Origin of the sequence: Flavobacterium sp. PMTSA4, assembly GCF_032098525.1 — a bacterium.
Classification (GTDB): Bacteria; Bacteroidota; Bacteroidia; order Flavobacteriales; family Flavobacteriaceae; genus Flavobacterium; species Flavobacterium capsici.
This window is the reverse complement of the sequence record NZ_CP134890.1, coordinates 1,211,102-1,326,444: the sequence shown is the minus strand read 5'-3', so window position 1 is coordinate 1,326,444 and position 115,343 is coordinate 1,211,102. Positions and strand designations below refer to the sequence as shown.

Here is a 115,343-nt window from a genome sequence, read left to right as displayed (position 1 = left end):
GCTTTGGACATACTGGTTTTACAGGAACCATCGCTTGGGCCGACCCAGAAACCGATATCATTTATATCTTCCTTTCCAACAGAACCTACCCTGATTCTAACGCGCCAAACCGTTTGTCTAGAGAAAACATCCGCGAGGATATTCAAAAGATTATTCAGGAAGCGATATTGGAGTAGTGGAAATAAAAAATCCTGTTCAGTAGGTTGGAACAGGATTCTTAAAGAGGCAATGATTAACGGTTATTTTTCTATTTGACATAATGCATTTTTCATGAACTCAATATGAACTAAATAGGGAGTTCCTATGGAGTAGCTATGGACTAGAATTTGGTGTTCGTTTTTCATACACTCTTCATACATTAGATAGGGAGTTCCTATACACTAACTATACAGTATCTATTTGGGCTAATTTGGTTATTTTTCCTGTGGAATAATTTTGATGGTGCTGTAATTAAAATCGAAATGATTTTCTTCGATTTCTATGTTGTTTTGACTTAGAATTTGACGTGCTTCATCGAGGAACTCGGCTTCGGGATTTGGGAGTAACTGCACTGCTAGTTCCAGTATGTTGGCCAGGTCAATAGTGGGATTGGATACTAGTGGTGATATGCTTGTTTCTTCTGTTAAGAGTAGCAAAGAGCAACATTTCATCAGGTCGGATACTGTGCCGATAAGGTTGGTATAACCTGAGAAGTTGACTGTTACTTGCCAGGTTGCTTCTTTTTGAGGATGCTCTTTTAATGTTTTCATCAGTATTTCGGCCTGATGTTGCAATTGTTCTATTTGATTTTTCATTTTTTTGATTTTTAGTTTGGTTCTTCATTATCGATTAAGGATGAAGGTGGTGTTAGGAAATAGTTTTCTATTACAAGGCTTTCACTTGTTTGTGCTTTTTCTTCTTCCTCTGATGGGATTAAAACGGCTTGACGGAGCGCATCGAGTATATCGGCTTCTTCGTAGGGAATTAAATCGAGGATGATGCCTAAGACACCGCAGATGTTGATTACTGGTTCGGGAATGCGCTCGTAGCTATGATCTCCGTCTAATGCCAGAATGGATACTTTGACAATATCGGCAATTAGGTACATGACATCGGAGTAGCCCGAAAGATTCAGCTCGATGGTATCTCTTTTCTTTGCTGCATTTACCGAATTGAGTAGTATGAAGCGGTTTTGTAATTGTTCACGAAGGTTTGGTGGAAGGATGATGTTGTTCATGATATTAAGGATTTAGTATTGTTATTATTTATTTGTTGGAAATGGTTTTGCACTAGTAGTTCGGCTTGTTTTAAAAACTCCTGACAGCTGTTGAGTACATGGAGATAATCTTGTTCACTGGCGTTTAATTTTGTCCAATGGTTGAGCATGGAAGCGGGAGCGCAGAGCATTTTGTATCGTTTTATGTTGGTTGGGTTTTGGTGAAAAAAGAGTGCTTCTGGTAAGTTTGTGAATAGACCGCATAGTTGTAGCAGGTGGTTGAGACTGCAGTCGTTTGGGGTGTATTCTAACATTACACGGAGTAAGCCCAATGCTATTTGAACGGTAGCTGTGTGGAGTAATGCAACTTTACAAAGTTCTACATCGAGTTCAGGACTGGAAGCGGCAGCATTGCTATTGAACTGAGCCACGGCTACGCATTTGTGCCAATAGGAAATGGTGGCTTCGTGGTTTCTTTCAGGTAGGTTGTTGTTCGGACTGAATGGAATGATTGCTTTGTCAAAATGCAGGCGTTGGGATGAGCGCAGGACGGAACCGAAAAATCGCTGTTGGTGGTTTTGCTTGGTTGCAATATCGGTTAGTTTGTGTAGCAGGATTGTTGCGGTAATTGATTTGTTTGATTTCTCGGCTATGGCATTGGCGATGTTGGTGCCTTGCCCTAAACTCGTTTTGTTTGCAAACACCAACAGGTAAAAGTGATGGGTTGCTGCTGTTGAAATGAAGTCCTCACTTAAAACACTTTTGATTTCTATTTGTTTTTTTTGATAGCCTAATAGAAAAATGGTGCATGGTGCCACTGCTTTTAGAATGTGGTCAATTACTAGTTGGGTTTCGGGTTGTGGTGCGTTGATGGTGTTCATAGCGTTTGATTTTGAAGCAAGTTACTATGCGTCATGACGGTACTGTACTAAATTGAATGGTATCGTACCAAAACGGGATTGTGTTTTACTTTCCCGATTTGACAACTTATTTTCCTAAATTGCATAGTTATTATACTAAAAGATTTTATATATTTGAAATATGAATACTACAACCAAACCTAAACACATTGGCCGCAACATTAGCCGCATACGAGAGTTAAGAGGCATGAAGCAAGAAGCACTTGCCATGGCAATAGGTGTTAGCCAACAAACGATTTCTAATATCGAAGGAAGTGAAACTGTAGACGAAGAAAAATTACAGCTAATTGCTAAAGAATTAGGAGTAACATCAGAGGCAATTAAAAGTTTTTCGGAAGAAGCCGCTATAAACTTTTTTAATACATTTAATGACAGTAGCCAAGGAAGCAATTTTCTAAATCATAATTGCACTTTTAATCCTCTAGACAAAGTTGTTGAATTGTATGAGCGATTAGTTGAAGCCGAAAAAGAGAAAGTTGCCTATTTAGAAAAGCTACTCAATAAATGACCCTAAATTTAATGAAAGGGTTAACCCGAGATGACCTCCTGTAAAGGGAGGTTTTTTTGTTTCGGAATTAATTAATTAATGATAAAGCGAAGGCAGGAGGCTTCGCAAGGCTGGTTTATAAATATATTATAATGTTTTTAATAGACAGAAAATCCCTATCAACTTAAAATATCTTTCTTGATTTATCCAGCCTTTAAAAACTGATTATTGTCAATTAATTTCTTTTGGATTATTGAAATGAATTCTGTCACTTGGTCTTTAATTTTTTCGTCAATAATGATAGTAGTTAGATTGAGATCAAATGTGATTACATGAATTTTATATAGGTATGTTTTTCTCATGAATGCATAAATAAAACATATTAATGAGAAAATAAAACCAGATATTTTAGCGGCAAATAAGTGATTATCTAATTTATAGCAAAAAGCAATAATGGTTAGTGAAACAGCAAAAATTAGATAATTAAGAATCAAACATCTATTTTTTTTGAAAGAAATATTTTTTATCCTGTCAATTTTAAATCGGTATAGTTCGTCGTTAATAGTTAGAAAAATATATTCCTTGAAAACATAACCAATACTATTAGAAAATTCATAGGGTGTTAATTGTCTATTCATTTTATTTGAAATGTTAATTGTTGAAGAATATTTACTTTGTAGTTTTCTCTATGCACATCAAGGTTAATTTTACTAAAGAATTATTTGAAGTGATAAGAGAAGAAGTATAACCATAACTCATTTGAAATCGATTATCAAATCTATCTGCGCTAAAATCAAAAGTATAATTTAAAGTTTTTTAAATAGGTGTATTTGTTTGTTAGCGAATCAAACAAATAAACTGCAAAATTTTGATTTGAAAAAAACAATCAAAATGACCTATTGCAAATGTATATGTGCCACTGTTTGTTGCAGAAAAACTTAATGGTACAAACATCCTCAATTGAAAATGAGAGTCCTTTAAATTGTATAACATAACGAACATCTCCAAGTAGTGATGCTAGTGCAATAGCACCATCATAAAAAAATGCCTCGTCAACTCCTTCATCAAACCCATCGATAGCACCTGTACGATATCCGTATAGTGTCTGTGAAAATGCACCTTGTGCACCAGTAACATTAAGCCAAATACGATTGGTTTCAATAGGGAGTACTGTTTTAGCTTGAGATAGAAATGAAAACAAAATTGCAGATAAAAGAATCCATTTGGTTTGTGATACTAAAGTAATTTTTTTCATGATTGTTACATTTTTGTTACTAAATTTATTTTAAACTCTGTAACAAAAATCTACTTTTAAATCATACTCTTTTTTAAGTAAAGACGAAAAGAGTTATACTGTAGACCAACGGTTTTAATGCGTAGATGAATTGATTTTTTTTTAGCTAAATATTAATATATCAACTCAATTTTCTTAATAGTAATGCATATATTAGTAAAAGAATAATCGCATAAATGTTCTGTAAATTTATGCTTTTATTATTTTATAAGATTTAGTCTTTTCATTAATTCTGGTTTGTTTGCTCTACTGATTGGAATAACATCTTTTCCAATCAAAATACTACCGTCCTCAATGTCTATTATTTTTTTAATGTTAATAATATAAGAACGGTGTACTTTTAGAAATAGGTTTAAAGGTAGTCTGTCTTCAATCTTTTTTAGGGTGGTATGCACTGTATAGATGTTTGTTTCTGTTTTAATTGTTATATAATCTCCTTTTGCTTTAATAAGCAAAATCTTTGGTATATCAATTTTTATTAAACGATTTGAAATATTAACATAAAATTCATTAGAGGAATCTTCAGGTACATATCTAGGGAATTCTGCATCTGAACGCCAATATAATTTTTGCATAGCTTTATCGAAGCGCTCTACAACTAGTGGTTTTACTAAATAATCTATTATACAATCATATTCAAAAGCATTGATTGCATATTTTTGGTCGTTTGTGAAAAGAATTATTTTTGGTTTGATTTTTAATGTATCAATAAAATCGAAACCTGTAAAACCAGGCATATGAATGTCTAGAAAAATTACGTCGACTTCATTTTTATTGAGAAACTTTATTGCTTCAATAGGATTGTCGAATTCATTTAAAATAGTTATTTGAGTTCTTGTTGTGATCATTTGACTGATGATAGAACGCGCCATCATCTCATCATCAATAATTATGCAATTCATAATTTGATTTTATATTTTTGAAATAAACTGATTAATTGTCTTCAGTGTAGCTTCAAAGGATTCTTTATATTTTGTTTTGCCTTTTTTCAGATATTCTTCATACTTATCGGCCATGTAGTAGTCATCTTCGAGCCCTACAATTGCTATTTTATGTTTAAGTTTATGAACACTATTAGCTGTTGTCTCCAAGTTATTGGAAAGGAGGTTTTGAAAATATTCTTCAGTTTCGATTGGAAATTCATATTTTAATACTTTAATAAATTTTTCTTTTATTTTTTCATCACCTTGAGATAATTTTTCGAAGTATTCTATGTTAGGCTGTTGCATGATTTTTTAGGTAGTTTAATAAAAAATGTTGTTCCTTCGCCCATTTTACTAGTTATCCATACTTTTCCATTAAAGGAGTTTACTATTCTTTTTACAATTGAAAGTCCTATACCAGAGGCTTTTTCATCATTTGAATATGATTGAAAAAGATCAAATATTTTGGCGTGGTATTTTTCTTCAATCCCAGGTCCATTATCATCAATTGAAAAAACATAACTGTTTTCGGTTTCTGAAAAAGATATTTTTACTAAACCTTTTTCTTTGTCGTTGTAGCTAACTGCATTACTAATTATATTTTGAAATAGTTGTTGTATTTTAAAACTATCGGTTCTTAAAATTGGTAGTTTGTTTTCAATAATTATTCTAATATTTGAAGGAAGATGAATAATATCAATTATGTTTTCTATTACTTCATTTAGATTTATATCTTCATTAATTTGATTGGTTGAATCTAGTTTTGAATAGGTCAAAATTCCTTGAATTAAATTATCCATTTTTTCAACTTTATCCTCGATAAGTTTAAAATACTCTAATGTGTCTTCATTAAATTTTGTGTCATTATCTTCTTTTATCCAAGTAATTAGAGCATGTATACTTCTAAGAGGTGCTTTTAAATCATGAGACACCATATGAGCATACTCATTAAGTTGCTTATTTTGTATCTCTAATTTATTTAACAATTTTTCTTTGTGTAATTCAAGCTTTTTTTGTTCGGATATGTCTAAATGGATTCCGATTGAACCTATAATTTCTCCATTTACATTATAACTAGGAGTACTGCTTACTAACCAATACTTTTTTTCGCCTGCTTTATTGGATACTACAATTTCGTAAGAGCTTGTTGCGTTTATTGCTCTGTCAATCACTTTTTCATTAAATAATAAATCGCCGTTTTCATTTAGATATAGTTCGGTTGATTTTTTACCTATAAGTTCTTCATAAGCAAAACCGCTCATGTTTATGAAGGATTGATTAACCAGTTGAATAGTATCATTATTATCAACTTCTAAAAGTCCCATATTCATGTTTGCGACTATATTACTGTACTTTTCTTTTTCGGCAATTAGACCTTCTCTGTACTTCATCTTGAACGTTATGTCTTCATAACTCCATAGATATCCGTCTATTTTTTCGCCATTTAAAATAACCGTATAATTAAGTTCTACTATTCTTCCATCATTCAATTCTATAACTTCTCCATATACATTTTCTTTATTTTTAATGATTTCTTGAGAGCGTAACAGAAATTCTTGAGGCTTTTTGAAGAAATCTTTAATGGCAATGTTTACTGATTCGGCATCAAGTTCTTTCAACAAATTAGGATCAGCTTCAATTCCAAATAGTGAACAAAATTCAGGGTTTACTAAAAGGATTTTACGGTTGATGCCTTCAAAGAGAATACCTGAATGAAGGTTAGTTATTAGTGAGTTGAGTCTGTTTTCAGATTCAATTAATTGTTGATTATATTCAATTTCGAATGAAATATCTTCTTGAATGATAAAGTACTTTATTACATTGCCATACTGATCATGTATTGCTTGACCTTGTATTCTTGCCCAATATTTTTTCTTAGACTTAGTGTAATTTACAATTTCACAATGAAGAGGTAAACCGTGTTTAATTTGTTCTTCAATGTAATTGACAGTTTTTGGGTCTGTTTCTAAACCACTTAAAAGAGTGAATGATTTTTTTCCTATTGCTTCATCTAAAGAGAACTCATTTAGTTCTAAAAAACTAATGTTTACCCATTCTATTATTCCGTCTTTATCTAATATTGAAACGGGATTGATATTTATTTCGGCAATTGAAGACAATGTTTGCAATTGTTCTTCTTTGTCTTTCATACAAGTGATGTCCTCAATTATTGCGAAATATTGAACAATTTCTCCATAATCATCAAAAATAGGTTGCCCGGTTATCTTGACAAAAAAGTCACCGTCCATTTTGTTGTGGTAAACAAACTGCAAATCAAAAGAATTTTCATTGTAAAAAGCATCAACCATTTTACAAATTTCACTTTTATTTAAAAGTTTATTACGACCGAACTCGACCAATGAAACGCCTAAAATTTCATCACTAGAAAGTCCTGTTAAATTGGCAAATGATTCATTATGCCAAAATATATCTCCCTGAGGACTAGTAAATACAACTCCATTTTTATTTGCACTAGCCACGAGTGAGAGTTTTTGAAGTTCTTCTTGGTCAATTTTTAGTTTTAAATTCTGTTTGTCAACAGTTTCGATTAATTTTTTTAATTCTTCATTATTTGTTTTCTGAGTATTGAAAAATTGAAGAACATCCTGAATGGGATCATGAAATGCAAAATCTTCAATTTCAAGATTGTTTGTTTTTAATTCTTCATATGAGGTAAGCCAAGGTGAGCCTAAAAAAATAAAAAAATTTTCTTTTTTTTCTATTTGACCTCTCAATATTAAATTATTTTTTCCCACTGGTGAAAACACTAACGATCGATTGCATAAAGAATCAAAATCATTAACATCTATTTTATCTTTATAGGGTTTTATAACAGAAAAATATTCGGTAAAAGATTTATTTAATCGAAGGTCGGGTAACATTTTTAAAATACTTTTTCCTGCTTCTATGATCATTAAATTTTCATCTAATAAAATATAGAATGGAAAAATGTTGTTTATGTTAGAATTGTCTAACTTAAAATTTAAATTAAGGTCACTGATGGAGTTTTTTATGCTAGTTGAATGGGGCATGTATATGATTGAAATTTGTTTTAAATGCTTTTATTTGCTAATGCTACTGGCAATTCACTCGTACACCAATAATCTAAAACTTTTCTAACTTTTAAGACGTAATCCTCATATTTCAGAGGTTTTACAAAATATCCTGCTATTCCTATTTTGTATAATTCCTGAATGTCTTTATCGTTAGACGAAGTTGTTAGTATGACTACGGGTATGTATTTTAAAATTTTATCATTTTTTAGAATGCTTAAAAATTCGATACCATTCATTTTAGGCATGTTTAAATCTAAAATAATAATGTTAGGTTTACAAGTTTGTTCTGCTAAGATTGTTAGAGCCGTTTCGCCATTTTTTGCTTCTAAGAGTTGGTGATTTCCCTCCAATAACTGAATAACTCTTTTGAATTTCATAACTTCAATTGTGTCGTCTTCAATAAGTAATATTTTAAGCGTCTTGTTTGTCATGTCAAGCATTTAATGATTGTAAACAAAAATATTTTTAACTAGTTAACACATAACTATATTTCGATTATTGGTAAATAATCGAGGTTGAATGGCGTATAAGTGTCGTTGAATTACATTCCTAAAAACGCTTTTTTTTCTAATTAATGATAAATAAATCATCAATAATTCTAAAAAAAAAGCTAATAGTAATTCTTTTAAAAACAAAGGAAAACAGATGATTTGGGGTCAACTGTAGATTTGGCAAAACTATAAATTTTAAATAAAAAACCAAGTTATTTTTATTTTTTTTTAGTTCACCCTTATTACGGTTTTTTTATATTTTTTTTGATTCGTCTATATAAAAACGATATTCATCTATAGATGATTGTTTTTTGTCTAAAATCTGAAAAATTACTTGTCTTTGCGATTACGTTTGTAACTAACAATTTATGTTGAAGTGAAGCGTAATGTCTAATTAAAATTTATAGAGCATGCAAAGAATTTTATTTAAAAGTTTAAAATGTGGATTATTTATTTTCTTAATTACAGGAATAAATTTTAACTCGAATGCTAAATCAATTTTATATAGTACTCCTATATCCAAATCTGAAGGGATTAAAGCATTTGATTTTTTGTTATTCAATAGTAGTGGAGATGGTGGTATAGTTAATTCTAATCAACAGATATGTGCTGGAACGGCTCCAAACGATTTAACTTTAGCGAGTTATAATGGTACTATATTGTACTGGGAGCGCTCTGATGATGCAGGGTTTTCTTCACCAACAAGTATTGCAAATACTTCATCGGTTTTGTTGGGAACAGAGATTGGCAATTTAGAATCTACTACTTATTTTAGAGCAGTAGTTGAAGCACCCGATTTTAGTATTGTCTATTCGGAATATGCAATTATAAGTATTACCAGTACTACGTGGAATGGTTCGACCTGGAGTAATGGATATCCAACGTCTACGACAGCAGCTGTTATTTCGGCAGATTTTACCACATCTGGAAATAGTTTTTCGGCTTGCACATTAACTGTAAACAATAATGCTATTGTTATTATATCATCGGGAGATGATGTTACTCTTGAAGGCGGACTGACAATTGAAACTGGTAGTTCGTTTACTCTTGAAAATAATGCTACTTTATTTCAAATTCAAAATCAAAGTATGAATGTAGGTACAATAAGCATTAATAGAGATAGTTCTTCTCTTAAGCGACTAGATTATACATTATGGTCTTCTCCAGTTGAATCTCAAAATTTATTTAATTTTTCACCTTATACAATGGCAAACAGGTTTTATAGTTATAACTCTGATACCAATTTGTATAATGTGATTAGTAGCCCAGAGACGACTGTATTTGACATTGCAAAAGGTTATTTGATACGAATGCCAAACAATCATCCAAGTGAACCAACAGTATGGACTGGTACATTTAGTGGAGTTCCAAATAATGGGGACTACTATTATACTTTTTTTGATGGGGGAGTTGGCCAGCGTTTTAATCTCATAGGTAACCCTTATCCCTCGCCAATAGATGCTTTAAGTTTTATTGATAATGCAGATAATAGTAATAGCATTACAGGTACTCTTTACTTTTGGAGGAAATCAAACGGTAGTTCAAGTCCGAGTTATTGCACCTGGTCTAGTTTAGGCTTTGTTGGTAATGGAGAACCAGAAGTATATGATCCGAATGGGGTTATACAAGTTGGTCAAGGATTTCTTGTAGAGGGAACTGGTGTTTCTAATGTTGTTCATTTTACTAATGAAATGAGGACTAATAATCATGCCAATCAATTTTTTAAGGTAACTAATACTATTGAGAAAAAACGATTTTGGTTAAACGCCATAGGCAATAATGGTGCTTTTTCTCAAACGATGATTGGCTATATGACTGGTGCTTCGAATGGTGTTGATGCTAGAATTGATGCAAAGTATATCAATGATGGTTCTATTGCATTGGCTTCGATGATTGAAGATACCCCATATGCCATACAAGGTAGAGGCTTACCTTTTGATTCTAGTGATATCGTACGTTTAAGTTTTAGTGCTACGAACTCGGGTAATTATTCTATAGTTATTGATCATTCTGATGATTTTTTTGCGAATGGACAACCTGTTTATCTTCGTGATTTAACAACTGGTACTATACATGACCTTAGTTTGGGTGCTTATAATTTTTCGTTCACTGCTGGAACTTCGTCAGATCGTTTTGAAATTATGTATCAGTTGCCACAAAATTTAGATATTCCTGTTTTTAATGCCAGTCAAGTTATTATTTATAAAAATTTAGATTCGGGTTTTGTTGTTGATGCCGGAAATACACTACTTAAGGATATAAAAGTATTTGATATTAGCGGTAGATTGTTGTATGAACAAAAAGATATTAATAAAAATGAAACTGTTGTTAACCAAAATTTATTAAATGATGTTCTTCTTGTTCAGATTACTTCCATAGATGGTGTAATGGTTACCAAGAAAATGATTTACTAGTTTTTTTGATGGCAACATTTTAAAGTCAAAACAAAACAAAAAAAGCACTCTATTTTAGAGTGCTTTTTAGCTTATTACATGAATATACATTCTCATTTTAGCAAAGATTTATTTAAATGCCACATAGCTTTTGCGGCTTGGAGAAGTAGCAGCAAGTTAAAGAATAAATGTAATAAGAAATTATTGATGTTCAGCCTATTTTTCATGAAAGACAAACGAGCTATTGCTGCAAATGGTTGTTAGCAACAGTTATTCTTAGTTTGTCCACGGTTCTATCAAGTTCGCATTCACGAATTTTTTACCATCAAAAATGCATATACCTTGCCAAGTAGTAAACCAAAGTTGTCCTTTGTTATCTTCAAAGATACATTGAACTCCATTTGTAGTTAACCCGTTTTCAGTAGTGTATAAAGTGAATTTTGCTCCATCGTATTTATAAACTCCAACATTTTCTGCGGTAAACCATATATTCCCTTTGCTGTCTTCATAAAAACTTGCCGTTTCAATGCCTTCAACAATTCCGTCTTTTGTATAATTTATAAAATTGGTACCATCAAATTTACTTACACCGCCAAAATAGGAGCTAATCCAAAGATTTCCTTTTTTGTCTTCTAAAGCAAAAGCAGCATTGTTATCGGTAAGTCCATTTTCTGTTGTAAAATGCATAAATTCTCCATTTCTGTATTTGAAAACCCCATTTCCATCGTTGTTAATCCATATGTTTCCAACTTTATCCTCTAAAAAACTTGGAATTCTTTTTATAGAAAGAATGGGTTCTGGATTTTTGACTGTTTTATTTGGCAATACAAAGGGTGTAAATTTTTCTCCATCAAAATGACAAACTCCTTCCATTGTTCCAACCCAAAATAACCCATTTTTATCAATTATTAATCCCCAAATTTCTTCATCATTGCCTAGTAGTCCTTCTTTTTTTGAATAGGTGCTAAACTTCTCCCCATCGTATTTTATGAGTCCATCAGATGTTCCAAACCATACATTTCCTGTTTTATCTTCTACAATTTCTAAAACCCTCATCCCTGGATGTACTCCTTTGATTGTGATTGTTTGGAGTTTTTGTCCATCATAGCGGATAATTCCATTTCCGTTTGTTCCAAACCAATAGTTGCCTTTCTTATCTTGATGCATGGTTCTAACAAATTCACGAACCATTCCATTTAAGTTCGTATGAATTTGAGGGAATGTTGTGTTTTGCCTTATAATTAATGGTTGGGTATTTATTATATTTTCTGTACTATCATTTGCCGGTTTCTCTTTCACTTGTCCTGTGCAAGATGAGATATGAAGTGTCAGAAGTATCAAAATTATATTTCTTAGGATAATTGTTTTCTTAATTTCGATTTTTGTCATATTCTGATTTTTATAATTGTTGCTACTGTTCCGCGGCTAGGTGCAGCAACTGCAAGTTAAAGAAAAATGCTGTAAGAAATGCTGATGTTCAGCGTATTTTACAAGAAAGATAAACGAGCTATTGCGCCAAACGGCTGTTAGTGGCTTGCGACTTAAAATGCAATATCATTTTGACTATAGCCATTGATATAACTAATGATAGATAATTGTTTAAGATAACAAGTAATACTATAATTTGTTCCGCCGATTTTATCTCAGTATTCGAATCAAATAAAATTAAAAGAAAAGTCGTGTCTATCATTAGATATGTTAAGCATTCCATAATAGCAACAAAAAATGCGAAAAAAAATAAAGTTGACCAATTATCAATTTTAATTATTTTATTGATTATGTGAACAAACATCAATACAAATAGAATCGTTCCAAATGGCAAAAAAAAGAACCCAAGTAAATCATCTAATTTAAAAGGTTTTGTAAAATAGATTAATCCAAAGTTTATAATTGTGTGAATCGCTATATATAAAACGCAGGAATAACCAATTTGTTGCTTAGTAATTGATAAAATCATCTTTGTTAATATGGTTTCTTTTTAAACATAAGTGAAGCTTGCTACTAAGATGTGACTGCAAGTTAAAGAAAATTTAATAGGAAGGTTGTATTTGTATCTAATAAGTTGGTTTATTCTTTTCTTTCTTCGTTGTTGATTCTTTTCCAGCCGGCTTCGATTAATTCGAAAGTTTTTCCGTTGAAGATGTATTGGCATTTGCAATTTATGGAATAGTCTTTTTCTACTGATTCTTCGTAGTAGATTTTATCTTCGTTGAGTATTTCTTCGCATATGCAATTGCGTGTTAGGTCGTCGAGGTGATAATCAACGGTTATTGTTTTGGTTTCGTTGTCGTAAATTACGCCTTCACTCCAGCCTCTGTTTTCAACTACATAGATGAAATCTTCTTTGGGTTTATTATCGCTAAATGAGATTAACCGAACAGATGTTTGTACACAAGTATTACAACCTATTACGCTACCCGTTAGTACATATTTTGTTCCTTCGGTGGTGTTGAGTGTGTAGATTGCATTATATCCGTCGGGAGCGAAAAAGGATTGGAAATCGCTGTCAGTGATTGAATCGGTTGGGGTAAAATCGGAATAGTACATTAACGAGATACGGGAACGATAGGAACCGCCTGTTTTTTCGTCGAATGTGAAGTTGTATAGTTTGTTGTCGTCTGATTTTATAATTGATAGATCGGTTGGTTCTAATAGTTTAATGATATCGTTTTTTTTAAAATCGGGATGTTTTACTAGCTGGTATATTTGGTTAATTATTTTGTCCTGTAAGTAATTCATCAGTATATTTCCATCTACTGAATCTTTGTATTTTAACGGGGTGTTATCAAACTCTTCGGAATTTTTTAAATAATCCATGATTTGTTTGTTGGTTACCTTAAAACTTGAAAGTGCGTAATAGCTGTCGAAAGGTGAAACTCTTGTATACTGGTCTAAGTAATAGTTTGTTTCTTTAATTACCTTATTGAAAGGTGGTGCTTTTTTTTGTGCTAATGCTAAAAATGGAATGAGCAACAGCGTTACAAGTGTTTTCATTTGCAGGGTTTATTATATAAATGTAGCAAACTTTTTGATTTTGTGTTTATTGATGGGGTTTTTTGGAAACGCGAAGTCAGGAGACTTTTGGAGCTTGGACAAAACCAGCTATTACGCCAAACGGCTGTTATAAGCTGGCTTTTGAACTTCCGTCATCATTTATAAATTTAAACTCATAATTTCCCGTTAACATTTTTCCGCCCATTTCTTTAAAAGTACCAAACATTCCTCTCCAATCTTCGATATCATTTTCTTTTTCAGTATCCCAACGAATTATGCCGTATTGATTAAATTCTTCAAGATTTGATGTTATTACAATTCCATATTCTCCGCTTAAGGAAACTTTCATTCCCAAATGAAAATCTGTAGCCATTTCAAGTTTGTTTTAATTATTCTTTTTTGCCCAAATTCTCTCCATAACCATTTTTGTTTTGAAGTCATTATAAAACAGGTCGATGCGTTTTAAATCTTTAGTGCTTATTTCTCCACTAATAAATTCTCCATTTTCTATTTTAAATTTTGCATTAACACGGTTGTCATTTGTTTTTACATGAAAATGTGGAGGATTATGGTCGTTAGAGTAGATTATAACTTGCATTCCATTTACTGTTCCAACTCGCTCTCTTGTTTCGTAGCCAGGAATGTAGCTTTCTATAGAATCTCTGCTAAAATAATAATTCATTATTTCAGATAAAATTCTTTCAAATGATGAGAAATTGTTATTTGTTTCCAATTTAGTTTATATGTGTTTAAAATTTGCTGGTAACGTTTCACGGCTTCACGCATAAGCGGAACCATTATAGTTAGTTGTAAATATATACAATCTTACTTTTAAGTAATTTCCAAATAAGATAGACAAAACCTGTAACAGCTCGAAACCGCTGTTAGCCGTTCGGTTTTTTTACCTCAATCTTTGTAGGTTCTTTTTGTTTTTCTTCAGCTTGATTTCCACTTTTGTATTTCTGGTAAATCATTGCCGCAAAAAAACCGATTAAACCGATAGTAACATATTTTAAAACCTCCATTTTCAAATCTTTTGATTGAATCAAGTATTTTTTAAGCTGCCATTGAAGTTTGAAATATTCAAACCAACTTATGTCTAAATATGTTATATGTACTTCTTTGTTGATTGACTTTTTGATGAAATATTTACAAAACTTGTTTGATGAATCTTGCTTGTAAGTTCTTAATATTTCAATATTGTCGGCCAATTCAGAATTATTTTCAAATGGAGTTATTCCTTTAAAGAATTCCATTTCTACTTCTTGAATTTTACCATGTTTAAATAGTAAATTACAAGTTACTAATTCTGAAGATTTATGTTTGATATATGCTTTTACCCACATGGTTTCTATTTAAGGATTCAAAACTGATGGCTAACGTTCCGCGGCTTTCCGTCAGAGGCTGGAATTTAGCGGATTAATTGTAAAGATAGCAAAATGTTCGACTTTGGATTTTCTGGCTAAGGAAAATCGGATTGAGCTATTACGGCAAGCCGCTGTTAGCAGAGGTTTTTGACTCTAAAGTATTTACTTTTTTTATCAAAATTGAGTTTTCAATTTTAAGGGTATCAATAGATTTAATGTTATCCTTAATTTTCTCTTCTAATTCTGCTTGTTTGTTATTGTCTTTATTACTGAAGTAAATTGAAATTAGAATGGCGATTAGAGATAAAATATGCGGAACCCATTTTGTTCTCAAAAGCCACTTATTTAATTGAGTGTTTACTTTTAAATTTTCTAATTCGATATTCTCTTTAAGTTCTTTTTGATATTCTTTCTTCTCTAATTCTTCAAAAGTAGTAAAAGCCCATCCTTCTTTACTTAATCTATATCGTTGAGTTAAAGCCGTTCCTCCTTTAACTCTTTCTACTAATTTTAGATTGTCAATCATAAGCCCACCAACTGATAGACTTTGATTTCTGCTTTCGAATAAGCTGGTAAATTGATCAATTGACAAGATTCCATCTTTTTTTAATTTCATCTTTTCAATAATCTGTTCTATTAGCATTTTATGTTCTTTTGTCATAAGATGGAAGGTTGGTTAAAATCTCTGTCAACGTTTCGCGGCTTTACGCTGTTGAGGCAAGTTAAGAATAAATATAAGTAAGAAATTTTGAAGTTCAGCCTATTTTCCAAGAAAGATAAGCCAGCTATGGAGCAAAACCGCTGTTAGCTGCTGCCTTACTTGTCTTCAAGTTCTGGGCCTTCACCGTTTTGAAATTCTCTTATTAAATAGTCATAATCTTCTGTTCCTGTAACAAACTTCACAAAATATCCTATTTGATAGTTAAGATTTCTGTAGTTTTTTGTTGTATATGCTTTTAGTTTTATTTGATCGTAATGAAATGGAACTTGACTTGTTGATTTTTTTACTTCAATTATGCAAAGATTATGAGCATTACTTCCTCTTCTATGAATTATAATATCAGGGTAAACTAATCTTTCAATTAATTCTTTTTCAGCTTCATTTTCATTCTCTTTTGTTAAAAGATTATAATGTTGTAAATTTTGTCTCAAGGTTGAGATTCTTTTTCTACCTAATTCTCTTTCTTGATGATTTTCTCTATCAATGTCACCGTTATATTCACAATCTACATTATAATCTTTAAAAAGAGGTTGTAGATATTCAGCAAGCTTATGTGAAATACTTCTTTCACTTAAATCCTTTTTAAGTAACCAATTGTCGTCTCTCAACAAAATATTAATCGCTGATTCAACATTTTTAAGAATTATTTCATTTTCCATTTTGTTAAGTTTATTTGATCAAGTGTTAGAGTTTCGTCTGGTAAGGTTGCAGCTAACGTTTCGCGGCTTGGCGCAGTAGCGACTGCGTGGAACGATTATTTCTTGCTAAGATAAGATTTTCCAGCGGAAAATCGAACGTGATGTTTATTGTAAATTTAGCTATTGAGCCAAACCGCTGTTATAAGCTGTTTTTAACTTTTTTTCGGAAATGTTTTGGATAATTTAGATAATAATATTTCTTTAAATTTCTATTAAAATAATTTTCTAATTTTTTGACATTTTCAGAGTATTTATAAAATACGTTATAATAAGTTTTCATTTTTGATAAATCAAAATCAGCAGAATTAAAAGCGTAATCCTTTTCCAAAAACAGTGATTCTTTTAAACTAAATAAAATGACTTTCAATTCGTTATCAACATATTTTCCGGATTTTAATATTTTGTTGATGTTTTTTAAAATTGAATTTCGATTATATCTTAGATATTCAACGAAAGTATATTTTTCAAAATTGAAAATTTTCAAATCATCCAAATTCGACTTATCGAGGAGTTTTTCAAATTCGTCTTTGGATGGATAATGTTTTTTCAATTTCCCATCCTTTTTTAAAATTTGAATTAAATGATCATTACGGCCTAAAATTAAAATTACTTTAAATGCAATGTAAGGAAGAATTGATTTTTTTTCTTCTCTTTCGACTAAGTAAACATTTATAAAATAAAAAAAATAACCAGCTATGTAAGACAAGCAGAAGTTGTCAATAACTTCTTCCAACTTATCTTCTTTACCTATAAAGAGTGATAATGTAGAAAATTTATAATCGACAAAGTTTATCCAAACAGTAATTGTCAGAGCAAGGAAAAATATTATTGTTAAACCTTTTATTTTCATCGTGAGGTAAATAGCTTATAACGGGATGGTCGCTTGACGAAGTTCCGAAAAAAAAGTGAGAGATTTAAAATTTATTTTAAATATCGGTAATCTTTTTTAGAGGAGCCAAATTTTGTCAAACGTCCAGTTAGACGTAGTCCGCAGACGTTAAAATTTGGTTAAGCGACCATCCCGTTGAGACGCAATACGGAAAAGGAGCGAGAGTTTGCCTTTGGCAAGCGTAGCTACTTTTCAAAAACGGATTGCGTCTCAACTTGTATATAAGCGAAATAAACTTTCGCCAATCTACCCATTTTTAGGTGTATATACGAAGGTTTGTTTCGTTTTATTTTACCAAAAGTAAACAATTGGTTTTTCATAAGAAAGGGGGATTTCCCCCTTTTTTTACGGGATTTCCCCCTAATTTTATCAAATGTAGCAAAAAGGTTTGGGGTAGAAATGTGGTTTTCCTCAATTTGGGGCGTTATTTTTTTGTTGTGTTTCTCCATAGTCTAATTCCTCCTTCGAACCAAGCGGCTGAGGAGGTGATTATATCAAGGTTTCCATCGTTATCAACGTCGTCTAGCGCTATAGTGTTTGTGTTTGAAATGGGGAAGTATGGTTTGACAGTAAAGCCTCCGTTTTGATTGTTTTCTAAACCGATGATAGCGTATTTATAGCTAAAGCCCAAATCTGGATTGTATCCTTCGGCTAGACCGTATTTGCTGCCAAGGCATATGAGGTCGTCGAAAGAATCGGCATTGATGTCTGCTATGCTTAGCATGTCTATTCCATAATCGACGGTTATGCTATTGGTTTGCCATTCGTTCTGGGGATTGTATTTTAGGTATTTTAGGCTGACACTGGATAGCATGACGCATTCGGGTGTGTTGTTATTATCTAAATTGGCTTTGTATATGCCTTTGATGAATCGTTCTGTGAACGGGCTTTGTTGTTTTGTAAAGTTATCGTTTCCTTCGTATTTGTACCAACTGCTTGAACCGTTATCTACTATATCTGGTGTGCCGTCTTGATTGACATCCCAGAGTGCGAGGCGTGGGAATGAATTGTTTACTTCGGTGATTGTTATTCTTTTTTTGTCGAAGTTTCCGTTGCCTGTGTTTTTGTAGATGTAGAATCCTCTTATATCGGGTTTCCAGTAGTTGACTATCAAATCGTTGTTGCCATCGTTATCGTAATCTAGGAATTCAAAATTTAAGAGGCGGTCTTTTTCATCGTGCAACATGGTGAACTGTTTGAACTGTAGATTGCCATCGTTTTTGAAATAGCCGAGTTTGCCATCGTTGCTATCGTTGGTAGATAGGATTAAATCTTCTTTTCCGTCGTTGTTTACATCTTTGGATTGAAGGTTTCTTATTTGGAATGGGCTTATTGCGAGTTCTTTTGCTTCGGAGTATTTTCCATTGCCTTCGTTGAGCAGGTAGAATAGCTCGTTGTTGTAATAGCCAACAATATCTTTTGTTCCGTTGTTGTTTAAATCTGTAAGGATGAATCCATTGCAGTTGGCGGTAGTCATCCAGGTGTTTTGTTCTTTTATCTGTCCGTTTTTATCTTGTAGCACCATGTTGTAACGATGTCTGATTTTTTTATTGTCGTCGTAATAAAAGAGGATGTCTTTAATTTTATCGCCATTAAAATCTTCGAAAATAAATTTTTGAGCGTCTTTACTGTTAGGAAGCAGGCTTTGCTGGCTTTTGATGAATTTATTGTTTCCGGTGTTTTTTGCCCAATGAATGGTTCTGTTTTGATTGGTTTGGGATATGTATGCTATGTCTAAATTGCCATCTGAATCAAAATCGGCTAACTCGAATTCTTCTAAATCGAGTTGTGTTGCCAGTACGTTAGTTTTGCCAAGTCCGCCTTTGCTGTTGCGTTCTATCCAATAAATAGCCTGATTGGGATATCTGTAATAGTATACTAAATCCTTATCGCCATCTTTGTCGATGTCGACCAATGTTAATTTATCAATGCCTTCTGTAATTAATTCTATAGTAGCCGTAACTACATATTTATTGTCTTTGAAAGTATAGGCTTTTAGCGATTTTTTTTCATCCTTTTTGTCTGAATAATTATAGACTAATAGTTCTTGTATACCATCTTTATTAATGTCGAGGCCTAAGACTACATGGAGTTTTGGGAATTGATTGCTGAATTCTCTGGAATAGGCGAACTGCAGGTTTTTATCTGCTATGTATGCCGCTGGTCCTCCTAAAAGTCCTGAAATGATGATGTCGCAAATGCCATCGGAATTTGCATCGAAGAGGTATACTTTTGCATATTCGGAAGGCATATAATTCACTTTTCCTTTTTGTTGCTTCTTGACAAAGCCCTTTTTTTCATTTATTAAAATGTCTATATCGCCGTTTTTATATAATACTACTAAATCCTTGTCTTTATCGTTGTCTATGTCTTCGATGGCAAAGCTTTCGTATTGTTTATTTGGGTCGCTTAGTTCAATTATTTTTTGTTTTTTTCCGGTGCCATCATTCAAATAGAGATAGGGAAAGGAGAGCACATCCAGGTCGCCATCATTGTCGGCATCAAAGGCTTTGAGGTCGCCAGTAAAATTGTGTCCGTTGATTGTTTTTCCTGTGTCGAAGGTTTGAGCTGAACTGTAGAAAATAGTTAGTGCAAAGACTAAAAATGAGGCTAATGGTTTGAAAGTATTTTGACTGGATGGTTTCATGTTTTTTTTAATTGATTAAAGGCAATTTAGGGAAAATAATGTTATGAAAATTAATAATGATAATTTCCTTTGAAAGTTAGTTTGCGTGGGAATAGCGAACGTACATGAGTTGGAACGATGTCTGTGTGTGTTGGAAACTTATCGATTGAAGTTGGAACGATGTCTGCGCGTTTTGGAAACGTATCGTTGTTGATTGGAAACGTATCGTTGTTGGTTGGAAACGTATCGTTGTTAGTTGGAAGCGTATCGTTTTGTTTTGGAAGCGTATCGTTGTTGGTTGGAAGCGTAATGGTGTGTTTTGGAAGCGTACTTACGTTGGTTGGAATGCGAACTGCATGAATGGAAATGCCTCTCTATTGTATTGAAAGCGGAGTTACATGAGTAGAATGGAAAACGACATGAGTAGAATGGAGAATGACAGGCGTTGGAAGGAAACGTACATGAGTTGGAATGAAACGTACATGGGTTGGAAGGGAACGTACATGCGTTGGAAAGGAACGTTCATGGGTTGGAAAGGAACTTACATGGGTTGGAAAAGGTGGGATGGATGGTTTTAGTATTGGTAGAGGAGCAAACCACAATCCTTAATTATTAGTGCTCCTAAGTTTTACCAATTAAATAAAATATACTACTTTTACATCCCAAACAACACTACTATGGGACAAAAAATATTGCTCACTTCCAAAGAAGTCAATATCATACTCCACCGTTTGGCGTGTCAATTAATAGAAAATCACAACGACTTTTCGAACTCCGTACTTATTGGTATTCAGCCAAGAGGCGTTTTTTTGGCAGAGCGAATAAAATCCATATTAGAGAACAGCTATAACATCAACAACGTATCACTGGGTTTCCTCGACATCACTTTCTTTAGAGACGATTTCAGAAGAGGCGAAAGAGTGCTGGAGGCCAACAAAACCAAAATAGACTTTCTGGTAGAGGACAAAAAAGTAGTGTTTGTAGACGATGTGTTGTTTACCGGTAGAAGCATCCGCTCGGCGCTAACCGCCATTCAATCCTTTGGCAGGCCATCCAATATTGAGCTACTGGTGCTGATAGACCGAAGATTCAGCCGACAATTACCCATTCAACCCGATTATCGCGGACGACAAGTAGACGTAATAGGCGAGGAGAAAGTAAAAGTGTGCTGGCAGGAAAACGAAGGCGAAGATGCGGTATATTTAAAAGAAAAAGATAACTAAAAATAAAGAACGTTGGAATTATCAGTCAATCATTTGCTAGGCATAAAATATCTAAAACCAGATGATATTCAATTAATTTTTGAAACGGCCGACCATTTTAAAGAAGTTATCAACCGCCCAATTAAAAAAGTACCTTCGCTACGCGACATTACCATTGCCAACATCTTTTTTGAAAACAGTACGAGAACCAAACTTTCCTTTGAGCTTGCCCAAAAAAGACTCTCAGCCGACGTAATCAGCTTCTCGGCGGCGCAATCATCGGTTAAAAAAGGGGAAACACTAATCGATACCGTAAATAACATCCTATCGATGAAAGTAGATATGGTAGTAATGCGCCATGCGAATCCTGGTGCTGCCTATTTTCTTTCGCAAAACGTAAAAGCAAGCATCATCAACGCTGGCGACGGAGCACACGAGCATCCCACACAAGGATTGCTTGACAGTTACTCTATCAGAGAGAAACTGGGCGATGTAGCGGGGAAAAAAGTGGTGATTGTTGGGGATATTCTACACTCAAGAGTAGCACTATCAAACATCTATGCACTGCAAATGCAAGGCGCGGAGGTGAAAGTATGCGGACCAAAGACTTTGATTCCAAAATATATTGAAAGCCTTGGGGTAACGGTAGAACCAAACCTGAGAAAAGCACTGGAATGGTGTGATGTTGCCAATATGCTTCGCGTGCAAAACGAACGAATGGATGTGAACTATTTTCCATCTACCCGCGAGTATGCACAACAGTATGGTGTAGACAAAGCGCTACTGGATTCGCTAAACAAAGAAATCGTAATCATGCACCCAGGACCAATAAACCGCGGTGTTGAAATAACCTCAGACGTAGCCGACTCAAAACAATCGGTGATTCTTAATCAGGTGGAGAATGGAGTAGCGGTTAGAATGGCCGTTATCTACCTATTGGCTTCTAAGATTCAATAAAAAAAGCGGCATTTTAAAATACCGCTTCTACTTTATATCCTTTTTGTTGGAGTAGTTTGATGACTCCTTTTTGTCCGCCAAGATGTGCTGCGCCAACACCAAAGAAGGTTGGTTTATCTTTTGCAATTTTTTCTATTCGTTCAATCCAATTACTATTTCGATTGTTCAACAGTTCGTCCATAAAACCCGATGTTAATTCGTTATCTGATTTTTCGGTGTATTTTATCAAAGCTTCAACGTCTTCGGTCTTATAAAGGTCGAGCATTTCCTGTAGTTCTTTTTTATCGCGGTCTAAATCGCTTTTTGCGGTTTTAATCAGCTCGTTCACCTGTGTTTGATAGGGAATAGCATCAAAAACGGCTAATTGCTCGGAGAAGGTTTCCAGTCCGATGGTTTCCTCATTTTGAGCTTTCGCTACCTTCATTAACTCGGTTTCGTAGGATTGCATCGGGCAATCTAACATTTTAGGATACAGCATTGCACTCAAAGCAAATGGTTTAACGGTATTCATCATTTTCAACGAAAACCCCGATTGTTTTTTGAAGAAATCATCAACCAGTTTAAAGTCTTCTGCACTCATCAGGCTTTGAATGGTTACTCCGTCTCTCATCATCATTTTGCTCATCATTTCAAGCTGCATGTTTGGGTCGTCCATGTCTAACTCCAGACACAATTGCTCGGTTTTGTCTAAAGCGGTTAACACTTTTTTAGGCAAAGATGCATCACACGATATGTGAATGGTTCCAAACAAATAAGATTCTTTGGTTAAACCATTACCCGATATTTTCCACAAAAGGGATTTCTTTTCTGTTTGACCATTACTAAATGAAGCAAGTAGTAAACTAAGTAATAGGGCTAGTTTTTTCATGTTAGATTTCGGAGTTTTCTAGTACTTTGTAGTTGGATTTTAATCTTCTGAGAAGAATTCCGTATAATAATTTGTAGAACAACCAGAATAGAAAAACGAAAATTATTGTTGCGAGTGTTAAGATGCAAATGATTTTTACAAGTATTCCGTTGCTGGCATCGTTGGCTATTTTATCTTTAACAGCTGTTAATTTTGGATTATAAAGTAACCCCATAATAAAGCCTAAAACCATGCTCACCACAATCATTCCCAGATTATACCACACATAGTAGTTTACCGTTTTACGGGTTCTAAGAATGTCTTTCATCAACTGTTTGGTAGATGATGTGGTCGATATTTTCACGTAGTTTTGGTAAAACTTATAGATGAAAAATAATACTACTACATAGTTTATATAGGTTAATGACTCAACATAAACCATCATTTCCTCGGCGTGAATACTTTTAATATATTCATCGGTGTTGAAAAAGAAACCTATACCAGTCCAAACCATAAATTCAATGATACCAATAATCAGAATCCATTTTACAGTTGATGAAGAGTTTTTGTGCAACATCTTGTAAATATCTGTTTCCGAAACTTGGGTATAGTTTTGGTTTTCTTTTTTCCAATCTTTTTTTAATAAATCCAACTCATCCATAATTTCCTTAGGGATTTAATATTTTAATTAGTTTTCCTTTAATTCTGTTCATTTTTACTCGGGCATTTACTTCGGAAATACCAAGCGTTTCTGCTATTTCAGTATAATCTTTGTCTTCTAAATACATATAAACCAATGCTTTTTCAATATCATTCAGTTGATGAACGGCTTGATACATGAGTTTCAGCTTTTCTTCTTCTTCAAAATTGTATTCTTCATGTGTGAAAAAATGTTTTTGAACTTCATAAGAAACTGTTGAGACCGAACGCGTGCTTTTTCTGTATAACGTAATGGCAGTATTCAGCGCAACACGGTAGGCCCAAGTTGAAAACTTAGAATCTCCTCTAAATTTTGGGAACGCTTTCCATAACTGAATTGTGATTTCCTGAAATAAATCGTTATGAGCTTCAGAATCATTAGTATATAGCCGACAAATCTTGTGAACTATATTCTGATTTTCCTTTAATTGTTTTACAAAAGATTGCTCTAAAGTTTCGCTCATGACAAATTAGTAGTTGCTTGTTTGTTTTTGTTACAAATGGTCAAAGTAAGTTTATTAGATAGCTGTCTAATAAGTATTCGTTACTTATTGTTTATCTTTGCCATTCAATATTCAAAAATAGTAGAATAATCATGAATTTAGGGCAATTTAATACACTAATTATTGACAGACTTACCAAAGTTGGATTATTTCTAACGGATACTAAAAGTGATGTGTTATTGCCATTAAAATATGTTCCTAAAGAATATAAAATAGGTGATGAAATTGAAGTTTTTATTTACCTAGATCATGAAGAACGACCTGTTGCTACTACTTTGAAACCGTATGTTACCGTTGATGATTTTGCATTTCTTAGAGTAAACTATACTAATAATTTTGGAGCATTTCTTGATTGGGGATTGGAGAAAGATTTGTTTGTTCCGTTTAGAGAACAAGCTAGACCAATGGAACAAGGAAAGCGTTATTTGGTTTATGTTTATTTGGATGATAAATCGAATAGAATTGTGGCATCGAGTAGAATCAATAAGTTTTTAGATAATACTGAGCTTGATTTTCAGCAAGGTAATGAAGTAGATTTGATTATTTCACACATGACCGATTTGGGTATCAATGTTATTATCAATAATAAGCATAAAGGTTTGATGTATGCTAATGAAGTTTATCAGGATTTGAGAATTGGCGATAAACATAAAGGTTATATCAAAACTATCAGACCTGATAATAAGATAGATGTTTCTTTTCAAAAAATAGGTTTGGAAAATATTGAACCTAATGCCGAAATCATTCTAAAGGAATTAAAAGCCAACAGAGGTTTTCTTCGATTAAATGACAATAGCCATCCGGAAGACATTAAAACGGTTTTGAAAATGAGTAAAAAATCGTTTAAAAAAGCAGTTGGTTCTTTGTATAAAGAAAATAAAATTGAAATTAAAGACGACGGAATTTATTTAGTCTGAGGATACAAACTTTCTACAAGTTTCAAAGTTTCATAGGTGTTGTTTGAATATTTGTTGGACAAACAAATGATTGAAATAGTATCTTTTTTTACTGGAACAAATGAAGAAGTATTACCATGCCACCAACCGTTGTGATATACTTGGGTTTCGCCATTAGCTAATTTTTTCATTCGCATTCCAAGTCCATAATCTTTACCCAATTTCATGTTTGAAGTATAACCTACATAGGCTTCTTTCATTAAATTTTGATTTATGAATTCTGAAGAATAAGTAGCCAAATCAAACTTTACTAAATCTCTTGGGGTTGAATAGATGTTTTTATCACCATTTAGGTTATCAAATTGGTCCCAAGGATTAGGACGATTGTTTCTATAAGACATTGAAACGGTATCTTTATCTCTGAAATAATCAAAGACAAAAGTATTTTTCATGTCCAAAGGCTTGAAAATAAGTTCTTTCATTGCTTCGCCGTATGACAAACCTGTTGCTTTTTCGATGATTAAAGCAAGCATAACATAATTTGTATTACAGTAATCAAATCGGGTATTGTCGGGACTTAATAATCTAAATTTATTTTTAACTATTAACTCATAAATATCTTTGTTGGAAAGTATTTTTTTTCTGTTCCAATTTTTTTTCATCAACTCAGGAAATCTTGAATAGTGCTGTAAACCACTACGATGATTGAGCAATGTTCTAATAGTTGTACTTTTGTATGGGAAATTAGGAAGCCAATCGGTTACCTTTTGGTCGAGCATGATGTTATCATTTTCAACTAATTTTAAAATAGCGGTTGCAGTCAAAACTTTGCTTACAGAAGCAAGGTGTAAAGCACTGTTTTCGTTTAGTGTTTTTTGAAGCTTTAGGTTTGCCATTCCTTGGTATTTTTCATAAATAATATGACCATTTTTGGCAACAATAAAACTTCCGTAGAAACCTGGCGTTCCAATTTTTTTTGAGTAAAAGGAATCTATTTGTTTGTTTTTTTCAAAGATGAAAGAGTCGCTTACCTTTCCAAATTTCAGAGAATATGGAATGCTGATTATGGCAGAGTCTTTTTTTACATCATCTTTACTTTTTGAATCTTCAAAAGAAAGTTTTGGAGAGGAAAAGTAAAACAATATAAATGTAAAAAACGATGTTGTAAAAAATTTCAAGTTCATAAATCATTCAGGTAAATTCGGAGCATTATCTACTCTACAATAATAGCATATTTTTTTTAAAAATGAAAAGCATTTTTTATTTATTAAGGAAATAGTAAGATAAAAAAAATCCGCTTTTGAGCGGATTTTTTAGAATTAATCGAATCTAACTTTTATGGGAAGGGTGAATTCGGTTCTTACTTTTTCTCCGTTTTTAATACCAGGATTCCATTTGGTTTTCAGAGCACTTAAAACTCTGATGGCTTCTTTGTCGGTTCCATATCCTGAATTTCGTATCACTCTGATGTTCGATATTGTTCCGTCTTTTTCAACCACAAATGCTACTAAAACAGAAACTGTTGAACCGGTTTCTAAATCTGGATTTTTGAAATTATTAGCAACATATTGATAAAAGTTATTAATTCCACCTGGATAAGAAGGAAGTTTATCTACTTCATTAGTTTTGGAAATGCCTTCTCCGCCTTTATTTCCAGCTCCGGTATCAACTAATGAACCATTGAGGTTTCCGTTATTTGTTCTAGGTTCTGTTCCAATACCAGGAGTTGTAATTGTTCCTTGTATTGCTGGAGTTTCAATATTTTTTATTTCTTCATTAGTTGGAACATCTTGTGCATTTTGCGTAGCAGTTACTGTTAATGTTGAGAAAATATTGATTACTGGTTCAACAGGATTGGTAACTGTGTTTGGTGGAGTTATTTTTTCAGGTTTATCCACTATTGGTTCTTCAATTGGTTGAGTAAATTTTGTTACATGAAGAGATGGTATTCCTGTTGGCTCATCCAATACTGGGTCATCATGGTTTTTGAAGTTTGAGAATAATGCAATACTCAAAAATCCACCCATTAACAAAACTCCCCAAAAAAGTGCTAATAGGGTTACTCTCGGATTTTGTTGACGCAATTGGTATGCACCATACATTTGGTTTCTGTCTTCAAAAACCAAATCAATCCATTTTTTTCCATAGATACTAACGTTTGACATAATAAATAGTTTTTAATTGTTAAGTATCGTTGTTGCATAATTAATGGTCTTTTAAGATATAACGTAAAAGACTATCAAATTATTGTGTAAAAAGATAATTATTTTTTAAACTATTTATTTTCGATAATTTCTGCCAATAGTTTTTTGGCACGAAGAAGTTTGATTTTAACGTTGCTCAAAGGTTCGTTAAGTTGTTCTGAAATTTCCTGATAACTCATTTCCTGAAAATAACGAAGTTGAATAACTTCTTGATAATGAGGTTTTAATTCTTTGATATAAAGTAATAATCGAGATAGATTTTGTTCAGTAATTAATTCGTCTTCGGCAGTTGGAGAACTGTCTGCAACATTATAAGCTTGTCTATCATCATTGTCTGAAATCTCTATAAAAAGTGAAGATTTCTTTTTTCTAAGCATATCGATATGAACATTTTTTGCAATAGCAATCAACCAAGTGTTGAATTGGTATTCTGAATTATAGGTGGCAATTTTATCAAATGCTTTCGAGAAAGTTTCTATAGTAATGTCTTCGGCATCAGTTTCGTTTTCAGTGCGTTTTAGCATAAAACCATATACTTCATTCCAAAACCTATCCAGTAAAAAAGTAAAAGCTACTTGATCACCTTTTTTTGCATTTTCTATATAATTGTTTATTTCCAATGTACTGGTTTTTTAAATGTGTTTGAAATGTAAACATTTAATTGGATAAAAATCAAAATAATTTCAATAAAAGGAAACCAATACATTACGTCTTTCTCTTTTAATTTTCCTGCCGAAAATCCTAATGAAATCCATGCGAAAATATAACGAAAGCCAATCATACTTACCACTGCAATCCATTGGAATTGGAATAATAGTAGTATTATGGGTAAGATAATGAATAAGAATTGTGAACTATAAAAAATGCCTAACTGAATTTTGTCAAAACTTTTGTAATGTCCAGCAGTTGAAACGTGTCTGCGTTTTTGGGTAAACCAATCACTAAAAGTTGTTTTTGGCGCAGAATAAGTAAAACTATCTGGTAAATAACAAATGGTTGTATTCGTCTTTTCGGCAGCTTGATTGATGAATAAATCATCATCGCCTGAACGAACTTTCATATGATCCATGAAACCACGCACTTTGAAAAACTCTTCTCTTTTGTACGCCATGTTTCGTCCAACACCAGTATATGGTTTTCCGAATTTAGCCCAAGAAAACATTTGAGTTGCTGCTAAAAGCGTTTCAAAACGGATCAATTTATTTAAAAATGAACTTGCAATTTTTTCGTAAGCACCATAACCTAAAACAATTGTTTTTTGTTGCGTAAACTGAGAGCTCATTTTGGTTATCCAATCTTTTGATGTTGGGTAACAATCGGCATCTGTAAACAATAAATATTCGTATTTAGCAGCTTTAATTCCTAATGTTAACGCAAATTTTTTGTTTCCCCAAAAGGCTTCATTGTTTTCAACTTTCACCAACTTAATGTTTGGGTATTGTTTTTCAAATTCTTCAAAAATATCTAATGTAGAATCGCTAGAAGCATCGTCAATTAATACAATTTCAAACTGTGGATAATTTTGTTCAGCTAAAATTGGAATAAAGTTTCTAACGTTTTCTTCTTCATTTTTAGCACAAACAATAACCGAAATCGGGATTCTTTTTGGTGTTTCGTTTTGTGGTTTTCCAAAGGAAAATTTTCCAAAAACGATGATATAATAGAAAAACTGAATTAGTACAACGACTGCAAACAAACAAAAAATGGATAGTAACATAGTGCTTTTCTACTTTTTTAAAAGGTGTGCAAATGTAGTTATTCTTGCATCAAATATCAAAAGGAAATTTAACATTTTAAGGTCTGTTTTTTTTCATTTCTTTTGCAACTTCAATAGCTTGATTATCATTTGTTTTTTCTAGCTCTGAAATAATGTTTTTATAGTTCTTATCATCACGATTTTGGGATAGTTTTTTAACAGATTCAATTGCTGTAATTTCAATTTCAAAAGAAACAATTCCTCGTGCTTCACGCATGGTTTTTTCGGAAAGGTTTTCAACTCGAACAGGATTTTCAGATTTAGCTTCATATTTATCAACTAATCTTTTTAGCGCTTCGATTGATTCTTCGTACGAGTGTAATTTTAATTTTCCGTAAACATGAACTGCAAGATAATTCCAAGTTGGTACGTTTTCATGGTCGTACCAAGATGATGAAATATAGGAATGAGAACCAGAAAATATAGCTAAAACATCATCATTAGTTTTAAAACTTTCCGCTTGTGGGTTGAGTTTTGATACATGTCCAACCAGAAATTGCTTGTCGTTTTTATGTTCTAAAAGCAAAGGAATGTGCGTTGCCCAAAGTTTTCCATTGGTTTGATTCACTAAAACTGCAAATCCATTTTCATGAATAAGTTTTTCAATTTCCGTTTGATTTTCGTTTTTATATAAATCAGGTATGTACATTTCGAATTAAATCACATTAACTTCTGCTTCAATGGCAATTCCATATTTGTCAAAAACTGTTTTTTGAACAAATTTTGAAAGCTCTAATAATTCTTTTCCGGTTGCATTTCCGTAATTAACAATAACCAGTGCTTGGTTTTTATGAACACCGGCATCATCTTTTCTGTAACCTTTCAATCCAGCATGTTCTATCAACCAACCTGCAGGAACTTTTACTTCTGTATCAGAAACTTCAAAATATTTTACATCTGGAAATTGTGATTGGACTTTCAAAAATTGTTCTTTAGAAATCACAGGATTTTTAAAAAAACTTCCACTATTTCCAAGTTCTTTAGGGTTTGGTAATTTACTGTTTCTTATTGTAATTACTGCGTTAGAAACATCTTTTATGGTTGGATTTTCAATATTATTTTTGGCTAATTCGGCTTTAATATCTCCATAATCAACACTAATTTTATGGTTGTTTTTTGTTAATTTAAAAACAACAGAAGTAATGATAAATTGGTTTTTCACTTCATTTTTAAAAATGCTTTCTCTATACCCAAATTTACATTCTTCTTTATTGAAGGTTTTAATTTTTTGAGTTGCAACTTCCATTGCATCACAAGAAATAAACGTGTCTTTAATTTCGGCACCATATGCACCAATATTTTGAACTGGAGTTGTGCCAACATTTCCTGGAATCAAAGACATGTTTTCTAAACCGCCAAAATTTTGGTCAATAGTCCAAAGCACAAATTCGTGCCAATTTTCTCCAGCTTGGCTTTCAATCCAAACGTGGTTTTCATTTTCTTTAATGATTTTTTTGCCTTTTAAATCAATATGAATCACTAAAGCATCAATATCTTTTGTCAACAACATATTGCTTCCACCACCAAGAATGAATTTTTTATCATTTTGATGATTTTCTAAAATTGTTTTTAATTCATCAACAGAATGAACGGCTATAAATTGCTTGGCTTTTACTTCAATACCAAATGTATTGTGCTTTTTTAAAGAGAAATTATGTTGGATTTGCATGTTTTAAAATCAAATTGATTACAAAAATAAGTCAAAGATTTTAAACAAATTTTTTATAATAATTTTTTTGCCATTTGTGTAGCATAAATAAAGGCATAAAATAGGGCAAAATTTGAGTATTACCATTTCGTACTTCCTTAACTAATTTTTTACCATCAATATTTGTTAAATAAGGAAAGTTAAAAATATCACTTTTTGAAAAGTTATCTAACTCATCAATAAATCTAGGAAAACTTAACAGATAGCTTCCCCAAGGTGCACTTAAACCAATTTTTCTAAATTCAACAATTTCTTTTGGAAGTTTGTTTTCCATTGAATTTTTTAAAATAAACTTCCCTTTTTTTCCTGTAAATAACCATTTACTATCTAATGTTCCAAGTCCTGCAATTAATCTTTTATCAAGAAATGGTTCTCTGCATTCTATAGATGTTCCCATAGTGCATCGATCATTTCTGTCTAACAAAGAGCATAAATAAGTATGCTGATCAAAATATAGCGCTTGTCTTTGAAGATTTTTAGGATATAATTCCTTAGCTTCTTTTAAAATTTGATATCGATATTCATTTGTTGGCTTCTTTTTATCACCATAGAACAAATTAATATCTTCAGGATATATATTTGAACCATTAAAAATCACCAAATCCGACTCATCTTTGATTTTTGAGTAACGAAATAATTTATCGTATCGTGGTTTTTTATTAAATACTTCTATTTTACTGAGACTAGATATAACTTTGAGTAGAGATTGATTTTTGAGTGCTTTATATCTAACATATCCACCCATCAATTCATCAGCACCTTCACCAGAAAGCAATACTTTTACTTTGGGTTTAGCCAATTTTGAAATAGCTAAAAGATGTGGTTCATTTAAGTGTGTTATTGGCTCATCTTGAAAATAAGAAGCTTCAATTAAATTTTGATACAAATTTTCATTTTCAAGTTTTGTATGATTGAAATTATAGTTAAACTGTTCAGTTATTTTTTTAGCTAGATGATATTCATTATGTTCTTCTTCTGAAAAACTAATGTTAAAAGTTTCTATGTTTTTATAATCTTGATGGTGTAAAGCTGATAAAATAGAACATGAATCTAAACCTCCGCTCAATAGAACTCCTACTGGTACATCACTGACCATTCTAAGTTTTACAGAATCAAAGAATGTTTCTTCAAACCATTCTTTTGGGTTTATGATTTTAGGATGATTTTGAATTTGTTCTTTTAAATTCCACCATCTTACAGTTTCTTTTTTTCCATTTTCATCAATGGTTATATGATGTCCAGGCAAAAGTTTTTTAATGTTTTCATAAAGTGTGTTTTCGCCTGCTACAAATCGATTATAAAAATATTCTTCCAAACCATTTTCAGAAACTTGAAGAGGAACACCAGCTGTAAAAAGAGCTTTTTGTTCAGAAGCAAAAAATAAAGTATTTTGGTGAAAGCTATAATAAAGAGGTTTTACACCCATTCTATCACGACAAAGGATGAGTTTTTTTTCTAAATTATCCCAAATTGCAAAGGCAAACATTCCATGAAGACGTTCTAATGTCTTTAATCCATATAACTCAAAAAGGCATAGTAAAACTTCAGTATCTGAACCTGATTTTAAAGCAATTCCCTTACTTTTTAATTCAGGATAGAAATCTTTATAGTTGTAAATTTCACCGTTAAAAACAATAATATATCTGCCATCATTAGAAATAAAAGGTTGATGTCCGTTTGATGAAGTGTCAATGATTGATAATCTTCTATGTCCAAGACCAATATTATTATTTAAATAAATTCCCGAATCATCTGGTCCGCGATGTTCTAAAACATCACGCATTTTAATCAGTTGATTTTGATCAACTTTCTTAAAGTCTAAATGAAATATACCATTGATGCCACACATAAATTAATTTGAAACCTTTTTTGTTGAAATTAAATATTGATAATTGTCAGCAATTTTTTTCATATTAATTTTATAGTTAGCTTTTTCTTCAATAAATTTTCTATTCAAAATAATCACTTTTCTTAAGTAATCTTTTCGATTAAAAGACCACTCCAATTCTTCGGCTAATTTAGAAGCATTTATTGAATCTACAAGTATTCCGTTAACTTTTTGTTCAATCCATTTTTCATTGCTATCTATGTGACTTACAATTGGAAAACAACCACAAGCCATCGCTTCAAAAAGTGAAGATGAAACACCTTCAGTTATTGGCATGCTTATGTAAAAATTTGATTTTTTTAAAAAAAACGGGATTTCATCATTTTTAATTCTTCCGGTAAATTTTACTTCTTTATCTATATTTAATTGTTTCGTGAGATTTTGAAGCTTTATTAAATTACTTCCATCACCAACTATTGTCAACTTGAAAGGAATTCCTTTTTGTTTCAAAATAGAAAATGCTTTCAAAATTGTTTCATGGTTGTATTCCGTTTCTAATGATCGAGTAACTACTGCATCAATATAATTTAATTCGGAATTATCATTAAATTCAAAATATTCTAGATTTATACCTTTCGGTAAAATCATTACTTTAGACATGTTAACACCGCTTTTCATCATGTGTTCAGCCATAATTTCTCCCCATGCATGAATTAAATCAGCTTTTTTAAAAGCATAATCTTGAAGCTTTTTCTTTAAAAAGTAGAAAGGAGAATTTAATGGCCATAAATCACTACTTCCTTGTTGGGCTATCGCTATTGGTTTTATTCCTGAAATTGCTGCTAAGAATCCATAACTTGTTGTTCTTTCTGCAATTATCATATCTGGATGATAATTTTTAGCAATTTTTTTTATAAACAAAATTGATTTTATTAATTCTAAGAGGCGATAAATTCTGTTTAATCCTTTGTTGTTTGTTTTTAGTTCCCAAGTTACTATTTCAAAATCACCAAATTCTTTTAATCCATTAATCCATGTAATTGCATCAGCTCGATAGGTTTCACCTAAAAAGAGAATTCTTTTTTTTACCATTTTATTCTTCGGTTTCTAATGCTCGAGTTAGAAAATCATTTAGTGGTTTTAGAGTAATTAATTTTTGAGCAACAAGTTTGCTGAAATCTTTATCAGTAAATAATTTATCATCAATTTTAGCCGAAGCTGTAAAACTTTTTAGTTTCAAAAATTCAATAGCAGGATGATTTGGGTCAAAATCTTTTGGAGCTTTTTTGAGCATGTTGTTTTCATCACGAGTTATTTCTCCAAATTCTTTTTTGAAATTTTTATCAGCTATAATTTTCTCTAAATCATCGTGGAAAAATTCAATTTCTTTTCGAATTTGTTTTAGCTCTGTGGCTTCAGGACACCAAACGCCACCAGCAATAAATGAATTTCTTTTTTCGTAATGAATATAATAACCTGGACTGTTTTTTCGGTTTTTATTTTGGGTGAACCAAACTCCCATATTGGTTTTATAAGGCGATTTATCTTTGCTAAACCGAATGTCGCGATTAATTCTGAATGTACAATTTTTAACCTCTAATGGTTCCAAAGTTCTGTCTAAAGGTTTCATTTCCGCTAAAATTGATGCAATAAAACTATGATAATCTTTTTTGTAGTTTTCATACCTTTTTTTGTTGGTATGCATCCATTCGGTATTATTATTTGCAATTAAATCAGCAAGAAATTGCAATGCTTCTTTTGTAATCATTTATAAATGTTTTTTTAAATCTTCTTCAGATATGAAACCAATATTTCTCCATGTTTCTTTACCATTTTGATAAACTATGATAACAGGTAAACCATCAATTTTCATATTTTCTAATAAACTTTTATTCTCATCGGCATCCAATCGAACAATTTTGATTTTATCTTTTAAATCTTCTTGCATTTTAGTAATGTAAGGTTTCATTTTTTTACAAGGTGCACACCAAACAGCACTAAAATTCACCATTACTTTTTTATCTGAATTTATAAGTTTCTCATAATCTGAACTAGTTATTCCAATATATTCTTTTGAAGTAGGTTTTTGCATTCCAGCAGCATTCCATTTCATGATTCCACCTTCTAAATTGTATATTTCTTTGAATCCCAATTCAGCTAATTTATTGGCAGCTTGAGAACTTCTTCCACCAACTTTACAATACACAAAAACAGGTTTAGATTTGTCTAATTTTTCAACTTCAGAAATAAAGTTATCTCCATTCCAGTTGATGTTTTTTGCTTCATTTATTTTGTCAACAGCATATTCAGCAGGTGTTCTTACGTCAATAAGTTGTGGGTTTTCTATTTTATTTAATTTTTCGGAGTATGTTTTTACATCAACTGTTTGAACTTCTTTTTTTGGTTGTCCTTGACAATTGATGAAAAGAAAACTGATGAGTAATAAGGAAAATATTTTTGATTTCATGTTTTAAAATTTGATTGCTAAAATACAAATTTTAAATGACTAAAGATTAAATATTTTATAACTCTGATGGGTTTGTTTGACAATGTTTTCGGTTCGTTCAGGATGTGTGTCGGAAATGAAAAGTTGTCCAAATTCTTCTTGATTTACCATGGAAACAATTTTAGAAACTCTTGTTTCATCAAGTTTATCAAAAATATCATCAAATAATAAAATTGGTTTTTCTCCACTTTGTTTTTTTACAAAATCAAATTGTGCCAATTTTAATGCGATAAGAAACGACTTTTGTTGACCTTGGGATCCGAATTTTTTAATTTGGAAACCATCAATTTCAAACGATAAATCATCTTTATGAATTCCGACTGAAGTGTAGTGCAATGCTCGGTCTTTTTGTAGATTTTCTTCCAATAATGTAATCAAATTATTTTCAAACAAGTCGCTTTGGTAAACCAATTGAACCGATTCAGCATTGTTACTGATTTCTTGATAATATTGATTGAAAATTGGAATAAATTGCTCCAGAAACTGTTTTCGTTTCTCGAAAATTTTTTGTCCAAATTCATTTAATTGTTCATTATATATTGAAAGCGTTTCTTTATCAAAAGTGTGATTTAACGCAAAATATTTAAGTAAAGCATTGCGTTGAACTATGATTTTTTGGTACTTAATGATTTCTTGTAGATAATTTTTATCCAATTGCGAAATTACGTTATCAATAAATTTTCGACGAGTTTCGCTTCCTTCAATAATTAAATCTCTGTCGGCTGGAGAAATTATAACAAGTGGAATTAATCCAATGTGTTCCGAAAACTTTTCATAAAGCTTCCCATTTCGTTTTAAAATTTTCTTTTGTCCTTTTTTTAAACTGCAAACAATTTGTTCGGTTCTTTCCTTTTTTTCAAATTCACCATCAACTACAAAGAATTCTTCATCATGCTTAATGTTTTGAACCGCTAAAGGATTAAAATAACTTTTACCTTGCGATAAATGATAGATTGCATCGAGTACATTAGTTTTTCCAACACCATTTTTTCCAACAAAACAGTTTATTTTTGTATCAAACTCAAAAGTAGCTTCCGAAAAATTTTTATAATTGAATAAAGTGATTTTTTTTAAAAACATGGTAACCGCTTGCTATTGCTGAAAAGACTGTAGAATTTAGTATTTATTTTGAAAGAGCGTGCAAATTATTGAAAAATATCGATAAAAATCGTTTTTAAATAGGAATAAAATTTTATTTTTGCGCACACTAAAATAATTTTAAATGGCAACTTTTAACAAAAGAGGTTACAGAACACCAAAAGAAAAAGAAGAAAAGTTAGATAACAATTATATTGAGAACGTAAATGTTGACGAAAAAGACAGCGCAACAGCAAAAGCGTTTGAAACTCTTGATGAAACAGCTTCAAGAACAGAAGATTTTGTTCAAAAAAATCAAAAATATATTTTAAGTTTCCTTGGTGCTATTGCTTTAGTAACAATTGGATATTTATTATACCAAAGATTTGTAGCTGAGCCAAATCAACAAACTGCTGCAGATGAATTATTTGTTGCACAACAAAACTTTCAAAAAGCTGTTGATGGTGATACAAAAGCAGATTCATTATTCAATTTAGTGTTAAAAGGTTCTGAAGGTAAATTTGGCGTTGTAAAAATTGCTGAAGAATATTCAGGAACTGATGCTGGAAATTTAGCTAATTACTATGCAGGTATTGCTTACTTGAATACAGGTAAATATGACGACGCTATTAAAAGTTTAGAAAAATTTAAATCGGATGATGAAGTTTTAAGTACATTGGCAATTGGTGCAATTGGTGATGCTTATGCTCAAAAAAATCAGCCAAAAGATGCATTGACTTATTATGTTAAAGCTTCTGAAGCAAAGAAAAACGATTTAACAACTCCTAGATTTTTATTAAAAGCAGGAAAAACAGCTTTGGCTTTAGGAAATAAAGCAGATGCTTTAAAATATTTTACTGATTTAAAGGACAACTACGAAAACACTCCAGAAGGACAAGGTGTTGATGGTTTAATTGGAATGGCACAGTAATTATTTAGATAATATATTTTAAAAGGATTAAGGATTCATTATCTTTAATCCTTTTTTATTTAAAAGCAGTATAAAAAATGGCAACAGCAAATAAAAATTTATCCAATTACGATAAAAATACATTACCAAATGCATCAGAGTTTCGTTTTGGGATTGTGGTTTCAGAATGGAATGATAAAATCACCAATGGATTGTATAATGGCGCAGAAGCAGCATTGTTAGATTGTGGTGTTAAGGCTGAAAATATAATCCGTTGGAATGTTCCTGGAAGTTTCGAACTTATTTATGGCGCAAAAAAAATGATAGAAACACAAAGCGTTGATTGTGTTATTACTATTGGTTGTGTTATCAAAGGCGAAACCATGCATTTTGAGTTTGTTTGCGAAGGTGTAACACAAGGTGTAAAAGATTTAAATATCAAAAGCGATATTCCAGTGATTTTTTGTTTGCTAACTGATAATACAGAACAACAATCTATCGATAGAAGTGGAGGAAAACATGGCAATAAAGGAACTGAAGCTGCAATAGCTGCCATAAAAATGGCTGATTTAAGGAAAAAGTCAAGTCAAAAAGGAAAATCTATAGGGTTTTAAAAGTAGATTATAATATACTATCAAAAACCTATTTCTTTTGGAAGTAGGTTTTTTTTTTAGTAAAGGATTAACTAAAATAAACCATTGTTTTTCCTTAATTTTGCTATCGTTGATTTTTTCTAAAAATCTCTAATATTACACCACTAAACAAGTTACTTTTAATTAAATGTCAAGCATAATTCAATTACTTCCTGATCATGTTGCTAACCAGATTGCTGCTGGTGAAGTGGTTCAAAGACCAGCTTCGGTAGTAAAAGAATTACTTGAAAATGCGGTTGATGCAAAAGCAACCGACATAAAATTAATTATAAAAGACGCAGGTAAATCATTAGTTCAAGTTATTGATAACGGAATTGGAATGAGTGTAACCGATGCCCGTTTGTGTTTTGAGCGACATGCCACTTCTAAAATTCGTCATGCCGAAGATTTGTTTTCTCTTCATACCAAAGGTTTTCGTGGTGAAGCATTGGCTTCAATTGCAGCAATTGCTCATGTTGAACAAAAAACCAAGCAAGAACAGGAAGAACTTGGAACTCATATTGTTATTGAAGGCAGCAAATTTATTTCTCAAGAACCAGCAGTTTTACCTAAAGGAACTTCTTTTTCGGTAAAGAATTTGTTTTTTAATATTCCAGCACGACGTAATTTTTTAAAATCGGAAACAGTTGAATTACGTCATATAATTGATGAATTTCAGCGTGTTGCTTTAGCACATCCGAATATTTATTTTACTATGTATCACAATGGGAGTGAGGTTTTCAATTTGCCTAATTCTAACTTCAGACAACGAATTGTGAATGTTTTTGCAGGTAAAATGAATGAAAAATTGGTGCCTGTAAAAGAAGAAACGGAAATAGTTCATATACAGGGTTTTATTGGTAAGCCTGAGTTTGCCAAAAAGAATCGTGGAGAACAGTTCTTTTTTGTTAACGATAGATTTATAAAAAGTGGTTATTTGCATCACGCTATTATGGCTGCTTATGAAGGACTTTTAAAGGATGGAGCACAACCAAGTTATTTTTTATACTTAAATGTTCCGCCAAATACTATTGATATTAATATTCATCCAACAAAAACTGAAATTAAGTTTGATGATGAACATGCTTTATATGCTATTTTGCGCTCGGCTGTTAAGCACAGTTTAGGACAATTTAACGTAGCGCCAGTACTTGATTTTGATCGTGATCCAAATTTGGATACACCGTATCAGTATCAACAAAAAGAGGCAGAATATCCAACGATTCAAGTTGATAGAAATTACAATCCTTTTTCTGATGGCTCGAACAATAGCGAATCGGCTAAGCAAAAGCAGAAAAGCACAACTTCAAACTTTAGTTTTAAAAAACCAGATTTTCAACCAAGTTGGGAAAGTTTGTATGTTGGATTAGACGAAATTAATACTAATCATTCTGAAATTACTTTTGAGAATGAAGCAGTTTCTTCTTCTTTGTTTGAGGAAACAGATACAGAACAAGAAACAAAACGTACGTATCAAATTCATAAAAAATATATCGTTTCTCCAATAAAATCAGGGATTGTTATTATCAATCAAAAGCGTGCACACGAGCGAGTTTTGTACGAAGAATTTCTTTCAAACATGACAGTTCATCAAGCATCAAGTCAACGATTATTATTTCCTTTGGAGTTGTTTTTTTCTGTTAATGAAGTTGAATTGATTAAAGAAATTCAATCATCACTTGAAAATTTAGGTTTTATTTTTGATGCTATTCAAAATGATAGTATCATTGTTTCTGGATTGCCTGTTACTATTACAGAAAGTCAAATTTCCATCATTTTTGATGATTTATTAAATGATTTTCAAAATGGAGTAGGCAATGATAGTTTTTCACAGAATGACAGTATTGCACAATCGATGGCAAAATGTTTAGCAGTTAAAACTGGAACTTATTTAACAGAAAAAGAGCAAGAAAGTTTGGTTAACAATCTTTTTGCTTGCAAAGAACCTAATGTTTCTCCATTTCAAAAACCAACTTTCATCACAATGAGTGTGGAAGATTTAGATAAAAAATTTACCCTATGATGCGCATGACAGAAACTGTTAAGCAGTTATTAATCATCAATATTATATTTTACATCGGTTCGCAATTTGTAGATTTAGCGTATCCTTTGTTTTCGTTGTATTATCCAGAAAATGATTTGTTCCGATTTTGGCAACCAATAACAAGTATGTTTATGCATGCACCAATGCCAAATTTAATGCATATTGTTTTCAATATGTTTGGATTAATTATGTTTGGTTCGCCATTAGAGCATTTTTGGGGAACCAAAAAGTTCTTATTCTTTTACATTTCGTGTGGACTTGGCGCAGCGTTGTTGCATTTAGGATTTTCATATTATGAATATAATTCTGTTGTAAATTCATTAAAAGAAGCAGGAATTTCAGATCAAGTTATAGGTATAATTTCTAGGGAAGGAAAATATAATCAAGAAATTTTAAATGTAGTGCCGTTGTCTAAATTGGAACAACTTTATGCTTCATACAATATTCCATCACTTGGAGCTTCTGGAGCAATTTATGGATTGTTAACGGCTTTTGCATTCATGTTTCCTAATGCTGAGTTGATGATGCTTTTTATTCCAGTGCCAATTAAAGCCAAATATTTTGTTCCAGGATTAATTGCCTTGGATTTATTTTTAGGACTAAAAGGAAATTCACTTTTTGGAAGTGGTGGAACTGGAGTTGCACATTTTGCTCATATTGGCGGTGCAATAACTGGTTTTATTATGATGTGGTTTTGGAAAAAAAATCAATTTAATAAAAACCGTTGGGATTAGATTATGAGTATAATTGATGATTTAAAATTGCAGTACAAAATAGGTGGCATTACCAATAAAATGATTTATTGGAATGTTGGTTTATTTCTGTTGTCAATTATTTTTTTCTACCAATTCAAATTAGGTTTTTTTGATTATCCAAACTGGTTAGCTATTTCTTCACAACCAAAAGTTGTTTTTATAAAGCCGTGGACAATATTGACATATGCTTTTTTTCATAATGGATTCTTGCATTTGTTTTTCAATATGATGGTTTTGAACTTTAGTAGTCGATTGTTTTTAACTTTTTTTACTCAAAAACAATACCTTGGACTATATTTTCTCAGTGCTATTTTTGCTGGATTGGCCTTTTTGTTGAGTTTTTATTTTCTAGGGAAATCTTCCACAATGGTTGGTGCATCTGCTGCTATAATGGCATTATTAGTGGCAACAACAACTTATCAACCTTTAATGGAAATCAGATTGATGCTTATAGGTAATGTCAAATTATGGCACATCACAGCTGTACTTCTTCTTATCGATTTAATGCAAATTCAACTGAATAATACTGGCGGTCATATTGCACATTTAAGTGGTGCTTTTTTTGGATTTATTTATATAAAATTATTGCTAAACGGAACCGATTTAAGTAAAATTGTTAATAACGTGATTAACTTTTTTTATTCTATATTTGACAGAAAGCAAAAAACTCCTTTCAAGAAAGTTCACGTTTCATCTAAAAGGAATGCCCCAAAAAGAGAAAGTAAAATAGTTATGAAAGACAAAACCCAACAACAGATTGACGAAATATTAGATAAAATCAGTCAATCGGGTTATGATAGTCTAACTAAAGAAGAGAAAGAATTTCTGTTTAAATCGGGTAAATAAAGCTAAGTGAAAAAACTTTCATGGTTCAATAAAATAATCTATGGATTCAATATTATTTTGATAGTATTGACTATTGTTGCTTATTTTTTACCTTTTTTAGCACCCAAAGCTTTTCCTTTACTTTCTGTATTAACTTTGATTTTGCCTTTATTTTTAATCCTTAACGGATTATTTTTTCTTTATTGGTTGTTACAACTTAAAAGGCAACTAATTTTTTCTGGAATAATATTGTTGTTAGGAATAACATTTATCAATAAGTTTTATAAATTCTCTTCAACCGATTTGCCCAAAGTTGAAAAAGATTTCACGGTAATGAGTTATAATGTTCGGTTGTTTAATCTTTTTGAATGGATTGATGATAAAAATGTGGGGAATGATATACTTTCATTCATAAACGAAAAAAATCCAGACATTATTTGCATTCAAGAATATTCAGAAAACGCAAAAATTGACTTGAGAGTTTATAAATACAAAGCCGTTTTTATTGAAGGTGATAAAATCAAAACAGGTCAAGCAATTTTCTCGAAATTTCCAATATTTAATCAAGGTAATTTACATTTGCTGCAAGACGGCAACAATATCATTTATGCCGATATAAAGAAAGGAAAAGACACTTTGCGTGTATATAATATGCATTTGCAATCGATAAAAATTTCGCCAGATGTCAATGAGATTTCTAACAATGTTGAAACCATTGACAAAAAGAAATCGCAAATGGTTTTCGGACGCATTAGAGATGCTTTTAAACGACAAGAATTTCAGATGGAGATTTTTGTGAACCATAAAAAAGAGTGCAATTATCCGTTGATTATTTGTGGCGATATGAATAATAGCGCGTTTTCATACATCTATCGAAATATTAAAGGAGATTTGAATGATTGCTTTGAAGAAGCAGGAAAAGGTTTTGGTCAAACCTATAATTTCAAATACTATCCTGCCCGAATTGATTATATTTTTACCGATAAAAGGATTAAAGTAAAGAACTTTAAAAGTTTTAATAAGTTTGAAAAGTCAGACCACTTTCCAATCATGACACGATTGGCTTTTGAATAAATTATATTTTTTGATTTTTCAAATAATCCAAAGAATATCTTCCTTCGTTGAACAACAAATCGAGTATGCTTAAATTATTGATGAAACCGTGTTTTTCTTCAAAAACCTGTGTGTAAGGTCCAAGAACAGTTTGATCTTTTTTACCGTTAATTAAACCACGAAAATCTATTTTATCGGTTAATTCGTGAAAATATTCGGTGGTTTCATCATAATCGAATTCAAATTTCAAACAACTAGAAACAATTTCCATCGTTTGAAGATTTAAATCCATCAAGAAAGATTGTTTTTTTTCAAAAATAGGTAGAATAGCATCTTCAAAATATTCGAAAAAGGGCGAACTTCTGTAAGCAGCTTCCAATGATTTGAAATGTTGCTTTTGCCAATCAAAATCATTTTCTATACGAACATCTTTTGTTTTTTGATGACCTATTTTGTTATGCTTAACAGGAATGTTCAATAACTGAATGCCATTCGGACTATAAATGTACATTCGGTTTCTATTGGTTTGTTTTTGAAAATTATCATCCATTTCAAAAGTTACCACATCCGCTTTTGCCATTGCAATAAAATGACTAATTGATGGGAAATAACTAGGATGAATGATGATATTGTTCATTAAACTAGAAATTACTCTTTAGATGCTTTTCTTTTTTTCCAGAAGTATTCTCCAACAAAATATAAAGCTAATAAACCTAAGAAATATTTAAAATAAGATTGGGGTTGACCTTCACCACTTACAGTGGTAAATAATCTTTCCCAACGGATTTTATTTAAACCTTTTCCGTTTGAATCCCAACTCATCCATAAAAATACTGGTTTTCCAACAATGTGGTCTTCTGGAGTATAACCAAAATATCTTGCGTCTAATGAGTTATGACGATTGTCTCCCATCATCCAATAGTAGTTTTGCTTAAAAGTATAAGTTGTTGCTTTTTCTCCATTTACATAAATATCATCGCCAACTACTTTTAAATCATTTTTTTCATATTCGCTAATAATGATTTTATAAAATGGCAACGTTTTTCTGTTTAATGCTACAGCTACACCTTCTTTAGGAATATAAATTGGTCCAAAATTATCTCCGCTCCAATTATTAGTTACTGATGGTTTTCCGTCTTTAAAATCTGGAAAAATACCATCTTCAGGACCTTTTTTAATGTATCTTTTCACAGAAGTAACTCTAGAATCAGCTTTCATTTTTTCAGCTTTTTCAAAAGTCAGATTGCCAAAGAAATAATGGTCAGATTGTTTTAAACTCAGTCTAGTGTAAATATCCTGAGTAATATTTCCTGTAAAAATTGTAGAAACTGAATCTCTTGCAAATTCTTCTATATTGACATCATTTTTAACAAAATAATCTTTTACATCTTGTCTATCCCAAATTGAGTTTTGTATTTCAAACAATGGCATTCCTTCAGTAATTTCATAATCTTGTTTGAAACTTTCACTAATTGATTCTTTAGTATTAATGATGTGAAAGTATTGAGGTTTTGCTCTTTCTGGTAAAACGAGTTCTTTCCCGTTGATAAAAACAATCCCATCTTTAATTTGCAACGAATCACCGGGAATACCAACGCAACGTTTTACATAGTTTGTTTTTTTATCAATTGGCTTGTCATATCTTCTATCAGCATTTTTATACATGTGGAATAATGTATCTCTAGGCCAATTAAAAACAACTATATCATTGTTTTTGATGTCTTGAAAACCAGGGAAACGGAAATAAGGAAATTGCAATTTATTTTTCCAAGAATTCGGATTTTTATCATCGTATAAATACGATTTAACGTGAATTATAGGCAATGTATCGTGAACCATTGGTGCTGCAACTGCTGTCATTGGTGGTCGCGCTCCATAATGGAATTTGCTCACAAAAAGAAAATCACCAATTAAAAGTGTTTTTTCTAAAGATGATGATGGAATTGTAAATGGTTGCATTACATAAGTATGTACCAAAGTAGCAACAACTATTGCAAACACTAATGAACTTATGGTGTCGCCAACTTTTGTTGGAGAAGTAAGGCTTCTATCGGCAATATGCTTTACATCTTGAGTATAATTTACATAATAGATATAAAATCCAAAAGTGAAAAGAGCCAACCAAGTATCTAATGTTGAATTTTTCCCGAAGCTTCTTAGTGTTTCAACCCAAACTACAGGAATCATTATCAAATTAATAATCGGAACGAATAATAATAATGTCCACCAAGTTGGGCGATTTATTATTTTCATTAAAATAATTGAATTGTATATTGGAATGAATGCTTCAATTGGTTTTTTTCCTGCTTTTTGATACAATTTCCAAGTTCCTAATCCGTGAATTAATTGCACAAAAAGGAAAAATACAAACCATTGATATATTGACATGATAATGAGTTTAAAAGTTTATTTGAGTATAAGTTTAAATCTTAGTTATTTTGTTACAATATTTTAAATCTAAAACGTCTTTCATCGAAAAAACACCTTTTTTACCAATAATCCATTCTGCTGCAATTACAGAACCAAGAGCAAATCCTTCACGATTATGGGCAACGTGTTCAATCTTGATATAATCTACTTCTGAAGTGTAAAGTACTGAATGCGTTCCTGGAACATTTTCTATTCTTTTTACATCAATAAAAACGTCAGTAGGTGTTGGGTTTTCTATTGCCCAATTATTTTTATCTGTATGATTGATTATTGAATTTGCTAATGTAATAGCTGTTCCACTTGGTTTATCAAGTTTTTGGGTATGATGAATTTCTTCCATTGAAACATTATATTCTTTAAATTTTGACATCATTTTGGCTAAATAGTCATTTAATTCAAAAAATAAATTTACACCTAAACTAAAGTTAGAACCATAAAGAAAAGCAGCATTTTTTTGGTTGCATAATTCAACCATTTCATGATAGTTTTCTAGCCAACCTGTCGTTCCAGAAACAATTGGAATTCCATTGTTTATGGATGTTGATATATTTTCAACTGCAACACTTGGAACACTGAAGTCAATAGCAACATCTGCATTTTGGATACCTTCAAAAGTGGTAGAACTTGTTTTTTTTAATACAATTTCATGACCACGTTCTAGAGCAATTCGTTCAATTACGTGTCCCATTTTTCCATATCCAAGAAGTGCTATTTTCATCTAAAATTTAAAGTTTAAAGACAACCCAAGGTTTGGTCGTGCTGTAATATCATTTTGTTGTAAATCAGGAAGTATTGTGAGTTTATCACTAACATTAAATTGAATTAAATGTGCGTCAACATTAGCGTCAACGATGTTTAAAACATAAAATGCAGCAGTAATTAATAAAGATAAATCTCTGTTTCTTTGGTAAAATCGTTGTGCTCTGATTAATCGGTCATCATCTAAATAATCGAATTGATCAGGTAAACCTTGTAGTCTTAATTTATAAGCATCGCGATATCGATGATATTTTTTATTATTGTCAAGATAAAAATAAAGGCTTGTTCCAATTGCTCCATAAACAATTGGTATTTTCCAATATCTTTTGTTGTATGCTTGACCTAAACCAGGTACAATTGCTGAATAAAAAGCTGCTTTTGATGGTCGCAAGGGATCGTAAACAACAGTTTTGGATGTTTTAACAGAGTCTTTTGCAATAATAGTTTCACCAATAGTTTGCTGAGCAAAAAAGGATTGACTTCCAACCAAGAAAGAAAAGATAAGTATGTAGAAAAACTTATTCACTACTTTTTTAGCAATTTGATGATACGGTTCAAATCTTCTTCAGAATGAAACGGAATAGTTATTTTTCCTTTACCATTTCCAGCTACTTTTACATCTATTTTGGTGCCAAAGAAATTTGAAATTGCTTTCTTTTTGCTTTCGTCAATAGAAAAATTTGATGTCTTTTTAGCTTTTGATATCGCTGGTTTTATACTTTCTTGATGGTTTTTTACTAAAGCTTCTGTTTCACGAACCGATAGATTTTCAAGAACAATTTTATGATAAATATCCGATTGAACATCTAAGTCTTCAATGTTAATCAAAGCACGTCCATGTCCCATTGAAATAAAACCATCACGAATTCCTGTTTGGATAATTGGGTCAAGTTTCAAAAGACGTAAATAATTAGCTATTGTTGAACGTTTTTTTCCAACGCGTTCACTCATTTGTTCTTGTGTTAACTGAATTTCATCAATTAATCTTTGGTATGAAAGCGCAATTTCAATTGGGTCTAAATCATGACGTTGAATATTTTCAACTAACGCCATAACCAACGATTCATTGTCGTTCGCAATTCTGATGTAAGCAGGAATTGTAGTTAATCCAACCACTTTTGAAGCACGCAAACGACGTTCTCCAGAGATTAATTGGTATTTATTGAAATCCAACTTTCTAACCGTAATAGGTTGAATAACTCCAAGTTCTTTAATTGAACTTGCTAATTCTTGTATGGATTCTTCGTTAAAGTTTGTTCTAGGTTGAAAAGGATTGATTTCAATTGCATCAATATCCAATTCAATTATATTACCAACAACTTTGTCAGCATTTTTATCGCTAACCGATTTAATATCGTTTTCAGGATCTTTTAATAAAGCAGATAAACCTCTTCCTAATGCTTGTTTCTGAACCGCTTTTGCCATTTTTAAATACTATTTTTTTTGATGATTTCGTGCGCCAAACTTAAATAATTACTCGCGCCTTTACTTGTTGCATCAAAGTTGATAATGCTTTCTCCAAAAGATGGAGCTTCACTTAATTTTACATTTCGTTGAATGATGGTTTTAAAAACCATATCATTAAAATGCTTCTGAACTTCTTCTACTACTTGGTTGGATAATCGTAAACGAGAATCAAACATCGTTAATAACAAACCTTCAATATCTAATTCAGAATTATGAATTTTCTGAACACTTTTTATGGTATTCAATAATTTACCCAAACCTTCTAATGCAAAATATTCACATTGAATAGGAATGATAACACTATCGGCAGCTGTTAAAGCATTTAAAGTTAATAATCCAAGCGATGGTGCACAATCAATTAGAATATAGTCATACTCATTTTTGATTTCTTCCAATGCTTGTTTAAGCATGTACTCACGATTTTCTTTGTCAACTAATTCAATTTCGATAGCAACCAAGTCAATATGAGCAGGAATGACAAATACATTAGGTGAAGAACTTTCAACTATTGCTTCTTTTGGAGTGTTGCTGTGTTCTAATATTTGATAGGTTCCAATTTCAACGCTTTCCACATCTATACCTAATCCTGAACTCGCATTAGCCTGCGGATCAGCATCAATTAACAACACTTTTTTTTCTAATACTCCAAGTGATGCTGCAAGATTGACCGAAGTCGTTGTCTTTCCAACACCACCTTTCTGATTGGCGATAGCAATGATTTTACCCATTTGTTTTTAGTAGATTTTGAGCCGTAAAAATACAATTATTTATGGCTTCACCAACGTAATTTTGTTAACATTCTAGTAAAGTTTTAAAGAAGAATGAATTAGATAATTCAAATGATTTATAACTATTTGCTTCCTTTATTTTTTATCATTTGTTCTAACATATCCCACATTTCTTGTGGAATTTTTTCCAGAATGTTGAATTGTCCCGCACCTTGAAGCCATTCGCCTCCGTCAATAGTAATTACTTCTCCGTTAACATAAGCTGAAAAATCAGAAACTAAATATGCCGCTAAATTAGCTAATTCTTGATGATCACCAACTCTTCTTAAAGGTACTTTTTTAGACATGTCAAATTTGTCGGCTAAATCGCCAGGCAATAATCTATCCCATGCACCTTTCGTAGGAAATGGTCCTGGAGCAATGGCATTCATTCTTATACCATATTTTGCCCATTCTACAGCTAAACTTCGAGTCATTGCTAAAACCCCAGCTTTTGCTGTAGCGCTTGGAACTACATATCCTGAACCTGTCCAAGCATAAGTGGTTACTATGTTTAAAACATTGCAATTCGTTTGTTTTTTTTCAATCCAATGTTTCCCAAACGCTAGTGTACAGTTTTTGGAACCTTTTAAAACAATATCAATAATGGTGTCAAATGCATTAGCTGACAATCTTTCGGTTGGAGAAATAAAGTTTCCAGCAGCATTATTTAACAATACATCAACCTTTCCATAGGTTTTCAAAACTTCTTCAAGCATATTTTCCACTTGTTCATAATGACGAACATCACATTGAACTGGCAAGCATTTTCCGTTTGTTTCGGCTTCTAATTCGGATGCTGTTTTTTTTAATTTTTCTAAATCACGAGATGTAATGGCTACTTTAGCACCCAATTCCATAAAGTATTTGGTCATTGCTTTTCCAAGTCCGCTTCCGCCACCAGTTACAACAATTACTTTATCTGACAAGGCATTATCACGAAGCATTTTTGCTGAAAAATCCATAGTTTTTGTTTTAGTTTATCAAAAATACTAAAAATAATTCCTATGCATGCATAGTATTTGAAACATTTATAATTTCTTTAGCTTTTCTGCTGCTTGTATTAGAGTTTCGTCATCTTTGGCAAAACAAAAGCGAATACAGTGATTATCTTTTCCATCTGCATTAAATGTTGAAATTGGAATGGTTGCAACACCAATTTCTTTTACTAATCTTTTAGTAAAATCAATATCATTTTCATTGCTAATGGTTGCATAAGAAACAGTTTGAAAATAAGTGCCTTCACAAGGTAAAAGGTTGAATTTTGTATCAGCTAAAAGTGTTCTGAAAAAATCTCTTTTTTGTTGGTAAAAGCTTGCCAATGATGGAATATCAACAATATCTAAATAAGCTGAAAGCGCAACTTGAGCAACACTGTTAACACTAAAAACTAGAAATTGATGTACTTTTTTAATTTCATTCATTAAATGGATAGGAGCAATCAGATAACCTATTTTCCAACCAGTGATATGGAACGTTTTTCCAAACGATGAAACACTAATGCTTCGGTTCCATAATTTTGGACGATGATGAATAGAAATGTGTTTTTGTTCAAACGTAATGTATTCGTAAACTTCGTCTGAAAGCACTAATAATTTTGGATAAAGTTCAAGCAATTTTTCCAATTGAATAAAATCATTTTCATTCCAAATTCTACCTGATGGATTGTGTGGATTATTAATGATGATAAGTTTAGTATTTTGATTTATTGTATTTCCAATTAATTCCCAATTAGGTGTAAAATCATTTTTTAAATTGATTCTAATAGGTTTTGCGTTGCATAAAAGTATCGGAGTTTCATAACAATCATAACTCGGATCAAGAATAATTACTTCTTCATTTGGATGAACTAAAGCTTGAATAGTGGCAAAAATTCCTTCGGTTGCGCCAGCAGAAACTAAAATTTCATCTTTAGGGTTTACTTTCCTTCTGTACGAAGTTGCAGTAAGGGTTGCAATTTTCTCTAACAATGAAATGTTTCCAGCCATTGGGGCATATTGATGTATATTTTCGTTCGACAATTTGACTAGGATAGAAGTAAGACGTTCATCTAATGGAAAATTAGGAAATCCTTGTGCTAAATTGATTGCTTTATATTCAATTGCCATTTGTGTCATGACACTGAAAATACTTGTGTTAATATGTGGAAGTTTTGACATAGTTTTATTTATGTTTTTAAAATTACTAAAACTTAATAGTATTCATTTAAAACAATCTTATTAATTTTATAGAGTAATGGAAATTTTAGAAAAAAGAATATACGAACCCTTTTCTGAAACTGATGGATTTAGAATCTTAGCGGATAGACTTTGGCCAAGAGGTGTGAAAAAAGAAGAAGCTAAAATTAATCTTTGGGCAAAAGAAATTACGCCAACAAATGAGCTTCGAATTTGGTATCATTCTAATGAAAATCAGTACTCAGAATTTGAACAAAAATATTATACTGAACTAATTTCAAACCCTGAATTAGATAATTTTATAAATGAAATTAAAAATTTAGAAATGATAACTCTATTAACTGCAGCAAAGAATATTAAGATAAGTCATTTACCAATAATTAAAAGAGTTATTGAAGAAAAAGTTTCAAAAAAAAAATCTAATTTTTATTCTTTAGGAGTAAAGTTTTTAGCTCTTTCTCCGTTAATAAACATTTTTAAAGAATTTAAATGAATGGTAAAGTCAACTTTGTTCCATTTTTCTTCGGTTTCAGCATCTAAACTTGAATTGTATTTGTAGAACAAAAAGTATTTTACATTGTCAAAACCTTTTACAAACTTTAACTCGCCATTTTTATTGCATTCCATTCCCCAAATCATTGTTCTTTGAGGTTGGTCGTGCAATTGATAAATTCCAGTTCCATCACTGTTTAAAACAACAATTGGTTCAGCTCCTTTAAAAGAATACGTTCCAGTTACTTGATAATCTATATCAGTAGTTATGTATCGAATTCCTTTATCGGTTTCAATTTCAGTTATTGAATTTTGCGCGAAACTAATTGCTGAAAAGCAAATTATAAAGGAACTAAGTATTTTTTTAAAGTTCATGATATTTGATTTTATGAGTTTTGTTTGTCAATCCAAATTCTTGCGTTTACAAAAGCCTCAATCCACGGCGACACTTCATCTTTTCGATTTATTGGATAATGTGCCCAATTCCATGGAAATGTAGAACGTTCGATGTGTGGCATCATAACCAAATGTCTTCCAGTTTTATCACAGAGCATAGCTGTGTTGTAATGAGAACCATTTGGATTTGCAGGATAACCTTCAAAAGTATATTTAGAAACTATGTTATAGTTTTCTTCTGCTAAAGGTAAATTAAATTTTCCTTCCCCATGTGAAATCCAAACTCCCAAAGTTGTTCCAGCTAAAGTAGATAACATCACAGAATTATTTTCTTGAACAGTTACCGAAGTAAAGCCACTTTCGTGTTTTTGCGAATCGTTATGTTTCATTTTTCCATGAACTTCGTGCTCCGGATTAATAACTTCTAATTCCATGAATAACTGACAGCCGTTGCAAATTCCAACTGACAAAGTATCTTTTCGAGCAAAGAATTTCTTTAAAGCATCATTTGCTTTTTGATTGTATTTAAAAGCTCCAGCCCAACCTTTTGCAGAACCCAAAACATCTGAATTAGAAAATCCACCAACAGCACCAATAAATTGAATGTCTTCCAGAGTTTCGCGACCAGAAATCAAATCGGTCATGTGTACATCCTTTACATCAAAACCAGCCAAATACATAGCATTTGCCATTTCACGCTCTGAATTACTTCCTTTTTCACGAATAATTGCCGCTTTAGGACGTGGTTTTGAACTATTTAATTCTGGATTTTTTCCAGAAAAATGACTTGGGAAAACATACTGTAAAGCTTGTTTACCGAGATTATCAAAACGTTCTTGTGCTTTGTTGTTTTTAGTTTGTTTTTGGTCAAGTAGGAAAGAGGTTTCGAACCATAGCTTTCTGTAAATTTCAATGTCGAAATTCCAATTTTCAATGGTCAAAGTTGAAGTGTTTTGAACAGAACCAATTTTAAAAATCTCTAAACTTTCAAAAGCTTTTTCAAAAGTGGCATCGTCTTTTGCTTGAAGCACTACACCAATATTTTCAGAGAATAATATCTTAACCAAATCTTTTTCAGTAAATGAATCAAAAGAAATGTTTGCACCTAGATTAGTATCAGCAAAACACATTTCTAACAAAGTAGTAATTAATCCGCCAGAACCAATATCGTGTCCGGCAACTATTTGTCGCTCTTTAATTAAATTTTGAATGGTGTTAAATGCTTTTTTAAAGAAGTCAGCATTTTTAATAGTTGGAACATCATTGCCAATTTTGTTTTGTGTTTGGGCAAACGAACTTCCACCTAATTTAAAATCATCTTGTGATAAATTGATGTAATAGATAGAACCGCCATTTTTTTGTAAAACAGGTTCAACAACTTTAGTGATATTGGAACAATTTCCTGCAGCTGAAATAATGACCGTTCCAGGCGCAATAACTTCATCATTTGGATATTTTTGCTTCATCGACAGCGAATCTTTTCCCGTCGGAATATTGATTCCTAATTCGATTGCAAAATCCGAACAAGCTTTTACCGCTTCGTATAATCGAGCATCTTCGCCTTCATTTTTACAAGCCCACATCCAGTTTGCTGATAAAGAAACCGATTTTAAATTGTCTTTTAATGGAGCAAAAACAATATTTGACAACGCTTCACCAATGGCATTTCTACTTCCAGCAGATGGATTAACCAAAGCCGAAACAGGTGAATGACCTATTGATGTTGCAATTCCTTCTTTTCCATTATAGTCTAAAGCCATTACGCCAACATTGTTCAAAGGCAATTGTAATGGTCCGACACATTGTTGTTTAGCTACTTTTCCACCAACACAACGGTCAACTTTATTGGTTAACCAATCTTTACAAGCAACTGCTTCCAATTTCAATAATTCTTCAACATATGCTGGAATATTTTCTTGGTTATACTTTATATCAGTATAATTTCTATCTACTTTTTTATCGGTCATGATGGTTTTTGGAGAACTACCAAACATGTCTTCTAAATTAAAATCCATAGGTTTTGCACCAGTAGTTTTCGATTCAAAAGTAAAACGATGATTATCAGTTACATCACCAGCTTGATACATTGGCGAACGTTCTCTTTCGGCAATTCGCTTTAGTGTATTGATATCTTTTTGACCAATCACTAATCCCATTCGTTCTTGTGACTCGTTTCCAATAATTTCTTTGGCAGAAAGCGTTGGATCGCCAACAGGAAGTTTATCTAAATCGATTAAACCTCCAGTTTCTTCTACCAATTCGGAAAGGCAATTTAAATGTCCGCCTGCACCATGATCATGAATAGAAACGATTGGATTTGTTTCACTTTCCACTAAACCGCGAATGGCATTGGCTGCGCGTTTTTGCATTTCAGGATTTGAACGTTGAATAGCATTTAATTCAATTCCTGAACCAAAAGCACCAGTATCTGCAGATGAAACAGCAGCTCCGCCCATTCCAATGCGATAATTTTCACCACCAAGAATCACAATTTTATCGCCAGCAGTTGGTTTGTTTTTTTTTGCTTGTGAAGCTTTTCCGTAACCAATTCCGCCAGCTTGCATGATTACTTTGTCGTAACCTAATTTTCTATTTTCTTCCTCATGTTCAAAAGTTAAAACAGAACCAGTAATTAGTGGTTGTCCAAATTTATTTCCAAAATCAGAGGCACCATTGGATGCTTTGATTAAAATATCCATTGGGGTTTGGTACAACCATTTGCGCTCAGCCATTCCATTTTCATAAAAACGATTATTGTTCAAACGAGAATAGGCAGTCATGTAAACCGCAGTTCCTGCTAATGGCAATGAACCTTGTCCACCAGCTAAACGGTCACGAATTTCACCTCCAGAACCAGTTGCTGCACCATTGAATGGCTCAACAGTAGTTGGAAAATTATGGGTTTCGGCTTTTAGAGAAAGTACTGATTCAAAATTAGTTTTAGTATAAAAATCAGGTTTGTCAGCACTTTTAGGAGCAAATTGTTCTACAATTGGACCTTTAATAAAAGCGACGTTATCTTTATAAGCAGAAACTATATCATTTGGATTTTCTGCCGAAGTTTTTTTAATCATTTTGAACAAAGAAGTTTCTTGTTCAACACCATCAATCACAAAAGTTCCATTGAAAATTTTATGACGGCAATGCTCTGAATTTACTTGTGAAAACCCAAAAACTTCTGAGTCGGTTAGTTTTCGGTTTAATTTTTTGGAAAGATTGTTTAAATATTCAACTTCCTCCTCACTTAAAGCTAAACCTTCTTGTTGATTATAAGCAGCAATATCATCAATTTCTAGGATTGGTTCCGGTTGAATATTAATGGTAAAAATCTCTTGATTTAATTCAGAATACTTTTGTGAAAGCATTGGGTCAAAATCTGCGAAATCTTCAGAAACATTATAAAATTCTTCAATTCTAATGATGCCTTCGATTCCCATATTTTGGGTAATTTCAACAGCATTTGTACTCCAAGGTGTAATCATTGTTGCTCTTGGTCCAACAAAAAAATCCGTAAGTACGGATTTTTCTATTTTATTTGCGTTGCCAAAAAGCCAGTTTAATTTTGAGATAGTTTCTGCTGAAAGTTCGTTTTGCGTTTGTACGGCAAAAACTGTAGCACTTTCGTTTCCGAAGAAATGAATCATTGTGTTTTAATTAGTGTGTTGTTGTAGGTGCAAATTTATTTTAATTTGGTGGATTTTGCAACTCAATTCAAAATAAAAAAGACCGAAATATTCGGTCTTTTAAATCTTATTTTTTTCTTTTCATTATTATTTCCATGTTCTTGAATTCTTTTCCATCAAAACCTATATCATACATTTCCATTTTTTGAGTATTATCATCTATGATAGTTACTATTTCTTTAGATGTTTTGAGTTTTTTGGTTACTGGATCAAAGACTTCTCCTGACATAGTATAGGTTTTTGTTGTTGGGTCATAAGTTCCTTTCAAAACAGATATTCCAGTTGACATATTATCTATCCATGTAGAGATAAATTTTCCTTCAGCATTATTGTATCCTAGTGTGCTTTTTCCTTCAAAAGGCATTTCATAAAAATCTCCTTTGTGTGTAGTTTCTTGATACTTTCCATCAAAAATCATTTTACTTTCAGCAGTCATTGTCATTTTTGATGGTTCTGCTCCAGCATGTTCCCAAAAAGTCATTTCTTCTTCCCAAACTCCACTGTCTTTTGCAAGCATTTTGTGTTGTTCTCCGGGAGTTGCATAGTCTTGCCAAGCTTTTGCAATTGTTGCAGAATCTGGAATTGTAACTGCTACTTCTTCTTTTGGTGTTTCGGTGTTTGGTGTTTCGGTTTTAGTTTCTTCTTTTTTACAAGAAATAAAACATGTTATAGCCAATGCTAGTGTTATACTTTTAAATTTCATTTTTATAAATTTTATTGGTTGATTCAATAAAGTTACAAAAATTAATTTTCTTCAGGAAATGTTATCCAATTGTAAGCTCCTAAATCATAAGGAGAAGTTCGTGGCATTCCTAAGATATCATTAGGTACATTAGCATCTATTCCAATTCCACGAGCGGCAGAATCATCCCCAATATTTAATTTGTTTTTAATAATGTTTAGAAATTTTGGACTTTCATTTCTGATAATTTCAGGATTGCTTAATATGGATGCATAAATGGTATTTGTGCTGTTTCCAAATTTCATTAAACATTTTGTAAACGTGTAATTGAATAGATTTGTTGATGCTGGATCAAACGTTAGTTCATAGGTGTTGGAACCATAAATAATACAATTGATAAAATCTGCTTGAACTAAGTCGTATGGAACTGCAGCATTATTTTCGTCTTTATAGTAATTATTCAATAGAACAGCTACTTGTTTTGAACTTGACCAATTATTATTAAAAGTACAATGTTTAAACTCATAATTTCCGCCAAGTGTACAAGCCAATGTTGCTACACCAGCAGTATTGATGACAATATTTTCTCCTTTTATTTTTGCAGTTTTTGCATAAATACCAAGGTTAGAAGAATCATAAATTTGGGTGTTTTTAATAGTCATAAAATTCCCATCATTACTATCAATAAGCAAACCAACTGTTGCGTTTTTTATAGTTGCATAATTGATCTCATTTCCTGTACTTCCTTGTGTGAGCCAAATTGTGCCCCATTGCCCAGGAACATCAGAATAAAGCGGTTCTAGTCTGTCACCTTCAAAAATGACTTCGTTTTCTAAAGCTTCAGTGTTGGATAATTCGCCATTAATTTTCAAACTAGCACCAGTTCCAACAATAAGTCCTGAATCGGCATGAAAATGTATTCTTGCGCCAGGTTGAACTTGAAGTGATTTTCCATCGGGAACTACAGCATAGCCATAGACGACATAGGGTTTAGAATTATTCCAAATGAGTTCATTTCCATTTACAGGATCATTTTCGTCAAGAATACTTGCTCGGATGTTTATCGGATTTCCATCGCCATCTAAACCTAAACTAATTTCTTCATAAGTATACGATTCATCAGGGTTTTGAGTTCTATTTGGGTAAATAAAATAGGCATCTTGAATTAAAGTTACCAATTCAACTTTTTGAAAATTACTTCCTGTGTCAAATTGAATTTGGTCGGTATACAAAAAATCTGTTGGATTAGAATCTGCAACATCAGCTGTAACTTCAACAAAAATATACATACTGTCTTTGGCAAGCATTTCAACATCTCTGAAAACTCTATTATTTTCGCCAGTCATTCCGTCAACTGTCATTCGGTATTTAGAATCGTCTTTACCAAGCTTGATTAAAGGAATTTTAATGTCTTTATTACTCCTGTTATATACTTTTAGAGTGTAAGTGCTTGAACCAATATTAGTGAATACAGTATCTAAATAAATCGTATCTTTAGAGAAGGTTAAGTCGCCTGTGCTTGGTTCAAAAACAAAATCTTGTCGACATGAACTCAATGAAATGGCAAAGCCAATAAAAAGGAGAATAATAAGGTTACGCATTTGTTTTTTTGTATTTGTGTAAAAATAGACAATAATTTGAAAAATTTTGAAATTTCAAATTTAATATCTTTAAGTATAACGTTAAAACAGATAATTTAGTATTAGAATAAAGAAAATTTGATTTTTCAATTATTTTGGAGTTGCAAATAAATGTTATTTTTACAAAAAAAAGCTATGTCATTTGATAAAGAAAAGATGTTGCAACTCTGTAACGATTGGTCAAAAAATACTTTGATGCGAACCTTAGAGATAGAATATATTGATGCTGGTGAAGGTTTTTTGACGGCAAAAATGCCTGTTAACTCAAGAGTTCATCAGCCAATGGGTTTGCTTCATGGTGGTGCAAGTGTTGCTTTAGCAGAAAGTGTTGGAAGTGCAGCTTCAATGATGTTTGTAAATTCTGAAAAGCAAGAAGTTCGCGGTATAGAAATTTCTGCTAACCATTTGAGAAGTAAGCGAGAAGGAATTATATACGGAACTGCTAGAATCATTCATAAAGGAAGAAGTATTCATCTTTGGGAAATCAAAATCACTGATGAAAATGATAAATTAATTTCGCTCTGTAAGTTGACAAATATGATTTTACCTAGAAGATAAAATGACTGATTTATTTATAAAAGTTAGAACACATCAAGAACAAAATTTACCTTTTGTTATTTTCAGCAAGCCTGATTCTAGTAAAACTGTTGGCCTTTTTCAAAAAAATGACCATTTGTATTTTTTGGAAAAATTTGACAAGAAAGGATTTGTTTTTGCTCCTTTTGATAGTGAAATTATACCATTTTTACCTTTGCAGTTTTGTGACGTTTATGTAGAGAAAAACAATTTTTCAACTTATTTTTTTGAAGATAATAATAGCTTTAATTTAGGTAATGACCATTTTGAAGAAACTGTTGTTAAAGCAGTTGACTCTATAAAAAATAAAAAGTTTGAAAAGGTTGTCATTTCAAGAAGAGAACTTTTTGAGTTAAAAAACTTCGATATTGAACTTTTTTTTAAAAAATCATTACAAAATTATCCATCAGCTTTTAATTATTGTTTTTATCATCCAAAAGTTGGCTTGTGGCTTGGCGCAACTCCTGAGCAATTATTGAAAACAAAAGAATCAAATTTTGAGACAGTTGCTTTGGCTGGAACACAAAAAGTTGATTCAATTGAAAAAGTAGTTTGGACTGAAAAAGAAATAAATGAACAGCAACTTGTAACCGATTTTATAGTAGAAAGTATTAAAGATTTTACCAAGGAATTGAATGTTTCCAATCCAAAAACAGTGAAAGCTGGTTCGATTTTTCATATTAAAACCAAAATTTCAGGAAAGTTAAAAAGTAAAAAAGCCGTTGAGAAAGTTATAAAATCATTACATCCAACATCAGCTGTATGCGGAATGCCAAGAGAAAGTGCAAAAGAATTTATTATTCAAAATGAAGGTTATAACAGAGAATATTATTCTGGGTTTTTAGGCGAATTAAATATTGATTTTACCAGTTTTAGAACTCAACATTCAGATTTGTATGTAAATCTTAGATGTTTGAAAATAGTTGAAAACACAGCTCAAATATTTGTTGGTTGTGGAATTACTGCTGAAAGTAATCCTAAGGATGAATATTTAGAAACAGTAAATAAGGCGATGACTATGAAAAAAATTATTGCCTAGTGTTTCATAATAAATTAGCTTAATTTTGTTCAAAATTTATTAGCATGAAATTAGATATACTTGCCTTTGGTGCTCATCCAGATGATGTTGAATTAGGTTGTAGCGGTACAATTGCAAAAGAAGTTTCTTTAGGAAAAAAAGTTGGTGTTGTTGACTTAACTCGAGGCGAACTTGGCACACGAGGTTCAGTAGAAATTAGAAATTCAGAATCACAAAAAGCTTCAGAGATACTAGGTTTATCAGTTAGAGAAAATTTAGACATGCGTGATGGTTTTTTTGTAAATGATGAAAAACATCAGATTGAAATAATAAAAATACTTAGAAAATATAAGCCAGAAATTGTTATTTGTAATGCAATTGAAGATAGACATATTGATCACGGAAAAGGAAGCAAATTAGTTTCCGATTCATGTTTTCTTTCAGGTTTGAGAAAGATTGAGACAAGTTTAAATGGAGAAATACAAGAAGCTTGGAGACCAAAGGTTGTTTATCATTACATCCAATGGAAGAATATTGAACCTGACTTTGTTGTTGATATAACTGATTTTGTTGATATTAAAACAAAGTCTATTTTGGCTTATAGTTCACAGTTTTATTCTGAAAATTCTAATGAACCTGTAACACCAATAGCTACTAAAAACTTTTTGGAAAGTATTCACTATCGTTCTCAAGATTTAGGTCGTTTAGTTGGTGTAGAATATGCCGAAGGATTTACTGTTGAAAGGTATTTGGCTGTCAATAGCTTATCAGATTTGAAATAAAAAATCTAAAATAATTTTTGCGAGAAATAACTTTTGCACTATATTTGCACTCGCTTTACAAATGGTGATTGTAGCTCAGTTGGTTAGAGCGTCGGATTGTGGTTCCGAAGGTCGCGGGTTCGAGACCCGTCTTTCACCCAAAAAGTAAAATCCTTTCAAGAAATTGAAAGGATTTTTTTGTTTACTGATATTTTTAAATTTTACATTCCATCATTTTTGTCTACTACCAATTTTTTATCTCTGGTTGCAATTTCCCAAGCAACAGCAAAAGCGTATTTAGTTCTTTTAGTTAAGGCGTCAAATTCAATTTTGTCAACTTCATCGCTAGCTTTATGATAATCAGCATGAACTCCGTTAAAAAAGAAAACCGATGGAATTCCATTTTTTGCAAAATTGTAATGGTCTGAACGATAATAAAAGCGGTTTTTGTCTTTTTTATCGTTGTATTTATAATCTAAGTTAAGACCTATATATTTTTGATTTACCTCTTCACAAATAGTATATAATTCACTCGAAAGATAATCTGAACCAATTACATATACATAGTTGTTGCTGTCTTTATGTAATTCATCTCTTCTTCCAATCATATCAATATTTACATCGGCAACAGTATTCTTTAAAGGAAATAATGGGTTTTCAGAATAATATCTTGAACCATGAAGTCCATGTTCTTCTCCTGTAACATGAAGAATTAATATTGAACGTCTTGGACCATTTCCTTCATTTTTGGCTTTTTGGAATGCTTTTGCAATTTCAATTAGCGCAACAGTTCCTGAACCATCATCGTCTGCACCATTATAAACCTGACCATTTTTAATTCCAACATGATCATAATGAGCTGAAACTACAACAATTTCATCTTTTTTATCGGTTCCTTCAATGTAAGCCCAAATATTTTCTGAATCAGGAAGGTTTTCATTTCTTTTAGCATTTAAAAACGCTGCAGGAACGGTTTGATAATAACTTGTTGCTCCTTTTGGATATGAAATTCCAGCTTTTTGATATTGTTCAATAATATATCTACCTGCTTTTTTTTGACCTTCACTTCCGGTTTCTCTTCCTTCCATTTCGTCAGATGCGATGATGGTTAGATTAGTTTTTAGAGAACTTTCAGAAATTGAGGATGCAAATTTTTCTGTGCTTTTTTGATAGTCTATTTTTTTAGTTGTGCTACAACTAATAAAAAGGAAAACTATAATTGCAATATTGATTGTTTTATTTAACATAATTATTTAGTGAATATTGATGAATGTATAAATTGCCATAAAAAATAGAATTAGAGTAATACAAATTAAATTTATAAAAAACATTGTAACTCCTTTAATTATAGTAATGCTTCTTTTTTCTTCATAAAATCGATGATGTGCTGGAAAAAAATAATAGAGCATGTAAAGTATTGAAACAATCATGAAAATATATTCAAGAACATTGAAAAAAGTATAATCGTTTACAAATTCAAAAAAGTAACTGCAGATTCTTATTATTAATATTCCAAGTAATAGAAAGGAGAAATAATGCAATGTAAAGATACCATGGTCAAAATAAAACCATCTCTTCTTATTTTGGAAAATCCAAAGTATAAAAGCAAATAATGGCATGTAAATGAATAGTGATTTTGGTAAATTGTGAAGAAAAGATTCGGCAAATTTTTCTTTTAAATCCTCAGAATCATGTTTGTCTTTAACCAGTTGCATTTTTCTAGTATACCAATATGCAAAAGAATTTAATTTTTCAGAAGGCTTTCCATTTTTCTGTATAGAGTCCAATTCTTTAACAGATTTATAATGTCTTCCAAGCAAGGTAAATTGACTTTTATCTTTTTCTAAATCTTCTTTTTTTGCCTTAATTATTAAGTTTTGTAATGAGTCAGATGTTGTTTTTGATATAGAACCACTTTTTTCTAAATCAATAATTTTTTGCTGTTCGGTATAAATTGTATCCTTATTTTTATTTGATGATTTTAATTCATTTTTTTTATTAATATTCACATCAGGTGTATCTTCATTGTCAGGAATAACACTCAACAAAAAGAAAGTAACAAAACTTATAAAAATGTAAAGCCTAATAGGAGCAAGGTAACTCATTCGTTTTCCAGAAAGATATTCTTTGGTTAACGAAGCGGGTTTAAAAATTAAATTTTTGATGGTTTTCCAAAATGAATTTTCATAATGGGTTAAATCTTCAAAAAAATGAACAAAGAGTTGATAGAATGTTTTTCGAGTATCAATATTTTCCTGACCGCAATTGGGACAAAATCTTTTTTCAGCAACATGATGGCAGTTTAAGCATGTTTTGTCTTCGCGAATTGGATTATGTGACATATTTTTATTCAAATAAATATTCAATAGGTAAATCTATTAAATTTATTTTATTTTTGAGATATAAAAAATTCAACTATGCAATCTTCTGCAAAAACAATCGAGCAATATTTATTAGAATTACCTGAGGAACGAAAATCAGTTATGAATAAATTGAGAAATACAATTTTAGAAAATCTTCCAAATGGCTTCAAAGAAGGAATTGCTTATGGAATGATTGGATATGTTGTGCCACATTCTATTTATCCATCAGGTTATCATTGTGATCCAAAAATACCTTTGCCTTTTATGAGTATCGCTTCGCAAAAGAATTTTGTGGCTTTGTATCATATGGGAATTTATAGCAAAAAAGAATTGTTAGATTGGTTTGTTTCTGAATATCCAAAGCATTGTAAAACAAAATTAGACATGGGGAAAAGTTGTATTCGCTTCAAAAAAATGGATGACATTCCTTTTGAGTTGATAGCACAATTAACCCAAAAAGTTATAGTTGAAGATTGGATTTCGATGTATGAAAGTGCTTTAAAAAGATAAATGATAACAATTAATCAAAATTCTGATTCTGATTTTAAAACAATTAGAACAATAGCAAAAGTTGTTTGGCCAGTTACATACGGTAAAATTTTGAGCCAAGAACAGCTGGATTATATGTTTGAAATGATGTATAGCATAGAATCGCTTCAAAAACAATCACAGATAAAAAAGCATAATTTTATTATAGCTTATGAAGATTTAATTCCTTTAGGATTTGCTTCGTATGAGTTTAACTGTGAGAATTCCAATAAAACAAAAGTTCATAAAATATACATTTTACCCAATTTGCAAGGAAAAGGAATAGGTAAAACGATAATTAATTATATTTCTGATGAAGCCTTGAAGCAAAATGATAAAGCAGTTTTTTTGAATGTAAATCGGTATAATTCGGCTAAATATTTTTACGAAAAAATTGGATTTAGTATTGTAAAAGAAGAAGACATTGATATAGGAAATGGTTATTTAATGGAAGATTACGTAATGGAGAAAGCAATTTAAATTATGAGTTTTTTAAAAAAAAATAAATACTAAAGCAAAAACAGATAAATCTACAGGATTTGGTGCCAACGCAACAAGTTATGGCGGAAGATTTTTGAAGAAAACAGGTAATGCTAATGTTAAAAAAATAGGTGTTGGTTTTTTTGATAGCATTAGTTGGGATCACACTATGTTGAATATTCCTCGATGGAAGTTTATGGTTATAGTGGTTAATTTTTATGTCTTAGTAAATCTTCTTTTCGCTTGTGTTTATTACGTTGTTGGTGTTGAACATTTAGTTGGCGTTTCTGCAACTACTAAATTAGACCAATTTGGAATGGCTTTTTTCTTCAGTATCCAAACATTTACAACAGTTGGTTATGGTCATATTAGTCCAAGCGGTTTTATGACTAGTATGATTGCTTCGATAGAAGCTTTATCAGGATTGTTAAGTTTTGCCATTGCTACAGGATTATTCTATGGAAGATTTAGTATGCCAAAAGCTCATGTTCGATTTTCAGAAAATGCTTTGATTGCTCCATATGGAAATGGAACCGCTTTGATGTTTAGAATGACGCCTTATAAAAATACAAATTTGACCGATGCTGAAGCAAAAGTAACATTAGGAATGGTTTTGGAGGAAAACGGAAAGTTTGTCAACAAATTTTATACTCTTGACTTAGAATTAGATAAAATAAATGCTTTGACATTAAGTTGGACATTAGTTCATCCAATTACAGAAAATAGTCCGCTTTATAAACTGACTGCTGAAAATTTCAAAAATGACGAAGGCGAAATTTTAGTTTTTTTCAAAACATTTGACGATATGTTCAGTTCAAATGTTGTAAAAAGAACTTCTTATACTTTTAAGGAAGTTGTATATGGTGCTAAATTTAAACCTATGTTTTCAAAAAGCACAGACGACAATAAAACCATTTTGCATATTGACAAATTAAATGATTTTGAAAAAGTAGACCTTGCCTAATTTATTTTAAAACAACATCTAAATTAACAGCTACTTTTTTTGAAACTTTTGAGCTAACTATACTCGGAATTTCAATATCAAAATCATCTGAATTCAAGTTAAAATTTGATTGTAGTTGAACACCATTATCTTTTTTAGAAATTTTAGCTTTTATATTTATTTCTTTTGATTTTCCATGCATTTCAATGGCGCCTTTGATGTTATATTCTTTTGCAGTTGACGTTATTTTTGAATAATCAAATCCTTCGATTTTTCCTTTAAAAGTAGCTTTCGGAAATTTATCACTTTCAACATAGTTTTCGTTGAAATGTTCTTCCATCAAAGCAACTTTAAATCTAAATCCTTTCATTAGTGCTAAGCTAGCAATTTCTCCGTTGCTTGTATTCAAAACAAACGTTACAGCATCGTTTTTAGCTTTAACTTCTTCAAATGCAGGAACAGATGCTTCAAAAGTAACAGAACCATTTTTGGCAATTAATTTTGTTTGTCCAAAAGAAATTATGCAGCTATTTAAAAATAATAATAAGAGATATTTTTTCATAATTTATAATTTATTCTGGGAAACCATTTTGTGCCCAAGTAAAAATATTATCAATTGTTTCTTGTGGTAGTCTTGTGCCTCCATTTGGCATCATTCCTGATGAACCTTGAGGTCTTGATATTCTGTCTAACAAACCTCTTGTTTGAATTGCATTTTTAACATCTGCATAAGTTGTTAAAGACATCGGAGCACCATTTATAGGTGTTGTTGCGTGACAAACAATACAATTATTGTCTATAACTGATTTAACAAATAAAGTATATGTTATATCGTTATTATCAATTTCTTGTAATAAATCGCTTGTTGAATCGCTTGTACATGATGAAAACAATACAATGCTCAATATAAAAACATAAATTTTATTCTTTTTCATTTTTGATTAATTTTAGTATTAAATAGCATTTTTATGTAAATTTACATAAAAAAAAAGCTAACTATGAAGAAAAAAATCTACTTTTTAATAATTCTATTGCTAATAATAGGATTTTTTGTTTACAAATTTATTTATAAAGAACATCGTGATATTTCAACCGAAAACGCATCAATTGTTGAAACTACTTCTCAAATTTATTCTGCATTTTCATCAAACGAAAGTGAAGCAAATTCAAAATACTTGGATAAAACTATTGAAGTAAAAGGTTTGGTAACTTCAGTTGATAAATCAACAAAAAGTGTGGTGATTGATTCAAAATTAAATGCCATTTTTCAAAACGAACTTTCCGAAGATATAATCGTCAATGATTCAATAATTGTAAAAGGAAGATTAGTAGGTTTTGATAGTCTACTTGACGAATTACAAATGGATCAATGTACCAAAAAATAAAATTGATAATCAAATATAACTATGAAAAAAATTATTTTATTACTACTGTTTCCTTTATCTATTTGGGCACAAGACGATTTGCTCAATGAAATTGATGTAGCCGATTCTACAAAAATTAAAGTTGATGCTGCCTTCAAAGGTCTGAAAATTGTAAATATTGAATCAACCAAGCTTGCTTCAAAAGGAGATTTATATTTTATTGTTGCACACAGATTTGGTTCTATTAAAGATGGTTTTGAAGGATTTTATGGTTTAGATAATGCTATAACTCAATTAAAATTCGTTTATGGATTAACAGATTGGTTAACTGTTAGCGGAGCAAGAAGTGAAGTTGCATATGATTTTTCAGGAAAGTTTCTGATTAAAAATCAAGAAGTTAATGGCTTTCCTATTACTATAGCTGCATTTACAAGTTTAGGGATTGATAATACTCTCAAAGAAAATAATTATCCAAAATTGAAATTTGAAAACAGATTAATTTACGTTTCTCAGTTGTTGTTGTCTAAAAAAGTAAATACCAATTTGTCATTAGAATTGGCACCAACTTATTTTCATGAAAATACTGTTTTTGTTGATGATCAGGAAAATAGTCAATTTGCTTTGGGAATGGGTGGAAGATATAAATTTGCAAAACGTTGGTCGCTTAATGTAGATTATGCAGCGCATTTAAATCGCTCTTCAAGTTCTCCTTTTAATAATCCTTTATCTGTTGGATTTGATTTAGAAACTGGAGGACATGTTTTCCAAATGCATTTCACAAATTCTCAGGCAATGCATGAAGCAGGATTTTTAGGAAATTCAACTGGCGATTGGTCAAAAGGAGATATTTTCTTTGGATTTAATTTACTAAGAGTATTTTAAAAATATTTGTTTACACAAAAAAAGCCTTGAAATTTTCAAGGCTTTTTTTATTGGTCAGGTTAATTAGTTTGTTACTCTTTAATAATTTTTTGAGTAAATCTTTTTGAATTTGAATCTATCAATAAAAGTATATAAGTTCCTGTTGATAATTTCTCTACGTTTATAGATTGTTCGTTAGCTATATTTTTCTCTAACACCATTCTACCATTTAAATCATATATTTCAACTTTAGCTAATGAAGCTGATGCTGAATTATTTTGTTGAATGTTAATGGTGTTTTTTGCAGGATTTGGATATACAGCAAAGTTAGAATTTGAAATACTAGTTACTGCTAATGTAGAACCTTCTACAGTGTTTAATGTACTATTAATTGGAACATTGTAATAATTGTCAACAATTCCTGAAGGCCATTTTACAACAACATGATCAATTGCAGTAGCAGTTCCAAGTCCGAAATGACCGTTTAACGAACTCATATATTTAAAGCCTTCACCGCTACGAATATCTCTAATTTGTTTTCCCCAAGCTCCATAAATTTCAATTCTTGCGCCAATACCATTGCTGTTACTTTGTATGCCATTTAAAGTTACTTTAAACCAATTATTAGCATTAGGAACCGCATAACGGATTGTAGAACCATTTTGAATATCTAAAAACCCATCATTATTTAAATCACCAATAGCTCCAACACCAATAGCTGTGTAACTAGTAGGCATAAAAGTTCCGTTACCTTGATTAAACATAATTTTATTTCCACCACCAAGAACATCAACAAAACCGTCGTTATCAAAATCATAAGCAACATTGTCAATATTTGTTGATGAATTAGTATCCCATCCCGAACCTAAAGTTATTTCGGTAAAAGGACTAAGAGTATTTGTTGTTTCAAAGTTGTTTCTGAAATAGTGATGTGCACCTGAACTTGCAGTAATGATAATATCCATATCTCCATCATTATCAAAATCTGCAATAGCAGATGACCAAGTTTGAATCGGAGTTATACTTACTCCAGTCATTGCTGAAACATTTGTATAAGTATTGCCTCCATCATATCTGAACATTTGACAAGGTGGACCAGAACATTTTGAAATGAAAACATCTGTATCGCCATCATTATCAAAATCGGTGAATAGTGTTGAATAATTTCCACCACCAGCATCAAGATTCATTGCACCTGCAGTTGTGTTTGATTGATAGTAAGTCATGCCGCCAGCACCATCATTTAAATAGTAAACGTTTGGAGCAATATCATGACAAGAAAAAACATCTAAATTCCCATCGTTGTTTAAGTCTGCAAAATTAGTTCTTTGACAAAAGATATAATCTCCAGGAGTTGTGTTTGTATATGCAGTTCCTGTACTATTTGATCTCCATAACGATAAACCACTTCCACTTCCTAAAACTAAATCATTAAAACCATCTTTATTGTAATCTCCAGCTGCCATACTCCAAGATGGCATATAGCTAGTTCCTGCTACTGGAAAATCTACAATCGAGAAAGTTCCAGGAGTTTCATTTTGATAATGTACTTTTATATTGTTGCCACTAACACCAACTAAATCATCTTTATGGTCACCATTCATATCAACTATACATAGATTGTATTGGCTAGTTAAAGTTGTCATGGTTTGAGAATTATAGGTAATTCTCGGTGGAGGAATTACAGCTTCAATTATTTGGAAATTAAAACCTTGAGCGCTCCATTTATTGTCCCAAGCAATATAATAGCTAGTACCTGCGTTTGCAATAAAAGTTTTTGTAGAAAGATTTGAGTAGTTGTTGCCTGAATTACATTGTATTACTCCAGAATTATCATCACTTGCAATGCAAGTAAGCGCGTTACAAGCTCCAGTATAAACACTAAAATTAGTGTCTTTGCAAATATTTTCAGGTAAATCAGAAGTTACGGTTACTTGATAATTTTGAGTTGGGGTATATCTGTACCATTTAGCCATTGATGCTGTAGAACAAGCTGTACTAATATTAGCAACATCAATTGCACTTACAGTTGTAACTCCAGCAGTTATGACTGTTGCAGAATTACATGGATTAGGAACAATAGCAGCTTCTGTTAATTGAAAATCAAAACCCGCTGTTTGATTCCATTGATTGTTCCAATTTATGTAGTAAGTAGTTCCAGCAGTAACTTCAAATGTCTTAGTAGATAAATATGAATTAGTATTTGCACCAGAATTACATTGAATAACACCACCATCATCATCACCAGTATAACAAACTAAAGCGCCACAATTACCAGTATAGACCTCAAAATTAGTGTCTTTACAGATGTTTTGAGGTAAATCAGAAGTTAAAGTTACATTCCAATTTTGTGTTGGTGTGTAAACATACCATTCAGCTAACGTTGGAGTTGTTGAACAACTTGTTTGGATATTAGTTCCATCAATAACACTTATTGTATATAATCCAGCTGTTATTGGTACAGCTGTTGCACAAGTGTTTTGTGAATAGTTGTTTTGCCAAGTAAATAGCATAACAATCAAACTGATTTGAAAAATCAGCCAATGTTGATTTTTTTTGATTCTTACTTTTTTTGATTCCATGTTTTTTGGGTTAATAGATTTTTAATTGCATTCGTGTAATGAGTTAATCCAGTTTTTAATAAGTAGAACACCTTCTGTATGTATTAATGTTCTACCATGTAAAGGCATTCTATAGCTTTCGTTCGTTGTATTAATTCTGTAAAACAACATTGATTTGTCAATTTCTTGTGGTGTAACTACTTTGTCTAATTCACTTGGAAAATCTTGCATATCGCTTGTATTAACACAAACTCCCATATTTGTTAAACCATTTGTGGTGTCGCCAGTTTCATAAAAAGCAAAACGCATCGGTCTATAGTCACAATGTCTATCGTTTTGATGACAGTGAGAGCAATTTATGTCAACATATGATCTAGCTCTGAGTTCTAGGGATTTTGAAGTGTCTTCGTAATTTATAGTTGTATTTTCTTCACTTGGTAAACCAAAATCACTTTCAAGATAACCTTGCGCTACCCATTTCAAAAGTTGATTTTTTGATTCAGTGCCATAGTCATAATTAAAATTTAAATTCTGAGGTTTAATTCCAATAGGAGTATAAACGGTTACAGATTCTCCGTTAACTGTCGCTCTTGTTTTGTGACAGGTGATACATTGAACTTCATTTGGGATGCGGTATTCAACAGTTCTAATAACATTATTTTCATCTTTCCATTCGATATGAGTGTTACTTCCATTTAAATCGAAAAATGCTTCAGTTTGTTCTGCATTCCAAACATAATTTGCAAAAATCCATCCAGAAGATTTTCTAATCATTAATCTGGTTTCAACGATTCTAATTTCATTGTTTGGTTGAACATTTTCATAAAAGAAATTTTTGATTAAAACTGCTCCAACTGGAAGTTCCAATGCGTTAATGTCTCCATTAAAATTTGCTTTACTTCCAATAGGCATCCAAACAAATCTTTTCTTATGAGCATAATCACTAAATAACGAGCTTGCTGGTTGATAGGGTAAAACATTCAAACTAGGATTTAGATTTTTTAAATCGCCTTCGAAAAATTTATAGTCGGATAATTTTGGGTATGGCACTTGTGATAAATCAACAGTTACAGGAGAAACTGGGATGTATTCAGATTCATCATTGTTTTGGGAACATGAGAAAATGATAATTATTAAAGCCAATAAAAAGAAATAGTAGTTTTTCTTCATTCAAAAAAATAAAACCAAATATAATAAATTATTTAGATTAACTGGTTAAAAATTATTGCTTTAACGATAAAAAATAATATTAAAAAAGCTCTGTAAGTTTTTTACAGAGCTTTAAATATTTTGATTCTAATAGCTATTCTTTAATAAACTTGCTTGAATAAGTTTTACCATTTTCGTCAAGTAATAAAGCAATATAAGTTCCAGTTGTTAAAGGTTGAACATCTACAGAAGCATTGTCTACTTTAGATTTTAATACGATTCTACCATTCAAATCAAATACAGTAATTGATTTAAAAGTCATACCATTGTTAGAATTTATGTTTAAAATTCTTTTGGCTGGATTAGGATATAAATTAAATGCTGTGTTATTAAAATCATTTATTGACAATGTTGAACCTTCAACTACTAATAAAGATTGATTACTAGCAGGATTTTGGATAGTATCAACTGTTCCAGATGGCCATTTAATGACTAACTGTGTAATTTGAGTTTCTTGACCAATTCCAAAATGAGCTGTTAAAGTACTCATGTTTTGAAAACCTGTTCCACTTTGAACATCTCTTATTTGTATTCCCCAAGCGCCATGAATTTCAATTCTAGCACCAATTCCGTTTCTGTTACTTAAAATTCCTCTTAAGTTTACATTGAACCAATTGTTAGAATTGCCATTATTAAACAGAATATTATTTCCATTTTGAATGTCTAAAAAGCCATCATTATTTAGGTCGCCTATTGGTCTATCTACTGTCGATAAAGGATATGTATTTGGATTTGGTGTGAAATGAAAGTTTCCATCACCAAACATAATTGTGCTTCCAGCACCTAATACATCTAAAAATCCGTCATTATTAAAATCCTGAGCTACATATTCTCTACCTGTAGAATTAAAAGTATCAAATCCAGAGCCAGCAGTAACACTAGTAAAAGTGCCATCACCATTATTTCTTTTTACATTTGAATGTCCATCTGAAAGAGAATTTACACCAACAATAACATCCATCCAACCATCATTATTAAAGTCACCAACGGCTCCAGACCAGGTTTGTTCAGGGTTTGCCATGTTGGCCTCAACTGCAATGTTGGTAAAAGTTCCATTACCATTATTTCTATACAGTTGGTCAATATTACCTCCAACTCCAGAACCACCTTGGCCACATTTTGCAATGTAGGCATCAACATCACCATCATTATCAAAATCAAACCAATTGGTAGCATAATTTCCACCAGAAGCAAAATCACCAATTCCACCTTGAATATGATTTAGGTTTGTTCCATCATTAATGTAGTATCTGTTTGGAGCATTATCATCGCATGCAAATCCATCTAATAAACCATCGTTATTTATATCAACGAAATTTGTTCTTTGTACTAAATACGATTGTGTTTTTCTGTCAGTTGTGTAAGCTGTACCATCATTGTCTGCTTTTAAGAAAGTAACCCCACTTCCTGAACCATAAATCAAATCATTAAAACCATTATTGTCATAATCACCTGCAGCAATACTCCAAGAAGGCGTAATAACTGTATTGGTTAAAGGAAAAGTTACTGTAGAAAATGTTCCATTTGATTGTTGGTATGTAATAGCAAGTTGAGTAGTGCTGATTGCGGATACGATATCGTCTAGGTAATCACCATTCATATCAACTATACAATTATTGAAATTGCCTGCAATTCCTGAAACTGGAGTTGAAGTGAATGACAAAATATCTTGTGCTGGAGGAGCAGCTTCTATAACTGAAAAGTCAAAAGTAGCTGAGCTGTATCGATTGTCAAATGCAAAAATATAAGTAGTACCATTTGTCGCTGCAAAAGTTACTTGTGAACCATAACTGCCATTGTAGTCATCATTTGATCCAATACAAACCAGAGCAGCACAAGTTCCAGAATAAACAATTAATCGAGTGTCTTTATTGTTGTTTTGAGATAAAACTGTAGTTATTGTTACATTTATATCTTGAGTTGCAGTGAATTTGTACCATTTACCTTTTGATCCGGTACCATTATTTAATCCACATAATTGAGTTGGAGCAACACCATTTTCATTTGTAAATGCTGGTGCGGTTGTAGTTGAATTTAATGCTACTGACACTGCATTTGCACAATCTAATTGAGCAAAAACAACTGAAGAGCAGAAAAACAAAACTAAAAAAGATAGAGTTTTTTTCATTGATTGGTTTAATTATAGTTAGTTACAAGATTGGTTTAATGAATTAATCCATTGTTCTAAAAGTTCAACACCTTCATCGTGAACAATAGTTCTACCCAATAAAGGCATTCTTTCACTTTCTTCATTGGAACTCATCCTGAAATGCATTATCGATTTTGAAACATTTCCTGGAGTAATTATTTTTTGTAAAGTTGGGCTAATTTCTTCATCAGCAGTTAAACAAATTCCAATATTTGAATCTTCAATATTTTGTCTGAAACCAAGACGAATTTGTCTATAATCACATCTGCCTTGATCTTGATGGCAATGACCACAATTTACATCTAAATAGGAACGAACTCTCAGACTCAAAGATTTAGTTGTATCATGATAATCTACAGTTGATGCAATATTTGAAGGATAACTATCTAGGTAACCTTGTGAAACCAATTTTTGTAATTGATTCATACTACCAGCTGAGTAATTGAAATTATGATTTAAATTTTGTGGTTTTACAGCAATTGGAGTTGGAACTTCATTAATTTTATGACATGAAAGACATTCTGTATCTGATGGAATTCTGTAGTTTGTAGTTACTACTTCATTATTTGGTTTAGTGAATGTAATTGTTTTAAAACTTCCATTCAGAAATTCGTTTGCGGGAAGTAAGTCAGCATCAGTTTGTGCATCATTCCATAAATATTCATAAAATTTCCAACCATCACTTTTTCTAATCATTAATCTAGTTTCGATAAGTTTGGTTTGATTTCCTGGTTGAATTGTAGTATAATAAAAAGTCTTGATAAGAACTGTTCCTACTGGGAAATTTAAAATTTTGTCATCATCTACATAAGTAGCATTTACGCCATTTGGCATCCAAATAAATCTTTTTTTCTGAGCATAATCTGTAAACAAAGAACTTGCAGGTTCATAAGCAACTACATTCAAAGATGGGATTTGGTTTGTAATGTTTCCAACGAAAAAATTATAGTCAGAAAGTTTAGCATAAGGAACATTTAAAATATCAAAGGTTACAATTGGTGTTGCGTTAATTGTAACTATCGCTTCGTTTGATGCATTTCCTTGAGAATTTTTAACGGTATAAGATATTTGTGTTGGATTTCCAACGTAGTTCGCAACAGGTGTAAAAGTGATGCTTCCGGTTGTACTATTTACAGTCCAAATACCTTCATTAACAACATCTAATTTATCTAAAGTTCCATTTGAATCCGTGTCAGTTCCGCCAACTATTGATACAGTTGTCGCAACGGGAACACCACCAGTTGTATCGTTTAATAAAACATCTATTGTAACGGCATTTGTTAAAGTGCTTGAAACTGTGTCGTCAGCTGCAATAGGGCTAATTTCGGTGTATTCATTATCGTCGGAACATGCATAAAATCCAACGATTACTAAGGATAACGTTAAAAATAAAAAGTAGATTTTTTTCATTGTATTTTTTAAAAGAAATCCAAATATAGAAAAAAAAACTAAAAATCAAACGCTAGTTGAATATCTGATAATCTTTTACTTAAAAGATTAAAAAATGTTGAATTAAATTAAGTTTTCTACTATAACATTATACTGTGATAATTCATTTTTTAAATCCTCAGAATTATAATTAATGTCAACTTTATAATTGTTAATTTCTTTTTGCTTCTTCTTTCTATTCAAAGCATTTAAAAAACGGCGGTATTCTTGTTTTGTTTTAATTCTTAAACCCGGAATTTGAGTTGGTTTTCCTAATTCATCTTTCGCAACCATCGTAAAGTAACTTGAATTGCAATGTTTGATTTCACCACTTTGAATGTTTTCTGCTTCAACTCGAATTCCAACAATCATGGAAGTTTTTCCAACAAAATTGACACACGCTTTTAAAGTGACTAACTCTCCAACATCTATTGGGTTTAAAAAATCAACTGTATCTACTGAAGCTGTTACACAATAATGTCCAGAAAATTTTGAAGCACTTGCAAAGGCAATTTGGTCTAATAGCGATAAAATAAAACCACCATGAATTTTTCCGCTAAAATTGGAGTGTGAAGGCAACATCAACAACGACATTGTTACTTGTGATTCAGCTACAGTTTTAAAGTTCTTGTTCATCTTTTTCGGCTCTAATTAAAATATTTTCAGGCAATGCTTTCTTGGCTTTTGCACCCATTTTTTTCAACTTCTCAACACTAGTTATTAAGTTTCCTTTGCCGTCAACAAGTTTGTTCATTGCTCCTTGATATTCTACTTTTGCTTCGTCCATTTTTTTTCCAATTTTTACTAAATCAGAAACAAAACCTTCAAATTTATCATATAAAGCACCAGCTTGTCGGGCAATTTCTAATGCGTTTTCCTGTTGCTTTTGATTTGTCCACATACTGTCAATGGTTCGCAAAGTTGCCAAAAGAGTAGAAGGTGTTACGATTACTATATTTTTTTCAAAGGCTTTGTTGTATAACGAATTATCGTCATTCAAGGCAATTGCAAAAGCCGACTCAATTGGGATAAAAAGTAAAACAAAATCAGGGCTTTCCATTTGATATAAATCGTGGTAATTTTTGTTGCCCAATTGCTCAACATGGCGTTTTATAGAATTGATATGTTCTTTTAAATGATTCGATTTTTCGGCATCATCGGTTTCATTTACATATTTTTCATAAGCAGTAAGCGAAACTTTAGAATCAACAATCATTTTCTTTCCATCTGGAAGATTGATTACAACATCGGGTTGAACTCTGCCTTCATCAGTAGTAAAACTTTGTTGGACTTCATACTCACGACCTTTTTCTAAACCTGATTTTTCTAAAACACGCTCCAAAATCAATTCACCCCAATTTCCTTGCATTTTGCTGTCGCCTTTCAACGCTTTAGTTAAGTTTAAAGTTTCCTTGCTCATTTGCTCGTTCATTTCTTTCAAACCAAGAATTTGTTGACGTAAAGCAGCATGATAATCAATACTTTCTTTGTGTGTATCTTCGACTTTCTTTTCAAAGAGTTGAATTTTATCTTGTAATGGAGTTAAAATATTTTTAAGGTTTTCTTTGTTTTGTTCGGTGAACTTAACCGTTTTTTCTTCTAATATTTTATTGGCCAAATTTTCAAATTCTTTGGTAAATTTCTCCTGAAGTTTTTCAACTTCTTCTTTTTGTTCTTTGTTACGTTCCCAAAGATTTTCAAAATCAGTTTCTTTTTTCGAAAGCTGAATTATTAAAGCTTCTTTTTCATTACGAATGGTTTCTCGTTCTTGAACTATTTGTTGCGTTTGATTTTTTAACTGTTCGATTTGAGCTAGTAACCCATTTATTTTTTCTTCTAATGAAGATTTTTCAGATTTTGAATTAGCTGCAAAAAGATTTTTTCCAATAAAAATTCCAATGATTAAGGCGATTACAAATGCAGCTAATAGAACTAAATTTTCACTCATTTTTGTGATATTTTTTAAAGGTTTAAATATACATAGAAACAATAACAATTAAAGAATCATTTTTCAAATTCAGAAAACTTTTTGGCATCGTTTTTGAAATCGTCATTTTAATCAAAGAAAAAATTATATTTACCACGTTTTTTAACTTATTTTTTATGAAAAGAAAAATTACTTTACTAGTTGTGTTGATGGTTTCAACAATTAACTTTGCTCAAATTGGTCCTTATGGACATTTGAATGTTTTCTCTGAAGATGGAGATAAATTTACATTAATTCTTAACGGAGAAGTCATTAACGATACTCCACAATCAAATCTTAGAGTTGAAGAATTAAATCAACCGTATTACAATGCAAAAGTGAAATTTGCAGATAATACATTGATGGATATTTCAAAAAACAATTTGATGATTACTGATGCTGATGGAATTTTTATGGATGTGACGTATAAAATCAGAAGAGACAAAAACAATAAGACTAAATTAAAGATGAATTATTTTTCGTCAATTCCTGTCGTTCCTGATTTTATTCCTGCTTCAAATGTTCATGTTGTTCATTATGGGCAACCACAACCTGCACCAGTAATAGTTCAGCAAGTTGGAGGTGTTTCTCAAACTACAACTACTACAACTACACAAACAGGAGGAACAAATATTGGTGTTGGCGTTAATGTTGGCGGAATTAATATGGGAGTTTCGATTAATGATAATATGGGAAATGGTAGCGTAACTCAAACTACAACTACAACTTCATCAAGTTCTCATTCAGGAAATCATGGAAATCACGGAAATCATGTTGAACCAGTTAGAGGTTGTGGCGGCAATTCATGCATGACACCAGGAAACTTTAATGCTGCTTTAGCAACTATCAAAAAACAAAGTTTTGAGGATTCTAAGTTAAAAACGGCTAAACAAGTTATTGCTGTAAATTGTTTAAATGTTGATCAAATTATACAAATTGCAAATCTTTTTAGCTTTGAAGACAATAAATTAGATTTTGCAAAATTTGCTTATGATTATTGTATTGAACCAAGAAACTATTTTAAGTTAAACGGAATTTTCAAATTCAGTTCAAATGCAGATGAATTATCTGATTACGTTCAAAGTCGTCAATAATTTTCAATAAAAATTTATACGAAAGACTGTTCATTCCTGAATGGTCTTTTTTATTTTAGCCAAATGAAGAAACACAGCCATTTTCTAATTCATAAACCACATGGTTATCTGAGTCAATTTATCTACGAAAAGAAGAGACCCAAAAAATTGCTCGGAGAATTATTTGATTTTCCCGAAGGAACAATGGCAATTGGTAGATTAGACGAAGATTCAGAAGGTTTACTTTTGTTGACTACGGATGGAATGATGAGTGAAATAGTCAGAAGTAAATCCGTTGCAAAAGAATACTACGCACAAGTTGATGGAATTATAACTGATGAGGCAATTCAACAATTAAAAAATGGTGTAGAAATTGGATTCAAAGGCATTAGATATACAACCAAAAAATGCGAAGCAAAAATTACTCATAAACTACCTGAATGCATTGGTGAAGGAAGAAGAATTAGGGATGAACGTCACGGACCAACTTCTTGGGTTTCGATAACTTTGACCGAAGGCAAGTTCCGTCAAGTGAGAAAAATGACTGCCGCAGTTGGATTTCCAACCTTGCGATTAGTGAGAATTCGAGTAGGAAACATACATTTGCAAAATCTAAAAGCAGGAGAAGTTCTTGAAGTAGATACTTTTTTTGAATAACCAAATAACCAAATTGACAAATGTTAAACATTGTTTTAGTAGAACCCGAAATACCAAATAATACAGGAAATATTGGTCGTTTGTGTGTTGGAACAGAAAGCCGATTGCATTTAATAAAACCATATGGTTTTGAAATTACAGATTCTAATTTAAAACGTTCTGGTTTGGATTATTGGGTACATTTGGAATGGAAAGAATACGATAATGTTGATGACTGGATTGCTCAAATTCAAGACAAATCGAGGGTTTTTTTGATGAGTTCAAGAGTTGATAAATCCATTTATGAAGCGGATTTTCAAGATGGCGACTGGTTGGTTTTTGGTAAAGAAAGCGTTGGTTTATCAGAAGAAGTTATGGATCAATTTGAAAATCATTTAAAAATTCCGATGTCCAATTTAATTCGAAGTTACAATATCGCTAATTCGGTAGCTTTCGTGGTTGGAGAAGCGAAAAGACAGATTAATTTGAAATAACAAACTTCCCTTTCGTTCCATCAAAAGATATTTTTTCATCTTCAAACAAACGATTAAAAGCACCTTCTGAAATTAAATTACAAGGTTGATCTTGATATACTTTTTCTTCGGTCATGACAATCATTTCATCACTTAGTTGTATTGCCAAATCAATGTCATGAGTTGAAAACAAGATGCATTTATTGGTTTCTTGTGATAGTTTTTTTAAGAGTTTAAAGACAGAAACTTTGTGTAATAAATCTAAATGCGTTGTGGGTTCATCCAAAATAATAATAGAAGTATCTTGAGCCAAAGCACGAGCTATCATTACTTTTTGCAATTGTCCATCACTGATTTGATAGTGTTTCTTTTGAGCCAAATCTATGGTTTGAGTCAATTGCATGACATCGTTTACAATCTTCAAATCATCTTCAGAAAGTTTTCCTAACCAATTGGTATAAGGTTGTCTGCCAAGTGCAATCAATTCGAAAACAGTCAAATTACTCGGCGGTAATTTTTCGGTTAATACCAAACTGAGGTTTTTGGCCAATTCTAAATCATCTAGTTCTCGAATGTTTTTTTCTTCCAAAAAAACATCACCCGAAAGCGGTTTTTGAATACCTGTTAAAGTTCTTAATAAGGTAGATTTTCCAATTCCATTCGCGCCAACAAGTGTTATTAGTTTTCCTTTGGCTAGTGATAAATTTAGATTTTCAGCAATTACTTTAGTACCTTTTTTGGTTGAATAACCAATAGATAAATTAACTGTTGATATGATACTTTTATTGCTCAATTTTAAATTAAATTCTTTTTTTTGATGATTAACCAAATCACAATTGGCGCTCCAACTAACGATGTTATAGCATTGATTGGCAGCGTAAAATCCATTCCTGGCAATTGCGAAATACTATCACAAAGTAACATAATTATTGCACCGATTAACAAAGTTCCTGCAAATAAAATTCGATGATTACTGGTTTGAAAAAGCAATTTTGCCAAATGTGGAACTGCTAAACCAATAAAAGCAATAGGTCCAACAAAAGCAGTGATACTTCCAGTTAACAAACTCGTACTTATAATAATAGTATTTTTGAATCGTTTAAAATTCAATCCCATACTTTTAGCATAGTTTTCACCTAGCAGTAAAGCATCCAATGATTTCAAAGAAGAAATACTTATAATTAACCCGATGCTAATGACTACAGTTAAAAAAGTCAAATTTCCCCAAGTAAGGTTTCCTAAACTTCCCATAGACCAAAAGGTGAATTTTTGCAATTGTGCTGCAGTGCTGAAATAGGTCAGAATACTAACAATGGCCGAAGTAAAACTACTAAACATTAGCCCGACAATAAGTATCGACATAACATCGCGCAAGTATTTGGAAACTATAAAAATGAGAAGCAATACCAAAAAACTTCCAGCACAAGAAGCTAGAATAATTCCGTGAGAAGAAAGTAGAAAATCGGTTAGAAATAGTGGCAAAAAACTACTGCCAAGCACTACAAAAGCAACACCTAAACTTGAACCCGAACTCAAACCTAGAACAAACGGACCAGCCAATGGATTTCTAAAAAATGTTTGCATTAGTAAACCACTAATGGATAATGAAATTCCAACTAAAATAGCCGTGATTGCTTTTGGTAACCGATAATTGATGATGATATAATCCCAAGTTTCTTTGCTGGCTGACGAACCAAAAATACTTTTGAAAATCTCCTTAAAAGGTATAGCAACCTGACCAAACGAAATATTCAACAGTATTGACAGCAGCAATAACAAAGTCAAAATGGAGAACAGAAAAGAGGTTCGGTTTTTAAACATTAAGTAAAGCTATTTCAGTTTTTCAAAGAAAAAAGGTTCATAACCAGGCAATAAATCGGGATGCAGAATTTTCACTAAATCTTTCAAAACCATATCAGGTCGATTCGGTGCTAATTCATAATACAAAACACCACCTGTTTCTCCTTTTTTTCTGGTAAATGAATAGACGTTTCCTTTTTTGAAGGCTTCAAATTGTCCGTAATGCGTATTGGCATCCAGCATTTCCTGTAGTGTAGAAAACTGACCCGAAGTTATCCAAAAATCAGCGTCTTTTGCTTTGAAATAAACGGTTTCAAAAGAAAGTGACAAACTTCCAGTTCCAGTGGTTTCAGACCATAAATAATTTGCATTGGCTTGCTTCAATAAAATACTTCCCCAACTGGTTCCTTTGGGTAAATACCATTTGTCTTGAAACATATCACCAACCAAAATTGTTGGCACAATGCTGTCCAATTTGGCAATATCAATGGTTTTTAAATAATCTTTTTCGATGATAGTATACAACTCGTTGGCTTTATCTTGCTTGTCGTATAATGCACCAAAAAGTTTTATCCATTCTGCTTTTCCTAAAGGTGTTTCTTCGTTCCAATCGCCGTTTAGTAGAACTTTCAAACCACTTTTTTCTAAATTGTCCAATGATTTTGTATCGTTGTCAATACTATAACCAATGATAACATCGGGTTGTAAATCAATCAATACTTCGGTGTTAAGCGATTGATTACTGCCCAATTCTTTTACTTTTCCTTCATTAATTAAGGTTCTCACTTTCTCGGATGAAATGTATTTTAAATTCGGAAAACCAACCAAAGTTTTCTCTACATCGAGCATTTCTAATGATGGTATGTGCGTGGTTGACGTGACTACTATTGATTTTATCGGAACATTGATAACAGGATTGTTTTGCAAACTATCCGGAACAATTCCTTTTTCCTTTTTTAGAATGTATGTGTAACTTTTAGAAGCATTTGGCCAAGGATTACTAACCTTAACCACCGAGTAACCTTCATAATTTTCAATAGAAAAACCTTTTGCGTGTTGCACAGTATTCTTTGCTAACAATACATTTTTTTGTGAAGTTTCTTTTTTACATTGAACAAAGAAACAAACAACTGCAAGCAATAAGATGGTTTTAATTGTGAATTTCATATGAAGAAGTTTTTACAAAAGTAAACTTTTGTTTTTAATAAATTAAGTTACATTTGCACCTGAATTTTGGTTGTTCTTTCGCTTTTGTGAAAAAACATTAAAAGGGAATTTGGTTAAAATCCAAAGCTGTTCCCGCAACTGTAAGCTATCAAGCTTGTTGTCATCTACATTACCATTGTTTGCCAAGGCGAATGAGAAGGTCGACAACAAGACGCAAGCCAGGAAACCTGCCTTTATTCATTGAGTAACAAACTTTCGGGAAAAAAGGTTTGGGTATGGGTAAATTCTATGCTTTTCTCCCATTATTAGTAAACTATTGTTTAATTAAAAAATGAAAAAAACAATTCGCATCAGTGCTTTTTTTGCATTGATAAGTTCGTGTGCTGTTGCACAGGAACAAGATTCGCTTGCGGTAAACGCATTAAACGAAGTAGTCATTTCTGACACTAAATTTTCACAAAGCAGAGAAAAATCAGGAAAAGTAATTGAAGTCATTTCGGCGGCTGATTTAGAAAAGAAATCAGGTCAAAGCTTGGCCACGGTTTTAAGTCAGGTTACTGGTGTTGAAATAAACGGAAACCAATCGGCTAATGGTAAAAACTTAGGCTATTACATTCGCGGTGGAAAAAACCGTCAGGTGTTGATTTTAATTGATGGCGTTCCGGTAACGGATGCTTCGGGAATCAGTTTTGAATACGATTTGCGTTTGCTTCCGGTAGAACAAGTAGAGAAAATTGAAATTATGAAAGGTGCAGCAAGCACGCTTTATGGTACTGGCGCCGCAACTGGTGTTATCAATATCACACTGAAAAAATCTTCTAAAAAAGAAATTGAAGGTAATGTATATATGAACATTGGTTCTAACAACACAGCAGATAATCATCACTACAACGGGCAAGAATTTAACCAAGGAATTTCGGTAAACGGAACCGTAAAAAAAGTAAATTATTTTGCTGGTTTCAATTCTACCGAAACGGATGGTATGTCGCAAATTGGTGGTTTTTCAAATTCCGAGAATTATGAAAACGATCCTTTTTCGAGACAAAACTTCCTGGCAAAGTTGGGCTTCAAAGCGACTGATAAGTTATCATTAGACTTTTTTGGAAACTATGATAAAATCAAAAACGCTTATGATTTGGCTTTCAGCACTTCTTCTGATACTAATTTTACTTTGGATACTGATGTAAATGAAACTACTTCAGAGCAAGTGCGTTTTGGGTTTGTGCCAAAGTATAAATACAGTAAAGGTGAATTCATTTTAGACTCTGGTTTTACCCGAATCAAACGAGATTATGACGAGTTGAATACCTATTCTAACACGGTTGATTATTCGTTGTATGAGTCGAGAAGCATTGTGGTTGATGGGTACAATAAATACAATTTCAACAAGCAATTCTCGGTTATTTTAGGTGCCAATTATCAGTATTTCGATATGTTGAGTCAAACGCCTTTCAGCACGATTGAGGAAGACGCAACCAAGTTCAACATTGTTGACGGATATACTACTGTGGTTTATAATTCTGAATTTGGTTTGAATGTAAATGCGGGTGCTCGATTGAACAATCACAGCGCTTACGGAACTAATTTTGTGTACAATTTTAATCCTTCTTATAACTTTAAAACCGCTTTTCCTTTAAAAGTTTTAGCGTCGTATAGCACAGCATATGTTACGCCAAGTTTGTACCAATTGTATTCAGAATATGGCAACGCCGATTTGACGCCAGAGAAAAACGCTACTATCGAAGCTGGTTTTGAAACCCAATTGTTCAGCAAAAAAGTAACGCTAAACGCCGTAGCTTTTTACCGCGACCAGAACAATGCGATTGATTTTTATTTCAATCCAACCACTTTTGATGCCTACTATATTAATATTGATGGAAAAACCAAAGCCAAAGGTGTAGAAACCTCGTTGCGCTATGTGGTTACTTCCAAGTTGCATTTGAATGCAAACTATACGTTCACGCAGGTTGATGAAGCTTTGGATAGATTGATTCCGAAGCATAAAGCCAATGCAAGTTTGGATTTTCAACCTACCAGCCGAACGCTTTTCAATCTAAGTTATCAGTATTTTGATGCGCGCAAAGATGCTTATTATAACAATGATTCTTTTTCTGTTTTACCAGTTGAGCTAGATTCGTACCAGTTGGTGAATGCTTTGGTAAAATATGAATTGATAAAGAATAGAATGACTGTTTTTGGTGCGGCTACTAATATTTTCAACGAAGAATTTGTAGAAAATATTGGCTATTCCACCAGAGGAAGAAATTTCAAAATCGGGTTAAACATCGTTTTGTAACTATAATAGTTTGTAAACAAAACCGACAAACCTGACAGGTTTCAAAAACCTGTCAGGTTTAATTTGTCAACCAAAAAAAAATTAAAAGTTGGGTTAAACATCGTTTTGTAATTGTGGAGAAAAGGCTAACAGAGATGTTAGCCTTTTTTAATAATAATGTTTAGCTTTGAATAAAAACTGAAGCAAATGTCGACCAAAAATAAAATCTATTTAAGTCTAAGTGTTCTAACGCTGTTTTTTACACTTTTTGTTATACTTGCCAGCAGCGCACCAAATGGTATACTGACAACTTCTTTGCCTTTTCAGTGGATAATTATATTCGTGATGGTTTTCTTGTTACTGATTTTTAATGTGGCAGAAATTATCATAAACAAAGACGACTGGAATAAATTCTATTGGCTAGGAGTGGTGCTGAATGTAGCAACAATACTGTTTGTTATCCGATATTTTAAAATAGAATTGTACTAAAAACTAGTTTTTCCTAACAAAATACATCACGCCAAACTCCAGTTTGAGTTCTAGTTTCGTATCATCAAGCACGGAAATTTCAGCTTGTTCGTCGTTGCCTTCGTCTTGAATGTCTCGGCTTTGGGTTAGGGTTTTCCCGTCGGCAGAAATTTGATACTTGCCTTTCACCACTTCCGATTCGTTTCCGCCCAATCGCGTAGTAAACGTGCCGTCTTTTTCAAAACACACATAAGAGTTCATGGCTTCTTCCGATAATTCGGGTGCATCGTTAGCAGGATTTGAGAATTCCATTTTCTTCAAAACCCAACAGCCCAATATTTTTTCGGCGTTCGATTTTTGGGCAAAGGTAGTTGCTGTAACTAGTAAAACCAGCAAAGAGCAGAGTAGGTGTTTGGTGTTCATGGGTTGTGATTTTTATTTATGTATGTTTTATTTTTTTAGTTCTTAAATGCTGGAGATTTTTGCAGTAGTTTATTATTTTACTTTTATAAGTTTACCTCTTCCAATTGCTATATCCAACCAATTTCCTTTTCCATTTTTGTCATGCACTGAAAAAACAATGGTATCATTTTTTATATTTTCAGTACGTATTCCATAAATTAAATTTGAATCACTTTCCAAATAAATGGTGTTTTTATGATAGTTAATTTTACCCTCAAAGGGCAAGTAATGGAATGGTCTCCATTTAAAATTATCACCATAAAATGTTACATAACCATCATTATCAAAATAATTTTCAAAAACGACATTATATGCTCCATTAAGTTTATTTTCTTGCTTTAAAGAAGTTAAACAAAAAAACAATGTCATTAAAAAGATATATTTCATTTGAGCATTCTTTTTTAAGTTACTGCCAACCAGCAAACATACTCAAGTTCTCATAAACTTTTCGAACATTTACTCTCGCTAAAATAACAAATATTGTAATACACTACTACGCTATTTCTTTTTTGAGGTTAATAAATTTATAGAGGTTGATATAAATTTAATCTTTCAATTTGGAAACATCATCTAACACTTTGGAAACACCATCTTGCATAATGGAAATAGAGTCTAGTGAGATGGAAACTCTTTCTTACACGATAGAAATACTATCTCTCACGATAGAAATAAAGTCTTGCGCTTTGGAAACGGTATCTTGCAAAGAGGAAACACTATCTTACATAATAGAAATACTAATATGCATCTTGGAAATATAATCTGCTACTTATTTAATGAGTGATATGAAAAAAAGGAACTCTAATGGAGTTCCTTTTTTGGTATGTAGTTTCAAAATTACTTCAAGTCCAAATACATTTCGGTACGCAAAGGATTGATTGATTTGGCATCTTTAAAGTCACGTTGCATATTTTCAGGACTTTGTGGCATTCTTCCGCTGGCAATAATTTGAGTAATGGCTGCGCTAAGCAAAGGCTCGGTTGGGTTGCCTAGTTCGCCAAGGTTCGCCAAGTTTTCTACCAAAGAAAAATTAGGAGTAATTCCTGTTGAGTATTCGCCAAAGTTATCTTTATTAACGATTCTAAACGTTATGGGTTGCATAGCATATTTATGCGTTGGGTTAACATCGGTTTTGGTAAAGTTAGGCGAGTCGTATAGCGTTACTGAACCTACGTTTTTACCTGTGGTAACATCGCCAATTTGAACCACATTGATATAAGGTTTCAAACAATTAATAATCAATTCGCTTGCCGAAGCCGTGCTTTTGGTAGTCAATACATATACTTTGTTGAGGTTTAAACTGTTTAATCCGCCAACGAATTTGTTTTCTAACGCACCAGGATTATTGTTTTCATAATAGGCTTGTACTTTGGCATTCCATTGCTGTTTTGCAAACAATTGGTTGGTAAATTGACCTGTAATCATGCTGGCAAGTTTAGTAGCTGTAGCCACAGAACCACCCGAATTATAACGTAAATCTAGAACCAAATCGGTTACATTTTGCGATTGAAAACTTCCAAAAGCAGTATTCAACTGGTTGTCGTAGGCAGAATAAAATCCGTTGTACATCAAGTAGCCAATGTTGTGTGTTCCTTGAGGAATAACTGAGCTTACTAGAATTGGGTTTTCTGGCAAATCGGTTTTGGTTAACGTTACTGATTGTCCGTTTGGCACAAATGTAGTGCCGTTATAATCGGCTAAATTAACAGTGTAAGTATCGTTTGCTAAAAGCGAATTAAAATTATCTGCAGTAAGTGGAACTCCATCAATGGCATAAAAAATATCTCCGCGTTGAATGTCTTTAGTTGAAGCATCTGAATTTGGAATAATATAGCGCACCCAACCAATAACGGCAGTTTCGGAAGCATCGGCATATCTAAGGGCAAAATCCATTCCGTTGTTTTTGGTATTACCTGTTAAAACACCTTCAAGCACTCTGTAATCGCTAAAAATTACACTGAATCTATCGATAGAGTTGTCAATTCTTAAATGATTAAACACATCAGTAGGCGTTTCAAAAGTTTCTAAAAAAACATTCAATTGTGTTTGTGTAGCAAAGCGGTCATCAGCCAAATCGGGACTATCGGCTTGCCATAAATAGTATAAATTCATTCCTTTCCAAACGAAGTCTTTTACGACTAACGCCGAAGGTACCGGATTGTCATCAGCATCTTCACAGCTTGTTATTGAAACAAACAAGAAGGCAATGAGCAGGTATAAAAGGTTTTTTTTCATAATGCAATTTTATTTTTATAAACGTAAATTTAGTAAGTTTAGTTTAAATTAATATTATTTGTAACAAAATAATAGGTGTCTCGTCTTCATTATAGAACCAAACTTAAACTAATGAATCAAAATGAGTTTATGCAAATCGTTTCTCCTTTTAAGGATAAACTTTTTCGGCTAGCCAAACGATTACTCGTAAGCACCGAAGAAGCCGAAGACGCTACTCAAGAAGTTTTAGTAAAACTTTGGAATAAAAATGAAACTTTGGGTTCGTATAATAGTGTAGAAGCTTTAGCAATGACCATGACAAAAAATTTTTGTTTGGATCAATTAAAGTCAAAAAGAGCAAGTAATTTAAAAATTGTTCACAACAATTATACTGACCGAGAAGCGAGTTTACAACAAAAAGTAGAAGACAGCGATAGTTGGAACTGGGTAGAAAAGATAATGCAAGATTTACCCGAACAACAAAAACTGATAGTGCAAATGCGAGATATTGAAGAAATGGAGTTTGAAGAAATTGGCACTGTTTTGGAGATGAATGAAACAGCCGTTAGAGTTGCTTTATCAAGAGCACGAAAAACGATTAAAGAACGAATGATAAAAACACACCGTTATGGAATTGGATAGAATAGAAATATTATTAGAAAAATACTTTCAAGGAGAAACAAGTATTGCCGAAGAAAAAGAATTGAAAAATTATTTTTCATCATCCGATGTTGCGCAGCATTTGGAACAATACAAACCAATGTTTGGTTATTTCTCTCAAGCAAAACAAGAACAGTTTACTGCTAAAGTAGCCTTAACCCCTAAAAAAAGAAATTATACAACTTGGTTGTCTATAGCAGCTTCTGTAGTGGTGATGCTTGGTGTTAGTTTTTATGTTTACAATGCATCTTTTGGAAATTCTAAAGATGATTTAGGAACCTTTGATGACCCAGAATTGGCATTCAAAGAAACCCAAAAAGCATTGGATTTAATTTCAACAAATGTAAACACAGGTATTGAAAGTATGAGTTATATTAGCGAGTATCAACAATCAAAAGACAAAATTTTTAAATAAAAAGAAATCATGAAAACAAAAAATTATAAATCAATGAAAAAGGCACTATTAACTTTAGCTTTATTATTAGCAACCAACATGTTTTTTGGTCAGCAATCACTTTTTGATAAGTTTGAAGACCAAGACAAGGTAACTGCAGTAATTGTGAATCAAAAAATGTTTCAACTGATGAGTAAAATGAAAGTTGAAGACAAAGAAACACAGCAATATGTAAACTTGATTAAAAAGTTAGATAACTTAAAAGTGTTTGTAACAGATAACAGTGCAAAAGCCGTAGAGATGAAATCAACTGCTGATAAATATTTAAAATCAGCTAATTTAGAAGAGTTAATGCGAGTTAATCAAGGTGGAAAAAGCGTGAAAATTTACGTTCGTTCTGGTAGCAAAGACACTTTGGTAAAAGAATTATTCATGTTTGTGGAAGGTGCACCAAAAGAGCAAACCGTATTACTATCATTAGTAGGTGACTTTGATTTGAATGACATTTCAGTGTTAACCGATAAAATGAATTTACCTGGTGGCGATGATTTGAAAAAAGCATCTAAAGGCAAAAAATAATAAGTTATGAAATTAGCACATTTAATAGGATTTATTATTGCAGCGATGCTTTTAAGCTGCAATTCAGAGCCAAGTTTACAACGCTATTTTGTAGACAATTCAGAAAGCAAAGATTTTATTTCGGTAGATGTTTCATCAAACATTATCAATGTAGATAAAGCAAAACTTAGTGCTGAAGAAAAGAACGCTTTAGAATCATTTGACAAAATGAACATCATCGCTTTCAAAATGGATAGCACCGGAACGAAGCAGAAACAATTTGAAGCAGAAACAGCAAAAATTAAACAAATTCTAAAAGGAGAAGACTATCAAGAGTTAATGAAAGTTGGTTCAGGTAGTAACTCGGCATCCATTAGTTTTGTTGGTGATGAAGATCACATTAATGAGTTTGTGGTTTATGCCAAAGGAAAAGATACAGGTTTTGCTTTAGTGAGAATTCTGGGTGACGATATGAATCCAAACAATATTATGTCAATTTTGGCTATTATGAAAAATGCAAATGTTGATATGGCACAATTAAAACCTTTAGAAGGTTTGGTAAAATAAAATATACTTTAAGGTAAGGTTGATTATAAAAGAAGAAAGTCCTGAATTCTCAGGACTTTTTTTAATTTTTGAAATATTTAAACGGAACAACCAGCATTCCAAAACATTCTCCATCTTCTTTCCCTAGATGTTTATGGTGCATTTTATGAGCTCTTCTGACCGCTTTTGCATATCTGTTATTAGCGTTTCTGAACATTTTAAATCGTTGATGAATAAAAATATCATGAACTATAAAATAAGCAATACCATAAGCAAAAATTCCCAATCCAATAGCCAATCCAATTTTCAGAATATCATTTTGCCATAATAAAAAGAACCCAACACTTATTACTGCATAAAAAAGGAAAAAAGCATCGTTGCGCTCAAACCATGAATCGTGGTCTTTTTTGTGATGATCGGCATGTAACTTCCATAAAAATCCATGCATGATGTATTTGTGACTGAACCAAGCCATAAATTCCATGATACAAAATGTAAGTACAAAAACAATTATATGAAGTAACATAATTATAAAATATTTAAATGATAATTAATATAACAACGCGCTAGCAATCCGAATTTTTGGTAATCAGGAACTCTGATACGCGTGTTTTTTATTTCGAGTGAAGGTGTTTTTTTTAATTTGGATAATAACTTTTTATAGTAAATATAAGCAGTATAAACGCCAAATTTAGCTTCTAATGGTAATTTAACAATTCCTTTGTAACCAGCTTCAAAATCAGCTTCAATTTCTCTAATGATTTCATTTTTTGATTGTTCGTCTAATCGAGATAAATCAGTGTTTGGAAAATAAGTTCTGTTTAAATCTTCAAAATCAGTTTTTAAATCTCTCAGGAAGTTTACTTTTTGAAAAGCAGAACCCAATCTCATGGCTGCATGTTCTAATTCTTCGAATTTTTTATCATCACCATCAACAAAAACTTTCAAACACATTAAACCTACAACATCAGCTGAACCATAGATATACTCATTGTATTCATCAAACGATTTATAAGTTGTCTTGTGTAAATCAAGTTTCATACTTTTCATGAAAGAATCAATCATCCATTGCGGTATAGCATACCTATGAACCGTATGTTGAAACGAATTCAAAATCGGATTTAAACTGATTTTATTTTTTAAAGCATCTTCCAAATCTTTCTCAAAATTTGCAAATAATTCTTCTTTGTTATAGTCATGAAAAGTATCTACAATCTCGTCTGCAAAACGCACAAAACCGTAAATATTATAAATATCTTGGCGGATTTTTGGAGCTAACATTTTTACAGCAGCTGAGAAGGAAGTGCTGTAGGATTTAGTAACGTGCCTGCTACAATCAAAAGATACGGTGTCAAAAATAGATTTCATAGCGTTAATTTTTATTTTTTTTAATCAAGTCGGCAACCAATTTTCCAGAAATTAACGATGGCGGAACTCCAGGTCCAGGAACGGTTAATTGTCCAGTAAAATATAAGTTTTCAACTCTCTTGCTTTTTAATTTAGGTCTCAAAAATGCAGTTTGAAGCAATGTGTTTGCCAAACCATAGGCATTACCTTTATAGGAATTATAATCTTTGATAAAATCATTAACACAAAAAGATTCCTTAAACATAATGTTATTACGAATTTTTTGTTGTGTCAGATTTTCAAAACGCATAATTATTTTGTTAAAATATTCTTCCCTAGTTTCTGGTAAGTCTTCTAAACCTGGTGCCAATGGAATTAAAAATATTCCAGCTTCTTTTCCTTGTGGTGCTGCGTTATCATCAGTTTTTGATGGAAAACTTGCGTAGAACAAAGGTTCTTTGGGCCATTTTGGATTATCGTAAATTGCCGAAGCATGTGTATCAAAATCAACATCAAAAAATAAAGAATGATGTTCTACGTTTTCAATTTTTTTATCAAAACCAACATAAAATAGGAGCGAAGAAGGAGCAAATATTTTTTTACTCCAATACTTTTCAGAATATGCTCTATGTTCTTTATCTAGCAACGTCTCGCTATGATTATAATCAGCACCGCTTAAAATAATATCTGCCTTTTCTTCTGTTCCATTTACCATTATAGAAACAGCTTTTCCATTATTAACTATTATCTTTTCAACATTAGCATTTGTTTTTATTGTAACTCCAAGTTCTATAGCTAATTGTTCCATGGCTAAAATAACACTATACATGCCGTTTTTTGGATGCCAAGTTCCTAAACCAAAATCTGCAAAATTCATAAAACTATAGAATGATGGCGTGTCAGAAGGTTTTGCACCAAGAAACAAAACAGGAAACTCTAATATTTGAATTAGTTTGGTGTTTTTAAACTTTCGTCTGATGTCTTTAGAAATATTTCCAAAAAACTGATTTACTTTTTTTGCTGTTTCTAAAGTTACAAGCTCTAATGGTGACACTCCAGGTCGATATACTAAATCTTTTATAGCAATGTTGTAATTGTCTTGCGCTTCTTTCATAAAAGAAGTCAATTTTTGACCACTACCTTTTTCTATACTTTCAAAAGTTTTTACAATTTCGGGCAAATTATCTGCAATGGTTACAAATTCATTAACTCCAAAATACACTTGATAGGCAGGCGATAATTTTATCAACTCATAGTAATCAGATGGTTTTTTGTCAAAATCATTAAAGAATCTTTCAAAAACATCGGGCATCCAATACCAAGTTGGACCAATATCGAAAGTAAAACCATCTTTTTTTAATTGTCTTGCTCTTCCGCCAATAGTATTGTTTTTTTCAAAAACCGTAACTTCATTTCCATCTTTGGCTAGATAACAAGCGGCAGCCAATGAGGAAAAACCTGAACCTATAATGTTTACTTTCTTTTTCATGCAATTTTTCCCAAAAAGGAAATTATAAGTTGTTAGTTAAATCTACTATTGATTGAAATAACTTAAATCTTGGGTTCAATAATTTTGTATTTATGTTTTGTGTCATTCTTCCAATTAACCAAAACTCACTATCACCATTCCCAAATACAGTCTGTAACTCATTTATATAGTCATTTACGTCATCTTTATTGGGTTCAACGGTCATGTAGCAAATAAATCTTATGTTGTCAAAATAATTGCTTACATCTTTAATAGAGTCTACAGGTACACTTTCGCCAAGATAGATTGATTTATATCCGTGTAATAATATTTCGTAATTCAAGTACATTAAACCCAATTCATGGATTTCATTTAAGGGTAAATACAAAATGAATACTTTATCATCTCTTGTTGGTTCTTGAACTTGAAGCTTTTCAGTGTTAATCAGAATTTTTTGTTTGATTAAGTAGCTTATAAAATGCTCATGTGCTGGACTTATAGTGCCGGTTTGCCATAAAATTCCAATCTCCTCAATCAAAGGGATGAATACTTGAAAAAATATTTCCTTAAAAGATTTCTCAGAGAGTAGATTGTTATAAGTTGTAAAAAATAAAGATTGATCAAAATTCATCATTGCCATTTTGAAAGAGCTAACGGCATGATTTTTTGCAGTTTTATCGGTTACTATTTCATTTACAATTTTTGGTATCTGTTCTTTAGGGAAACGTGAAATTTTTGAAATTTTATAGCCATGGTCATGTAAAAGTGTTATGTTTAGTAGCTTTTGAAGGTTCTCTAAATCATACAATCTTATATTGGTATCGGTACGCATAGGTTCAAGAATATTATATCTTTTTTCCCAAATACGAATAGTATGAGCTTTTATTCCTGAAAGGTTTTCCAAGTCTTTGATGCTAAATACACTTTTTATATTGTTCATCTTTTTTTGTATAAAGTTAAACAAAAGTAATTAAAAAAGCAATTAGTCAAACAAATAATTGTAAATAAAAAAAAGACAAACGGATTGTTTGTCTTTTTATAGAAGTGTGACCACGATCAGATTCGAACTGACACGTCTTGCGACACTACCCCCTCAAGATAGCGAGTCTACCAATTTCTCCACGTGGCCTAAAACAAAAAAAGTCATTCGCCATGGCGAACAACTTTTTGTGACCCGACTGGGGCTCGAACCCAGGACCCCAACATTAAAAGTGTTGTGCTCTACCAACTGAGCTATCGAGTCGTTTACATTAAAATTAAGAAAAAAATTGTGACCCGACTGGGGCTCGAACCCAGGACCCCAACATTAAAAGTGTTGTGCTCTACCAACTGAGCTATCGAGTCTTTTTTTCTTTTTTGAATGCGGGTGCAAATATAAGGCGTTATTCTTTATATTTCAAAGCAATTTTATTATAAATTTACCTTTTTTTGTTCATTGTCCTTAAGGGCTTAATTTATAAGGATTTATCATGCTTAGTAAAATTATTTTGGTTGGTTATATGGGAGTTGGTAAAACAACTATTGGTAAAGAATTGGGAAAAATAACTAAAATTAAATACCTTGATTTAGATGAAATTATAGAAGAAAAAGAAAATTTAAGTATTGAAAAGTTGTTCAGTTCAAAGGGTGAACTCTATTTTAGAAAATTAGAGCACCAGCTTTTTGAGGGGTTAATTAATAATAATGAAAGTTTCATTCTTAGTACTGGTGGTGGAACTCCTTGTTATTATAATAATCATTTATTTTTAGAAAATAAATCGGTTGTTTCTATTTATTTAGAAGCTTCAATTAATACTATTTTTAATCGATTAGTTAACGAACAACATCAAAGACCTATAATCAAGGATTTAAATGAAATTGAGTTAAAAGAGTTTATAGGGAAACATCTTTTTGAACGAAGTTATTACTACTTGAATGCACATCATAAAATTAAGGTAGACGATAAAGATGTTTCAAGTATTTGTAAAGAAATAACTTCACTTTTACTCTAAGTAGGCAAAACTTTTGTCTTCTTCAAAAACAACTTGAACATGTTCTTTGGTTGATGTTGATAAAGATATTCCTTTGAAGTCAGCTTTTACTGGATATTTTTTGTGGTTTCTATCTACTAAGACAGCAGTTTTGAATTTCTTTAGCGGAACATTTAAAAAGTGTCTAACACCATAAATTAAAGTGGTTCCAGTGTTTAATACATCATCTATCAAGACTACATTTTTGTTCTCATAGGTGTCACTACTGATTGAAGTTGTAATCGATTTAAGAGGATTTTGCTTGTCTATAAAAACTTCACACAAAATCAATTCATTAGGCATAATCTTGGTCAGTTTTTCGTGAATTTTTTTGGCTAAAATGAATCCGTTTTGAGAAATTCCCGCGATGATGATACTTTCTTTTTCTCCAAATGTTTCGTAAATTTGATAGGCAATTCGTTGAATTTTATGTTCAATTTCTTCTTGTGACAGTATGATGTTTGGATTCATAAATTGATAATTCATGGTTATGACAAATATAGTATGAATTCTAATATTTAGTATGACAATTCATAATTAAAATTAGTTGAGGTTTCAGAAGTTGATTAAATTATTAGTAGTTCATCTGATTTTTTTGAATTATGTGTATTTTTTTTGTTTAACAAAATCATTTAACTTACTATTGGTCAGTAAAGTGATTAAAATTCATACGGAAATAGAATATTTTGTTATTTATACAAAAAAAATGCAGTAAGATTATTGTAATTATTTGGTTTTCATATAAATTTACCCGCTTTAAAAAATGTTTAGTTTTTACTTAGAAAAGAATTGCAATTTGAAATTAAAAATACATTTAGAAAATATATGCTTTGAATTGGTAACTACTTCTAAAAAGTTAGCAGTTGTTTTCAGCTTATTTTTTAGTCTATTTAGTTATTCCCAAGTAAGCACTTATTCCTTTAGTGAAACTTTAGGAACTTATACTGCGTTGACTACTCCAACACCATCTGTAGCCTATGCTACTCCTTGGGATAATAATACGAATGGGGCAGCTTTTCTGGCAAATATTGGTTTTAATTTTGTCTTTGATGGTAGTAACCAAACGCAATGTTATATAAGTCCCAACGGATTTATTACTTTCGGTGCGCAAGCACTAGGTACTACTTACATTCCATTGAGTGATGCTGCAATCTATACTAATGGAGGTGCTGTTAGTGCTTTAGGTATGGATTTAATTTCAACTACTGATAATATAGTTTACAGTACTATTGGAACTTCACCAAATAGAACATTTGTAGTAGAATGGAAAAATGCCAGACGTAAATCATTAACAGGTAATTTTAATTTTCAAATACGCTTATCAGAAACTTCAAACGTAATTCAAATTTCATACGGTTCTTGTGCCCCAGACGATGTAACGGTTTTAAATGCTCAAGTTGGAATAAGAGGGAATACGAATGACTTTTTACAAGGCAATGTAAAGAATAGATTTCAAACTGGTGCAAATGTCAATACTACATGGTTTAACAAGACTATTGCGGGAACAGCAAATTCTAATACAGTAAGAACAAGTGTAACGGAATATCCTAATTCAGGCTTATTATATACTTTTACACCTTCATCTACTTGTGTTTCTCCAACCGGAGCAGCTTCTAACCTTATTATTGGTGGAACAACTGTTACCACATCCAGTTTTGTTGGAAATAGTTTTACAGCTGCTTCGCCGGCGTCTACTAATTATTTAGTAGTAAGAAGTTTAACCAACACACCTCCAACGGCGAGTAATATTCCTAATAGAGTTTATTGGTCAGTAGGAGATGTTATCTCTGGAAATTATACTGTTATAAGTACTTCAAATGCAACCTCATTTACTGAAACAGGATTGACAAGCAATACTACTTATTATTATTGGGTTATACCTTATAATAGTGGTTGTTTAGGTGGACCTTTGTATTATTTAGTAGCCATGGCTTCAAATTCTAACACTACGTGCTCAGATGCTCCTACAGGTTTAACTACATCAGGGATTCTTGGAAATTCTTTCACAGCATCCTGGGATGCTGTTCCTGGAGCTATAGATTATAGAATAGATGTATCTACCACGAGTAATTTCTCCACAATCTTGCCTGCCTATAATAATTTATTGGTAGGAGGATTGACTACCATAAACGTTACGGGATTAAATCCTACTACAACCTATTATTATAGAATTAGAGTAGCAGGTTCTAATTGTTTTAATTACAGTACTACCGCATCATTAACTACTTTGTGCGGTGCTTTTCCAATTCCCTATTTTCAAAATTTTGATGGAACTCCCGTTAATATTACTCCAACTTGTTTCACTATAGCAAACTATAATGCAGATTCTGTTTTATGGCAGGTTAAAAATTCAATTGCTTCTTCAGCTCCTAATGCTATACATCTTAGTACCAATACTACTGTTGATAGTGATGATTGGTTTTTTCTACCTGGATTAAGTTTAACATCTGGAGTTACCTATCGTCTAAAATTTAAATACAACACTTTAAGTGCCGGATTATATGCTGAAAATTTAAGAGTTAGGTTAGGGAATGGGCCTTCTGATGCTAATATGAGTATCACAATTCTTGATCTTTCAAGTATTTTGAATACGGTATATCAAACTGCTTTTGTCGATTTTACACCCGTAAGTACAGGGGTTTATTACATAGGTTTCCAAGGGTATAGTTTTGCAAATCAAAGTAAAATAGCCGTCGATGATATAAGTGTCATTGTTTCGCCTACATGTTTTGAACCAACTAACCTTACCGTTAATTCGGTATCAAGTAACTCAGCGTCTATATCTTGGGATGCAGCAGTGCCTCCACCATCTAATGGTTATCAATATTATGTGAGTACTTCAAGTAATTTACCAGGCTCCACAGTTACCCCAACTGGCTCTGTAGGAACAGGTATTACAACAGCTTCAATATCAGGATTAAGTCCTGCTACATTATATTATGTATGGGTACGAGGTAATTGTGGTGGTTCTGATCAAAGTGTTTGGAGTTTGATACAATCCTTTAGTACGGATTGTAGTGCTCCTTCCTTATTGCCTGTTGTTAACGGAACTCTTTGTGGTGGTGGATCAACTACGCTTCAAGCAACACCAAGTGGAGGTGCAACCATTGAATGGTTTTCAGATGCTGCTGGAACAAATTTAGTCTCAACAGGAAATAATTATTTGACGCCAACTTTATTTTCTACCACTACTTATTATGCACAATCAAGAGCTCCAGGAGGAATTGTCTCGGTAGGACCATTATCTCCAACGACTCAAGGAGGTGCTTTAGGTTCTGATAATTTACAAACATTTGTTTCATTTACAGTCAATTCTTCTACTGTATTTCAATCTCTGGATATATATCCGTTAGTTTCTGGACAAAGTGGAGTATTTACTATAAAAAACTCTTCAAACATTGTTTTAGGTACTTATTCCTTTGTGACAAGTACGGCTGGTGGAGCCACAGCCCAAACAATTAGTTTAGGATTAAGTTTAGGCGCCGGAAATTATACAATCTCTTTTGATACTTTGCCGGCAGGAGGATTAATCATCAACAATGAAAATAGTTCTTACCCTTATTCTTCTACAATAGCAAATATAACAGGAAATGGTTATGACAATACTTATTTGATGTACGCCTACAATTGGAAGTTTTCAAATATTTGTCGTTCGCTTTTAACTCCAGTAACCGCTACTGTAACTTCAGCTCCAGCAGTTTCGTTAAGCCAAACCACAGCAACAATTTGTTATGGGGTTCCAACTTCTGTAGTTACTGTTTCAGGGTATTCTAGTTATAATACATTTGTTTGGTCACCATCAACAGGTGTTTCAGGTACGGCTGCTACAGGTTACACTTTTAACCCAACGACATCCACAAATTATACGCTTACACTTTCTCAAACATCAGGAAGTTTATGTAGCACACAATTGTCTATAAATATTACGGTAAAACCTGAGCCACCAGGAATCTCTATTGTTCCTGCTAGTGCAACTTTTTGTCAAGGCACCGTTCAAGTATTGAATGCTGCATTAGCAGCAGCTACACCTGCAGTAATATATGAAGAAAAGTTTAACAATACTACCAACAACTGGCTTACAACTAATTTGTCTGTTGGTGGAATAGTTGCCAATTCTTCTTGGACTTTAAGAAACAGTCCTTACACATACACTAGTGCTTATTGGAACACAACCTTAAGCAGTAATGATGCTTCAAAATTTTATTTTACCAATTCTGATGCGCAAGGTAGCCCAGGAACAAATAAAACAATAACCTATTTAGAGTCTCCATCCATTAGTTTTGCTGGCTATACTTCCGCTACCTTAACATTTTATCATTATTTGCGTTTTATACCAGGTAACAAAGCTCGTGTTGAGGTTTCTGTAAATGCTGGTCCATGGACTCAAATTGCAAACTTTACCTCCTCTCAAGGAACAGCATCCAACTTTACGCAAGCTACTATTGATATGAGTAGCTATGCGGGTAATAGTTCTGTCAAAATCCGATTTTATTATGATGCTTCATGGGATTATGGATGGGCTGTAGATAATGTAAAAATAACTGGAAATCTTGCAGTTGAGGTAACTTGGGCTCCAGCTACTGGGTTGTATTTTGATAGTGCAGCTACTTCTCCCTATATAGCAGGTACTCCAGCCGCATCTGTCTATGCAAAACCGGCTGTAACCACAGTTTATACAGGTACTGTTTTAGGAGCAAATGGATGTTTTGCAAGTGGTACATCTACACTGACTGTTAATAGTAACCCAACATTAGGAACCTTATCAAGCAATCAAACCATCTGTGCCAATTGGGCTCCGGCCGATTTGGTATTAACAGGATATTCCAATGCTATTGTTCGTTGGGAATATGCATCAGACGCCGCATTTACGTCCGGATTAACCACTATCGCAAATACTACCAATACCTTAACGGCAGCCCAAATGGGAACTTTTACAGGTCCTCGCTATTTTAGAGCAGTCTTGCAGAATGGCATTTGTCCTACGGTCAATACAGGTTCAGTGGTAATCACTACTCCTCAAACTACTTGGAACGGTACTTCGTGGAATAATGGTGTGCCAACCTCAAGTACTAAAGCAGTGTTCATGGGTAATTACAGTTCGACAGCTTCTTTACAAGCTTGTTCAGTTGAAGTCATTTCGGGAACGGTTATTTTTAATTCGGGACACACTTTAATAGTTGACAACGATGTTAAAGTTAGTGGAGGTTCTTTAGTGTTCCAAAATAATGCAAGTTTGGTTCAAATAAACACTTTAAACAATCTAGGAGTGCAATTTACCAACACGGGTAATATTACTTATAAAAGAACCAGCACTCCGGTTAGAAAATACGATTATACCTATTGGTCTACACCTGTGTCACCTCAAACCATGATGGACTTTTCTTCAGGTTCAACTTTGTTTTACATTTTTGACCCTACCATAGGAAATTGGGTGTATGCACCTAGTAATGTTCCTATGATACCGGCAAAAGGATATTTAATCAGAACACCAGATATTGCACCGTTCAATACTACTACGGCAAATTATTTCTTTGGTTCATTTATAGGGGTACCAAATACAGGAACAATCAGTATTCCTATTGTTGGTGGAGCTCTTCAGTTCAATTTGATTGGAAATCCATATCCAAGTGCGCTAAGCGCTAATTCATTCTTGTCTGATGCAGCCAATGTACCAGTTATTGATGCCACCATTTATCTTTGGACACACAATACACTTATAACTAATAATGTATATAATGCCGCAGATTATGCTATGTATAATTATTCGGGTGGAGTAGGTACTGGCAGCAGTGCAATAACCTCAGGAAATAATGCTGTTCCAAACGGAAAAATTGCCTCTGGTCAAGGATTCTTTATCAAAGGATTGTCTTCGGGTAATGCGGTCTTCAAAAACAGTATGCGTATAAATGGCAATAACGACCAATTTTTCAGAATGAGTAATCCACCAACTCAAAACACCGCTGACGAACTGGAGGCACATCGTTTTTGGTTGGATATTTCCAATACCACAGGTGGTTATAAGCAACTTTTAGTAGCTTATATTGAAAATGCTACTGATGGTATTGATAGAGGTTTTGATGGTGAAATGGTAGATATAGGCAATTCTATTACTTTATATGTAAAACAAGATGCGCTGAAACTATCCATTCAAGGTAGAGCATTACCGTTTGCAGATAGCGATATCATTCCTTTAGGATACAGATCTTCCGCAGATGGAAGTTATCAGATTCAATTGTCTAATTTTGATGGCTTGTTCTTGAATCAAAACATTTATTTGGTCGACCATTTATTGAATGTTGTTCATGATATTAAAGCTTCGCCTTATAGTTTTACCACTTTGGCAGGAACTTTTGAAAATCGTTTTGAAATACAGTTTACCAATAGTGCTTTAGGAACTACTACATTTAATACCAATCAAGTGATTATCTATAAAGACGGACAAAGTGATTTTGTAGTAACTACTGGGCAAACACAAATGCAGTCTATCAAAGTATTTGACGTTAGAGGAAGATTGTTATTAGAACAGAAAAATATAAACGATGCCACCACTCGTTTTAACGGTGGTGAAGTAAACGAAGTACTGTTAGTACAAATCACCACAGTTGATGGGGTAACCGTTACCAAAAAGGTGATTCGATAATAGAAAACCCAATTTTACAACGATAGAAAACCTGATGCTTTTTTGTGTCAGGTTTTTGTTTTAAAATCACTTTCATAGAATACAAAAAACTGCAAAATTTAGATGTAAGTATTTTCCTTTTGCGATAAAAATGGAAAGAGTGTGTGCTGTTTTTAATATAAATAATTGATAGTCAAATTATTGATGTTTTAAAAAATAGAATTATCAATACGTATCTTTTGTTAATAACTTACTCGATTAGTGCATAAGTTTTACTTTTAATTAACATTTCAAATGCTAAACTTTGTATCTGTCAGTTAGGCACTTACGACGAGTGTACTAAGACAAACAATTTTTGTATAATTTAATACCGAAAAGAAAATGGCTATTAAATTTCAGGTTCTTCCCCGAAAGAACCCTCAGGACTTCAATGCACCTGAAAAATTTTATGCCGCCGCACTGGGCGATGGCGAAACCGATTTGGATACACTGGCAGAAATGATTGCCTATCAGTGTACCGTAACCAAGCCCGACTGCTATGCAGTACTAATGGCGTTAGAACACAACATCGTGAGCGAGCTGCGCCAAGGCCGAATTGTCAAACTGGGAAGTATTGGTAACTTTCAAGTAGGGATTAGTTCTCTAGGGATGGAATTTCCACAAGAAGTTTCAGCGAATGTAATTACCAGCAACCGTATTATTTTCCGTCCAGGAAAACAACTGCGTGAGTTGTTGAAAAGCATTACTTATCGTAAAGCCGGCTAGAATCCCGTAACTTTTTTTGAGAGTTTGACTGTAAGACCTCGAGTATATTCCACTACTCGGGGTCTTTTTTTGTCTTTTTTTGGTTAAAAATGGATAAAATTCATGCTGATGAATCATTTGATTCGTCCGCACGAGGCAAAAGATTCATGCGGACGAAGCGTTTTACTCGTACGGATGAAGTTTAAAAACCATAAATAGCGTATAAAAATCGGCAGCAGCACCTAAAAAGCATAAAAAAAAGCCCAAAAATTGCGGCTAGAATCCCGTATTTTTGAGCTTGTATGTCTGTAAGACCTCGAGCAATTCCACTTACTCTTCGATAAATCGATAAGCAAATATAATTTTACTTACCGATAATTACCATTTTTTACCACTTTATTTTGGTTTTAGTGAATAACTTTTTTCGATTAGTCGAATAGTCTTACTTGATTTTATTTTAGGAAATTGTTACTAACAGCTATTAGTCTTGTTTTGTTTCTTCGCTTTGTTAAAGTACTGAAAAACAAGGTGCTAAAAATTGTTCGTGTTAATTACAAAATCCAAATGATAGTAATATGAAGATAATGTAATCTTTTTCGATAAAATAATGATTTTTTATTAACATTTCTTGTGATATGTTGATATTTTGTTAAATTAGCGCACGAAAAGCAGCATTTTTTGCTTATTTTTGTATAGAAAGTTTAGTATTTACTCCCCTAAATCGTACTACTTTTAGTAACTTTTTTTTCCTGAATACCGACGAACGACAAGGTAGGCTTGTATTTGTCGAAATTTTAGGTAGTTAGTCGATTGTTGATTAAATTAAGGTTACGAAATAATTAACAAATTGAAGAAAGAAGTAATTTTATTTCGATTTTCAATAAGTACAAAGAATACTAATGCATGTTAACCCAATAGTACCACAAATAAAATCTATATGAAAAGAATTCTACTATTCCCTTTTGATAACACATCAATAGAGCCTCAATCTTTATGGAGGAATAAGAGCAACGATTTCAAAAAATACTTTCTGTTTTTGTGTCTTTTGTGTATGAGTACCTGGTCTTATGGACAGGTGGCTAATTATACTGTTACACAAAATGCTGGTAGCACTTATATTCCTGCTACTTTGACAAAAACTAATGTATTGACTGGTATACTTGATGATGGTGTTGATGCCAATCGAGCAATAGGATTTAATTTTGTTTTTAATGGTGTATCATATAATACGATTAATATTTCGTCTAATGGGTTTGTTTATTTTGGAACTGCCAGTGGTAGCCCTGCTACAGTTTACAATCCGATATCAACAACCAATACCTATGCAGGAGCAATTGCTGCTTATGGTAGGGATTTGGATTTACCAACAGCTGCTCAAAATGTTGGTTGGGCAATAACTGGAACAAGTCCAAATAGAATTTTTCAATTAGAATGGATAGTTAAAAGGTCTAGTGGAGTAAATAGTTCTCCTGATACACCTCCTATGAATTTACAGATTTGGTTGTATGAAACTACTAATGTAATTGAAATCTATTATAGAAATTTTAATCCAAATAATTTTGAATCTTTTACTGGAGAAGTTGGTTTGCGTGGTGATACCAATGCGGATTATAAGAATTTTAGTTTAACTACACCAGGTCAATGGCCAACGTCTTTTGCAGCAGGAAGTTCTAATTCCAGTACAGTATTAACAGAAGACGATGGTAATCCACTAATAGTTAATGCCAGTTTACACAAAATTACTTTTACGCCACCTTGTTTCAGACCAACTTCGGTTGCTGTGGGAAGTATAGGTACTAGTACAGCTACTGTTACTTTTACACCAGCAGCACCTACACCATCTGGAGGCTATCAATATGAAATTAGGACTTCGGGTGCTGCAGGTAGTGGTGCTTCAGGTTTAGCACAATCAGGAACTACGGCGGGTTCGCCTATCAATTTAACAGGTTTAGCTGGAGGTACTACTTATACGGTTTACATTCGTTCCGATTGTGGAGGTACTTATAGTTCCTGGACGACAGGTGTCAGCTTTACAACTGTTTGTAATGCTGTGAACGTACCCTATTATCAGCCTTTTGATGGTCCTGTAATTCCAAGTAGTGCTCCTTATCATGGTACTTTACCATCATGTACGAGTCAGGTCAATGTTGGATTGGGAAATAATTGGGTTACTACCAATGCTTATTTGTCTACTTATTCAAATTCGAATATGGACGACAACATACTAATGTATAACGGACAAAGTCCATCTAATGGTAACGCCGCTAATGTTTGGTTTTTTACACAAGGAATCAACTTAGCCGCCAATACTACCTATAGAATGTCCTATTTATATGGAGGAACGGATAATCCATCTACGGTACAAAATAAAATGAAAGTGGCCTATGGTACCAGTGCTACCGATGCGGCTATGACTACTACTTTGGATGATCATACTAATATTAAAGGTTCTCCTTTTCCAAACATTATTAATTTTACTACTACTTCAGCTGGGGTGTATTATTTTGGATTGAAAGCCTATTCGAATGCTAATAATGGGTATTTGTATGTAGACGATTTGGCTATTGATCCGGCAATTTGTTTACGAAGTACCAATGTAACCGTTGCCAATATAACGGCCAGTTCAGCGTTATTAAGTTGGACAGCACCATCACCAGCACCTGCGGGTGGGTATTCGTATTACTATTCAACCAGTGCTACACCACCTAGCAATGGAACGCCAGCATTGGGTTCTGTAGGTGCGGGTGTAACCAGTGTAACGCTAACAGGATTGACAGGTTCAACTACTTATTATTTTTGGGTACGAACCAATTGTAATGGTGGCGATTATGGAGAATGGGTGGCTTTAAGTAATCCTGGTGCAACGTTTACTACCTTAGTACAACCAGCTTATTGTACACCTTCAAGTTCTTCTACTGCTTCATACATTACTAATGTAACCACTACTGGTGGATATTCTAATATTTCTAATAGTTCTGGTTTTTCAGCAGGTGGCTATGGAAACTATACTACTCAAATTGTTTCGCAAGTTGCTGGAAGTTCAATTACATGTAGCGTAACCAATAACGATACATTTTTAGGTGCGGGTATTGCAATTTGGGTGGATTGGAATAATGATGGAACCTTTGCAGCTGGAGAGCAAGTGTATAATTCAGGTGCCTATATTTTTGGAGGTCCAATTAATGCCAACATTACCGTTCCTGGTGGTCAAGCAGTAGGAAGTTACAGAATGCGTATCGTAGATGATTATTGGGCAACAAGTCCTGTAGCTTGTAGTTTCAGTGCTACTGGTCCAAGAGGTGAAGCTGAAGATTATACCTTTAATGTATTGACGCCACCACCAGCTTTAACGCTGAGTTCTTATGCAGGTGCAGCAGTTTGTGCGGGTACCAACTCACCAGTGATTACAATTACTTCTCCATTGTCCAATTACAATACCTATTCATGGTCGCCTAATATTGGGGTTACAGGTAGTGCTGGAACGGGTTACACATTTACCAATTCAGCAACAACAACCTATACTTTAACAGCTACTCAAACGGTATCACCATTTAGTGTTAGAACGGTTACTTATGTATACAACACCAATCCAATTCCAACACCAATTACGATAACGCCAGCTTCTCCTAGTGTATGTCAATCGGGTACTACACCTGTAGCACTAACTTCTAGTGGAGGTGTTGTTTCTGGAGTTTCCATAGTGAATGAAAACTTTAACACGGGTGCTTCAGGATGGACGGTAACAAATACTGGTGTTCCAATTACATCATGGGGTATTCAAAACTCAGGATATAACCCTGGCGGTGCCTCGGGTATTACCTCAGTAGTAAGTAACGATGCTACACAATTCTACATTTCCAATTCAGATGCAGGAGGTAGTGGTTCTTCTACCAATACTATATTAACTTCGCCTGTATTCAGTTTGGGAGGATATACTAATGCTACACTTAGTTTTTACCATTACTATAAACCATGGATAAACGGTAGTGGTGTGGTTGAGATATCAAATGACGGATTCTTAACTTCTACTGTTTTACAAAGTTGGGGAAATACACCTGGAACCACAGCGCAGGGAACTCCGACAGGTTTTGTAAACGTATCTTATAATTTAGCGCCTTACTTGGGTATGACTAACTTACAAGTGCGTTTCAAATACGTTGCTTCTTGGGGTTATGTATGGGCGATTGATAATTTCTTGGTGACCGGAAGTACTACAACGGCTATTACTTGGTCGCCAGCTACTAATTTATATACCGATGCTGCAGGAACTGTACCTTATGTTTTAGGTAATGCAGCAGCTACGGTCTATGCATTGCCTTCAGCAGATACCACTTATACGGCTAGTGCAAGTACTTCTTCGCCGGTATGTACTACTACGCAACCAGTAACCGTAACAGTTACACCATTCAATACAGGTACCGCTTCTTCAGACCAAAATGCTTGTAGTGGTATTGTATCCGATTTGACCTTGACAGGATTTTCAGGTTCTGTAGTTAAATGGCAGTATTGCCCTAACGCAAGTTTTACACCTGCAGGCAGTGTGGTTGATATTGCATCAAGTAATGCAGCAACCTTAACCACAGCACAAATAGGTACCTTAACCGCTACCCGTTATTTTAGAGCGGTAATTTCAAATGGAAGTTGTACAGGATATTCAAATGTAGTTACTATTACCGTAACTAAAGCTACCTGGAATGGTGCCACTTGGTCTAACGGTACAGGTCCTACTGCAACTATTGCTGCAGAATTTCAAGGAAACTATTCTTCAACAGGCGATTTAACAGCTTGTAGTGTTATAGTAACCAGCGGAAACGTTGTATTTAATACCAATCATACGCTTACTGTGCAAAATGCAGTTACGGTAAATGGTGGTTCGTTAACTTTTGAAGATGATGCCAGTTTGTATCAGGTTAATGCAGTAACCAATGGAGTTGGAGTTTACTCGGGTGGAAACACAGGAAACATTACCTCAAAAAGAGATACAGCACCAATGTTCCGATACGATTACACCTATTGGTCTACTCCAGTAAATACACAAACCTTGTTGGCGGTATCGCCAAGCTCGCCAACTTCATTAGCCTATGAATATGATTCAGCCAATAATGCATGGCTTTATTTTAATCCTTCAGGAAATATGATACCAGGAAAAGGATATATTTTCAGAGCACCAACTTTCTTTAATTTGCCTCCGCCAGCACCATTGCCAAATTCTCCATCAGTGCACACAGCAGCATTTTTTGGAGTACCTAATAATGGTTCCATTTCTGTACCTGTAGTAGGTGGAGCTATGCAAATGAATTTAATAGGTAATCCTTATCCAAGTGCTTTAAAGGCAGATGATTTTATAGATGCGAATCCTAGCTTGAACGGTACCTTGTTTTTTTGGACACATAATTCGCAATCTACAGCACCATATTCCTATAATCCGGCTGATTACGCCTTGTATAATAGAACAGGTTCAGCAGGAACATACTCAGGTCCGGTTTTATCAGGGAATAGTAGTAACCCAACAGGCTATATCGCTTCAGGACAAGGATTCTTTGTAGAAGGATTAAGCAATGGAACGGCAACGTTTACCAACGCGATGCGTGCGGCAGGTAATAATACTAATTTTTACAGAACAACAAATAACACTTCTCAGTCAAGTACGGTTTCTGATCTGGAGAAACACCGTTATTGGTTAAATATTGCCGATAGTCAAAATGGCTTTAAACAAATTTTAGTAGGATATATTGAAACTGCAACCAATGGTATGGATCGTTTATTCGATGGAAAATTAGTTGATGCAGGTAATAGTATAACAATGTATACTACTGTAGAAGATACTAAATTGAGTATACAAGGAAGAATGCTGCCTTTTGATGTTACAGAAACATTACCTCTTGGATATAAATCAACTATAGCTTCTTCGTATACCATTTCGTTATCCGCATTTGATGGCTTGTTTACTTCGCAAACCATATATTTAGAGGATACCCTATTAGGGGTTATTCACGACTTAAAAGAGTCACCATATACGTTTACTACTGAGATAGGGACGTTTGATACCCGCTTTGTTCTGAGATATACCAGCAGTGCATTGGGTGTAAACAACCCAGTATTTAATGATGATACTGTGATTGTGTATAAAAATGATACAGGATTGCACATTGCAACCGGAATTATAAATTTAAAATCCGTGAGCGTATTTGACATACGCGGACGTTTATTGGCCTCCCAAAGCCCAATACATTCTACTAATGCATCATTCACTAATTTGCCTGAAACACAACAAGTGTTACTGGTCAAAGTGGTCTCTGAAAATGGTGAAATCGTTACCAAAAAAGTAGTATATTAAAAGATAAGTACGCCTAATAGTGAGGGTATTATTAGGCGTTTTTATATTTTATACTTCCAAAAGACATTCTTGCTTTTTTCCTACATTATATAGTGGGATGGAAAAGCTGTCTTTTTTTTAACGTTTTTTTTGGTTATTTTATCGAAAAGTAACCTAATTGTTAAGCAATATTTATTTAAATCTATAAATTCGATTTTATAATTTCAATTTTAAAGCAATTATTAACCTAATTATTAACCCAATTTTTAAATATGATGAATTACTACACTAAGGTGAGTACACGTTCAGGAACGTGGCTCAAAAAATTCTCAGAATTTCTAGTGAATGTGTCTTCCAATAGTTCAGTTGGAAAACATGCTAAAGCTAGTTTTTTGTGTACGTTATTGTTGTCTTGTACTATTACATTTGGAACAAACCCCAAAGGAGATGATGGTATAAAAGCCAATAGTAATGTTAAAAAAGTTTCAGTTGCTGTTACAACTTGTCCTTCAGCAATACAACTTTCACCGGCTGCTTTACCCACTAATCAGGCATTGGTTTGTGGAGGTACTAATGATTTAACTTCAGCAAATACCACGGGAGGAAATGGAGATTATAAAGGAGGAAATGAAGCTCTTTATAAAATTACTCCAACGTTAACAGGTTCCTACACTATTGCTTACTCTGGTCAATCTTGGTCGTCAATTTTTGTTTATCAAGGATGCCCAAGTTCAGGCGGTACTTATATAAATAGTGTAAGTAGTTCGTCAACTAGTAAGTCTTTAGCAGTAACATTAACTGCAGGTACAGAGTACTATATTTGGTTTGATACGTGGCCTACTCCAAATAGTCCTTGCGCAGGTACCTTTACAATTACAGCTCCAGCTGCACCTTGTGTGGCAGTATCTGTGCCTTATACTCAAAACTTTGAGTCAGTTATCACTCCAGCTTTACCAACTTGTACAACATCACAAAATGCTGGTACAGGAAATAACTGGACTACAGCTAGTGTTTCTGGAAATGGTTTCGCTAGTAAAGTATTACAATATGCTTATAATTCTTCTAGTGCTGCAAATGCATGGTTTTATACCGCTCCTCTTAATTTAGTTGGAGGTACAGCATATTCAGTTACTTATAAATATGGAAATAATAGTACCACCTATGTTGAAAAACTTAGAGTAGCTTTTGGTACTAGTGCTTTAAATACCGCAATGACTAACGTATTAGCTAACCATCCAAATGTTGCAGGTGGAAATCCATCAACTAATACAGTTTATTTTACACCAGCTAGTTCAGGTGTTTACTACATAGGTTTTAATGCTTACTCTGCTGCTGATCAATTTAACTTGTATGTTGATGATATTGCTGTTGGTTTAGCACCTACTTGTACACCACCATCAGCTTTAGCGGTTTCTTTTACTCCTACTTTAGCAACTCTAACTTGGAATGCTCCTGGGACACCTCCAGCAAATGGATATGAGTATGCATTTACTACATCTGCAACTCCACCAACTAGTGGAACTGCTGGTGCATCAGGAGTTTCTGTTTCAGGTTCGTATGCTGTGGGTCAAGTATATTATCTGCATGTTAGATCAATTTGTACATCACCAGATGTAAGTGCTTGGGCTACTCAGCAAATTACAGTACCGCTATTTAACGATGCTTGTTCTGGAGCAATTTCTATTGCTTGTGGAGGTAGTATTACTACATCTTTAGTCGGTTCTACTAATGAGAGCCAAGCTGTTTGTGGTATTTCTGGAGTTACTACTCAAAATTCAGCAGGTATATGGTATAAATTTACTGGTGATGGTCAGGATGTTGTAATTTCTACAGGTTCTTCACCTACAAATGTGGATACAAGATTGGCTGTTTACAGTGGAACTTGTGGTTCTTTAACATGTTTGGGAGGTAATGATGATACTGTTGGTCTTAGAGCTGAAGTTGCAATACCTACTACTAATGGAGTTAGTTACTACATATTATTATATTCATGGTCAGCAACTACTCCAACAGCGGATATAGTTCTTACTTTAACTTGTACACCTGCTTGTACACCTGCTACAGGAAATGATGAGTGTGCAACCGCAGCTACCGTTTTAGTGGGTACACCATTAAACACTAATAATACATGTGCTACACCATCTGCGGATTCTTATCCTACTTGTGGTTCTTCATTTGGAACATTTTATGATTCATGGTATACTTTCAACTCAGGTTCAAATACGGTATTAGAAATTTCTGCTATACCAACTTCTACAGCTTTGGTGGGTTATGCCGTTTATTCTGGAAGTTGTGGATCTTTGACTCAAGTAAGTTGTACAACAAGTGGAGCTGCAGCAAATATTACGCTTACCGCTAACACAGTTTATAAGATAAGAGTATTTTCTACATCAACAGCAAACAGAGGAGATTTCACGTTAAGAGTGAAAATACCTTGTCTTAATCCAACAGGTTTAACTGTAACAGGGCAAACAACAACTTCTGCAACTTTAAATTGGAGTGCTCCGGCAAGTTTACCAGGTTCAGGTTATGAATATGAAATAAGAACAAGTGGTGCTGCAGGAAGTGGTGCAACAGGTTTGGTTGCTTCGGGTACTGCTTTATCGGGATCTGTAAGTGTAACAATTAATACTCTTGATGCAGGAACATTGTATACTGCTTATTTAAGAGCAGTTTGTGGACCAGATGATACTAGTAGTTGGTCTTCTGTTAATTTTGCTACTCTTTGTAATCCTGTAACTTCTTTCCCTTGGACAGAAACGTTTGAAACTAGTTCAACAACATTACCTTGTTTCAGAGTAATTGATGGAAATGCAGACGGCGATTTTTGGGGAATTTCAACTACAAATCCAAGAACAGGATCTCAAAGTGCTAGACTTTATACTGATTTTAATTCATCCAATCAAGATTATTTAATTACACCTCAGTTATCAATAGGAACAACACCTAAAAGATTAAAATTTTGGGTGCGTTCAAATACTACAGGAGAACCAGATGAAATATCGGTTAAAGTTTCAACTACAGGAACATCTATTGCTAATTTTACTGCAACTGCTTTTCCTTCTACTTTAATAAGTTCAACTAGTTATGTAGAATATATTGTTGATTTAAGTGCTTTTTCAGGGAATATTTATTTAGCTTTTGTTAGAGAGAATGATCCAGCAGATGGGTGGTATTTAAATTTAGATGATATCACAGTTGAAAATATTCCGCCTTCAGTTTCAAGTTTCACTCCAACTTTTGTTTGTGGACAAGCAGGTGGTAGCGTGGTAACAATTACTGGTGCAAACTTTGCGGCGGGTGGTTCAGTTTACTTCAATGGAATAGCTGCTACTAATGTAACGGTTGTTAATTCAACAACAATACAAGCTACGGTTCCAGCTGGTGATGTAACTGGTTATATCACAGTAACTGGTACAAATGGTTCGTTTAATACTGCAACCAATTTTGAAACAAGACCTTTTCCAGCAATTACTCCTATTGAGCAGTTGGATGGTTTAAATGCAATTTGTGGAACAGATTCAATTGCTTTGACAAATGGAACCGCTAATGGAGTTTGGGATTCGTCTAATCCTGCAGTGGCTACAGTAAATTTTGGAACCGTAACAGGTGTTGATGCAGGTGCAACAACAATTACCTATACCGTTTCGGAAAATGGTTGTAGTTCGGTATCCAACTATCCAATTACGGTAAGTAACCCTATTCAAATAACGTCAAATCCGGCAACTCCTGTTAATTCAATTACGGGTTCATCGGCTTCTTTTACGGTTGAAGCAACAGGAACTATAGTTTCGTATCAATGGTTATATGCTATAGGTTCAGGTTCATTCAATCCTGTTCCAACAGGAGGTGTTTATAGTGGGATAAATTCTCCTACATTAACTATTTCTGCTACTACATCAAGTATGAATAACTACAGATTCCGTTGTCGAATTACGGGTAGTGCACCTTGTCCTAGTCCTATAAATTCTACCATAGCTTTATTGAAAGTAGGAAATACAGGTATTGCCACTAATCCTTCTAACGTTAATTTGTGTAACGGAGGTCAGGCTCAATTTACTGTTGTGCCAGTTGGGGATGTTGATGAGTATTTCTGGTTCGAAGTAACAGAAGAAGGTGTTGATTTTGATAATCCTATCGTAAATGGTGGAGACTATAGTGGAGCAAATACTGCAACATTAACCGTTTCTAACGTGAGTACTTCAAATCATAATGGTGCAGGTTATTTAGTAATGGTGGTTGGTCCTGCTAATTCACCAGTTTCACCTGCTGCCTATATCAATGTAAGTGTACCTGCAACTATTGGAACTCACCCAACAAATCAAACGGTTTGTTACAGTGGAGGTTCGGCTAGTTTCACAGCAAGTGCTTCAAATACATTAGGGTACCAATGGCAGTTTTCAACAGTTGGGGGTGCTAATGATGCTAACTGGACTACTATTACAAGTGCTGCAGGTCCTGCAGGTATAACTTATTCAGACTTTGATACGGCTACACTTCATTTGGATACTACAGGAGCTATTTCTCCTGCAGGAACTTATTTCTACAGAGCAGTTGCTTTATCAGGTGTTGGTTGTCCTAATACAAATTCAACTCAGGCACAATTGTTAATCAACAATCCTGCTGTAGCTATTGCTACGCCAAACGGAACGGTTGTTTGTGGTGGCACAGCAGTAACTCTAACAGCTTCGGGTGCTGATAGTTATTCATGGTCTACAGGTGCTTCAACAGCAAGTATTTCAGTAGCTCCAGCTAGTCAAACAACATATACAGTCACTGGAACTACCACAGGTTGTTCTAAACAAGCTTCGGTTATAGTTACTGTTGGAAATGCTGTTACGGCTACTGCTTCGTCTGATGTTTCGTCTGTTTGTATTAATGGTACAGCTCAATTAAATGCAGTAGGGTCACAATTATTTACGACTCCTACACCTAACTTGTATAATTTCTCAACGAATACTTCAGGTTCAATTGCTTCTATGAGTGGTGCAACACTGATAGGTTCAGGACCAAATGATGATACCCCATATGCTGCTAGTAATATTGGATTTACATTTAATTTCAATGGTACTAATTATACACAATTCTCAGCATCTCCAGATGGGTTTATTACTTTAGGATCAGCTACAGCTTCTTCTCAGTTTACGAATTCAATGACAAGTTCTACTAATGTACCTAAAATAGCCGCATATTGGGATGATTTAGCATTAGGTACAGACGGTGCTATAAGAGTTAAAACAATTGGAACTGCACCGAACAGAATTTGTGTAATTGAATGGTTTGTTACTATACCTAGAAACACAACTGGTACTGCTAATTCTACCTTCCAATTGTGGCTGTATGAATCAACAAATAATGTTGAAATGGTTTATGGCAGTATGAATTCTGGAACTATGTCTGCATCAGTTGGAATAAAAGGTTCTTCGACTGGTAATTACAGTAGTGTAACAGTTTCTACGAATACTACCAGTACTTCATCTGCAAACAATTCCAATTCAGGTCAGCCTTCTAATGGTAGAGTTTATAGATTTGTTCCTTCAAATGCACCAACATTTACTTACGCTTGGACGGCTACTCCAGCAGATGCTACTTTAATAGCAACTACAAGTGCTTCTCCAGCTGTTAATCCAACAGTATCAACAACTTATCAAGTGGTTGTTACTGCTGCAAGTGGTTGTAAGGATACAAAAACGGTTTCTATTGCTGTTCAGAGCGGTGTAAATAATTTTGTTCAGCCAACAGCTCAAACGTTTTGTGCAGGTCAAACGGCTAGCTTATCAGTATCGGCTTCAGGACCTGGATTACAGTACAACTGGTATAAAGTTGGAAACGTTTCTCCAGTGGGTACTTCGGCTACATTAAGTTTTGTTAATGCTACTGTTGCACAGTCAGGAAACTACTATGTGGTGGTAACTCCTGCATGTGGTTCAGCTGTGACTAGTAACACGGTAACTTTGACAGTGAATCCATTACCAACTGCTACTATTTCAGGTACTACAACAGTGTGTACTAATGGAACTGCTCCTACAGTTACCTTTACAGGTTCTAACGGAACTGCTCCATATACATTTACATACACTATAAATGGAGGATCTGATTTAACAATTGTTTCTAATGCTTCTGGTGTAGCAACTTTAGTTGCTCCTATAGTTTCATCAGGAACTTATGTATATGCACTTAAATCGGTACAAGGTCAACTTTGTTCGCAATCAGTTACTGGACAGTCGGCTACTATAACCGTAAATGCTGCTCCAACACCAGTTGCTATTTCAGGAACCAACGTACTTTGTGCTAATTCAAATCCTGTTTTATTAACTGCTTCGGGAGGTACAACAAATCAATCATATTGTTCTCCATTTAGTGTTTCTAACACTGGCTCAACTGGAGATTATTTAAATAATTTCACATTTGCTAATTTAACAAATAACAATAGTGGAGATGCTGCTAGCGATTATACTTATTATAGTGGATTAACGGCAAATGTTGTTGCTAACGGAACAACAGCTTATCCAATTTCCCTTCAAGCTGGTGGTACAACATCACTCTATACTCAACAATTCAGAGTTTGGATTGATTTCAACCAAAATGGAATATTTGAAACTTCTGAAAGTGTGTATGCTACTACAACTGCTACTTTTGCACCATCAAGTGCAACTGGAACAGTAGTTATACCAACAACAGCACTTAATGGAATTACGCGTATGCGTGTTGCATCTAAGTATAGTAGTGCTGTTGCTGATACTGAATCATGTTCAATACCATCTTTTGGAGAATTTGAAGATTATAATGTTTCAATTACAGGTGGTGTAAGTGCTCCTCTAGTTGTTTGGTCTTCTGCTAATGGTGGTTTATTCACAGATGCAGCTGGAACTACAGCTTATAATGGTACAACTCCAAGAAATACTATTTATGCTAGACCAACAGCCTCGGGTGATGTTACTGCAATTGTAACTAATAATAGTGGATGTTCAAATTCAGGAAGTTTTGCAATTACTGTAAACCCTGTTCCAACAGCAAGTATCTCTGGTACAACTGCAGTGTGTCACAATAGTGCTTCACCTTCAGTAACCTTTACAGGTGCTAATGCTTCGGCTCCGTATACGTTTACGTATTCGTTGACTAATGTGGCTACAAATACTACTACGTCACATACGGTTACTACTACTACTGGAAACAGTGTAACAGTAGTTGCACCAACTAATGTGGTAGGAACTTTTGTTTACGACTTATTAAGTGTACAAGATTCAAGCTCTACCGCTTGTTCTCAAGCGCAATCAGGTTCGGCTACAGTAACGGTTAATCCATTACCAACAGCTACTATTGCGGGTACTACTCAAGTTTGTCAAAATGATACGGCACCACTAGTTACCTTTACCGGAGCTAACGGAACAGCGCCATATACATTTACTTATAAATTGAATAATGGTTCAAACCAAACTGTGGTTTCAACTGGTAACAGTGCTACTGTTGCAGCGCCAACTGGTGTTGCAGGAACGTTTGCGTATACTTTGGTGAGTGTTCAAGATTCAAGTTCTTCTACTTGTTCTCAAGCACAAGCTGGAACAGCTACTATTGTAGTTCATCCAACACCAATGGTAACTACAGTATTAACGAATCAGTATTACTATAGTGGTTTCGCAACTGCTGCTATTCCATTGTCTGGAACTCCAAGTGGAGTAACGTTCAATATTACGGGTGGTGCAGCTGCTGGTTTACCAAATATGACGGTTACTGATGCAATTCCTTCATTCATTCCAACTGCTGTACCAGCTACAGTAACAGTTACTCCGGTAGCAAATGGATGTACAGGAATTCCAAAAACATACCAAATCATATTCAACCCAGTTGTAGTAAATATTCTTTCGAATCACTGTGGTTCTGTTAACAATGGATTGAATAATCAAATTCAAGCTAATAGCGTAACAGTTCCTGGTTATACAACTACAGGTTACAGATTTGAAATTACTAACCTTTCAACAGGTGAAGTAGCTTATGTAGATACAGTTCAGTCTCATTTTAAATTGACAGATACTAACATCTATGCTTATGGTACTACTTATGCTATTAGAGCAGCTGCTTACTTGAACGGTCAGCTTCAAGGATACTTTGGAAATACTTGTAATCTTACTACGGCTAGTGTTCAAACTACTAAAGTGATTAACTCTCAATGTGGTGCTACATTAGCAGCAATCAACTCTAGTATTAATGCAGATGTTGTAAATTCAACAAACCTATACCGTTTCAGAGTAGCACGTGCTGATGCTCCTACTACATACTATTATGTAGAGCGCACCGTAGCTAACTTTAACTTAACTATGGTTGCTGGATTACCATTAACGTTTGATACTGAATACAAAGTTGATGTTCAAATCCGTGTGAAATTAGCTGGATTTGAAGCTTGGTCTCAGTTTGGACAAGTTTGTTCAATCTTTACACCAGCAGCACCGATTGCAGGTTTAACAGATACTTACTGTGATGAATATCACGTAACTTCTAGTAGCCAATTAATCTATGCGATTTCATTTGCTAATGCTACTGAATACAAGTTCAGATTAGATGATGGTAATGGTAACATATTATATGCTACTAGTGCAACAAACAGCTTCTCATTGAACATGGTTTCAGGATGGGCTCCGAATACACTTTATGCAGTAGCGGTTTCTATGAAATTGTTTGGTTCGTATACTGATTTTGAATTGAGTAAAAACTGTAGTATATTGACTCCACAACCAGCTAGACTTGCAGCTACACCATTTAGTGCAGTGGCTTATCCTAATCCATTTGCAGAAAACTTTAAAATAAATGTTAAATCATCAAATGATGGTCAAATAGACATTAAAGTTTATGACATGGTAGGTCGTTTAGTTGAGCAAAGAACAGCAATGTTTAATGAAATTGATACTGTTACTATAGGTGATAGCTATCCTTCAGGAGTGTACAATGTAATTGTATCTCAAAATG

At 32.9% G+C, this 115,343-nt stretch carries 102 protein-coding genes, 4 tRNA genes and 1 riboswitch (2 of these 107 running past the window's edge); of the genes, 38 read left to right on the top strand and 68 right to left on the bottom strand.

Annotated elements, in window-relative coordinates; all coding sequences use genetic code 11:
* On the top strand, nucleotides 1-176 hold the 3' portion of the coding sequence (locus tag RN605_RS06130; RefSeq protein WP_313323144.1) for a glycoside hydrolase family 3 N-terminal domain-containing protein. It extends 2,839 nt beyond the left edge of the window; the window shows 176 of its 3,015 coding nt (coding positions 2,840-3,015); its start codon lies off the left edge, out of view; the stop codon is at nucleotides 174-176.
* Between the two features lie 237 nt (nucleotides 177-413).
* Here the strand turns inward: RN605_RS06130 and RN605_RS06125 are convergent, their stop codons facing one another.
* The 3 genes from RN605_RS06125 to RN605_RS06115 are packed head-to-tail and all read right to left on the bottom strand — an operon-like array spanning nucleotide 414 to nucleotide 2,076.
* On the bottom strand, nucleotides 414-794 hold the full coding sequence (locus RN605_RS06125) for a hypothetical protein (RefSeq protein ID WP_313323142.1): 381 nt from the start codon (nucleotides 792-794) through the stop codon (nucleotides 414-416).
* 11 nt (nucleotides 795-805) lie between these two features.
* On the bottom strand, nucleotides 806-1,216 hold the full coding sequence (locus RN605_RS06120) for a hypothetical protein (RefSeq protein WP_313323140.1): 411 nt from the start codon (nucleotides 1,214-1,216) through the stop codon (nucleotides 806-808).
* Nucleotides 1,213-2,076, bottom strand: a complete 864-nt coding sequence (locus RN605_RS06115; protein WP_313323138.1) for a hypothetical protein — start codon at nucleotides 2,074-2,076, stop codon at nucleotides 1,213-1,215. The genes RN605_RS06120 and RN605_RS06115 overlap by 4 nt, the downstream gene beginning before the upstream one ends.
* A gap of 160 nt (nucleotides 2,077-2,236) precedes the next feature.
* On the opposite strand from RN605_RS06115, the gene RN605_RS06110 reads away from it, so the two are divergent.
* Nucleotides 2,237-2,623 carry a helix-turn-helix domain-containing protein gene (locus tag RN605_RS06110; protein WP_313323137.1) on the top strand — a complete coding sequence of 129 codons (387 nt, stop codon included), beginning with the start codon at nucleotides 2,237-2,239 and terminating at the stop codon, nucleotides 2,621-2,623.
* A 182-nt stretch (nucleotides 2,624-2,805) separates the two neighbouring features.
* Here the strand turns inward: RN605_RS06110 and RN605_RS06105 are convergent, their stop codons facing one another.
* The 6 genes from RN605_RS06105 to RN605_RS06080 form a co-directional block, all read right to left on the bottom strand.
* Nucleotides 2,806-3,240, bottom strand: coding sequence for a hypothetical protein (locus RN605_RS06105; protein WP_313323135.1), 435 nt, complete (start codon nucleotides 3,238-3,240; stop codon nucleotides 2,806-2,808).
* A 248-nt stretch (nucleotides 3,241-3,488) separates the two neighbouring features.
* Nucleotides 3,489-3,857: a hypothetical protein gene (locus RN605_RS06100; RefSeq protein ID WP_313323133.1), complete on the bottom strand. Its 369-nt coding sequence runs from the start codon at nucleotides 3,855-3,857 to the stop codon at nucleotides 3,489-3,491.
* Nucleotides 3,858-4,096: 239 nt separating this feature from the next.
* Nucleotides 4,097-4,798, bottom strand: coding sequence for a LytR/AlgR family response regulator transcription factor (locus tag RN605_RS06095; protein WP_313323131.1), 702 nt, complete (start codon nucleotides 4,796-4,798; stop codon nucleotides 4,097-4,099).
* A gap of 9 nt (nucleotides 4,799-4,807) precedes the next feature.
* A complete protein-coding gene (locus RN605_RS06090; RefSeq protein ID WP_313323129.1) occupies nucleotides 4,808-5,125 on the bottom strand; it encodes an Hpt domain-containing protein in 318 nt (105 codons plus the stop codon).
* Nucleotides 5,107-7,851 (bottom strand): PAS domain S-box protein, encoded by a 2,745-nt coding sequence (locus RN605_RS06085; protein ID WP_313323127.1) that lies wholly within the window; start codon nucleotides 7,849-7,851, stop codon nucleotides 5,107-5,109. Before RN605_RS06085 ends, RN605_RS06090 begins: the two co-directional genes overlap by 19 nt.
* A 20-nt stretch (nucleotides 7,852-7,871) precedes the next feature.
* Complete coding sequence (locus RN605_RS06080; RefSeq protein ID WP_313323125.1) at nucleotides 7,872-8,306, bottom strand: response regulator; 435 nt, start codon at nucleotides 8,304-8,306, stop codon at nucleotides 7,872-7,874.
* A gap of 470 nt (nucleotides 8,307-8,776) precedes the next feature.
* Between RN605_RS06080 and RN605_RS06075 the strand changes: the two genes are divergently transcribed.
* Entirely contained in the window at nucleotides 8,777-10,780 is a 2,004-nt protein-coding gene (locus tag RN605_RS06075; protein WP_313323123.1) for a hypothetical protein, read from the top strand.
* Nucleotides 10,781-11,035: 255 nt separating this feature from the next.
* Here RN605_RS06075 and RN605_RS06070 read toward each other — a convergent pair whose 3' ends face one another.
* The 9 genes from RN605_RS06070 to RN605_RS06030 form a co-directional block, all read right to left on the bottom strand.
* Nucleotides 11,036-12,148, bottom strand: coding sequence for a ligand-binding sensor domain-containing protein (locus RN605_RS06070; protein ID WP_313323121.1), 1,113 nt, complete (start codon nucleotides 12,146-12,148; stop codon nucleotides 11,036-11,038).
* A gap of 678 nt (nucleotides 12,149-12,826) precedes the next feature.
* Entirely contained in the window at nucleotides 12,827-13,753 is a 927-nt protein-coding gene (locus tag RN605_RS06065) for a hypothetical protein (RefSeq protein WP_313323119.1), read from the bottom strand.
* Between the two features lie 127 nt (nucleotides 13,754-13,880).
* The gene (locus RN605_RS06060; protein ID WP_313323117.1) at nucleotides 13,881-14,126 is read right to left on the bottom strand and encodes a hypothetical protein; all 246 of its coding nucleotides are present in this window, start codon (nucleotides 14,124-14,126) and stop codon (nucleotides 13,881-13,883) included.
* 12 nt (nucleotides 14,127-14,138) lie between these two features.
* Complete coding sequence (locus RN605_RS06055; protein WP_313323116.1) at nucleotides 14,139-14,486, bottom strand: DUF4160 domain-containing protein; 348 nt, start codon at nucleotides 14,484-14,486, stop codon at nucleotides 14,139-14,141.
* A gap of 151 nt (nucleotides 14,487-14,637) precedes the next feature.
* A complete protein-coding gene (locus tag RN605_RS06050; protein ID WP_313323114.1) occupies nucleotides 14,638-15,099 on the bottom strand; it encodes a hypothetical protein in 462 nt (153 codons plus the stop codon).
* 139 nt (nucleotides 15,100-15,238) lie between these two features.
* Entirely contained in the window at nucleotides 15,239-15,781 is a 543-nt protein-coding gene (locus RN605_RS06045) for a hypothetical protein (RefSeq protein ID WP_313323112.1), read from the bottom strand.
* A gap of 155 nt (nucleotides 15,782-15,936) precedes the next feature.
* On the bottom strand, nucleotides 15,937-16,500 hold the full coding sequence (locus RN605_RS06040) for a hypothetical protein (RefSeq protein ID WP_313323110.1): 564 nt from the start codon (nucleotides 16,498-16,500) through the stop codon (nucleotides 15,937-15,939).
* Between the two features lie 178 nt (nucleotides 16,501-16,678).
* Entirely contained in the window at nucleotides 16,679-17,389 is a 711-nt protein-coding gene (locus RN605_RS06035) for a hypothetical protein (protein ID WP_313323108.1), read from the bottom strand.
* Nucleotides 17,390-17,852: 463 nt separating this feature from the next.
* A complete protein-coding gene (locus RN605_RS06030) occupies nucleotides 17,853-20,075 on the bottom strand; it encodes an FG-GAP repeat domain-containing protein (protein ID WP_313323106.1) in 2,223 nt (740 codons plus the stop codon).
* 117 nt (nucleotides 20,076-20,192) lie between these two features.
* On the opposite strand from RN605_RS06030, the gene RN605_RS06025 reads away from it, so the two are divergent.
* The 4 genes from RN605_RS06025 (at nucleotide 20,193) to RN605_RS06010 (ending at nucleotide 22,213) form a co-directional block, all read left to right on the top strand.
* On the top strand, nucleotides 20,193-20,414 hold the full coding sequence (locus RN605_RS06025) for a hypothetical protein (RefSeq protein ID WP_313323104.1): 222 nt from the start codon (nucleotides 20,193-20,195) through the stop codon (nucleotides 20,412-20,414).
* A gap of 38 nt (nucleotides 20,415-20,452) precedes the next feature.
* A complete protein-coding gene (locus RN605_RS06020; protein WP_313323103.1) occupies nucleotides 20,453-20,632 on the top strand; it encodes a hypothetical protein in 180 nt (59 codons plus the stop codon).
* A gap of 99 nt (nucleotides 20,633-20,731) precedes the next feature.
* Nucleotides 20,732-21,277 carry a bifunctional pyr operon transcriptional regulator/uracil phosphoribosyltransferase PyrR gene (gene pyrR, locus RN605_RS06015; protein ID WP_313323101.1) on the top strand — a complete coding sequence of 182 codons (546 nt, stop codon included), beginning with the start codon at nucleotides 20,732-20,734 and terminating at the stop codon, nucleotides 21,275-21,277.
* A gap of 12 nt (nucleotides 21,278-21,289) precedes the next feature.
* Nucleotides 21,290-22,213 carry an aspartate carbamoyltransferase catalytic subunit gene (locus tag RN605_RS06010; RefSeq protein WP_313323099.1) on the top strand — a complete coding sequence of 308 codons (924 nt, stop codon included), beginning with the start codon at nucleotides 21,290-21,292 and terminating at the stop codon, nucleotides 22,211-22,213.
* A 13-nt stretch (nucleotides 22,214-22,226) separates the two neighbouring features.
* On the opposite strand, the gene RN605_RS06005 is transcribed toward RN605_RS06010, so the two are convergent.
* From RN605_RS06005 to RN605_RS05995, 3 genes are read right to left on the bottom strand one after another with little or no spacing between them, the layout of a single operon-like run.
* Entirely contained in the window at nucleotides 22,227-23,081 is an 855-nt protein-coding gene (locus tag RN605_RS06005; protein ID WP_313323097.1) for a TraB/GumN family protein, read from the bottom strand.
* A gap of 1 nt (nucleotide 23,082) precedes the next feature.
* Complete coding sequence (locus RN605_RS06000) at nucleotides 23,083-23,721, bottom strand: hypothetical protein (protein WP_313323095.1); 639 nt, start codon at nucleotides 23,719-23,721, stop codon at nucleotides 23,083-23,085.
* A gap of 7 nt (nucleotides 23,722-23,728) precedes the next feature.
* Complete coding sequence (locus RN605_RS05995; RefSeq protein ID WP_313323094.1) at nucleotides 23,729-24,223, bottom strand: RNA polymerase sigma factor; 495 nt, start codon at nucleotides 24,221-24,223, stop codon at nucleotides 23,729-23,731.
* 131 nt (nucleotides 24,224-24,354) lie between these two features.
* Between RN605_RS05995 and RN605_RS05990 the strand changes: the two genes are divergently transcribed.
* Nucleotides 24,355-25,179: a CvfB family protein gene (locus RN605_RS05990; protein WP_394853496.1), complete on the top strand. Its 825-nt coding sequence runs from the start codon at nucleotides 24,355-24,357 to the stop codon at nucleotides 25,177-25,179.
* Here the strand turns inward: RN605_RS05990 and RN605_RS05985 are convergent.
* From RN605_RS05985 to recF, 11 genes are all read right to left on the bottom strand, one after another.
* Nucleotides 25,167-26,342 carry a serine hydrolase domain-containing protein gene (locus RN605_RS05985; RefSeq protein ID WP_313323092.1) on the bottom strand — a complete coding sequence of 392 codons (1,176 nt, stop codon included), beginning with the start codon at nucleotides 26,340-26,342 and terminating at the stop codon, nucleotides 25,167-25,169. The genes RN605_RS05990 and RN605_RS05985 overlap by 13 nt on opposite strands.
* 135 nt (nucleotides 26,343-26,477) lie before the next feature.
* On the bottom strand, nucleotides 26,478-27,323 hold the full coding sequence (locus tag RN605_RS05980; protein ID WP_313323090.1) for an energy transducer TonB: 846 nt from the start codon (nucleotides 27,321-27,323) through the stop codon (nucleotides 26,478-26,480).
* Nucleotides 27,324-27,433: 110 nt separating this feature from the next.
* Nucleotides 27,434-27,982 carry an RNA polymerase sigma factor gene (locus RN605_RS05975; RefSeq protein ID WP_313323088.1) on the bottom strand — a complete coding sequence of 183 codons (549 nt, stop codon included), beginning with the start codon at nucleotides 27,980-27,982 and terminating at the stop codon, nucleotides 27,434-27,436.
* Nucleotides 27,973-29,079 (bottom strand): glycosyltransferase, encoded by a 1,107-nt coding sequence (locus RN605_RS05970; protein ID WP_313323086.1) that lies wholly within the window; start codon nucleotides 29,077-29,079, stop codon nucleotides 27,973-27,975. Before RN605_RS05970 ends, RN605_RS05975 begins: the two co-directional genes overlap by 10 nt.
* Before the next feature lie 76 nt (nucleotides 29,080-29,155).
* Nucleotides 29,156-29,767 (bottom strand): FMN-binding negative transcriptional regulator, encoded by a 612-nt coding sequence (locus tag RN605_RS05965; RefSeq protein ID WP_313323084.1) that lies wholly within the window; start codon nucleotides 29,765-29,767, stop codon nucleotides 29,156-29,158.
* A gap of 6 nt (nucleotides 29,768-29,773) precedes the next feature.
* Entirely contained in the window at nucleotides 29,774-30,787 is a 1,014-nt protein-coding gene (gene murB / locus RN605_RS05960; RefSeq protein WP_313323082.1) for a UDP-N-acetylmuramate dehydrogenase, read from the bottom strand.
* 40 nt (nucleotides 30,788-30,827) lie between these two features.
* Nucleotides 30,828-32,675, bottom strand: a complete 1,848-nt coding sequence (asnB, locus tag RN605_RS05955) for an asparagine synthase (glutamine-hydrolyzing) (RefSeq protein WP_313323079.1) — start codon at nucleotides 32,673-32,675, stop codon at nucleotides 30,828-30,830.
* 3 nt (nucleotides 32,676-32,678) lie between these two features.
* A complete protein-coding gene (locus tag RN605_RS05950; protein ID WP_313323077.1) occupies nucleotides 32,679-33,746 on the bottom strand; it encodes a glycosyltransferase in 1,068 nt (355 codons plus the stop codon).
* 1 nt (nucleotide 33,747) lies between these two features.
* Complete coding sequence (locus RN605_RS05945) at nucleotides 33,748-34,422, bottom strand: DUF2461 domain-containing protein (RefSeq protein WP_313323075.1); 675 nt, start codon at nucleotides 34,420-34,422, stop codon at nucleotides 33,748-33,750.
* Entirely contained in the window at nucleotides 34,423-35,121 is a 699-nt protein-coding gene (locus RN605_RS05940; RefSeq protein WP_313323073.1) for a thioredoxin domain-containing protein, read from the bottom strand.
* Nucleotides 35,122-35,160: 39 nt separating this feature from the next.
* Nucleotides 35,161-36,240, bottom strand: a complete 1,080-nt coding sequence (gene recF / locus RN605_RS05935; RefSeq protein WP_313323072.1) for a DNA replication/repair protein RecF — start codon at nucleotides 36,238-36,240, stop codon at nucleotides 35,161-35,163.
* Between the two features lie 142 nt (nucleotides 36,241-36,382).
* On the opposite strand from recF, the gene RN605_RS05930 reads away from it, so the two are divergent.
* The 6 genes from RN605_RS05930 to RN605_RS05905 all read left to right on the top strand — a co-directional run bounded on the left by RN605_RS05930 (nucleotide 36,383) and on the right by RN605_RS05905 (nucleotide 42,477).
* On the top strand, nucleotides 36,383-37,168 hold the full coding sequence (locus RN605_RS05930; RefSeq protein ID WP_313323070.1) for a tetratricopeptide repeat protein: 786 nt from the start codon (nucleotides 36,383-36,385) through the stop codon (nucleotides 37,166-37,168).
* Between the two features lie 77 nt (nucleotides 37,169-37,245).
* A complete protein-coding gene (ribH, locus tag RN605_RS05925; RefSeq protein WP_313323069.1) occupies nucleotides 37,246-37,761 on the top strand; it encodes a 6,7-dimethyl-8-ribityllumazine synthase in 516 nt (171 codons plus the stop codon).
* Between the two features lie 166 nt (nucleotides 37,762-37,927).
* A complete protein-coding gene (gene mutL / locus RN605_RS05920; protein ID WP_313323068.1) occupies nucleotides 37,928-39,802 on the top strand; it encodes a DNA mismatch repair endonuclease MutL in 1,875 nt (624 codons plus the stop codon).
* On the top strand, nucleotides 39,802-40,557 hold the full coding sequence (locus RN605_RS05915) for a rhomboid family intramembrane serine protease (protein ID WP_394853507.1): 756 nt from the start codon (nucleotides 39,802-39,804) through the stop codon (nucleotides 40,555-40,557). The genes mutL and RN605_RS05915 overlap by 1 nt, the downstream gene beginning before the upstream one ends.
* A 3-nt stretch (nucleotides 40,558-40,560) precedes the next feature.
* Nucleotides 40,561-41,424, top strand: coding sequence for a rhomboid family intramembrane serine protease (locus tag RN605_RS05910; protein WP_313323064.1), 864 nt, complete (start codon nucleotides 40,561-40,563; stop codon nucleotides 41,422-41,424).
* A gap of 6 nt (nucleotides 41,425-41,430) precedes the next feature.
* The gene (locus tag RN605_RS05905) at nucleotides 41,431-42,477 is read left to right on the top strand and encodes an endonuclease/exonuclease/phosphatase family protein (RefSeq protein WP_313323062.1); all 1,047 of its coding nucleotides are present in this window, start codon (nucleotides 41,431-41,433) and stop codon (nucleotides 42,475-42,477) included.
* Between the two features lies 1 nt (nucleotide 42,478).
* On the opposite strand, the gene RN605_RS05900 is transcribed toward RN605_RS05905, so the two are convergent.
* The 8 genes from RN605_RS05900 to RN605_RS05865 all read right to left on the bottom strand — a co-directional run bounded on the left by RN605_RS05900 (nucleotide 42,479) and on the right by RN605_RS05865 (nucleotide 50,050).
* Nucleotides 42,479-43,093 (bottom strand): WbqC family protein, encoded by a 615-nt coding sequence (locus tag RN605_RS05900; protein ID WP_313323061.1) that lies wholly within the window; start codon nucleotides 43,091-43,093, stop codon nucleotides 42,479-42,481.
* An 11-nt stretch (nucleotides 43,094-43,104) separates the two neighbouring features.
* Nucleotides 43,105-44,844, bottom strand: a complete 1,740-nt coding sequence (gene lepB / locus RN605_RS05895) for a signal peptidase I (protein ID WP_313323059.1) — start codon at nucleotides 44,842-44,844, stop codon at nucleotides 43,105-43,107.
* Nucleotides 44,845-44,878: 34 nt separating this feature from the next.
* Nucleotides 44,879-45,604 carry a 4-hydroxy-tetrahydrodipicolinate reductase gene (dapB, locus tag RN605_RS05890; protein WP_313323057.1) on the bottom strand — a complete coding sequence of 242 codons (726 nt, stop codon included), beginning with the start codon at nucleotides 45,602-45,604 and terminating at the stop codon, nucleotides 44,879-44,881.
* Complete coding sequence (locus tag RN605_RS05885) at nucleotides 45,605-46,171, bottom strand: DUF5683 domain-containing protein (protein WP_313323055.1); 567 nt, start codon at nucleotides 46,169-46,171, stop codon at nucleotides 45,605-45,607. It lies immediately after the preceding gene.
* Entirely contained in the window at nucleotides 46,171-47,070 is a 900-nt protein-coding gene (locus RN605_RS05880; RefSeq protein WP_313323054.1) for a ParB/RepB/Spo0J family partition protein, read from the bottom strand. Before RN605_RS05880 ends, RN605_RS05885 begins: the two co-directional genes overlap by 1 nt.
* 2 nt (nucleotides 47,071-47,072) lie before the next feature.
* On the bottom strand, nucleotides 47,073-47,840 hold the full coding sequence (locus RN605_RS05875; RefSeq protein ID WP_313323052.1) for a ParA family protein: 768 nt from the start codon (nucleotides 47,838-47,840) through the stop codon (nucleotides 47,073-47,075).
* Nucleotides 47,841-47,962: 122 nt separating this feature from the next.
* On the bottom strand, nucleotides 47,963-48,844 hold the full coding sequence (locus RN605_RS05870; RefSeq protein ID WP_313323051.1) for an SDR family oxidoreductase: 882 nt from the start codon (nucleotides 48,842-48,844) through the stop codon (nucleotides 47,963-47,965).
* A gap of 66 nt (nucleotides 48,845-48,910) precedes the next feature.
* On the bottom strand, nucleotides 48,911-50,050 hold the full coding sequence (locus RN605_RS05865) for a methionine aminotransferase (protein ID WP_313356401.1): 1,140 nt from the start codon (nucleotides 50,048-50,050) through the stop codon (nucleotides 48,911-48,913).
* Between the two features lie 64 nt (nucleotides 50,051-50,114).
* On the opposite strand from RN605_RS05865, the gene RN605_RS05860 reads away from it, so the two are divergent.
* Nucleotides 50,115-50,549, top strand: a complete 435-nt coding sequence (locus tag RN605_RS05860) for a DUF488 domain-containing protein (protein WP_313323047.1) — start codon at nucleotides 50,115-50,117, stop codon at nucleotides 50,547-50,549.
* Here the strand turns inward: RN605_RS05860 and RN605_RS05855 are convergent.
* The 4 genes from RN605_RS05855 to RN605_RS05840 all read right to left on the bottom strand — a co-directional run bounded on the left by RN605_RS05855 (nucleotide 50,483) and on the right by RN605_RS05840 (nucleotide 56,910).
* Complete coding sequence (locus RN605_RS05855) at nucleotides 50,483-50,923, bottom strand: hypothetical protein (protein ID WP_313323046.1); 441 nt, start codon at nucleotides 50,921-50,923, stop codon at nucleotides 50,483-50,485. The two genes, RN605_RS05860 and RN605_RS05855, sit on opposite strands and share 67 nt — an antisense overlap.
* An 11-nt stretch (nucleotides 50,924-50,934) precedes the next feature.
* Nucleotides 50,935-54,588, bottom strand: coding sequence for a phosphoribosylformylglycinamidine synthase (gene purL, locus RN605_RS05850; protein WP_313323044.1), 3,654 nt, complete (start codon nucleotides 54,586-54,588; stop codon nucleotides 50,935-50,937).
* A 106-nt stretch (nucleotides 54,589-54,694) separates the two neighbouring features.
* Nucleotides 54,695-55,330: a DUF1579 domain-containing protein gene (locus RN605_RS05845; RefSeq protein WP_313323042.1), complete on the bottom strand. Its 636-nt coding sequence runs from the start codon at nucleotides 55,328-55,330 to the stop codon at nucleotides 54,695-54,697.
* A 41-nt stretch (nucleotides 55,331-55,371) separates the two neighbouring features.
* The gene (locus RN605_RS05840; protein WP_313323040.1) at nucleotides 55,372-56,910 is read right to left on the bottom strand and encodes a hypothetical protein; all 1,539 of its coding nucleotides are present in this window, start codon (nucleotides 56,908-56,910) and stop codon (nucleotides 55,372-55,374) included.
* 174 nt (nucleotides 56,911-57,084) lie between these two features.
* On the opposite strand from RN605_RS05840, the gene RN605_RS05835 reads away from it, so the two are divergent.
* The 4 genes from RN605_RS05835 to RN605_RS05820 all read left to right on the top strand — a co-directional run bounded on the left by RN605_RS05835 (nucleotide 57,085) and on the right by RN605_RS05820 (nucleotide 59,464).
* Nucleotides 57,085-57,507, top strand: coding sequence for a PaaI family thioesterase (locus RN605_RS05835; protein WP_313323039.1), 423 nt, complete (start codon nucleotides 57,085-57,087; stop codon nucleotides 57,505-57,507).
* A gap of 1 nt (nucleotide 57,508) precedes the next feature.
* Nucleotides 57,509-58,564 carry an isochorismate synthase gene (locus RN605_RS05830; protein ID WP_313323037.1) on the top strand — a complete coding sequence of 352 codons (1,056 nt, stop codon included), beginning with the start codon at nucleotides 57,509-57,511 and terminating at the stop codon, nucleotides 58,562-58,564.
* Nucleotides 58,565-58,608: 44 nt separating this feature from the next.
* Nucleotides 58,609-59,325: a bacillithiol biosynthesis deacetylase BshB1 gene (gene bshB1 / locus RN605_RS05825; RefSeq protein ID WP_313323035.1), complete on the top strand. Its 717-nt coding sequence runs from the start codon at nucleotides 58,609-58,611 to the stop codon at nucleotides 59,323-59,325.
* Nucleotides 59,326-59,388: 63 nt separating this feature from the next.
* Nucleotides 59,389-59,464 (top strand) — tRNA-His (locus RN605_RS05820).
* Nucleotides 59,465-59,525: 61 nt separating this feature from the next.
* Here RN605_RS05820 and RN605_RS05815 read toward each other — a convergent pair.
* Both RN605_RS05815 and RN605_RS05810 read right to left on the bottom strand, forming a co-directional pair.
* A complete protein-coding gene (locus tag RN605_RS05815) occupies nucleotides 59,526-60,551 on the bottom strand; it encodes a M28 family metallopeptidase (protein WP_313323033.1) in 1,026 nt (341 codons plus the stop codon).
* Nucleotides 60,552-60,557: 6 nt separating this feature from the next.
* Complete coding sequence (locus RN605_RS05810) at nucleotides 60,558-61,646, bottom strand: DUF3667 domain-containing protein (protein WP_313323031.1); 1,089 nt, start codon at nucleotides 61,644-61,646, stop codon at nucleotides 60,558-60,560.
* Between the two features lie 75 nt (nucleotides 61,647-61,721).
* Between RN605_RS05810 and RN605_RS05805 the strand changes: the two genes are divergently transcribed.
* From RN605_RS05805 to RN605_RS05795, 3 genes are all read left to right on the top strand, one after another.
* On the top strand, nucleotides 61,722-62,177 hold the full coding sequence (locus RN605_RS05805) for a DUF1801 domain-containing protein (protein ID WP_313323029.1): 456 nt from the start codon (nucleotides 61,722-61,724) through the stop codon (nucleotides 62,175-62,177).
* The gene (locus RN605_RS05800; protein ID WP_313323027.1) at nucleotides 62,178-62,675 is read left to right on the top strand and encodes a GNAT family N-acetyltransferase; all 498 of its coding nucleotides are present in this window, start codon (nucleotides 62,178-62,180) and stop codon (nucleotides 62,673-62,675) included.
* 94 nt (nucleotides 62,676-62,769) lie between these two features.
* Nucleotides 62,770-63,639: an ion channel gene (locus RN605_RS05795; RefSeq protein WP_313323025.1), complete on the top strand. Its 870-nt coding sequence runs from the start codon at nucleotides 62,770-62,772 to the stop codon at nucleotides 63,637-63,639.
* Nucleotide 63,640: 1 nt separating this feature from the next.
* Here RN605_RS05795 and RN605_RS05790 read toward each other — a convergent pair whose 3' ends face one another.
* Nucleotides 63,641-64,180, bottom strand: coding sequence for a YceI family protein (locus RN605_RS05790; RefSeq protein ID WP_313323023.1), 540 nt, complete (start codon nucleotides 64,178-64,180; stop codon nucleotides 63,641-63,643).
* Nucleotides 64,181-64,190: 10 nt separating this feature from the next.
* On the bottom strand, nucleotides 64,191-64,553 hold the full coding sequence (locus tag RN605_RS05785) for a hypothetical protein (protein ID WP_313323022.1): 363 nt from the start codon (nucleotides 64,551-64,553) through the stop codon (nucleotides 64,191-64,193).
* A 63-nt stretch (nucleotides 64,554-64,616) separates the two neighbouring features.
* Between RN605_RS05785 and RN605_RS05780 the strand changes: the two genes are divergently transcribed.
* Nucleotides 64,617-65,003 (top strand): OB-fold protein, encoded by a 387-nt coding sequence (locus tag RN605_RS05780; protein ID WP_313323020.1) that lies wholly within the window; start codon nucleotides 64,617-64,619, stop codon nucleotides 65,001-65,003.
* A gap of 21 nt (nucleotides 65,004-65,024) precedes the next feature.
* A complete protein-coding gene (locus RN605_RS05775; protein WP_313323019.1) occupies nucleotides 65,025-65,864 on the top strand; it encodes a DUF5777 family beta-barrel protein in 840 nt (279 codons plus the stop codon).
* A gap of 71 nt (nucleotides 65,865-65,935) precedes the next feature.
* Here RN605_RS05775 and RN605_RS05770 read toward each other — a convergent pair whose 3' ends face one another.
* The 6 genes from RN605_RS05770 to rmuC all read right to left on the bottom strand — a co-directional run bounded on the left by RN605_RS05770 (nucleotide 65,936) and on the right by rmuC (nucleotide 75,138).
* Nucleotides 65,936-68,425 carry a CRTAC1 family protein gene (locus RN605_RS05770; protein ID WP_313323017.1) on the bottom strand — a complete coding sequence of 830 codons (2,490 nt, stop codon included), beginning with the start codon at nucleotides 68,423-68,425 and terminating at the stop codon, nucleotides 65,936-65,938.
* Nucleotides 68,426-68,446: 21 nt separating this feature from the next.
* Nucleotides 68,447-69,574, bottom strand: coding sequence for a hypothetical protein (locus tag RN605_RS05765; protein ID WP_313323016.1), 1,128 nt, complete (start codon nucleotides 69,572-69,574; stop codon nucleotides 68,447-68,449).
* A gap of 133 nt (nucleotides 69,575-69,707) precedes the next feature.
* On the bottom strand, nucleotides 69,708-71,741 hold the full coding sequence (locus tag RN605_RS05760; RefSeq protein ID WP_313323015.1) for an FG-GAP-like repeat-containing protein: 2,034 nt from the start codon (nucleotides 71,739-71,741) through the stop codon (nucleotides 69,708-69,710).
* Nucleotides 71,742-71,759: 18 nt separating this feature from the next.
* The gene (locus RN605_RS05755) at nucleotides 71,760-73,172 is read right to left on the bottom strand and encodes an Ig-like domain-containing protein (RefSeq protein ID WP_313323013.1); all 1,413 of its coding nucleotides are present in this window, start codon (nucleotides 73,170-73,172) and stop codon (nucleotides 71,760-71,762) included.
* A 102-nt stretch (nucleotides 73,173-73,274) separates the two neighbouring features.
* Nucleotides 73,275-73,826 (bottom strand): hotdog domain-containing protein, encoded by a 552-nt coding sequence (locus RN605_RS05750; RefSeq protein ID WP_313323011.1) that lies wholly within the window; start codon nucleotides 73,824-73,826, stop codon nucleotides 73,275-73,277.
* Nucleotides 73,810-75,138: a DNA recombination protein RmuC gene (gene rmuC / locus RN605_RS05745; RefSeq protein ID WP_313323009.1), complete on the bottom strand. Its 1,329-nt coding sequence runs from the start codon at nucleotides 75,136-75,138 to the stop codon at nucleotides 73,810-73,812. Before rmuC ends, RN605_RS05750 begins: the two co-directional genes overlap by 17 nt.
* A gap of 155 nt (nucleotides 75,139-75,293) precedes the next feature.
* Here rmuC and RN605_RS05740 point away from each other — a divergent pair, with 155 nt between their 5' ends.
* The 3 genes from RN605_RS05740 to RN605_RS05730 all read left to right on the top strand — a co-directional run bounded on the left by RN605_RS05740 (nucleotide 75,294) and on the right by RN605_RS05730 (nucleotide 77,359).
* Nucleotides 75,294-76,250, top strand: a complete 957-nt coding sequence (locus tag RN605_RS05740; RefSeq protein WP_313323007.1) for a DUF4476 domain-containing protein — start codon at nucleotides 75,294-75,296, stop codon at nucleotides 76,248-76,250.
* Between the two features lie 63 nt (nucleotides 76,251-76,313).
* A complete protein-coding gene (locus tag RN605_RS05735; RefSeq protein ID WP_313323005.1) occupies nucleotides 76,314-76,886 on the top strand; it encodes a pseudouridine synthase in 573 nt (190 codons plus the stop codon).
* 20 nt (nucleotides 76,887-76,906) lie between these two features.
* Entirely contained in the window at nucleotides 76,907-77,359 is a 453-nt protein-coding gene (locus RN605_RS05730; protein ID WP_313323004.1) for a tRNA (cytidine(34)-2'-O)-methyltransferase, read from the top strand.
* Here RN605_RS05730 and RN605_RS05725 read toward each other — a convergent pair.
* The 3 genes from RN605_RS05725 to RN605_RS05715 are packed head-to-tail and all read right to left on the bottom strand — an operon-like array spanning nucleotide 77,346 to nucleotide 80,305.
* Complete coding sequence (locus RN605_RS05725) at nucleotides 77,346-78,131, bottom strand: ABC transporter ATP-binding protein (protein ID WP_313323003.1); 786 nt, start codon at nucleotides 78,129-78,131, stop codon at nucleotides 77,346-77,348. The genes RN605_RS05730 and RN605_RS05725 overlap by 14 nt on opposite strands.
* A gap of 2 nt (nucleotides 78,132-78,133) precedes the next feature.
* Nucleotides 78,134-79,159 carry an iron ABC transporter permease gene (locus tag RN605_RS05720; protein WP_313323001.1) on the bottom strand — a complete coding sequence of 342 codons (1,026 nt, stop codon included), beginning with the start codon at nucleotides 79,157-79,159 and terminating at the stop codon, nucleotides 78,134-78,136.
* Between the two features lie 9 nt (nucleotides 79,160-79,168).
* Nucleotides 79,169-80,305, bottom strand: coding sequence for an ABC transporter substrate-binding protein (locus RN605_RS05715; protein WP_313322999.1), 1,137 nt, complete (start codon nucleotides 80,303-80,305; stop codon nucleotides 79,169-79,171).
* Nucleotides 80,306-80,355: 50 nt separating this feature from the next.
* A riboswitch (cobalamin riboswitch) is annotated at nucleotides 80,356-80,554 on the top strand.
* 82 nt (nucleotides 80,555-80,636) lie between these two features.
* Between RN605_RS05715 and RN605_RS05710 the strand changes: the two genes are divergently transcribed.
* Both RN605_RS05710 and RN605_RS05705 read left to right on the top strand, forming a co-directional pair.
* A complete protein-coding gene (locus RN605_RS05710; protein ID WP_313322997.1) occupies nucleotides 80,637-82,601 on the top strand; it encodes a TonB-dependent receptor plug domain-containing protein in 1,965 nt (654 codons plus the stop codon).
* 186 nt (nucleotides 82,602-82,787) lie between these two features.
* Nucleotides 82,788-83,069 carry a hypothetical protein gene (locus RN605_RS05705; RefSeq protein WP_313322995.1) on the top strand — a complete coding sequence of 94 codons (282 nt, stop codon included), beginning with the start codon at nucleotides 82,788-82,790 and terminating at the stop codon, nucleotides 83,067-83,069.
* Nucleotides 83,070-83,072: 3 nt separating this feature from the next.
* On the opposite strand, the gene RN605_RS05700 is transcribed toward RN605_RS05705, so the two are convergent.
* The 3 genes from RN605_RS05700 to RN605_RS05690 all read right to left on the bottom strand — a co-directional run bounded on the left by RN605_RS05700 (nucleotide 83,073) and on the right by RN605_RS05690 (nucleotide 85,742).
* Nucleotides 83,073-83,471, bottom strand: coding sequence for a lipocalin family protein (locus RN605_RS05700; protein WP_313322993.1), 399 nt, complete (start codon nucleotides 83,469-83,471; stop codon nucleotides 83,073-83,075).
* Between the two features lie 72 nt (nucleotides 83,472-83,543).
* Complete coding sequence (locus tag RN605_RS05695; RefSeq protein ID WP_313322991.1) at nucleotides 83,544-83,897, bottom strand: hypothetical protein; 354 nt, start codon at nucleotides 83,895-83,897, stop codon at nucleotides 83,544-83,546.
* Nucleotides 83,898-84,344: 447 nt separating this feature from the next.
* Complete coding sequence (locus RN605_RS05690) at nucleotides 84,345-85,742, bottom strand: S41 family peptidase (protein WP_313322989.1); 1,398 nt, start codon at nucleotides 85,740-85,742, stop codon at nucleotides 84,345-84,347.
* 111 nt (nucleotides 85,743-85,853) lie between these two features.
* Between RN605_RS05690 and RN605_RS05685 the strand changes: the two genes are divergently transcribed.
* From RN605_RS05685 to RN605_RS05670, 4 genes are read left to right on the top strand one after another with little or no spacing between them, the layout of a single operon-like run.
* The gene (locus tag RN605_RS05685) at nucleotides 85,854-86,363 is read left to right on the top strand and encodes an RNA polymerase sigma factor (RefSeq protein WP_313322987.1); all 510 of its coding nucleotides are present in this window, start codon (nucleotides 85,854-85,856) and stop codon (nucleotides 86,361-86,363) included.
* The gene (locus RN605_RS05680; protein ID WP_313322986.1) at nucleotides 86,350-86,796 is read left to right on the top strand and encodes a hypothetical protein; all 447 of its coding nucleotides are present in this window, start codon (nucleotides 86,350-86,352) and stop codon (nucleotides 86,794-86,796) included. Before RN605_RS05685 ends, RN605_RS05680 begins: the two co-directional genes overlap by 14 nt.
* A gap of 33 nt (nucleotides 86,797-86,829) precedes the next feature.
* Nucleotides 86,830-87,354, top strand: a complete 525-nt coding sequence (locus RN605_RS05675) for a DUF4252 domain-containing protein (RefSeq protein ID WP_313322984.1) — start codon at nucleotides 86,830-86,832, stop codon at nucleotides 87,352-87,354.
* A 6-nt stretch (nucleotides 87,355-87,360) separates the two neighbouring features.
* Nucleotides 87,361-87,900, top strand: a complete 540-nt coding sequence (locus tag RN605_RS05670; protein WP_313322983.1) for a DUF4252 domain-containing protein — start codon at nucleotides 87,361-87,363, stop codon at nucleotides 87,898-87,900.
* A 61-nt stretch (nucleotides 87,901-87,961) separates the two neighbouring features.
* Here the strand turns inward: RN605_RS05670 and RN605_RS05665 are convergent, their stop codons facing one another.
* From RN605_RS05665 to RN605_RS05635, 7 genes are all read right to left on the bottom strand, one after another.
* Complete coding sequence (locus RN605_RS05665; RefSeq protein ID WP_313322981.1) at nucleotides 87,962-88,405, bottom strand: sterol desaturase family protein; 444 nt, start codon at nucleotides 88,403-88,405, stop codon at nucleotides 87,962-87,964.
* 2 nt (nucleotides 88,406-88,407) lie between these two features.
* Entirely contained in the window at nucleotides 88,408-89,247 is an 840-nt protein-coding gene (locus RN605_RS05660) for a phytoene/squalene synthase family protein (RefSeq protein ID WP_313322979.1), read from the bottom strand.
* A gap of 4 nt (nucleotides 89,248-89,251) precedes the next feature.
* Nucleotides 89,252-90,715, bottom strand: coding sequence for a phytoene desaturase family protein (locus RN605_RS05655; RefSeq protein WP_313322978.1), 1,464 nt, complete (start codon nucleotides 90,713-90,715; stop codon nucleotides 89,252-89,254).
* A gap of 22 nt (nucleotides 90,716-90,737) precedes the next feature.
* A complete protein-coding gene (locus RN605_RS05650; RefSeq protein ID WP_313322976.1) occupies nucleotides 90,738-91,634 on the bottom strand; it encodes a MerR family transcriptional regulator in 897 nt (298 codons plus the stop codon).
* Nucleotides 91,635-91,741: 107 nt separating this feature from the next.
* Nucleotides 91,742-91,823 (bottom strand) — tRNA-Leu (locus RN605_RS05645).
* Between the two features lie 41 nt (nucleotides 91,824-91,864).
* Nucleotides 91,865-91,937: transfer RNA gene (locus tag RN605_RS05640), tRNA-Lys, on the bottom strand.
* 28 nt (nucleotides 91,938-91,965) lie between these two features.
* Nucleotides 91,966-92,038: transfer RNA gene (locus RN605_RS05635), tRNA-Lys, on the bottom strand.
* Nucleotides 92,039-92,163: 125 nt separating this feature from the next.
* Here RN605_RS05635 and RN605_RS05630 point away from each other — a divergent pair.
* On the top strand, nucleotides 92,164-92,685 hold the full coding sequence (locus tag RN605_RS05630) for a shikimate kinase (protein WP_313322974.1): 522 nt from the start codon (nucleotides 92,164-92,166) through the stop codon (nucleotides 92,683-92,685).
* Here the strand turns inward: RN605_RS05630 and RN605_RS05625 are convergent.
* Nucleotides 92,677-93,174 (bottom strand): phosphoribosyltransferase family protein, encoded by a 498-nt coding sequence (locus tag RN605_RS05625; protein WP_313325800.1) that lies wholly within the window; start codon nucleotides 93,172-93,174, stop codon nucleotides 92,677-92,679. The genes RN605_RS05630 and RN605_RS05625 overlap by 9 nt on opposite strands.
* A gap of 292 nt (nucleotides 93,175-93,466) precedes the next feature.
* On the opposite strand from RN605_RS05625, the gene RN605_RS05620 reads away from it, so the two are divergent.
* The 4 genes from RN605_RS05620 to RN605_RS05605 all read left to right on the top strand — a co-directional run.
* Nucleotides 93,467-99,343, top strand: coding sequence for a fibronectin type III domain-containing protein (locus RN605_RS05620; protein WP_313356391.1), 5,877 nt, complete (start codon nucleotides 93,467-93,469; stop codon nucleotides 99,341-99,343).
* A 360-nt stretch (nucleotides 99,344-99,703) separates the two neighbouring features.
* Nucleotides 99,704-100,087, top strand: coding sequence for an HU family DNA-binding protein (locus RN605_RS05615; protein ID WP_313322970.1), 384 nt, complete (start codon nucleotides 99,704-99,706; stop codon nucleotides 100,085-100,087).
* Nucleotides 100,088-101,003: 916 nt separating this feature from the next.
* Nucleotides 101,004-106,403 carry a GEVED domain-containing protein gene (locus RN605_RS05610; RefSeq protein WP_313322968.1) on the top strand — a complete coding sequence of 1,800 codons (5,400 nt, stop codon included), beginning with the start codon at nucleotides 101,004-101,006 and terminating at the stop codon, nucleotides 106,401-106,403.
* A 251-nt stretch (nucleotides 106,404-106,654) separates the two neighbouring features.
* A protein-coding gene (locus RN605_RS05605; RefSeq protein ID WP_313322966.1) for a GEVED domain-containing protein crosses the window boundary here: on the top strand, nucleotides 106,655-115,343 show its 5' portion. Its footprint extends 35 nt past the window's final position; the window shows 8,689 of its 8,724 coding nt (coding positions 1-8,689); its start codon is at nucleotides 106,655-106,657; its stop codon lies beyond the right edge, outside the window.

What these genes read in the sequence shown, in the direction of transcription:
- pyrR (WP_313323101.1), top strand. Translation starts at nt 20,732, where the DNA reads ATGGGACAAAAAATATTGCTCACTTCCAAAGAAGTCAATATCATACTC.
- purL (WP_313323044.1), bottom strand. Translation starts at nt 54,588, where the DNA reads ATGATTCATTTCTTCGGAAACGAAAGTGCTACAGTTTTTGCCGTACAA.
- RN605_RS05815 (WP_313323033.1), bottom strand. Translation starts at nt 60,551, where the DNA reads ATGTTAAATAAAACAATCAATATTGCAATTATAGTTTTCCTTTTTATT.
- RN605_RS06040 (WP_313323110.1), bottom strand. Translation starts at nt 16,500, where the DNA reads ATGGAAAATGAAATAATTCTTAAAAATGTTGAATCAGCGATTAATATT.
- RN605_RS05620 (WP_313356391.1), top strand. Translation starts at nt 93,467, where the DNA reads ATGTTTAGTTTTTACTTAGAAAAGAATTGCAATTTGAAATTAAAAATA.
- RN605_RS05875 (WP_313323052.1), bottom strand. Translation starts at nt 47,840, where the DNA reads ATGGGTAAAATCATTGCTATCGCCAATCAGAAAGGTGGTGTTGGAAAG.
- RN605_RS06025 (WP_313323104.1), top strand. Translation starts at nt 20,193, where the DNA reads ATGTCTGTGTGTGTTGGAAACTTATCGATTGAAGTTGGAACGATGTCT.
- RN605_RS06105 (WP_313323135.1), bottom strand. Translation starts at nt 3,240, where the DNA reads ATGAATAGACAATTAACACCCTATGAATTTTCTAATAGTATTGGTTAT.
- RN605_RS05670 (WP_313322983.1), top strand. Translation starts at nt 87,361, where the DNA reads ATGAAATTAGCACATTTAATAGGATTTATTATTGCAGCGATGCTTTTA.
- RN605_RS05980 (WP_313323090.1), bottom strand. Translation starts at nt 27,323, where the DNA reads ATGTCAAACGTTAGTATCTATGGAAAAAAATGGATTGATTTGGTTTTT.
- RN605_RS05720 (WP_313323001.1), bottom strand. Translation starts at nt 79,159, where the DNA reads ATGTTTAAAAACCGAACCTCTTTTCTGTTCTCCATTTTGACTTTGTTA.
- asnB (WP_313323079.1), bottom strand. Translation starts at nt 32,675, where the DNA reads ATGTGTGGCATCAATGGTATATTTCATTTAGACTTTAAGAAAGTTGAT.
- RN605_RS05610 (WP_313322968.1), top strand. Translation starts at nt 101,004, where the DNA reads ATGAAAAGAATTCTACTATTCCCTTTTGATAACACATCAATAGAGCCT.
- RN605_RS06115 (WP_313323138.1), bottom strand. Translation starts at nt 2,076, where the DNA reads ATGAACACCATCAACGCACCACAACCCGAAACCCAACTAGTAATTGAC.
- RN605_RS05730 (WP_313323004.1), top strand. Translation starts at nt 76,907, where the DNA reads ATGTTAAACATTGTTTTAGTAGAACCCGAAATACCAAATAATACAGGA.
- RN605_RS05655 (WP_313322978.1), bottom strand. Translation starts at nt 90,715, where the DNA reads ATGAAAAAGAAAGTAAACATTATAGGTTCAGGTTTTTCCTCATTGGCT.
- RN605_RS05900 (WP_313323061.1), bottom strand. Translation starts at nt 43,093, where the DNA reads ATGAACAATATCATCATTCATCCTAGTTATTTCCCATCAATTAGTCAT.
- RN605_RS05995 (WP_313323094.1), bottom strand. Translation starts at nt 24,223, where the DNA reads ATGAGCGAAACTTTAGAGCAATCTTTTGTAAAACAATTAAAGGAAAAT.
- RN605_RS06095 (WP_313323131.1), bottom strand. Translation starts at nt 4,798, where the DNA reads ATGAATTGCATAATTATTGATGATGAGATGATGGCGCGTTCTATCATC.
- RN605_RS05835 (WP_313323039.1), top strand. Translation starts at nt 57,085, where the DNA reads ATGTCATTTGATAAAGAAAAGATGTTGCAACTCTGTAACGATTGGTCA.
- RN605_RS05845 (WP_313323042.1), bottom strand. Translation starts at nt 55,330, where the DNA reads ATGAAATTTAAAAGTATAACACTAGCATTGGCTATAACATGTTTTATT.
- bshB1 (WP_313323035.1), top strand. Translation starts at nt 58,609, where the DNA reads ATGAAATTAGATATACTTGCCTTTGGTGCTCATCCAGATGATGTTGAA.
- RN605_RS05750 (WP_313323011.1), bottom strand. Translation starts at nt 73,826, where the DNA reads ATGAACAAGAACTTTAAAACTGTAGCTGAATCACAAGTAACAATGTCG.
- murB (WP_313323082.1), bottom strand. Translation starts at nt 30,787, where the DNA reads ATGCAAATCCAACATAATTTCTCTTTAAAAAAGCACAATACATTTGGT.
- RN605_RS05615 (WP_313322970.1), top strand. Translation starts at nt 99,704, where the DNA reads ATGGCTATTAAATTTCAGGTTCTTCCCCGAAAGAACCCTCAGGACTTC.
- RN605_RS05800 (WP_313323027.1), top strand. Translation starts at nt 62,178, where the DNA reads ATGATAACAATTAATCAAAATTCTGATTCTGATTTTAAAACAATTAGA.
- RN605_RS06005 (WP_313323097.1), bottom strand. Translation starts at nt 23,081, where the DNA reads ATGAAAAAACTAGCCCTATTACTTAGTTTACTACTTGCTTCATTTAGT.
- RN605_RS05940 (WP_313323073.1), bottom strand. Translation starts at nt 35,121, where the DNA reads ATGAAATCAAAAATATTTTCCTTATTACTCATCAGTTTTCTTTTCATC.
- mutL (WP_313323068.1), top strand. Translation starts at nt 37,928, where the DNA reads ATGTCAAGCATAATTCAATTACTTCCTGATCATGTTGCTAACCAGATT.
- RN605_RS05675 (WP_313322984.1), top strand. Translation starts at nt 86,830, where the DNA reads ATGAAAAAGGCACTATTAACTTTAGCTTTATTATTAGCAACCAACATG.
- RN605_RS05840 (WP_313323040.1), bottom strand. Translation starts at nt 56,910, where the DNA reads ATGCGTAACCTTATTATTCTCCTTTTTATTGGCTTTGCCATTTCATTG.
- RN605_RS05915 (WP_394853507.1), top strand. Translation starts at nt 39,802, where the DNA reads ATGCGCATGACAGAAACTGTTAAGCAGTTATTAATCATCAATATTATA.
- RN605_RS06125 (WP_313323142.1), bottom strand. Translation starts at nt 794, where the DNA reads ATGAAAAATCAAATAGAACAATTGCAACATCAGGCCGAAATACTGATG.
- RN605_RS05950 (WP_313323077.1), bottom strand. Translation starts at nt 33,746, where the DNA reads ATGGTAAAAAAAAGAATTCTCTTTTTAGGTGAAACCTATCGAGCTGAT.
- RN605_RS05665 (WP_313322981.1), bottom strand. Translation starts at nt 88,405, where the DNA reads ATGTTACTTCATATAATTGTTTTTGTACTTACATTTTGTATCATGGAA.
- dapB (WP_313323057.1), bottom strand. Translation starts at nt 45,604, where the DNA reads ATGAAAATAGCACTTCTTGGATATGGAAAAATGGGACACGTAATTGAA.
- RN605_RS05970 (WP_313323086.1), bottom strand. Translation starts at nt 29,079, where the DNA reads ATGTTACTATCCATTTTTTGTTTGTTTGCAGTCGTTGTACTAATTCAG.
- RN605_RS05735 (WP_313323005.1), top strand. Translation starts at nt 76,314, where the DNA reads ATGAAGAAACACAGCCATTTTCTAATTCATAAACCACATGGTTATCTG.
- RN605_RS05930 (WP_313323070.1), top strand. Translation starts at nt 36,383, where the DNA reads ATGGCAACTTTTAACAAAAGAGGTTACAGAACACCAAAAGAAAAAGAA.
- RN605_RS05790 (WP_313323023.1), bottom strand. Translation starts at nt 64,180, where the DNA reads ATGAAAAAATATCTCTTATTATTATTTTTAAATAGCTGCATAATTTCT.
- RN605_RS05695 (WP_313322991.1), bottom strand. Translation starts at nt 83,897, where the DNA reads ATGAAATATATCTTTTTAATGACATTGTTTTTTTGTTTAACTTCTTTA.
- RN605_RS06045 (WP_313323112.1), bottom strand. Translation starts at nt 15,781, where the DNA reads ATGACAAAAGAACATAAAATGCTAATAGAACAGATTATTGAAAAGATG.
- RN605_RS05830 (WP_313323037.1), top strand. Translation starts at nt 57,509, where the DNA reads ATGACTGATTTATTTATAAAAGTTAGAACACATCAAGAACAAAATTTA.
- RN605_RS05760 (WP_313323015.1), bottom strand. Translation starts at nt 71,741, where the DNA reads ATGAAAAAAACTCTATCTTTTTTAGTTTTGTTTTTCTGCTCTTCAGTT.
- RN605_RS05870 (WP_313323051.1), bottom strand. Translation starts at nt 48,844, where the DNA reads ATGGATTTTTCAGCAAAAATGCTTCGTGATAATGCCTTGTCAGATAAA.
- RN605_RS05880 (WP_313323054.1), bottom strand. Translation starts at nt 47,070, where the DNA reads ATGGCAAAAGCGGTTCAGAAACAAGCATTAGGAAGAGGTTTATCTGCT.
- RN605_RS06080 (WP_313323125.1), bottom strand. Translation starts at nt 8,306, where the DNA reads ATGACAAACAAGACGCTTAAAATATTACTTATTGAAGACGACACAATT.
- RN605_RS05755 (WP_313323013.1), bottom strand. Translation starts at nt 73,172, where the DNA reads ATGAAAAAAATCTACTTTTTATTTTTAACGTTATCCTTAGTAATCGTT.
- RN605_RS05680 (WP_313322986.1), top strand. Translation starts at nt 86,350, where the DNA reads ATGGAATTGGATAGAATAGAAATATTATTAGAAAAATACTTTCAAGGA.
- RN605_RS05945 (WP_313323075.1), bottom strand. Translation starts at nt 34,422, where the DNA reads ATGATTACAAAAGAAGCATTGCAATTTCTTGCTGATTTAATTGCAAAT.
- RN605_RS05785 (WP_313323022.1), bottom strand. Translation starts at nt 64,553, where the DNA reads ATGAAAAAGAATAAAATTTATGTTTTTATATTGAGCATTGTATTGTTT.
- RN605_RS05765 (WP_313323016.1), bottom strand. Translation starts at nt 69,574, where the DNA reads ATGAAGAAAAACTACTATTTCTTTTTATTGGCTTTAATAATTATCATT.
- RN605_RS06090 (WP_313323129.1), bottom strand. Translation starts at nt 5,125, where the DNA reads ATGCAACAGCCTAACATAGAATACTTCGAAAAATTATCTCAAGGTGAT.
- lepB (WP_313323059.1), bottom strand. Translation starts at nt 44,844, where the DNA reads ATGTCAATATATCAATGGTTTGTATTTTTCCTTTTTGTGCAATTAATT.
- RN605_RS05685 (WP_313322987.1), top strand. Translation starts at nt 85,854, where the DNA reads ATGAATCAAAATGAGTTTATGCAAATCGTTTCTCCTTTTAAGGATAAA.
- RN605_RS05660 (WP_313322979.1), bottom strand. Translation starts at nt 89,247, where the DNA reads ATGAAATCTATTTTTGACACCGTATCTTTTGATTGTAGCAGGCACGTT.
- RN605_RS06120 (WP_313323140.1), bottom strand. Translation starts at nt 1,216, where the DNA reads ATGAACAACATCATCCTTCCACCAAACCTTCGTGAACAATTACAAAAC.
- RN605_RS05805 (WP_313323029.1), top strand. Translation starts at nt 61,722, where the DNA reads ATGCAATCTTCTGCAAAAACAATCGAGCAATATTTATTAGAATTACCT.
- RN605_RS05770 (WP_313323017.1), bottom strand. Translation starts at nt 68,425, where the DNA reads ATGGAATCAAAAAAAGTAAGAATCAAAAAAAATCAACATTGGCTGATT.
- RN605_RS05775 (WP_313323019.1), top strand. Translation starts at nt 65,025, where the DNA reads ATGAAAAAAATTATTTTATTACTACTGTTTCCTTTATCTATTTGGGCA.
- RN605_RS05855 (WP_313323046.1), bottom strand. Translation starts at nt 50,923, where the DNA reads ATGAACTTTAAAAAAATACTTAGTTCCTTTATAATTTGCTTTTCAGCA.
- RN605_RS05715 (WP_313322999.1), bottom strand. Translation starts at nt 80,305, where the DNA reads ATGAAATTCACAATTAAAACCATCTTATTGCTTGCAGTTGTTTGTTTC.
- RN605_RS05690 (WP_313322989.1), bottom strand. Translation starts at nt 85,742, where the DNA reads ATGAAAAAAAACCTTTTATACCTGCTCATTGCCTTCTTGTTTGTTTCA.
- ribH (WP_313323069.1), top strand. Translation starts at nt 37,246, where the DNA reads ATGGCAACAGCAAATAAAAATTTATCCAATTACGATAAAAATACATTA.
- RN605_RS06030 (WP_313323106.1), bottom strand. Translation starts at nt 20,075, where the DNA reads ATGAAACCATCCAGTCAAAATACTTTCAAACCATTAGCCTCATTTTTA.
- RN605_RS06000 (WP_313323095.1), bottom strand. Translation starts at nt 23,721, where the DNA reads ATGGATGAGTTGGATTTATTAAAAAAAGATTGGAAAAAAGAAAACCAA.
- RN605_RS05650 (WP_313322976.1), bottom strand. Translation starts at nt 91,634, where the DNA reads ATGAACAATATAAAAAGTGTATTTAGCATCAAAGACTTGGAAAACCTT.
- RN605_RS06085 (WP_313323127.1), bottom strand. Translation starts at nt 7,851, where the DNA reads ATGCCCCATTCAACTAGCATAAAAAACTCCATCAGTGACCTTAATTTA.
- RN605_RS06050 (WP_313323114.1), bottom strand. Translation starts at nt 15,099, where the DNA reads ATGTGGGTAAAAGCATATATCAAACATAAATCTTCAGAATTAGTAACT.
- RN605_RS05705 (WP_313322995.1), top strand. Translation starts at nt 82,788, where the DNA reads ATGTCGACCAAAAATAAAATCTATTTAAGTCTAAGTGTTCTAACGCTG.
- RN605_RS05910 (WP_313323064.1), top strand. Translation starts at nt 40,561, where the DNA reads ATGAGTATAATTGATGATTTAAAATTGCAGTACAAAATAGGTGGCATT.
- RN605_RS05630 (WP_313322974.1), top strand. Translation starts at nt 92,164, where the DNA reads ATGCTTAGTAAAATTATTTTGGTTGGTTATATGGGAGTTGGTAAAACA.
- RN605_RS05990 (WP_394853496.1), top strand. Translation starts at nt 24,355, where the DNA reads ATGAATTTAGGGCAATTTAATACACTAATTATTGACAGACTTACCAAA.
- RN605_RS05860 (WP_313323047.1), top strand. Translation starts at nt 50,115, where the DNA reads ATGGAAATTTTAGAAAAAAGAATATACGAACCCTTTTCTGAAACTGAT.
- RN605_RS05965 (WP_313323084.1), bottom strand. Translation starts at nt 29,767, where the DNA reads ATGTACATACCTGATTTATATAAAAACGAAAATCAAACGGAAATTGAA.
- RN605_RS06065 (WP_313323119.1), bottom strand. Translation starts at nt 13,753, where the DNA reads ATGAAAACACTTGTAACGCTGTTGCTCATTCCATTTTTAGCATTAGCA.
- RN605_RS06075 (WP_313323123.1), top strand. Translation starts at nt 8,777, where the DNA reads ATGCAAAGAATTTTATTTAAAAGTTTAAAATGTGGATTATTTATTTTC.
- RN605_RS05985 (WP_313323092.1), bottom strand. Translation starts at nt 26,342, where the DNA reads ATGAACTTGAAATTTTTTACAACATCGTTTTTTACATTTATATTGTTT.
- RN605_RS05710 (WP_313322997.1), top strand. Translation starts at nt 80,637, where the DNA reads ATGAAAAAAACAATTCGCATCAGTGCTTTTTTTGCATTGATAAGTTCG.
- RN605_RS06070 (WP_313323121.1), bottom strand. Translation starts at nt 12,148, where the DNA reads ATGACAAAAATCGAAATTAAGAAAACAATTATCCTAAGAAATATAATT.
- recF (WP_313323072.1), bottom strand. Translation starts at nt 36,240, where the DNA reads ATGTTTTTAAAAAAAATCACTTTATTCAATTATAAAAATTTTTCGGAA.
- RN605_RS06020 (WP_313323103.1), top strand. Translation starts at nt 20,453, where the DNA reads ATGAGTAGAATGGAAAACGACATGAGTAGAATGGAGAATGACAGGCGT.
- RN605_RS05700 (WP_313322993.1), bottom strand. Translation starts at nt 83,471, where the DNA reads ATGAACACCAAACACCTACTCTGCTCTTTGCTGGTTTTACTAGTTACA.
- RN605_RS06035 (WP_313323108.1), bottom strand. Translation starts at nt 17,389, where the DNA reads ATGAAAATAAAAGGTTTAACAATAATATTTTTCCTTGCTCTGACAATT.
- RN605_RS05780 (WP_313323020.1), top strand. Translation starts at nt 64,617, where the DNA reads ATGAAGAAAAAAATCTACTTTTTAATAATTCTATTGCTAATAATAGGA.
- RN605_RS05810 (WP_313323031.1), bottom strand. Translation starts at nt 61,646, where the DNA reads ATGTCACATAATCCAATTCGCGAAGACAAAACATGCTTAAACTGCCAT.
- RN605_RS06060 (WP_313323117.1), bottom strand. Translation starts at nt 14,126, where the DNA reads ATGGCTACAGATTTTCATTTGGGAATGAAAGTTTCCTTAAGCGGAGAA.
- RN605_RS05625 (WP_313325800.1), bottom strand. Translation starts at nt 93,174, where the DNA reads ATGAATCCAAACATCATACTGTCACAAGAAGAAATTGAACATAAAATT.
- RN605_RS06110 (WP_313323137.1), top strand. Translation starts at nt 2,237, where the DNA reads ATGAATACTACAACCAAACCTAAACACATTGGCCGCAACATTAGCCGC.
- RN605_RS05740 (WP_313323007.1), top strand. Translation starts at nt 75,294, where the DNA reads ATGAAAAGAAAAATTACTTTACTAGTTGTGTTGATGGTTTCAACAATT.
- rmuC (WP_313323009.1), bottom strand. Translation starts at nt 75,138, where the DNA reads ATGAGTGAAAATTTAGTTCTATTAGCTGCATTTGTAATCGCCTTAATC.
- RN605_RS06100 (WP_313323133.1), bottom strand. Translation starts at nt 3,857, where the DNA reads ATGAAAAAAATTACTTTAGTATCACAAACCAAATGGATTCTTTTATCT.